Origin of the sequence: Mycobacterium sp. G7A2 (assembly GCF_041902445.1) — a bacterium.
Taxonomy (GTDB): domain Bacteria; phylum Actinomycetota; class Actinomycetes; order Mycobacteriales; family Mycobacteriaceae; genus Mycobacterium.
Genome location: NZ_CP169251.1, coordinates 3301868 through 3417210, shown reverse-complemented (window position 1 = coordinate 3417210; position 115343 = coordinate 3301868). Strand labels below are relative to the sequence as shown.

The 115343-nt window shown below is 68.5% G+C and carries 105 protein-coding genes (2 of these 105 running past the window's edge); 74 read left to right on the top strand and 31 right to left on the bottom strand.

Going from position 1 to position 115343, the window contains the following annotated elements; all coding sequences use genetic code 11:
• The 4 genes from ACEWX3_RS16245 to mptB form a co-directional block, all read right to left on the bottom strand.
• Nucleotides 1-425, bottom strand: partial view of a heme A synthase gene (locus tag ACEWX3_RS16245; RefSeq protein WP_374159875.1) — the start only. The gene continues 511 nt to the left of window position 1, outside the view; 425 of the gene's 936 nt are visible here — the first part of the coding sequence; the start codon lies at nucleotides 423-425; the stop codon falls past the left edge of the window.
• A 67-nt stretch (nucleotides 426-492) separates the two neighbouring features.
• A complete protein-coding gene (locus ACEWX3_RS16240) occupies nucleotides 493-1287 on the bottom strand; it encodes an ABC transporter permease (RefSeq protein WP_321187523.1) in 795 nt (264 codons plus the stop codon).
• Nucleotides 1281-2219 (bottom strand): ABC transporter ATP-binding protein, encoded by a 939-nt coding sequence (locus tag ACEWX3_RS16235; protein WP_207066572.1) that lies wholly within the window; start codon nucleotides 2217-2219, stop codon nucleotides 1281-1283. The genes ACEWX3_RS16240 and ACEWX3_RS16235 overlap by 7 nt, the downstream gene beginning before the upstream one ends.
• Nucleotides 2216-3940, bottom strand: a complete 1725-nt coding sequence (mptB, locus tag ACEWX3_RS16230; RefSeq protein WP_374157080.1) for a polyprenol phosphomannose-dependent alpha 1,6 mannosyltransferase MptB — start codon at nucleotides 3938-3940, stop codon at nucleotides 2216-2218. Before mptB ends, ACEWX3_RS16235 begins: the two co-directional genes overlap by 4 nt.
• Before the next feature lie 56 nt (nucleotides 3941-3996).
• Between mptB and ACEWX3_RS16225 the strand changes: the two genes are divergently transcribed.
• From ACEWX3_RS16225 to ACEWX3_RS16195, 7 genes are all read left to right on the top strand, one after another.
• Entirely contained in the window at nucleotides 3997-4779 is a 783-nt protein-coding gene (locus ACEWX3_RS16225; RefSeq protein ID WP_374157079.1) for a helix-turn-helix transcriptional regulator, read from the top strand.
• 74 nt (nucleotides 4780-4853) lie between these two features.
• Nucleotides 4854-6293, top strand: a complete 1440-nt coding sequence (sufB, locus tag ACEWX3_RS16220; protein ID WP_221356976.1) for a Fe-S cluster assembly protein SufB — start codon at nucleotides 4854-4856, stop codon at nucleotides 6291-6293.
• A 2-nt stretch (nucleotides 6294-6295) separates the two neighbouring features.
• A complete protein-coding gene (sufD, locus tag ACEWX3_RS16215; RefSeq protein ID WP_374157078.1) occupies nucleotides 6296-7495 on the top strand; it encodes a Fe-S cluster assembly protein SufD in 1200 nt (399 codons plus the stop codon).
• A gap of 2 nt (nucleotides 7496-7497) precedes the next feature.
• On the top strand, nucleotides 7498-8274 hold the full coding sequence (sufC, locus tag ACEWX3_RS16210) for a Fe-S cluster assembly ATPase SufC (protein WP_152517055.1): 777 nt from the start codon (nucleotides 7498-7500) through the stop codon (nucleotides 8272-8274).
• 1 nt (nucleotide 8275) lies between these two features.
• On the top strand, nucleotides 8276-9547 hold the full coding sequence (locus tag ACEWX3_RS16205; protein ID WP_221356974.1) for a cysteine desulfurase: 1272 nt from the start codon (nucleotides 8276-8278) through the stop codon (nucleotides 9545-9547).
• The gene (sufU, locus tag ACEWX3_RS16200) at nucleotides 9547-10050 is read left to right on the top strand and encodes a Fe-S cluster assembly sulfur transfer protein SufU (protein ID WP_374157077.1); all 504 of its coding nucleotides are present in this window, start codon (nucleotides 9547-9549) and stop codon (nucleotides 10048-10050) included. Before ACEWX3_RS16205 ends, sufU begins: the two co-directional genes overlap by 1 nt.
• A complete protein-coding gene (locus tag ACEWX3_RS16195; RefSeq protein WP_152517057.1) occupies nucleotides 10047-10394 on the top strand; it encodes a metal-sulfur cluster assembly factor in 348 nt (115 codons plus the stop codon). The genes sufU and ACEWX3_RS16195 overlap by 4 nt, the downstream gene beginning before the upstream one ends.
• 10 nt (nucleotides 10395-10404) lie before the next feature.
• Here ACEWX3_RS16195 and ACEWX3_RS16190 read toward each other — a convergent pair whose 3' ends face one another.
• The gene (locus tag ACEWX3_RS16190; RefSeq protein WP_374157076.1) at nucleotides 10405-11085 is read right to left on the bottom strand and encodes a haloacid dehalogenase type II; all 681 of its coding nucleotides are present in this window, start codon (nucleotides 11083-11085) and stop codon (nucleotides 10405-10407) included.
• Nucleotides 11086-11177: 92 nt separating this feature from the next.
• Between ACEWX3_RS16190 and ACEWX3_RS16185 the strand changes: the two genes are divergently transcribed.
• The 3 genes from ACEWX3_RS16185 to ACEWX3_RS16175 all read left to right on the top strand — a co-directional run bounded on the left by ACEWX3_RS16185 (nucleotide 11178) and on the right by ACEWX3_RS16175 (nucleotide 14752).
• Nucleotides 11178-11825 (top strand): hypothetical protein, encoded by a 648-nt coding sequence (locus ACEWX3_RS16185; RefSeq protein ID WP_374157075.1) that lies wholly within the window; start codon nucleotides 11178-11180, stop codon nucleotides 11823-11825.
• On the top strand, nucleotides 11822-12538 hold the full coding sequence (locus ACEWX3_RS16180) for a flavodoxin family protein (protein ID WP_207066565.1): 717 nt from the start codon (nucleotides 11822-11824) through the stop codon (nucleotides 12536-12538). Before ACEWX3_RS16185 ends, ACEWX3_RS16180 begins: the two co-directional genes overlap by 4 nt.
• A gap of 531 nt (nucleotides 12539-13069) precedes the next feature.
• On the top strand, nucleotides 13070-14752 hold the full coding sequence (locus tag ACEWX3_RS16175) for a family 16 glycosylhydrolase (protein WP_374157074.1): 1683 nt from the start codon (nucleotides 13070-13072) through the stop codon (nucleotides 14750-14752).
• A 3-nt stretch (nucleotides 14753-14755) separates the two neighbouring features.
• Here the strand turns inward: ACEWX3_RS16175 and ACEWX3_RS16170 are convergent, their stop codons facing one another.
• On the bottom strand, nucleotides 14756-15580 hold the full coding sequence (locus ACEWX3_RS16170; RefSeq protein ID WP_374157073.1) for a helix-turn-helix transcriptional regulator: 825 nt from the start codon (nucleotides 15578-15580) through the stop codon (nucleotides 14756-14758).
• Between the two features lie 113 nt (nucleotides 15581-15693).
• Between ACEWX3_RS16170 and ilvD the strand changes: the two genes are divergently transcribed.
• The 5 genes from ilvD (at nucleotide 15694) to ACEWX3_RS16145 (ending at nucleotide 20820) form a co-directional block, all read left to right on the top strand.
• Nucleotides 15694-17589: a dihydroxy-acid dehydratase gene (ilvD, locus tag ACEWX3_RS16165; RefSeq protein ID WP_374157072.1), complete on the top strand. Its 1896-nt coding sequence runs from the start codon at nucleotides 15694-15696 to the stop codon at nucleotides 17587-17589.
• The gene (gene trxA, locus ACEWX3_RS16160; RefSeq protein WP_207066562.1) at nucleotides 17586-17948 is read left to right on the top strand and encodes a thioredoxin; all 363 of its coding nucleotides are present in this window, start codon (nucleotides 17586-17588) and stop codon (nucleotides 17946-17948) included. Before ilvD ends, trxA begins: the two co-directional genes overlap by 4 nt.
• A gap of 23 nt (nucleotides 17949-17971) precedes the next feature.
• Nucleotides 17972-18829 carry an enoyl-CoA hydratase gene (locus tag ACEWX3_RS16155; protein WP_221356962.1) on the top strand — a complete coding sequence of 286 codons (858 nt, stop codon included), beginning with the start codon at nucleotides 17972-17974 and terminating at the stop codon, nucleotides 18827-18829.
• A 96-nt stretch (nucleotides 18830-18925) separates the two neighbouring features.
• Entirely contained in the window at nucleotides 18926-20563 is a 1638-nt protein-coding gene (locus ACEWX3_RS16150) for an ABC-F family ATP-binding cassette domain-containing protein (protein ID WP_374157071.1), read from the top strand.
• Between the two features lie 68 nt (nucleotides 20564-20631).
• Nucleotides 20632-20820, top strand: a complete 189-nt coding sequence (locus ACEWX3_RS16145; RefSeq protein ID WP_152517066.1) for a helix-turn-helix domain-containing protein — start codon at nucleotides 20632-20634, stop codon at nucleotides 20818-20820.
• 6 nt (nucleotides 20821-20826) lie between these two features.
• Here the strand turns inward: ACEWX3_RS16145 and ACEWX3_RS16140 are convergent, their stop codons facing one another.
• Together ACEWX3_RS16140 and acnA are read right to left on the bottom strand one after the other, a co-directional pair.
• The gene (locus ACEWX3_RS16140; RefSeq protein WP_152517067.1) at nucleotides 20827-21390 is read right to left on the bottom strand and encodes a TetR/AcrR family transcriptional regulator; all 564 of its coding nucleotides are present in this window, start codon (nucleotides 21388-21390) and stop codon (nucleotides 20827-20829) included.
• A gap of 17 nt (nucleotides 21391-21407) precedes the next feature.
• Complete coding sequence (gene acnA / locus ACEWX3_RS16135; protein ID WP_374157070.1) at nucleotides 21408-24233, bottom strand: aconitate hydratase AcnA; 2826 nt, start codon at nucleotides 24231-24233, stop codon at nucleotides 21408-21410.
• Between the two features lie 211 nt (nucleotides 24234-24444).
• Here acnA and ACEWX3_RS16130 point away from each other — a divergent pair, with 211 nt between their 5' ends.
• The 9 genes from ACEWX3_RS16130 to ACEWX3_RS16090 all read left to right on the top strand — a co-directional run bounded on the left by ACEWX3_RS16130 (nucleotide 24445) and on the right by ACEWX3_RS16090 (nucleotide 33573).
• Entirely contained in the window at nucleotides 24445-24984 is a 540-nt protein-coding gene (locus tag ACEWX3_RS16130; protein ID WP_374157069.1) for a DUF6676 family protein, read from the top strand.
• Nucleotides 24985-25219: 235 nt separating this feature from the next.
• Nucleotides 25220-26656: an NlpC/P60 family peptidoglycan endopeptidase RipA gene (ripA, locus tag ACEWX3_RS16125; RefSeq protein ID WP_374157068.1), complete on the top strand. Its 1437-nt coding sequence runs from the start codon at nucleotides 25220-25222 to the stop codon at nucleotides 26654-26656.
• Entirely contained in the window at nucleotides 26656-27345 is a 690-nt protein-coding gene (gene ripB / locus ACEWX3_RS16120) for an NlpC/P60 family peptidoglycan endopeptidase RipB (protein WP_163680273.1), read from the top strand. Before ripA ends, ripB begins: the two co-directional genes overlap by 1 nt.
• Nucleotides 27346-27657: 312 nt before the next feature.
• Nucleotides 27658-28818 carry an AAA family ATPase gene (locus ACEWX3_RS16115; protein ID WP_374157067.1) on the top strand — a complete coding sequence of 387 codons (1161 nt, stop codon included), beginning with the start codon at nucleotides 27658-27660 and terminating at the stop codon, nucleotides 28816-28818.
• Between the two features lie 79 nt (nucleotides 28819-28897).
• A complete protein-coding gene (locus tag ACEWX3_RS16110; RefSeq protein WP_207066607.1) occupies nucleotides 28898-29824 on the top strand; it encodes a DUF58 domain-containing protein in 927 nt (308 codons plus the stop codon).
• 22 nt (nucleotides 29825-29846) lie between these two features.
• Nucleotides 29847-30854, top strand: coding sequence for a VWA domain-containing protein (locus tag ACEWX3_RS16105; protein ID WP_207066557.1), 1008 nt, complete (start codon nucleotides 29847-29849; stop codon nucleotides 30852-30854).
• A 59-nt stretch (nucleotides 30855-30913) separates the two neighbouring features.
• Entirely contained in the window at nucleotides 30914-31699 is a 786-nt protein-coding gene (fabG1, locus tag ACEWX3_RS16100; protein WP_286182890.1) for a 3-oxoacyl-ACP reductase FabG1, read from the top strand.
• 39 nt (nucleotides 31700-31738) lie between these two features.
• Nucleotides 31739-32548 carry an NADH-dependent enoyl-ACP reductase InhA gene (gene inhA / locus ACEWX3_RS16095; RefSeq protein WP_207066556.1) on the top strand — a complete coding sequence of 270 codons (810 nt, stop codon included), beginning with the start codon at nucleotides 31739-31741 and terminating at the stop codon, nucleotides 32546-32548.
• Between the two features lie 2 nt (nucleotides 32549-32550).
• Entirely contained in the window at nucleotides 32551-33573 is a 1023-nt protein-coding gene (locus ACEWX3_RS16090; protein WP_374159874.1) for a ferrochelatase, read from the top strand.
• A gap of 14 nt (nucleotides 33574-33587) precedes the next feature.
• Here ACEWX3_RS16090 and ACEWX3_RS16085 read toward each other — a convergent pair whose 3' ends face one another.
• Nucleotides 33588-34466, bottom strand: coding sequence for a hypothetical protein (locus tag ACEWX3_RS16085; protein ID WP_374157066.1), 879 nt, complete (start codon nucleotides 34464-34466; stop codon nucleotides 33588-33590).
• Nucleotides 34467-34525: 59 nt separating this feature from the next.
• Here ACEWX3_RS16085 and ACEWX3_RS16080 point away from each other — a divergent pair, with 59 nt between their 5' ends.
• The 3 genes from ACEWX3_RS16080 to ACEWX3_RS16070 are packed head-to-tail and all read left to right on the top strand — an operon-like array spanning nucleotide 34526 to nucleotide 36526.
• Nucleotides 34526-34960, top strand: a complete 435-nt coding sequence (locus ACEWX3_RS16080; RefSeq protein ID WP_207066554.1) for an NfeD family protein — start codon at nucleotides 34526-34528, stop codon at nucleotides 34958-34960.
• Between the two features lie 28 nt (nucleotides 34961-34988).
• Complete coding sequence (locus tag ACEWX3_RS16075; protein WP_374157065.1) at nucleotides 34989-36167, top strand: SPFH domain-containing protein; 1179 nt, start codon at nucleotides 34989-34991, stop codon at nucleotides 36165-36167.
• Nucleotides 36164-36526, top strand: a complete 363-nt coding sequence (locus ACEWX3_RS16070) for a DoxX family protein (RefSeq protein ID WP_221356946.1) — start codon at nucleotides 36164-36166, stop codon at nucleotides 36524-36526. Before ACEWX3_RS16075 ends, ACEWX3_RS16070 begins: the two co-directional genes overlap by 4 nt.
• Here the strand turns inward: ACEWX3_RS16070 and ACEWX3_RS16065 are convergent.
• Nucleotides 36513-37226: a TVP38/TMEM64 family protein gene (locus ACEWX3_RS16065; RefSeq protein WP_207066551.1), complete on the bottom strand. Its 714-nt coding sequence runs from the start codon at nucleotides 37224-37226 to the stop codon at nucleotides 36513-36515. The genes ACEWX3_RS16070 and ACEWX3_RS16065 overlap by 14 nt on opposite strands.
• A gap of 100 nt (nucleotides 37227-37326) precedes the next feature.
• On the opposite strand from ACEWX3_RS16065, the gene mutA reads away from it, so the two are divergent.
• From mutA to ACEWX3_RS16045, 4 genes are read left to right on the top strand one after another with little or no spacing between them, the layout of a single operon-like run.
• Entirely contained in the window at nucleotides 37327-39204 is a 1878-nt protein-coding gene (gene mutA, locus ACEWX3_RS16060; RefSeq protein ID WP_374157064.1) for a methylmalonyl-CoA mutase small subunit, read from the top strand.
• 1 nt (nucleotide 39205) lies between these two features.
• Nucleotides 39206-41458, top strand: a complete 2253-nt coding sequence (gene scpA / locus ACEWX3_RS16055) for a methylmalonyl-CoA mutase (protein ID WP_374157063.1) — start codon at nucleotides 39206-39208, stop codon at nucleotides 41456-41458.
• Nucleotides 41459-41462: 4 nt separating this feature from the next.
• The gene (gene meaB / locus ACEWX3_RS16050; protein WP_207066548.1) at nucleotides 41463-42458 is read left to right on the top strand and encodes a methylmalonyl Co-A mutase-associated GTPase MeaB; all 996 of its coding nucleotides are present in this window, start codon (nucleotides 41463-41465) and stop codon (nucleotides 42456-42458) included.
• Nucleotides 42459-42512: 54 nt separating this feature from the next.
• Complete coding sequence (locus ACEWX3_RS16045) at nucleotides 42513-43808, top strand: serine hydrolase domain-containing protein (protein WP_286182887.1); 1296 nt, start codon at nucleotides 42513-42515, stop codon at nucleotides 43806-43808.
• Nucleotides 43809-43885: 77 nt separating this feature from the next.
• Here ACEWX3_RS16045 and ACEWX3_RS16040 read toward each other — a convergent pair whose 3' ends face one another.
• Nucleotides 43886-44620, bottom strand: a complete 735-nt coding sequence (locus ACEWX3_RS16040) for a hypothetical protein (RefSeq protein ID WP_207066547.1) — start codon at nucleotides 44618-44620, stop codon at nucleotides 43886-43888.
• Between the two features lie 55 nt (nucleotides 44621-44675).
• A complete protein-coding gene (locus ACEWX3_RS16035; RefSeq protein WP_207066546.1) occupies nucleotides 44676-45059 on the bottom strand; it encodes an XRE family transcriptional regulator in 384 nt (127 codons plus the stop codon).
• Nucleotides 45060-45195: 136 nt separating this feature from the next.
• Between ACEWX3_RS16035 and ACEWX3_RS16030 the strand changes: the two genes are divergently transcribed.
• Both ACEWX3_RS16030 and ileS read left to right on the top strand, forming a co-directional pair.
• A complete protein-coding gene (locus ACEWX3_RS16030; protein ID WP_207066545.1) occupies nucleotides 45196-45801 on the top strand; it encodes a hypothetical protein in 606 nt (201 codons plus the stop codon).
• A gap of 276 nt (nucleotides 45802-46077) precedes the next feature.
• Complete coding sequence (gene ileS / locus ACEWX3_RS16025) at nucleotides 46078-49209, top strand: isoleucine--tRNA ligase (RefSeq protein ID WP_374157062.1); 3132 nt, start codon at nucleotides 46078-46080, stop codon at nucleotides 49207-49209.
• 96 nt (nucleotides 49210-49305) lie between these two features.
• On the opposite strand, the gene ACEWX3_RS16020 is transcribed toward ileS, so the two are convergent.
• Nucleotides 49306-49512 (bottom strand): RNA-binding S4 domain-containing protein, encoded by a 207-nt coding sequence (locus ACEWX3_RS16020; RefSeq protein ID WP_374157061.1) that lies wholly within the window; start codon nucleotides 49510-49512, stop codon nucleotides 49306-49308.
• A gap of 31 nt (nucleotides 49513-49543) precedes the next feature.
• Between ACEWX3_RS16020 and ACEWX3_RS16015 the strand changes: the two genes are divergently transcribed.
• The gene (locus ACEWX3_RS16015) at nucleotides 49544-50911 is read left to right on the top strand and encodes a DNA polymerase IV (protein ID WP_374157060.1); all 1368 of its coding nucleotides are present in this window, start codon (nucleotides 49544-49546) and stop codon (nucleotides 50909-50911) included.
• 41 nt (nucleotides 50912-50952) lie between these two features.
• Here ACEWX3_RS16015 and ACEWX3_RS16010 read toward each other — a convergent pair whose 3' ends face one another.
• Complete coding sequence (locus tag ACEWX3_RS16010) at nucleotides 50953-51888, bottom strand: asparaginase (protein WP_374157059.1); 936 nt, start codon at nucleotides 51886-51888, stop codon at nucleotides 50953-50955.
• A 34-nt stretch (nucleotides 51889-51922) separates the two neighbouring features.
• Between ACEWX3_RS16010 and lspA the strand changes: the two genes are divergently transcribed.
• The 6 genes from lspA to ACEWX3_RS15980 all read left to right on the top strand — a co-directional run bounded on the left by lspA (nucleotide 51923) and on the right by ACEWX3_RS15980 (nucleotide 60114).
• Nucleotides 51923-52687 (top strand): signal peptidase II, encoded by a 765-nt coding sequence (gene lspA, locus ACEWX3_RS16005; protein ID WP_374159873.1) that lies wholly within the window; start codon nucleotides 51923-51925, stop codon nucleotides 52685-52687.
• Nucleotides 52684-53613 carry an RluA family pseudouridine synthase gene (locus ACEWX3_RS16000; protein WP_283613045.1) on the top strand — a complete coding sequence of 310 codons (930 nt, stop codon included), beginning with the start codon at nucleotides 52684-52686 and terminating at the stop codon, nucleotides 53611-53613. Before lspA ends, ACEWX3_RS16000 begins: the two co-directional genes overlap by 4 nt.
• Nucleotides 53610-54500, top strand: a complete 891-nt coding sequence (rarD, locus tag ACEWX3_RS15995; RefSeq protein WP_374157058.1) for an EamA family transporter RarD — start codon at nucleotides 53610-53612, stop codon at nucleotides 54498-54500. Before ACEWX3_RS16000 ends, rarD begins: the two co-directional genes overlap by 4 nt.
• Nucleotides 54501-54554: 54 nt before the next feature.
• Entirely contained in the window at nucleotides 54555-55229 is a 675-nt protein-coding gene (locus ACEWX3_RS15990; protein WP_374157057.1) for a TetR/AcrR family transcriptional regulator, read from the top strand.
• 104 nt (nucleotides 55230-55333) lie between these two features.
• Nucleotides 55334-58900, top strand: coding sequence for a DNA polymerase III subunit alpha (gene dnaE, locus ACEWX3_RS15985; protein WP_207066537.1), 3567 nt, complete (start codon nucleotides 55334-55336; stop codon nucleotides 58898-58900).
• A complete protein-coding gene (locus ACEWX3_RS15980) occupies nucleotides 58897-60114 on the top strand; it encodes an MFS transporter (protein ID WP_374157056.1) in 1218 nt (405 codons plus the stop codon). Before dnaE ends, ACEWX3_RS15980 begins: the two co-directional genes overlap by 4 nt.
• A gap of 73 nt (nucleotides 60115-60187) precedes the next feature.
• On the opposite strand, the gene ACEWX3_RS15975 is transcribed toward ACEWX3_RS15980, so the two are convergent.
• Nucleotides 60188-60418 (bottom strand): hypothetical protein, encoded by a 231-nt coding sequence (locus ACEWX3_RS15975; RefSeq protein ID WP_221356925.1) that lies wholly within the window; start codon nucleotides 60416-60418, stop codon nucleotides 60188-60190.
• A gap of 133 nt (nucleotides 60419-60551) precedes the next feature.
• On the opposite strand from ACEWX3_RS15975, the gene ilvA reads away from it, so the two are divergent.
• On the top strand, nucleotides 60552-61841 hold the full coding sequence (gene ilvA / locus ACEWX3_RS15970; RefSeq protein ID WP_207066534.1) for a threonine ammonia-lyase IlvA: 1290 nt from the start codon (nucleotides 60552-60554) through the stop codon (nucleotides 61839-61841).
• Between the two features lie 26 nt (nucleotides 61842-61867).
• Here the strand turns inward: ilvA and treZ are convergent, their stop codons facing one another.
• Genes treZ through ACEWX3_RS15950 form a run of 4 tightly spaced genes read right to left on the bottom strand, consistent with a single transcriptional unit; the run spans nucleotide 61868 to nucleotide 70161 of the window.
• Nucleotides 61868-63595 (bottom strand): malto-oligosyltrehalose trehalohydrolase, encoded by a 1728-nt coding sequence (gene treZ / locus ACEWX3_RS15965; protein WP_374157055.1) that lies wholly within the window; start codon nucleotides 63593-63595, stop codon nucleotides 61868-61870.
• Nucleotides 63588-65894: a malto-oligosyltrehalose synthase gene (gene treY, locus ACEWX3_RS15960; protein ID WP_374157054.1), complete on the bottom strand. Its 2307-nt coding sequence runs from the start codon at nucleotides 65892-65894 to the stop codon at nucleotides 63588-63590. The genes treZ and treY overlap by 8 nt, the downstream gene beginning before the upstream one ends.
• Nucleotides 65894-68044 (bottom strand): glycogen debranching protein GlgX, encoded by a 2151-nt coding sequence (glgX, locus tag ACEWX3_RS15955; RefSeq protein ID WP_221356919.1) that lies wholly within the window; start codon nucleotides 68042-68044, stop codon nucleotides 65894-65896. The genes treY and glgX overlap by 1 nt, the downstream gene beginning before the upstream one ends.
• Nucleotides 68044-70161 carry an acyltransferase family protein gene (locus ACEWX3_RS15950; protein WP_286182883.1) on the bottom strand — a complete coding sequence of 706 codons (2118 nt, stop codon included), beginning with the start codon at nucleotides 70159-70161 and terminating at the stop codon, nucleotides 68044-68046. The genes glgX and ACEWX3_RS15950 overlap by 1 nt, the downstream gene beginning before the upstream one ends.
• A gap of 119 nt (nucleotides 70162-70280) precedes the next feature.
• Here ACEWX3_RS15950 and ACEWX3_RS15945 point away from each other — a divergent pair, with 119 nt between their 5' ends.
• The 4 genes from ACEWX3_RS15945 (at nucleotide 70281) to ACEWX3_RS15930 (ending at nucleotide 74037) form a co-directional block, all read left to right on the top strand.
• The gene (locus tag ACEWX3_RS15945) at nucleotides 70281-71573 is read left to right on the top strand and encodes an adenosylmethionine--8-amino-7-oxononanoate transaminase (protein WP_374157053.1); all 1293 of its coding nucleotides are present in this window, start codon (nucleotides 70281-70283) and stop codon (nucleotides 71571-71573) included.
• A gap of 122 nt (nucleotides 71574-71695) precedes the next feature.
• Entirely contained in the window at nucleotides 71696-72838 is a 1143-nt protein-coding gene (locus ACEWX3_RS15940) for an 8-amino-7-oxononanoate synthase (protein ID WP_374157052.1), read from the top strand.
• The gene (bioD, locus tag ACEWX3_RS15935) at nucleotides 72835-73512 is read left to right on the top strand and encodes a dethiobiotin synthase (RefSeq protein WP_221356912.1); all 678 of its coding nucleotides are present in this window, start codon (nucleotides 72835-72837) and stop codon (nucleotides 73510-73512) included. Before ACEWX3_RS15940 ends, bioD begins: the two co-directional genes overlap by 4 nt.
• Nucleotides 73513-74037, top strand: coding sequence for a 2'-5' RNA ligase family protein (locus ACEWX3_RS15930; RefSeq protein WP_347221263.1), 525 nt, complete (start codon nucleotides 73513-73515; stop codon nucleotides 74035-74037).
• Between the two features lie 45 nt (nucleotides 74038-74082).
• Here ACEWX3_RS15930 and ACEWX3_RS15925 read toward each other — a convergent pair whose 3' ends face one another.
• The gene (locus tag ACEWX3_RS15925) at nucleotides 74083-74679 is read right to left on the bottom strand and encodes a TetR/AcrR family transcriptional regulator C-terminal domain-containing protein (RefSeq protein ID WP_374157051.1); all 597 of its coding nucleotides are present in this window, start codon (nucleotides 74677-74679) and stop codon (nucleotides 74083-74085) included.
• Nucleotides 74680-74851: 172 nt separating this feature from the next.
• Between ACEWX3_RS15925 and bioB the strand changes: the two genes are divergently transcribed.
• From bioB to ACEWX3_RS15910, 3 genes are read left to right on the top strand one after another with little or no spacing between them, the layout of a single operon-like run.
• The gene (bioB, locus tag ACEWX3_RS15920; protein ID WP_207066524.1) at nucleotides 74852-75847 is read left to right on the top strand and encodes a biotin synthase BioB; all 996 of its coding nucleotides are present in this window, start codon (nucleotides 74852-74854) and stop codon (nucleotides 75845-75847) included.
• On the top strand, nucleotides 75847-76074 hold the full coding sequence (locus tag ACEWX3_RS15915; protein WP_207066523.1) for a hypothetical protein: 228 nt from the start codon (nucleotides 75847-75849) through the stop codon (nucleotides 76072-76074). Before bioB ends, ACEWX3_RS15915 begins: the two co-directional genes overlap by 1 nt.
• A 29-nt stretch (nucleotides 76075-76103) precedes the next feature.
• Complete coding sequence (locus ACEWX3_RS15910) at nucleotides 76104-76892, top strand: DUF2567 domain-containing protein (protein ID WP_374157050.1); 789 nt, start codon at nucleotides 76104-76106, stop codon at nucleotides 76890-76892.
• Here ACEWX3_RS15910 and ACEWX3_RS15905 read toward each other — a convergent pair.
• Both ACEWX3_RS15905 and ACEWX3_RS15900 read right to left on the bottom strand, forming a co-directional pair.
• Complete coding sequence (locus tag ACEWX3_RS15905; protein ID WP_221356905.1) at nucleotides 76828-78180, bottom strand: lipase family protein; 1353 nt, start codon at nucleotides 78178-78180, stop codon at nucleotides 76828-76830. The genes ACEWX3_RS15910 and ACEWX3_RS15905 overlap by 65 nt on opposite strands.
• A gap of 42 nt (nucleotides 78181-78222) precedes the next feature.
• Nucleotides 78223-78927, bottom strand: coding sequence for an NUDIX domain-containing protein (locus tag ACEWX3_RS15900; RefSeq protein WP_374157049.1), 705 nt, complete (start codon nucleotides 78925-78927; stop codon nucleotides 78223-78225).
• 48 nt (nucleotides 78928-78975) lie between these two features.
• Here ACEWX3_RS15900 and nadA point away from each other — a divergent pair, with 48 nt between their 5' ends.
• From nadA to ACEWX3_RS15880, 4 genes are read left to right on the top strand one after another with little or no spacing between them, the layout of a single operon-like run.
• Nucleotides 78976-80019 (top strand): quinolinate synthase NadA, encoded by a 1044-nt coding sequence (gene nadA / locus ACEWX3_RS15895; RefSeq protein WP_374157048.1) that lies wholly within the window; start codon nucleotides 78976-78978, stop codon nucleotides 80017-80019.
• Complete coding sequence (locus tag ACEWX3_RS15890) at nucleotides 80016-81578, top strand: L-aspartate oxidase (RefSeq protein WP_374157047.1); 1563 nt, start codon at nucleotides 80016-80018, stop codon at nucleotides 81576-81578. Before nadA ends, ACEWX3_RS15890 begins: the two co-directional genes overlap by 4 nt.
• Nucleotides 81575-82444: a carboxylating nicotinate-nucleotide diphosphorylase gene (gene nadC / locus ACEWX3_RS15885; protein ID WP_207066517.1), complete on the top strand. Its 870-nt coding sequence runs from the start codon at nucleotides 81575-81577 to the stop codon at nucleotides 82442-82444. The genes ACEWX3_RS15890 and nadC overlap by 4 nt, the downstream gene beginning before the upstream one ends.
• Nucleotides 82445-82471: 27 nt before the next feature.
• A complete protein-coding gene (locus ACEWX3_RS15880) occupies nucleotides 82472-82924 on the top strand; it encodes a hypothetical protein (RefSeq protein WP_374157046.1) in 453 nt (150 codons plus the stop codon).
• A gap of 3 nt (nucleotides 82925-82927) precedes the next feature.
• Here the strand turns inward: ACEWX3_RS15880 and ACEWX3_RS15875 are convergent, their stop codons facing one another.
• Nucleotides 82928-83566, bottom strand: a complete 639-nt coding sequence (locus tag ACEWX3_RS15875; RefSeq protein WP_374157045.1) for a LysE family transporter — start codon at nucleotides 83564-83566, stop codon at nucleotides 82928-82930.
• Nucleotides 83567-83578: 12 nt separating this feature from the next.
• The gene (locus ACEWX3_RS15870; RefSeq protein ID WP_207066514.1) at nucleotides 83579-83983 is read right to left on the bottom strand and encodes a nitroreductase family deazaflavin-dependent oxidoreductase; all 405 of its coding nucleotides are present in this window, start codon (nucleotides 83981-83983) and stop codon (nucleotides 83579-83581) included.
• Nucleotides 83984-84018: 35 nt separating this feature from the next.
• On the opposite strand from ACEWX3_RS15870, the gene hisD reads away from it, so the two are divergent.
• The 8 genes from hisD to hisI are packed head-to-tail and all read left to right on the top strand — an operon-like array spanning nucleotide 84019 to nucleotide 90454.
• The gene (hisD, locus tag ACEWX3_RS15865; RefSeq protein ID WP_374157044.1) at nucleotides 84019-85374 is read left to right on the top strand and encodes a histidinol dehydrogenase; all 1356 of its coding nucleotides are present in this window, start codon (nucleotides 84019-84021) and stop codon (nucleotides 85372-85374) included.
• Nucleotides 85371-86480 carry a histidinol-phosphate transaminase gene (locus tag ACEWX3_RS15860; RefSeq protein WP_374157043.1) on the top strand — a complete coding sequence of 370 codons (1110 nt, stop codon included), beginning with the start codon at nucleotides 85371-85373 and terminating at the stop codon, nucleotides 86478-86480. Before hisD ends, ACEWX3_RS15860 begins: the two co-directional genes overlap by 4 nt.
• The gene (gene hisB, locus ACEWX3_RS15855; RefSeq protein WP_207066511.1) at nucleotides 86477-87103 is read left to right on the top strand and encodes an imidazoleglycerol-phosphate dehydratase HisB; all 627 of its coding nucleotides are present in this window, start codon (nucleotides 86477-86479) and stop codon (nucleotides 87101-87103) included. The genes ACEWX3_RS15860 and hisB overlap by 4 nt, the downstream gene beginning before the upstream one ends.
• The gene (gene hisH / locus ACEWX3_RS15850; RefSeq protein ID WP_207066510.1) at nucleotides 87100-87720 is read left to right on the top strand and encodes an imidazole glycerol phosphate synthase subunit HisH; all 621 of its coding nucleotides are present in this window, start codon (nucleotides 87100-87102) and stop codon (nucleotides 87718-87720) included. Before hisB ends, hisH begins: the two co-directional genes overlap by 4 nt.
• Before the next feature lie 5 nt (nucleotides 87721-87725).
• Nucleotides 87726-88475 carry a bifunctional 1-(5-phosphoribosyl)-5-((5-phosphoribosylamino)methylideneamino)imidazole-4-carboxamide isomerase/phosphoribosylanthranilate isomerase PriA gene (gene priA / locus ACEWX3_RS15845; protein WP_374157042.1) on the top strand — a complete coding sequence of 250 codons (750 nt, stop codon included), beginning with the start codon at nucleotides 87726-87728 and terminating at the stop codon, nucleotides 88473-88475.
• The gene (locus ACEWX3_RS15840) at nucleotides 88472-89290 is read left to right on the top strand and encodes an inositol monophosphatase (RefSeq protein ID WP_374157041.1); all 819 of its coding nucleotides are present in this window, start codon (nucleotides 88472-88474) and stop codon (nucleotides 89288-89290) included. The genes priA and ACEWX3_RS15840 overlap by 4 nt, the downstream gene beginning before the upstream one ends.
• Before the next feature lie 2 nt (nucleotides 89291-89292).
• A complete protein-coding gene (gene hisF, locus ACEWX3_RS15835; protein WP_207066507.1) occupies nucleotides 89293-90072 on the top strand; it encodes an imidazole glycerol phosphate synthase subunit HisF in 780 nt (259 codons plus the stop codon).
• A 28-nt stretch (nucleotides 90073-90100) separates the two neighbouring features.
• On the top strand, nucleotides 90101-90454 hold the full coding sequence (gene hisI, locus ACEWX3_RS15830; RefSeq protein ID WP_207069086.1) for a phosphoribosyl-AMP cyclohydrolase: 354 nt from the start codon (nucleotides 90101-90103) through the stop codon (nucleotides 90452-90454).
• On the opposite strand, the gene ACEWX3_RS15825 is transcribed toward hisI, so the two are convergent.
• Nucleotides 90451-90915 carry a peroxiredoxin gene (locus ACEWX3_RS15825; protein ID WP_207069085.1) on the bottom strand — a complete coding sequence of 155 codons (465 nt, stop codon included), beginning with the start codon at nucleotides 90913-90915 and terminating at the stop codon, nucleotides 90451-90453. The genes hisI and ACEWX3_RS15825 overlap by 4 nt on opposite strands.
• A 32-nt stretch (nucleotides 90916-90947) precedes the next feature.
• Here ACEWX3_RS15825 and ACEWX3_RS15820 point away from each other — a divergent pair, with 32 nt between their 5' ends.
• The 8 genes from ACEWX3_RS15820 (at nucleotide 90948) to ACEWX3_RS15785 (ending at nucleotide 100104) form a co-directional block, all read left to right on the top strand.
• Nucleotides 90948-92507: an anthranilate synthase component I gene (locus ACEWX3_RS15820; protein ID WP_374157040.1), complete on the top strand. Its 1560-nt coding sequence runs from the start codon at nucleotides 90948-90950 to the stop codon at nucleotides 92505-92507.
• Nucleotides 92504-93097, top strand: a complete 594-nt coding sequence (locus tag ACEWX3_RS15815) for a TIGR02234 family membrane protein (RefSeq protein WP_374157039.1) — start codon at nucleotides 92504-92506, stop codon at nucleotides 93095-93097. The genes ACEWX3_RS15820 and ACEWX3_RS15815 overlap by 4 nt, the downstream gene beginning before the upstream one ends.
• Before the next feature lie 72 nt (nucleotides 93098-93169).
• Nucleotides 93170-93988 (top strand): indole-3-glycerol phosphate synthase TrpC, encoded by an 819-nt coding sequence (gene trpC, locus ACEWX3_RS15810; protein ID WP_207069082.1) that lies wholly within the window; start codon nucleotides 93170-93172, stop codon nucleotides 93986-93988.
• A complete protein-coding gene (gene trpB, locus ACEWX3_RS15805) occupies nucleotides 93989-95251 on the top strand; it encodes a tryptophan synthase subunit beta (RefSeq protein WP_207069081.1) in 1263 nt (420 codons plus the stop codon).
• Nucleotides 95248-96036 carry a tryptophan synthase subunit alpha gene (gene trpA, locus ACEWX3_RS15800; RefSeq protein WP_207069080.1) on the top strand — a complete coding sequence of 263 codons (789 nt, stop codon included), beginning with the start codon at nucleotides 95248-95250 and terminating at the stop codon, nucleotides 96034-96036. The genes trpB and trpA overlap by 4 nt, the downstream gene beginning before the upstream one ends.
• A complete protein-coding gene (gene lgt, locus ACEWX3_RS15795; RefSeq protein ID WP_374157038.1) occupies nucleotides 96033-98306 on the top strand; it encodes a prolipoprotein diacylglyceryl transferase in 2274 nt (757 codons plus the stop codon). Before trpA ends, lgt begins: the two co-directional genes overlap by 4 nt.
• Before the next feature lie 201 nt (nucleotides 98307-98507).
• Entirely contained in the window at nucleotides 98508-99941 is a 1434-nt protein-coding gene (locus tag ACEWX3_RS15790; RefSeq protein WP_374157037.1) for a 13E12 repeat family protein, read from the top strand.
• A gap of 25 nt (nucleotides 99942-99966) precedes the next feature.
• The gene (locus ACEWX3_RS15785) at nucleotides 99967-100104 is read left to right on the top strand and encodes a hypothetical protein (protein WP_374157036.1); all 138 of its coding nucleotides are present in this window, start codon (nucleotides 99967-99969) and stop codon (nucleotides 100102-100104) included.
• A gap of 134 nt (nucleotides 100105-100238) precedes the next feature.
• Here ACEWX3_RS15785 and ACEWX3_RS15780 read toward each other — a convergent pair whose 3' ends face one another.
• A complete protein-coding gene (locus tag ACEWX3_RS15780) occupies nucleotides 100239-100523 on the bottom strand; it encodes a hypothetical protein (protein ID WP_221363023.1) in 285 nt (94 codons plus the stop codon).
• A gap of 305 nt (nucleotides 100524-100828) precedes the next feature.
• Here ACEWX3_RS15780 and ACEWX3_RS15775 point away from each other — a divergent pair, with 305 nt between their 5' ends.
• The 6 genes from ACEWX3_RS15775 to ACEWX3_RS15750 all read left to right on the top strand — a co-directional run bounded on the left by ACEWX3_RS15775 (nucleotide 100829) and on the right by ACEWX3_RS15750 (nucleotide 110269).
• A complete protein-coding gene (locus ACEWX3_RS15775) occupies nucleotides 100829-101248 on the top strand; it encodes an NINE protein (protein WP_221363024.1) in 420 nt (139 codons plus the stop codon).
• Nucleotides 101238-101651 carry a DUF2752 domain-containing protein gene (locus tag ACEWX3_RS15770; RefSeq protein ID WP_207068675.1) on the top strand — a complete coding sequence of 138 codons (414 nt, stop codon included), beginning with the start codon at nucleotides 101238-101240 and terminating at the stop codon, nucleotides 101649-101651. The genes ACEWX3_RS15775 and ACEWX3_RS15770 overlap by 11 nt, the downstream gene beginning before the upstream one ends.
• Before the next feature lie 83 nt (nucleotides 101652-101734).
• On the top strand, nucleotides 101735-106291 hold the full coding sequence (gene gltB / locus ACEWX3_RS15765) for a glutamate synthase large subunit (RefSeq protein ID WP_374157035.1): 4557 nt from the start codon (nucleotides 101735-101737) through the stop codon (nucleotides 106289-106291).
• Nucleotides 106284-107792 (top strand): glutamate synthase subunit beta, encoded by a 1509-nt coding sequence (locus ACEWX3_RS15760; RefSeq protein ID WP_374157034.1) that lies wholly within the window; start codon nucleotides 106284-106286, stop codon nucleotides 107790-107792. The genes gltB and ACEWX3_RS15760 overlap by 8 nt, the downstream gene beginning before the upstream one ends.
• 25 nt (nucleotides 107793-107817) lie before the next feature.
• On the top strand, nucleotides 107818-109236 hold the full coding sequence (gene pyk / locus ACEWX3_RS15755; RefSeq protein ID WP_221363028.1) for a pyruvate kinase: 1419 nt from the start codon (nucleotides 107818-107820) through the stop codon (nucleotides 109234-109236).
• 163 nt (nucleotides 109237-109399) lie between these two features.
• Nucleotides 109400-110269: an acyl-CoA thioesterase II gene (locus ACEWX3_RS15750; RefSeq protein WP_374157033.1), complete on the top strand. Its 870-nt coding sequence runs from the start codon at nucleotides 109400-109402 to the stop codon at nucleotides 110267-110269.
• On the opposite strand, the gene ACEWX3_RS15745 is transcribed toward ACEWX3_RS15750, so the two are convergent.
• The 5 genes in view from ACEWX3_RS15745 to ACEWX3_RS15725 are tightly spaced (at most 53 nt apart) and all read right to left on the bottom strand, a layout consistent with a single transcriptional unit that may run on beyond the window.
• The gene (locus ACEWX3_RS15745; protein WP_221363030.1) at nucleotides 110266-110772 is read right to left on the bottom strand and encodes a DUF4190 domain-containing protein; all 507 of its coding nucleotides are present in this window, start codon (nucleotides 110770-110772) and stop codon (nucleotides 110266-110268) included. The genes ACEWX3_RS15750 and ACEWX3_RS15745 overlap by 4 nt on opposite strands.
• 10 nt (nucleotides 110773-110782) lie before the next feature.
• Nucleotides 110783-112282 (bottom strand): ATP-binding cassette domain-containing protein, encoded by a 1500-nt coding sequence (locus ACEWX3_RS15740; RefSeq protein ID WP_374159872.1) that lies wholly within the window; start codon nucleotides 112280-112282, stop codon nucleotides 110783-110785.
• A gap of 22 nt (nucleotides 112283-112304) precedes the next feature.
• Nucleotides 112305-113867 carry a thiol reductant ABC exporter subunit CydD gene (gene cydD, locus ACEWX3_RS15735; protein WP_374157032.1) on the bottom strand — a complete coding sequence of 521 codons (1563 nt, stop codon included), beginning with the start codon at nucleotides 113865-113867 and terminating at the stop codon, nucleotides 112305-112307.
• Nucleotides 113868-113920: 53 nt separating this feature from the next.
• Complete coding sequence (gene cydB, locus ACEWX3_RS15730; protein ID WP_374157031.1) at nucleotides 113921-114982, bottom strand: cytochrome d ubiquinol oxidase subunit II; 1062 nt, start codon at nucleotides 114980-114982, stop codon at nucleotides 113921-113923.
• A gap of 30 nt (nucleotides 114983-115012) precedes the next feature.
• Nucleotides 115013-115343, bottom strand: partial view of a cytochrome ubiquinol oxidase subunit I gene (locus tag ACEWX3_RS15725; protein WP_374157030.1) — the final stretch only. 1118 nt of this gene lie beyond the right edge of the window; 331 of the gene's 1449 nt are visible here — the last part of the coding sequence; its start codon lies beyond the right edge, outside the window; it ends in the stop codon at nucleotides 115013-115015.

Below are 115343 nucleotides of genomic sequence, written 5' to 3'. Positions count from 1 at the left end.
GTCATCGATGCGAGCAGGTGAATCGCCACGGTCCACCACAGCAGTCCGGTGAGGACGGTGATGCCCCCGATCACGGCCTGCACCACCGTCGACGCGGGCATCAGCCAGGCGTAGAACAGGACCTCCCGGCGGCGCCGCGCCCGCACCACGGCGAGCACCGCGGCGGCAGCGGTGAGCACGACGAGGAACGTCAGCAGCCGGTTGCCGAACTCGACAGCCTGGTGGATGCCGGGTACCTCGGGATGGGGAACGGGGGTGAAGCTGCCCGGGAAACACTGTGGCCAGGTCGGGCACCCCAGCCCGGAGGCGGTCACCCGCACGATCGCACCGGTCACCGCGATCCCGCCCTGGGTGAGGATCACCGCCGCAGCGATGACGCGCTGCACGCGCAGGCTCGGTTCCGGAAGCAGGTCGACGAGCCGCATGAAGAGTCGTTTCACGGGCACCTTGTGATGGTAGAGGCTCGCTAACTACATCCCGTAGTAGGGGCGGTCAGGTGAACCGGAACCAGCGCAGCGCGCACACCGCACCGACCGCCCCCCACACCGCCAGCACGGCCAGCCCGAACCAGTCCACCGAGAGTGTCATCGCCTGCGACAGCGCCTCGGTGAGTGCACCGGACGGGGTCAGCCTGGCGACCCAGGCCACCGCCGACGGCACCATCGCGTCCTCGCCACTCTGGCCCTCGACGGTCAGGGCGCCCAGCCCGGCGAAGACGAACCACAGCAGGTTCGCCAGTGCCAGCACGATCTCGGCGCGCAGGGTGCCGCCCAGCAGCAATCCCAGCGCGGCGAACACCGCCGTGCCCGCCGCGATGATCACCGCACCCAGCACCAGACCCGCCAGCGGCGGCCGCCAGCCCAGGGCCGCGCCGATGGCGCCGAGTACCACCGACTGCAGGATCACCACCGTGACCACGGCCAGCGATTTGCCCGCGATGATGCCCCACACCGGCAGCGCGGTGGCACCGAGTCGTTTGAGCGCGCCATAGCGCCGATCGAACGCCACGGCGATGGCCTGGCCGGTGAACGCGGTCGAGATGACCGCCAGTGCGACGATCGCCGGCACGAACGTGGCGGCGCGGTTGGGTCCGAACGATCCCAGCGGCAGCAACGTGAGCCCGACCAGCAGGGTGATCGGGATGAACATGGTCAGCAGCAATTGCTCGCCGTTGCGCAGCAGCAGGCGAAGCTCCAGAGCGAACTGCGCGGCCAGCATGCGCGGGACGGGGGCCGGGCGGGGATCGGGATCGAAGGTGCCCGGGGCGAATCGATTCTCGGTCACGATCGCAGCTCCCGGCCGGTCAGGTCCAGGAACACGTCTTCGAGGCTGCGCTGTTCCACGCGCATGTCGGTGGCCAGCACGTCCAGTCTGGCGCACCACGCGGTGACGGTGGCCAGCACCTGGGGGTCGATTCGGCCCTCCACGAGGTATTCGCCCGGCGCTGCTTCGACGGCCCGGTAGCTCTCGGGAAGCGCGGTGACGAGCAGGCTCAGATCGAGCTTGCGCGGGGCCCGGAACCGCAGTTGGTTCTCGGCGCCGTTGCGGGTGAGCTCAGTCGGGGTGCCGGTCGCCACCGCGGTCCCGTGGTCGATGATCAGGATTCGGTCGGCCAGTTCCTCGGCCTCGGCCAGCTGGTGCGTCGTGAGCACCACGGTGACCCCGTCGCGGCGCAGCGCGTCGATCAACTCCCAGACGACGATACGCGCGTGGGCGTCCATGCCGGCAGTGGGTTCGTCCAGGAACACCAGCTCAGGACGTCCCACCACGGCACAGGCCAATGCGAGCCGCTGCTGCTGGCCGCCGGACAGCCGTCGGTACGGCGTGCGCGCCGACTCGCTGAGGCCCAGCGTGTTCAACAGCCACTGGGGGTCCAACGGGTGGGCGGAGTAGGCGGCCACCAGGTTGAGCATCTCGCCGGCCTTGGCGGCGGGATAGGCCCCTCCGCCCTGCAGCATCACCCCGGTGCGGGCCCGCACCTGTGCGTTGTCGGCGACGGGGTCGAGCCCGAGGATCTCGATGGAGCCGGCATCGGGTGCGAGGAAGCCCTCACACATCTCCACCGTGGTCGTCTTCCCGGCGCCGTTGGGGCCCAGCAGGGCGAACACCTCGGCCGACCCGACCTCCAGGTCCAGCTCGGACACCGCGGTCAGCGAGCCGTAGCGCTTGCTGACTCCACGCAGCCGCACCGGCGTCGATGAGCGTTCGCGCGGGGTCACGGGGATTCAGCGTAGGCGTCGCTCCTGGGTGCGGGCCGCGCCGGTGGTGAGGTGGGGTCGCCGGATGCCGCAGTGTCGTTGCCGCCGGCTGGGTCTGGATCCGGGTCGGGCAGTGCACGCCACGGCAGGCGCCGGTAGGTCAGGGCCATCAGCACCGCCACGATTACCGTGCTGGCCAGCGTCGCCAGCACGATCTGGAACAGCGCGAAGCGGTCGCCGTTGGCGGTCGGCCCGAAGATGCCGACCACCAGCGTGACGACGATCACCGCGACCCGGAACTTGGGCAGCGTGGCCCAGGCCGCGAGCGGAATGATCGCCCAGAGCAGATACCAGGGCTGGACCACGGGGAACAGCAGCACCGTGGCGCCGAGCGCGACACCCAGCCCACCCACGGGGTGCAGGCGCCCGCGCAGCACCGACAGCAGCAGCCAGGTCACGATGAGCGCGATCAGCGTCACGCCGATCGCGCGGGTCAGCGCCAGCACGGCGGTGGTGTGGTCACCGAGTCCGAGCAGGATGCCGACTTGCCCGGTGCCCAGGGCCAGCAGCGTCGGCGGCGACATCCAGCTGCGCACGACGTTGGCCGTGCCCAGCGTGAACAGCCAGCCGAAGCCCAGCCCACTGGCCCAGCCGATCAACGCCATCACCGCCAGCGCCACCGTGCCCAGTAGGCCGCTGGCGGCCACAAACGCCCGCACCGTGCCGCCCCACTGATGCGCCAGAGCCATCGCCACGAATCCCAGTGCCAACAGCGAGGGCAACTTGACCTGCGACGACAACGTGATCAGGACGGCGCCGAGCACCACGATCGCCAGCGGGGACCAGCGGGCCGGCCCGAGGGACAGGTGCGGTGGTCGCGACGACGACCCGTCGTTGGCGGCTCGCATGGCCTCGATGCCGCGCAGCGCGAACTCGGTGCCGGCCAGCATGAGGCCCAGCATCAGCGCCTCGTTGTGAATGCCGGCCACCAGATGCATGAACAGCAGCGGATTGCAGGGGCCCAGCCACAGCGCGCTGACCTCCGCGACGCCGCAGCGGCGGGCCAACCGTGGGGTGGCCCAGACGATGAGTCCGACGCCGACGAGTACGACCAGACGATGGAACAACACGGCTTCGACGATGTTCTCGCCGGTGATGCTCGATATGCCCCGCCCGATCCACAGGAACAACGGGCCGTAGGGCGCCGGGGTCTCCCGCCACAGGCTGGGCACCGACAGCGTGAAGACGTGGTCCAACCCCAGGCCGGTCGCCGGTCCGACCCGGTACGGGTCGCTGCCCTGCAGCGAGATCTCGCTCTGGGCCAGATAGGAGTACACGTCCTTGCTGTACATCGGTGGAGCGATGAGCAGCGGCAACGTCCACAACAGCAGCGTGCGGTCGAGTTGGCTGCGCGTCATACGCCGCTCACCGAGCGCGAACCGGCCCAGCATCAGCCAGGCCAGTGCCATCATCACCGCGCCGGTGGTGGTCATCGTCAGTGACACCGTCTGGATCCGTGACGGCAGGTTGAGCAGCCGCACCCCGAACGTCGGATCCTGGATGACCGGCCGGGCGCCGGCGCCCAGCGCACCGATGGCCATGAGCACGGTGCCGGTGGCGCCGAACAGCCGGGTGCGGCGCATCGCGATGAGCTCAGCGTCGTTCAGTGGTGTGCCGACCGCGCGCTCGTCGCCGTGCCAACCGGCGATCGAGGTGCTCAACGAAGAGAGGCGGCCTGCCACGATGGCAGCGTAACCGCCGGATATTCCCGGGCGGTCGGGGTAAGTCGATGTGAGCATTGCGACACCCACCGATAAGGGTGCCCTTCCTAGACCCTGTCGGGGAATTGCGTCACACTGGTGTTGTGAAAATCCGTACGCAGCGCTCGACCGCACCGAACCCGGTGTCGTCGCATGCTGTCGACGGTGACACCCACGGTCACACCCGTGGCGCGATCATCAGGCTCCTGCTGGAGTCCGGTCCCACCACCGCGGGTCGCATCGGCGACGAACTCGGCCTGTCCGCCGCGGGCGTCCGGCGGCACCTCGATGCGCTCATCGAGGCCGGCGATGCCCAGGCCAACGCCGCGGCGGCCTGGCAGCAGGAGGGGCGTGGTCGGCCCGCCAAGCGCTACCAGCTCACCGCAGCTGGTCGGGCCAAGCTCGAACACACCTACGACGACCTGGCGTCCGCGGCCATGCGGCAACTGCGGGAGATCGGCGGCGACGACGCCGTGCGCACGTTCGCGCGCCGGCGCATCGATGCGATCCTCGCCGGTGTCGAGCCGGCCGACGGGGACGTCCAGGAGGCCGCCGATCGGGTCGCCGATGCGCTCAGTCAGGCCGGTTACGCCACCACGACCACCCAGGTGGGCGGTCCGCTGCGCGGCGTGCAGATCTGTCAGCACCACTGCCCGGTGTCCCACGTGGCCGAGGAGTTCCCGGAATTGTGCGAGGCCGAGCAGCAGGCGATGTCCGAGGTTCTGGGTACCCACGTCCAGAGGCTGGCGACCATCGTCAACGGCGACTGCGCCTGCACCACCCACGTCCCGTTGAGTTCGGGCGCGCTGCCGCAACGGTGACCGTCCGAACTCGCACGACCTTCGGCGCACAGCCCGCGCCGGAGTAACCACCAGAGCAAAAGGAGTGTGTCGCAATGACACTCACACCGGAGGTCAAGCCAGAGGCGCTGACCCAGGAAGAGACCATCGCGTCCCTGGGCCGGTACGGCTATGGCTGGGCCGACTCCGATGTCGCAGGCGCCAGTGCGCAGCGGGGGCTGTCCGAGGCCGTGGTCCGCGACATCTCTGCCAAGAAGAACGAACCGGAGTGGATGCTCGACATCCGGCTCAAGGCGTTGCGCACCTTCGACAAGAAGCCCATGCCGTCCTGGGGATCGAACCTCGAGGGTATCGACTTCGACAACATCAAGTACTTCGTGCGTTCCACGGAGAAGCAGGCCGCCAGCTGGGAGGACCTGCCCGAGGACATCCGCAACACCTACGACAAGCTGGGCATCCCGGAAGCCGAGAAGCAGCGCCTGGTGTCCGGCGTGGCGGCCCAGTACGAGTCCGAGGTCGTCTACCACCAGATCCGCGAAGATCTCGAGGCGCAGGGTGTTCTCTTCCTCGACACCGACAGTGCCCTGCGCGAACACCCAGAGGTCTTCAAGGAGCACTTCGGCACCGTGATCCCGGCCGGAGACAACAAGTTCTCCGCGCTGAACACCGCGGTGTGGTCGGGCGGCTCGTTCATCTACGTGCCGCCGGGCGTGCACGTCGACATCCCGCTGCAGGCCTACTTCCGGATCAACACCGAGAACATGGGCCAGTTCGAGCGCACGCTGATCATCGTCGACGAAGACGCCTACGTGCACTACGTCGAAGGCTGCACCGCGCCGATCTACAAGAGCGACTCGCTGCACTCGGCGGTGGTCGAGATCATCGTCAAGCCCGGTGGCCGGTGCCGCTACACGACGATCCAGAACTGGTCGAACAACGTCTACAACCTGGTCACCAAGCGTGCCCGGGCCGAGGCCGGCGCCACCATGGAGTGGGTCGACGGCAACATCGGCTCCAAGGTCACGATGAAGTATCCCGCGGTGTGGATGACCGGCGAGCACGCCAAGGGTGAGGTGCTCTCGGTGGCCTTCGCCGGCGAGGGGCAGCACCAGGACACCGGCGCCAAGATGCTGCACCTGGCGCCGCACACGTCGTCGAACATCGTGTCCAAGTCGGTGGCGCGCGGCGGCGGACGGGCGTCCTATCGCGGCCTGGTCCAGGTCAACAAGGGCTCGTACGGATCCCGCTCGAGCGTGAAATGCGATGCGCTGCTCGTCGATACGGTCAGCCGCAGCGACACCTATCCCTACGTCGACATCCGCGAGGACGACGTCACGATGGGCCACGAGGCCACCGTGTCGAAGGTCAGCGAGGACCAGATGTTCTATCTGATGAGCCGCGGTCTGACCGAGGACGAGGCGATGGCGATGGTCGTGCGCGGGTTCGTCGAGCCGATCGCGAAGGAACTGCCGATGGAGTACGCGTTGGAGCTCAACCGGCTCATCGAGCTGCAGATGGAAGGTGCGGTCGGATAACAGTGACGTCGAATCTGACTCAGGCTGTGGAGGGCTCGGCGCTCTCCGCGGTCAACAAGGGAGAGATCTTCTCGTCCTTCGACGTCGACGCCTTCGAGGTGCCCGGCGGTCGAGACGAGATCTGGCGGTTCACCCCGCTCAAACGGCTGCGTGGACTGCATGACGGGTCGGCGGGATCGGATGGCCGCGCCACCGGTTCGGCCGGCATCACCGTCACCGAGCGTCCCGGCGTCACCGTCGAAACCGTCGGACGCGACGACGAGCGGCTCGGCCAGGCCGGTGCTCCCACCGACCGCGTTGCCGCGCAGGCGTATTCATCGTTCGACACCGCCACCGTGGTGACGGTCGCCCGCGACACCGAGGTGAGCGAACCGATCGAGATCGCGATCACCGGTCCCGGTGAGGGCGCCGTGGCCTACGGCCACCTGCAGATCCGCGTCGAGGAACTCTCGCGTGCCATCGTCGTGGTCGACCTGCGCGGGAGCGGGACCTACGCCGACAACGTCGAGATTCTCGTCGGGGACTCGGCCGGCGTCGGAGTGATCTGGATCGCCGACTGGGACGACGACATGGTCCACGTCAGTTCGCATCACGCCACACTCGGCAAGGATGCCGTGATCGGGCATGTGAACGTCACCCTCGGCGGAGACGTGGTGCGGACCACGGCGACGGTGCGCTACACCGCCCCTGGCGGGGACGCCCAGATGTTGGGCACCTATTTCGCCGACGACGGACAGCATTTCGAGTCCCGGCTCCTGGTCGACCACGCCCACCCGAACTGCAAATCCGACGTGCTCTACAAGGGGGCGCTGCAGGGTGATCCCGACTCGGCCAAGCCCGATGCGCACACCGTCTGGGTCGGCGACGTCCTGATCCGCGCCGCGGCGACCGGCACCGATACTTTCGAGGTCAACCGCAACCTGGTGCTGACCGACGGAGCCCGGGCGGACTCGGTGCCGAATCTGGAGATCGAGACCGGCGAGATCGCCGGCGCCGGACACGCCAGCGCCACCGGTCGTTTCGACGACGAGCAGCTGTTCTATCTGCGCTCGCGCGGGATTCCCGAGGAAGCGGCACGGCGGCTGGTCGTGCGCGGCTTCTTCAACGAGATCATTGCCAAGATCGCCGTGCCCGCGGTGCGTGAGCGTCTGACCGAAGCCATTGAACGAGAACTAGCCATCACGGAATCGAGAACCTCGTAACCATGACCACTCTGGAAATCAAAGACCTGCACGTGTCGGTCGCCAACCCCGACGCGGCCGGCGAGCAGATCCCCATCCTCAAGGGTGTGAACCTCACCGTGCGCTCGGGCGAGACCCATGCGGTGATGGGCCCCAACGGGTCCGGCAAGTCGACGCTGTCCTACGCGATCGCCGGTCACCCCAAGTACACCGTCACCTCCGGCTCCATCACCCTGGACGGCCAGGACGTCCTCGAGATGGAGGTCGACGAGCGGGCCCGCGCGGGGCTGTTCCTGGCGATGCAGTACCCGGTCGAGGTACCCGGCGTGTCGATGTCGAATTTCCTGCGCACCGCGGCCACCGCCGTGCGTGGCGAGGCGCCGAAGCTGCGGCACTGGGTCAAAGAGGTCAAGGGCGCGATGGGCGACCTGGGCATCGATCCGTCCTTCGGTGAGCGCAGCGTCAACGAGGGGTTCTCCGGCGGCGAGAAGAAGCGCCACGAGATCCTGCAGCTGGGGCTGCTCAAGCCGAAGATCGCCATCCTCGACGAAACCGACTCCGGTCTCGACGTCGACGCGCTGCGGGTGGTCAGCGAGGGAGTCAACCGGTATGCGAAGGACGAGGACGGCGGCATCCTGTTGATCACCCACTACACGCGGATCCTGCGCTACATCCAGCCGCAGTTCGTCCACGTCTTCGTCGATGGCCGGATCATCGAGTCCGGTGGTCCGGAGCTGGCCGACGAACTCGAGGAGAACGGTTACGAGCGCTTCACCCAGGCTGCGGCCGCCGGAGCCTGACATGACGGCCGTGCGGACGCCCGGCCTGCACCGGGGCGACACCATCGACGTCGAGCGGATCCGGGTGGATTTCCCGATTCTGAGCCGGGTGATGCGAGGCGGACACCAGCTGGCCTACCTGGATTCCGGCGCGACGTCGCAGAAGCCCCTGGCGGTGCTCGACGCCGAGCGTGACTTCCTGACCACGTCCTACGGCGCGGTGCACCGCGGTGCGCATCAATTGATGGAGGAAGCGACCGACGCCTACGAACAGGGCCGCGACGACATCGCGGCGTTCGTCGGCGCGCGGGCCGACGAACTGGTCTTCACCAAGAACGCGACCGAGGCCCTCAACCTGGTGTCCTACGTGCTGGGCGACGACCGGTTCGACCGCACGGTCGGTCCCGGCGACGTGATCGTCACGACCGAACTCGAGCACCACGCCAACCTCATTCCGTGGCAGGAATTGGCGCGCCGGACGGGCGCGACCCTGCGCTGGTACGGGGTGGACGAGCAGGGGCGCATCGATCTGGATTCGCTGCAGCTCGATGAGCGGGTGAAGGTGGTGGCGTTCAGCCACCATTCGAACGTCACCGGAACGGTCGCGCCGGTGGCCGAGCTGGTCGCACGGGCGAAGGCGGTCGGAGCGCTGACGGTGCTCGACGCCTGCCAGTCCGTGCCGCATCAGCCGGTCGACCTGCACGACCTCGACGTGGACTTCGCTGCGTTCTCCGGCCACAAGATGCTCGGTCCGACCGGTATCGGAGTGCTCTACGGCAGGGCGGCGCTGCTCGAGGAGATGCCGCCGTTTCTGACCGGCGGATCGATGATCGAGACCGTCACGATGGAGATGGCCACCTACGCGCCGCCCCCGCAGCGGTTCGAGGCCGGCACGCCGATGACGTCCCAGGTGGTCGGTCTGGGTGCCGCCGCCCGGTATTTGACCGAACTCGGCATGCCGGCCGTCGAAGCCCACGAACGCGAACTGGTGGCGGCCGCGCTGACCGGGCTCGCCGAAATCGACGCGGTCCGCATCATCGGCCCGACCTCGATGGCCGACCGCGGCTCGCCGGTGTCGTTCGTGGTGGACGGCATTCACGCCCACGATGTCGGGCAGGTCCTCGACGACGACGGTGTGGCGGTGCGCGTCGGTCATCACTGCGCATGGCCCCTGCACCGCAGGTTCGGGCTGGCGGCGACCGTGCGGGCCTCCTTCGCGGTGTACAACACCGTCGACGAGGTGGATCGCCTGGTCGCCGGGGTACGCCGGGCGCTGGAGTTCTTCGGAGACTGATGAGGCTCGAGCAGATCTACCAGGAAGTGATCCTGGATCACTACAAGCATCCGCACCATCGCGGGCTGCGTGAGCCCTTCGGCGCCGAGGTGCATCACGTCAATCCGACCTGTGGTGACGAGGTGACGTTGCGGGTGGCGTTGTCCGACGACGGTCAGACCGTCGACGACATCTCCTACGACGGTCAGGGTTGCTCGATCAGCCAGGCGTCGACGTCGGTACTGACCGATCAGGTGATCGGTCAGAGCGTCGGGGATGCGCTCAAGACCGTGGCGGCGTTCTCGGAGATGGTGTCGTCTCGCGGCCGGATCGACGGGGACGAGGAAGTGCTCGGTGACGGGGTGGCTTTCGCCGGGGTCGCGAAGTATCCCGCCCGGGTGAAATGTGCACTGCTGGGCTGGACCGCGTTCAAGGCCGCGCTGGCGGAGGCCGGCGCATCGGACACCGCGCTGGCACTCGCCGGCAGCGGCGACGCTGCTGAAGAAGCTGAGGAGAACTCATGAGTGACACCGCACTGCCCAACGACGAACTGTTGGCCGAGCTCGAGGAGGCCATGCGCGACGTCGTCGATCCCGAGCTGGGCATCAACGTCGTCGACCTCGGACTGGTCTACGGCATCGACGTCGAGAAGAGCGACGGTGGACCCGTCGCGTTGATCGACATGACGCTGACGTCGGCGGCGTGTCCGCTGACCGATGTGATCGAGGATCAGTCGCGTACCGCGCTGGTGGGTGCGGGGCTGGTCAACGAGATCAAGATCAACTGGGTGTGGAACCCGCCGTGGGGCCCGGACAAGATCACCGACGACGGGCGTGAGCAGCTGCGAGCGCTCGGGTTCACGGTGTAGCGAACTCGGGTCAACCCAGCAGGGCGGCCAGCTCGATCAGATCGGTGGCCACCAGCGAGGGCCGGGGCAGAGAGTCGGAGGGGAGTACGGCGTTGCCCGGACGGGCGATGAACGCCGCGCTCATCCCGGCGGCTTGCGCGCCCATCGTGTCCCAGATATGGGCCGCGACCATCATGCAGTCCGTGGGCAGGACCCCGAGTTCGGCGGCAACGCCGGTGTAGAGCCGGGTGGTCGGCTTGAACACCCCGAATGTGTCGACACTGAACTGCCGCTCGAAGTGACCTGCCAGTCCGGCGTTCTCGAGCGGTGTCGGGGCCCCGGCCGACGGCGGTGAGTTCGTCAGGGTGACAAGGCGGTAGCCCCGGTCGGCCAGGGTGGTCAGGCCTTCGGCGACGTCCGGGTGGGCCGGCATCGTGCGCATGCTCTGCCCGAGTCGCTCGAGGTCGTCGGACCCGACAGCAACCCCGTGCACGTCCCCGAGCATTCGCAGGACCGAGCGGCCGAGGGTGAAGAAATCCACGTAGCTGCCGGACAGGGTCACCGTCATCGAGTACATGACCAGCTGGCCGAACCATTCCCGCAGCACCCGTGGGTCGCCGAACAGGCCGTCGAACACCGGGGCCAGCGCATCGATGTCGATCAGCGTCTCGTTGACATCGAACACCAACACCGACGGTTCATCCGCAGTCACGCCTTTCACGATCTCATTCTGCGTACGCGGCTTTCGTGTAACGCTCGACCTGGACGACCGCACTGTCTCGGGTGCAGGCGAGAGGAGCCGAGGTGGCCGAGGGTTTCGACCAGCGCTATGTGCGCACCCGTGTCCAGTTGCACGGCTTGGCGGAAGGTCTGATCGCCGGCCCGCAGTATCGGTCGGCGGGCACGATCCGGCTGTCGGTCTACGCCGACGGGTTCGGTGGCGCCGCGTCACCGCTGTCCATCCGCGGCATGCGGTTCGACTGGGCCGACGGGTCCGCGCCGTTGGCGGGTACGCCACGGGAGTTGGCCCGGGCCGCGGGTGTCGACTTCGGCGCACCCGAGGACGTCTATCCAGCCACCGGTCTGGTGGACGCCGAGACGACTCTCGCTGTCGATGAAGCCGCCGCCACCCTCATCATCCGCAGCCACCATGCAGGCAGCCAGGCTTTGCGGCAGCTGTTCACAGAGCAGCAGCCGGTTCTGTGGCCCGAACACTTCGACGTCGCGGTGAGCGTGAGCGACGTCAACTACGGCGTCTCGGCGGGCGACGGGTACCACCCGACGCCCTACGCGTATGTGGGTCCCTGGATACCGCGAACCGGCTCGTTCTGGAACGCCCCGTTCGGTGCGGCGTATCCGCTGAACACCAACGACGACTGCGCAGAGCTCATCATCGGCATCGTCGAATTCTTCGAACAGGGCACAGCCGAACTGGAGGAACACGCCCCATGACCGACATCGACCCGGATTTCAGTGACCTTCGCGCCTTGTTCATCAACTGCACGCTCAAGAGGTCGCCCGAGATCAGCCACACCGAGGGCCTGATCCGGATCAGTTCCGCCATCATGGAGCGACACGGCGTCGCGGTCGAGGTGGTCCGCGCCGTCGACCATGACATCGCGACCGGGGTGTGGCCGGACATGCGGGAGCACGGCTGGCCGAGCGACGACTGGCCCGCCATCTTCGAGCAGGTCCTGGCCGCCGACATCCTGGTGCTCGCGGGTCCGATCTGGCTCGGCGACAACAGCTCGGTGATGAAGCGGGTGCACGAACGGTTGTACGGAGGGTCGCACCTGCTCAATGATGCCGGCCAGTATCTCTACTACGGCCGGGTCGGTGGGTGCCTGATCACCGGCAACGAGGACGGAGTCAAGCACTGTGCGCAGAACGTGCTGTACACGCTTCAGCACATCGGGTACACGATCCCGCCGCAGGCCGATGCCGGCTGGATCGGTGAAGCCGGCCCGGGCCCGTCGTACCTCGACCCGGGTTCGGGTGGGCCGGCCAACGATTTCACCAACCGCAACACCACCTTCATGACCTGGAATCTGATGCACCTGGCCCGGATGCTGAAGAACAGCGGAGGTGTGCCGGCCTACGGCAACGTCCGCGCGGGGTGGGACGCGGGATGCCGGTACGACTTCGTCAATCCGGAGTACCGCTGACCCTGATGTTGCCTCTCTGCTTTCGGCAATTGTGACGTCGGCGCGCGCCGCGGGCAGTTCCACTGAAAAGGCCGCGCAGAGCGCTGCAATTGCCGATTGCCGCCCGCAGGAATGAGGCGCTGGCAAACGCCGAGTGCTGCGCTGCAAATGTCGATCACGCCTTCGTTTTTCGTCCGGCCCCTGTTCTGAAATTTGCGGAGTGGAATTTTTCGGAAGAAAACAAGCGCGTGGTCACGTCATTGGATATCGTTTGCTGCACAGCGAGGTCAGTCAGCGGAGAGGCGTTGCACGAGAGCCTTTTTCTGCACCGTTAGCGCTGATGCGTGTGCGAGGGGGCGTCCGCATCGGGATTCCTGTATTCGCTGTGGCGTGGCGTTCTTGGGGCGGTCGCGCCGTGTTCGTTTCTGTTTCTTGTCGCCGACAGCAGGGATGGATGGAGTCATGCGAAGTCGCCACAGTGATTGCTCGCCGGGGGTCAACGGCAAATACTTGTTGGCCAGCGGTGTGGTCGTTGCCGGACTCGGTGCGGCCATGCTGACCGCTAGCGTCGCCACCGCTTCGGCCACTCCCGCCGACTCCGGTGCATCCGCCGGCTCGTCGTCGCAGGACGGCACCTCGCCGCGGGATGCCAATTCCTCCGACGGGTCCACCACGGCGAGTGCACCGGATGACGACGCGACCGACAGAGCGTCCGACGACGCGACCGATCATTCGGTCGGCGACGAGCTCGACGATTCCGACGCCGTCGGCGAGCCCGATGAGGTGACCGAGGAGATCTCGCAGGACTCCGACGATGAAGCAGTGGACCCGAACCGAGACACGGTCGACCTCGTCGAATCCGTCGACATCTCCGGTGAGAACGACTTCTCCGATGAGAACGACATCGCCGGCGAGGAGAGCGCAGGCGCGGGAAACGACACCGACGAGGGAACCGCCTCGGGTGCGGACGACGCGGGCGCGGGAGACGCCGGCGGAGAAGAACAGGTCGGAACCACGCAGGGCGACGATTCCGGCTCCGACGAGTCCGGCGGGGTGAGCATGCCGGTCCCGGTCACGCGCAAGGAGACCGATCACGGCGAGGTACTGCGGGACGCGGTCGACCGCGCGCCCGCTCCGGTCGACCGCGCGCCCGCTGCAGCGCAGGCGCATCGCGTCGCGGCGGACCCGCCCGCCGAGACCGCATCGGCCCAGTCCGCGATGTCGGTCACCGCCGCACCCCCTGCCCGGATCACGGTCGGCTCGATGATCGTCGACATGCTCTACTCCCTGGGAATTCGCAATACCGGGTTGGGGGCCGACTTCCTGGCCATTCCTGTGCCGCGCTTCATCGAGTCCTGGTGGCAGGGTGTGCGCACCCGCATCTACCGCGACGTGGTCATTCCCGAACCGGCGCCCGAACCCGAACCGGAGCCCGAACCCGAACCGGCTCCTGCGCCCGAGCCGGCCGACCCAGAGTTGTTGTGGGAGAGCAACTTCACCGACATGGCCGAGGCGCTGCGGTACTGGGGCCTGCAGACCGGGCGATGGGGCGCTCCGGCGGGGGAGAACCAGTACTACACCGACGGCGACAACGTCTACATCGACGCCGACGGGAACCTCGTCATCGACGCCCGGCGAGAGGCCACGCCCGACGGGCTCGGCGCACCGCACAACTACACCTCGGCGCGCGTGGTCACCTACGGCAAGCAGTCCTTCGGCGTGGGCACCAGGGTGGTGGCACGCATCCAGATGCCGGCCACGCAGGGCAGCCTGCCGGCGTTCTGGTCGGTGGGCCTCGAACCGGGTCACGAATTCGACTGGCCGCGGCAAGGCGAGATCGACATCGTCGAGATCCCCGGGCTGGGCACCCCGCAGTCACGGCGGGTCTGGACGGGCAACATCCACGGTCCGGACGACACCGACAACGGCGTCGACGTCACACTGCACGACGTCGCTGCCGACCTGGGCATCGATCTGTCGCAGGGGTTCCACGACTACGGCATGGACTGGTATGCCGACCGCATCGTCTGGCACGTCGACGGCGTCGAGGTCGGCAGCATCACCCAGGCCCAGTACGAGGCTCTGGGCGGCGACTGGACACCCTTCTCCGGGGCCTGGGACCACTACCTGATCCTCAATGTGGCGGTCGGCAACCCCTGGACCGGGGACCCGGACCCGTCGGCGCCGTTCCACGCACAGATGAAGGTCGACTGGGTCAAGGCCTATCAGCTGTGACCCTCAGTGCTCCTCGAGCAGCGAGCGGGTGGTCTCGTCCAGCGGGGTGTAGACCACCAGCTGCAGGTCCGGGCGGTCCGAGGGGCGCAGTTGATGGTGTTCGAGCCGCAGCCGGCCCGCACCGGGACGGTGGAACACCCGCTCGCGGGACTCGAACCCCGCCACCGGGTGACCGTCCCAGCCGCTGCAGAACTCGGGGCTGGCGGTCCGCAACCGGTCGACCAGGGCCACGATCGCCGGGTCGCCCAGCCGGCTGGCGGACTCGGCGCGGAACTCGGCGAGGAACCGGCGGCTGGTGACCTCCCAGTCGTCCACCAGCTCGCGCACCGCGGGGTCGGTGAACACCAGCCACAGCAGGTTGCGATCTGCCGCTCCGACCTTCGCCACGTTGGGGTACAGCGACGCGTACGCGCGGTTCCACGCCACGATCGTCCAGTCGGCGGCCAGCGCGTAGGCGGGCCTGCCCGCCAGCTCGTCCAACAGGCGCTGGATGTGCGCCGGCGCCGGTTCGACGGTGTCGGCGTGCAGGTGCGGCGGCGGGGCGTAGCCGGCCAGGCTGAGCAGGTACTGATGCTCCGGGCCGGAAAGCCGCAGTGCCGTGGCGATCGCGTCCAGCACCTGCCGCGACGGCGTGATCGGCCGGGCCTGCTCGAGCCAGGTGTACCACGTCACGCTGACACCACAGAGCGCAGACACCTCCTCGCGGCGCAGCCCGACCGTGCGGTCCCGGGGCAGCGCCGGCAAGCCGTGCAGCTCTCGCGACATCTCGGTGCGGCGGGCCCGCAGGAACGCGGCCAGCTCGGCGCGGCTGTCGGAGTGTCCCGCCATGGCTGACCATCGTATTCGTGGAAAACGCCCGCCTCCGCGATCGGACCTGGTGCTCTCACTACTAGCAGCGCCGCCGTCTTCCGGGCGGCACCGCGCAGCGCAAGGCTGAGCAGATGCCTGAACTTCGCTCCCGCACCGTCACCCACGGTCGCAACATGGCCGGCGCCCGGGCATTGCTGCGCGCGGCCGGCGTCGCGGCGGCCGACTTCGGCAAACCGCTGGTGGCGGTGGCCAACAGCTTCACCGAATTCGTGCCCGGCCACACCCACCTTCAGCCCGTCGGCCGGATCGTCTCCGAGGCGGTCAAGGCCGCCGGTGGGATCCCGCGGGAGTTCAACACCGTCGCCGTCGACGACGGCATCGCGATGGGGCACGCCGGCACGTTCTATTCGCTGCCGTCACGCGACCTCATCGCCGACTCGGTCGAGTACATGGTCGAAGCGCATCGCGCCGACGCGCTGGTCTGCATCTCCAACTGCGACAAGATCACCCCCGGCATGTTGATGGCGGCGTTACGGTGCAATATCCCGACCGTGTTCGTCTCGGGCGGCCCCATGGAAGGCGGGCGCACCACCCTCGCCGACGGGGCCCGCAAAACCGGCATGCACCTGATCGACACCATGACGACGGCCGCCGATACCGCGGTCAGCGACGACGACCTGACCCGGATCGAGGAAGCCGCGTGCCCGACCTGCGGATCGTGTGCCGGCATGTTCACCGCGAACTCGATGAACTGCCTGGTCGAAGTGCTGGGTCTGGCGCTACCCGGCAACGGCACCACGCTCGCGACCCATGTCGCGCGCCGTGCTCTCTACGAGAGAGCCGGCGCACTGGTGGTCGAACTGGCGCACCGGTGGTACGACCACGACGACGACACCGCGCTGCCGCGTCGTATCGCCGACCGCGCCGCATTCGGCAACGCGATGGCCGTCGACATCGCCATGGGCGGCTCGACGAACACCGTGCTGCATCTGCTGGCCGCCGCCCACGAAGCCGGTCTGGACTTCGGTCTCGACGACATCGACGCGGTGTCACGCAGCGTGCCGTGTCTGTGCAAAGTCGCGCCCAACGGCACGCACCTGATCGAGGATGTCCACCGCGCCGGTGGCATGCCCGCGCTGATGGGTGAACTCAACCGTGCCGGTCGGCTCACCGGGGACGTCTGCGCCGTACACGCCAGCTCGCTGCCGCAGTGGCTGGGTCGCTGGGACGTCCGCGGCGGCCCCGCCACCGCTGAGGCGCATGACCTGTTCCGGGCTGCCCCGGGCGGGCGCCGCACAGCGGCGGCGTTCACCGCGACGGAGTTGCACGAATCGCTGGACACCGACGCCGTCGCAGGATGCATCCGCGACGCCGCGCACGCATACAGCGAAGACGGGGGCCTGGCGGTGCTGCGCGGGAACCTGGCGCCCGACGGCTGTGTGGTCAAGACCGCCGGCGTCGAGGCGTGCATGCTGAGATTCTCCGGAGCCGCGGTGGTGGTCGAGTCGCAGGAAGAGGCCGTCGACGCCATCCTCAACGGCCGGGTGCTCGCCGGGGATGTTCTCGTCGTGCGATACGAGGGGCCCCGCGGCGGGCCGGGCATGCAGGAGATGCTGCACCCCACGTCCTTCCTGAAGGGCCGCGGTCTGGGCTCGGTCTGCGCGCTCCTCACCGATGGCCGGTTCTCCGGCGGCAGCTCGGGCCTGTCCATCGGGCACGTGTCACCGGAGGCCGCGGCGGGCGGCGCGATCGCGCTGGTCGAGGACGGCGACCTGATCGACATCGACGTCCCCGGGCGCCGTGTCGAGCTACGGGTGGGCCCCGATGAGCTGACCCGGCGGCGGACCGAGCAGCTGCACCATGGGGGGTTCCGACCTCGGCACCGGAACCGGCCGGTATCCACCGCTCTACGGGCTTACGCCGCGTTGACGACGTCGGCCGACCGCGGCGCTGTGCGCCACGTGCCTGCGGATCCGGTAGTGGACGGGGGAACACCACACCGTTCGCGGGCGTTGACAGACACGTGACTACTCAAGACATCACCGCCGAACAGTTCAACGACATCGTCACCGACAACGAGATCGTTCTGGTCGACTTCTGGGCGTCGTGGTGCGGACCGTGTAAGCAGTTCGCCCCGACGTATGCGGCGTCCTCGGAGAAGCACCCCGACGTCGTGTTCGCCAAGGTCGACACCGAGGCCGAGCAGCAACTCGCAGCCGCGGCCGACATCCGTTCCATCCCGACGCTGATGGCCTTCAAGAAGGGCAAGCTGGTGTTCAACCAGGCCGGCGCCCTGCCTCCGGCCGCGCTGGAGGACCTGGTCCAGAAGGTCAAGGAGTTCGACATCGACGCCGCGGTGGCCGCGCAGGAGAACGGGCAGGAATAACCTGCCCCGGCACGCCCGCTAGCGTGCTGAGCGTGACCGAGCAGCAGAACTCCGCACCGTTGGTCCTCGTCGACCGCCCGAGCGAACACGTGGCGGTCGTGACGCTCAACCGGCCCGAGCGCATGAACTCGATGGCCTTCGACGTCATGGTGCCGCTGAAGAGCGCACTCGACGAGCTGTCGTACGACAATTCCGTCCGCGCGATCGTGCTGACCGGGGCGGGGCGCGGGTTCTCCTCGGGCGCTGACCACAAGTCGGCGGGGTCCGTGCCGCATGTGGACGGTCTGACCAGGCCGACGTATGCGCTGCGGTCCATGGAGGTGCTCGACGACGTCATCCTGGCACTGAGGAAGCTGCACCAACCGGTGATCGCCGCGGTCAACGGCGCCGCCATCGGCGGCGGCCTGTGCCTCGCGCTGGCCTGCGACATCCGTATCGCCTCGGTCGAGGCTTATTTCCGTGCCGCCGGGATCAACAACGGCTTGACGGCCAGTGAGTTGGGCCTGTCCTACCTGCTGCCGCGTGCCATCGGCACGTCCCGCGCCTTCGAGTTGATGCTCACCGGCCGCGACGTGGATGCCGAGGAGGCCGAGCGCATCGGCTTGGTGTCGCGCGCCGTGGCGCCCGCTGAACTGCTCGATGTCTGCGTGCAGATGGGGGAGCGGATCGCGTCGTTCTCGCGGCCCGGCATCGAGTTGACCAAGCGCACATTGTGGAGCGGTCTCGACGCGGGCAGCATGGAGGCGCACATGCAGGCCGAAGGCCTTGGTCAGCTGTACATCCGGCTGCTCACCGACAACTTCGACGAGGCGGTCGCCGCGCGAGCACAGCAGCGCCCGCCGGTGTTCACCGACGACAAGAACCCGCGGCCGGGCAATTGAGTTGGCGCCCGGTCGGGCCTGCACACTAGCCTTGGAAGGCTGGTCACGGGCGCGTAGTGCGCCCGATGTCGATTCACATGCAACAGGAGGGTCAGCGTGATCACCGCAACGGACCTCGAGGTCCGCGCCGGGGCGCGCACACTGCTCTCCACCGAGGGATCGGCGCTTCGGGTCCAGCCGGGTGACCGGATCGGGCTGGTGGGGCGCAACGGCGCGGGCAAGACGACGACGATGAGGATCCTGGCCGGCGAAGGTGAGCCCTACGCCGGATCGATCTCCCGATCAGGTGAGATCGGATATTTGCCGCAGGATCCCCGCGAAGGCGATCTGGACATGCTCGCCCGGGACCGGGTGCTGTCCGCCCGCGGTCTGGACACGCTGCTGGCCGACCTGGAGAAGCAGCAGGTGCTGATGGCCGAGGTGGCCGACGACACGGCCCGCGACAAGGCGGTCCGCCGCTACGGCCAACTCGAGGAACGGTTCGCGGCGCTGGGCGGTTACGCGGCCGAGAGCGAGGCCGGTCGTATCTGCGCCAGCCTCGGCCTGCCCGAGCGGGTGTTGACGCAGCCGTTGCGCACGCTGTCGGGCGGTCAGCGGCGCCGGGTGGAGCTGGCGAGGATCCTGTTCGCCGCCAGCGACGGCGCCGGCGGCGGGGCCGGCTCCCAGACCACGCTGCTGCTCGACGAACCGACCAACCACCTCGACGCCGACTCGATCGGCTGGTTGCGCACGTTCCTGCAGAATCACAGCGGCGGGCTCGTGGTGATCAGCCACAACGTCGAGTTGCTCGCCGACGTGGTCAACCGGGTGTGGTTCCTCGACGCCGTGCGCGGTGAAGCCGATGTGTACAACATGGGCTGGCAGAAGTATCTCGATGCCCGCGCCACCGACGAAGCGCGCCGGCGTCGCGAGCGCGCCAACGCCGAACGCAAAGCCGCCGCACTGCGGACCCAGGCTGCCAAGATGGGCGCCAAGGCCACCAAAGCCGTTGCCGCACAGAACATGCTGCGTCGCGCTGACCGCATGATGGCCGCGCTGGACGAGGAGCGGGTGGCCGACAAGGTGGCGCGGATCAAATTCCCCACCCCGGCCGCATGCGGACGTACCCCGCTGGTGGTCAAGGGACTGACCAAGAACTACGGCTCACTGGAGGTGTTCACCGGCGTCGATCTGGCGATCGACCGCGGCTCGCGGGTCGTCGTGCTGGGCCTCAACGGTGCAGGCAAAACCACGCTGCTGCGGCTTCTCGCCGGGGTGGAGACCCTCGATGCGGGTGTGATGGAACCGGGCCATGGCTGCAAGATCGGTTATTTCGCGCAGGAGCACGACACTCTCGACGACCACGCTTCGGTGTGGGAGAACATCCGCCACGCGGCGCCGGACACCGGCGAACAGGACCTGCGCGGTTTGCTGGGCGCCTTCATGTTCACCGGCGCCCAGCTCGAGCAGCCGGCCGGCACGTTGTCCGGTGGCGAGAAAACGCGCCTCGCGCTGGCCGGTCTGGTCGCGTCCACCGCCAACGTGCTGTTGCTGGACGAGCCGACGAACAACCTGGATCCGGCGTCTCGCGAACAGGTCCTCGACGCGTTGCGCAGCTACGTCGGGGCGGTGGTGCTGGTCACGCACGACCCGGGCGCCGCCGAAGCCCTCGATCCGCAGCGCGTGGTACTGCTTCCCGACGGCACCGAGGATTTCTGGTCGGAGCAATACCGCGATCTGATCGAATTGGCCTGACCGTCCCCAGGTGTCAACCCTCCAACTGCGGGGTATGTGTGTCGGAGCACAGACCCGGGAGGCGTTTGATGAAGAAAACCACCCAGTCCAGGGACCAGTTGCTCACCGAGCTCCGCAGCGCCTACGAGCGCGGAGCCAGCATCCGGAACCTGGCGGCGTCGACCGGTCGGTCGTACGGCTCGGTCCACAGTCTGCTCCGTGAATCGGGTACCACGATGCGCAGTCGCGGCGGCCCCAACCACCGGCGCCGGACGTAGGACCGTTCAGGGCTGACGCACCGAGTCCTCGACCAGATCGAGTACCGCGCTGAGCTTTTCCGGATCGTCGCCGGAGGCCAGCCGGGCCACCAGCCCATCCAGTACCAGTTCGAGATACGTGCGCAGCACGTCGCCGGGCACATCGTCTCGCAGGCGCCCGGCCTGCTTCTGGCGTCGGAGCCGCTCGGCGGTGGCGGCGGACAACTCCGCTGACCGCTCCGCCCAGCCGCGGCTGAACGCCGGGTCGTTGCGCAGTTTGCGCGCGATCTCCAGCCTGGTGGCCAGCCAGTCGAATTGCTCCGGCGCCGCGAGCAGGTCGCGCATCACCTGGATCAGCCCCTCGCGGGCAGCGACGTCGGCCATCCGCTCCGCGTCCTCGCGGGCGAGTTCGAAGAACAGTGTGTCCTTGTCGCGGAAGTGGTGAAAGATCGCGCCGCGCGACAGCCCGATGGTTTCTTCGAGCCGCCGCACGGTCGCGCTTTCATAGCCGTATTCCGCGAAACACCGCCGGGCGCCGTCGAGGATCTGGCGGCGGCGGGCCGCCAGATGATCCTCGGTGACCCTGGGCATGTTTCCGGTGTGCCCGTCTAGGACTTCAACATGTTGCGCAGCACGAACTGCAGGATGCCGCCGTTGCGGTAGTAGTCGGCTTCGCCGGGGGTGTCGATGCGCACGACCCCGTCGAACTCGACCGTCGACCCGTCCTCTTTCTTCGCGGTCACCTTGACCGTCTTGGGCGTCTTGCCGTTGTTGAGTTCCTCGATGCCCGCGATGTCGAACACCTCGGTGCCGTCGAGCTTGAGCGACGCCGCCGACTCGCCTTCGGGGAACTGCAGCGGGATGACGCCCATGCCGATCAGGTTGGAGCGGTGGATGCGTTCGAAGGACTCGGCGATCACCGCACGCACGCCCAGCAGCGTGGTGCCCTTGGCCGCCCAGTCACGCGACGAGCCCGATCCGTACTCCTTGCCGCCGAGCACGACCAGCGGGATGCCGGCCTTCTCGTAGTTCTGCGCGGCGTCGTAGATGAAGGCCTGCGGCCCGCCGTCCTGGGTGAAGTCACGGGTGTAACCACCGGAGACGTCGTCGAGTAACTGGTTGCGCAACCGGATGTTGGCGAAGGTCCCGCGGATCATCACCTCATGGTTGCCGCGCCGCGATCCGTAGGAGTTGAAATCCTTCTGTTCGACGCCGTTGGCCTCCAGGTACTGCGCCGCCGGTGTGCCCTTCTTGATGCTGCCCGCCGGCGAGATGTGGTCGGTGGTGACCGAATCACCAAGCAGGGCAAGCACTCTGGCGCCCTTGATGTCAGAGACGGGCTCCGGCTCGGCGGGCATGCCGTCGAAGTACGGAGGCTTGCGGACATACGTCGAGTCCGAATCCCATTCGAAGGTCTTGCCTTCGGGCGTGGGCAGATTGCGCCACCGCTCATCACCCTTGAAGACATCGGCGTAGTTCTTGGTGAACATCTCCTGGTTGATGGCCGAGGCGATGGTGTCGGAGATGTCCTTCGGCGAGGGCCAGATGTCCTTGAGGAAGACGTCGTTGCCGTCGGAGTCCTGACCCAGCGGATCGGCCTCGAAGTCGAAGTCCATGGTTCCGGCCAGCGCGTAGGCGATCACCAGCGGCGGGGAGGCGAGGTAGTTCATCTTCACATCGGGGGAGATGCGGCCTTCGAAGTTGCGGTTGCCCGACAGCACCGCGGTCACGGTCAGGTCCTCGTCGTTGACGGCCTTGGAGATCTCCTCCGGCAGCGGACCGGTGTTGCCGATGCACGTGGTGCAGCCGTAGCCGACCAGGTAGAAGCCCAGCTTCTCCAGGTACGGCCACAGGCCGGCTTTGTCGTAGTAGTCGCTGACCACCTGGGAGCCGGGCGCCATCGAGGTCTTGACCCACGGCTTGGCCGACAGACCCTTCTCGACGGCGTTGCGGGCCAGCAGCGCCGCGCCCAGCATCACCGACGGGTTGGAGGTGTTGGTGCAGGAGGTGATGGCTGCGACGACCACCGCACCGTGGTCGAGGACGAACTCGCCGCGTTCGGCGGAGGTCACCTTGACCGGTTTGGTGGGACGCCCTTCGGAGCCGTTGGCCGCCGATGCCACGTCGACGGCGTCGTCGTCGGCGAACGACAGCGACACCGAGTCGCTGGCCGGGAACGACTCGTCGACGGCTTCGTCGAGCTTCGTCTCGGGGGCGGGGTGGTTCTCTTCGACGTAGTTGTGGATGTCCTTGCGGAACGCGTTCTTGGCGTCGGAGAGCTCGATACGGTCCTGCGGGCGCTTCGGGCCCGCGATGGACGGCACGACGTCGCCCAGATCGAGCTCGAGGTACTCGGAGAACTCGGGCTCGCGGCTCGGGTCGTGCCACATCCCCTGCGCCTTGGCGTAGGCCTCCACCAGCGCCAGCTGGTCCTCGTCGCGACCCGTCAGCCGCAGATAGTCGATGGTGACCTCGTCGATCGGGAAAATCGCTGCGGTGGAACCGAACTCCGGGCTCATGTTGCCCAGCGTGGCGCGGTTGGCCAGCGGCACCTCGGCCACGCCCTCACCGTAGAACTCCACGAACTTGCCGACCACGCCGTGCTTGCGGAGCATGTCGGTGACGGTCAGCACGACGTCGGTGGCGGTCACCCCGGGCTTGATCTCCCCGGTCAGCTTGAAGCCGACGACGCGGGGGATGAGCATGGAGACCGGCTGGCCGAGCATCGCCGCCTCGGCCTCGATGCCGCCGACGCCCCAACCCAGCACGCCGAGGCCGTTGACCATCGTGGTGTGGCTGTCGGTGCCGACACAGGTGTCCGGGTAGGCGACCTTTGTCCCGTCGCTCTCGCGCACCATCACGGTGCGAGCCAGGTACTCGATGTTGACCTGATGCACGATGCCGGTTCCCGGTGGGACGACCTTGAAGTCGTCGAAGGCGCCCTGGCCCCAGCGCAGGAACTGATAACGCTCGCCGTTGCGCTCGTACTCGATGTCGACGTTGCGCTCGAACGCGTCGGCGCTGCCGAACACGTCGACGATGACCGAGTGGTCGATCACGAGCTCGGCGGGGGCCAGCGGGTTGACCTTGTCGATGTCGCCGCCCAGGTCGCCGACCGCCTCGCGCATGGTGGCCAGGTCGACGATGCAGGGCACGCCGGTGAAGTCCTGCATGACCACGCGGGCCGGCGTGAACTGGATCTCGATGCTCGGCTCGGCCGACGGATCCCAGTTGGCGATCGCATCGATGTGGTCTTTGGTGATGTTGGCACCGTCTTCGGTGCGCAGCAGGTTCTCCGCGAGAACCTTGAGGCTGTAAGGAAGTTTCTCGGTCCCGGGAACGGCGTCGAGGCGGTAGATCTCGTAGTTGTTGTCTCCCACCTCGAGCGTGTCGCGTGCTCCGAACGAGTTCAGGGATGAATTCTTGGTGCTCACATCAACTCCCGGCTGTATTCATCGCCGCGACGGGCTGTGTCGGCGGCGTCCGTAACCCTAACAGTACGCTTGTCCTGTAAGTAATCCCAGGGTGCCTCTAGTGTTGTCGCTGACCGCTGGCGGTGCCAGTCCTGGCCGCCCCTGGGTTACCCCGAATCGCCGCCGACCGTGTCGGCGTCGCCTCGGAGGCCGGGTCGGCTACCGTGCTCGTGTGACCGAAGCTCAGTTCGTCGGGTTTCTGCCGGGATACATCCCGCCCGAGATCGACATGGACCGGGTGCAGAGCGATGTCGCCGACGACGGTATCAGCGTCGCGCCCGCGTATCAGGCCGACATTCCCGCGCTGCGCCAGGTCGTCGCCGACGCTCGCGAACAGGGCATCGACCTCAAGATCGTGGCGATCGACGTCAACCCTCCGATCGACACGCCGCTTCGCGACATCGCCACCGAGGTGGGGATGGCGAACCCCGGTTCGACCGTGCTGGCGATGAGCCCCTCGTACGCCGGGACCTACAGCACCGACTTCGATCGGGTCACGCTCGAGGCCGGTGAGGACTTGGCCGAGACCGGCAACCCGGTGCAGTCGTCGACCAATTTCGTCGGCGAGTTGACCGATTCCCACTTTGCGTGGACGCCATTCACCATTGTGGTCATTTTCGTCACCGTCTTGGCCGTCGTGGCCACCCGCATGCTGCAGAAATGGGGCAAACGGGCAACCGGGTCGAAGGCAGCGTTCACCAGCGTCGATTAACGGGTTCCGCGCCCTGCGCAAATTCAAACATCACCGTTTGATAACGCGAAATGCAATTACATTGTTGTAATTCGTTACTAAAGTTTCTTTAGCGTCAGATGTGACGTACGGTGCAATCGGTGCTTGATGTTGCAGTAGTGCTTCGTGTTACTTCTGTGATCTTTGTGCTCACTGTGCTCGAGCGCCCGAGAATCTTCCGACACGTTCGCGTGGAGCATTAGGAGACTTGAGTCGGATGAGACGCACCCCTGGCGCCCCCGCTTCGCGGCTGTGTGCGGTGTCCCTGGCGTTCGGCATGGTCGTGACCGTGCCGAACCTGGGGCCCAGCCTGGCACTGGCCCAGCCCGCAAGCTCTGACACCTTGGCCGAGCTTGTCACCGAGGTGGCCACCGTCAATCAGAAGCTGCAGGATCTCGGAGCGGCGATCCAGTCGCAGCAGGAGAGTGTCAACAAGGCCATTCTGGAGGTCAAGACCGCGCGGGACTCCGCCGCGGCTGCGCAACAGGAAGTCGACGCCAGCGCACAGCGCGTCGAGCAGGCCAATGGCGCGATCACCGACGCCCAGAAGCGATTCGACACCTTCGCCGCCGCGATGTACGTCAACGGCCCGTCGAGTTCGTACCTGACGGCCTCGGATCCGGTCGACATCCTCAACACCGCCGCGGCCGGCGAGACGCTGGCGATCAGCTCCCGCCGGGTGATGACCGAGCTGCAGAGCGCCCGCGTCGAACAGGTCAACAAGGAGTCCGCGGCGCGACTGGCCAAACAGCAGGCCGACGCGGCCGTTTCGGCGGCCGAGGCCAGCCAGCAGGACGCCGTCGACGCGCTGACCGGCGCCCAGGAGACGTTCAAGTCCCAGCAGGCCGAGCTCGACCGCCTCACCGCCGAACGTCAGCAGGCCCAGGCGAAACTGGCCGAGGCGCGGACCCTGGCCGCGCCCAGCAGCCCGGCCGGGGCCGGCCGGCCCGCCGCCGCACCCGGGTCCTCCTCGTCCGGCGCGCCAGCGCCGGCCAAGCCGGGCGCGGCAAACCCGAACTGGGACTTCGACCCGGCCACCGGGAACCGCGAGACCGCCTGGGACATGACGCTGCCGCAGATCCCGAGCGCGTTCGTCAGCGGAGACCCGATCCAGATCATCAATGCGGTGATCAAGATCATCACGACGTCGCTCGAGATCACCCAGAACCTGGGCCGCAAGTTCCTGCAGAGCCTCGGCCTGCTGCCGACCGAAACCGGCATCACCAACGGTGCCATCCCGGCCGTCGCCGGACCCCAGGCCACCGAGCTGGTGATCCGGCGCGGCATGTCGCAGCTGGGCGTGCCGTACTCGTGGGGCGGCGGCAACGCCGCAGGACCCAGCCGCGGCATCGATCACGGCGCCGGAACCGTCGGGTTCGACTGCTCGGGGCTGATGCTGTACATGTTCGCCGGCGTCGGCATCAAGCTCGACCACTACTCGGGCTCGCAGTACAACGCGGGCCGCAAGGTGCCGTCCTCGCAGATGCGCCGCGGCGACATGATCTTCTACGGCCCCAACGCCAGCCAGCACGTGGCGATGTACCTCGGCGACGGCAAGATGCTCGAGGCGCCCTACACCGGTTCGGTGGTCAAGATCTCGCCGGTCCGTACCAGCGGCATGACTCCCTTCGTCACCCGAATGATCGAGTGGTGATCCCCGTGCGCCGCCTGCTCGTCGCGTTGGTGGCCGTCGCCGGTGTCGCGTTCGGTCCGATCGCTCCCGCCTCCGCCCAGCCCGCGGCCGGACAGTGGGACCCCACATTGCCCAAGCTCATCAGTGCGGGCGCTCCGGGCGACCCGCTGGCCATCGCCAACGCCTCGCTGGCCGCCACCGCGCAGGCAACCGAGGTCACCATGAACCTCGGGCGCAAGTTCCTGCAGACCATCGGTCTGGTGCCGGCCGATGCGCCGGCGAGTGTGGCACCGGGAACCGTGCGCGGTCCGGCTGCCATCGAATACGCGATCCGGCGTGGCGGCAGCCAGATGGGTGTGCCCTATTCCTGGGGTGGGGGCAAGCCCAGCGGCCCCAGCACCGGGGTCGACTCCGGCGCCAACACCGTCGGATTCGACTGTTCCGGGTTCACCCAGTTCTCCTACGCCGGGGTGGGCGTGCTGATCCCGAAGTACTCGGGCGACCAGTACAACACCGGTCGCAAGGTGCCCGTCTCGCAGGCCAAGCGTGGAGACCTCCTGTTCTGGGGACCCGGCGGCAGCCAGCACGTCGCGATGTACCTCGGCGGCGGAAAGATGCTCGAGTCGGCCAGCAGTGCGGGTCGGGTGACCGTGAGCCCGGTGCGCACGGCAGGCCTGCAGCCCTACGCGGTGCGCGTCATCGAAACCTGAGGCGGCCGCGCCTGTCACCGTGAGGTGCCCGCGCCCTGAGGTGCCCGCGCCTGTCACCCCGAGGCACCGGCGCGTGCGCAATCCCGAGGCGCCTGCGCGTCCGCCACCCTGAGGCGCCCGCGCGTCCGCCAACCTGAGTGTGGCCTGAGTTAAAGCTGAGCACCATTGGTGAATGGCTGGGGTGCGGCCCGGCTCGGCATGGGCGGCGTCGACGGATTCCGAACCGCCTGGAATAGTTGACGGCGAGCACGGTGCCACAACGGGCCCGTGCCGCACAGACCTGTAGGTACTGCGCTTGTGGAAGGAAGTTTGATGACCGCACCGAGTGGGCCGCCACAGGGCTCTGGAGGATTTCCCGGGCAGGCCCCGGCACCCGGCTACTCCCCGGGTGCGCATGCCGCACCGAGCACCGGACAGTCGGGTTCGGCGGGCACCAACGGCGGCATGCAGCACGAGGTGCACACGCTCGAGCGCGCCATCTTCGAGGTCAAGCGCATCATCGTCGGTCAGGACCAACTGGTCGAGCGGATGCTCGTCGGTCTGCTGGCCAAGGGCCACGTTCTGCTTGAAGGTGTGCCGGGCGTCGCCAAGACGTTGGCGGTCGAAACCTTCGCCAAGGTCGTCGGCGGCACGTTCGCCCGCATCCAGTTCACCCCCGACCTGGTGCCCACCGACATCGTCGGCACCAGGATCTACCGTCAGGGCAAGGAGGAGTTCGACATCGAGCTCGGCCCCTGCGTGGTGAACTTCCTGCTGGCCGACGAGATCAACCGCGCGCCGGCCAAGGTGCAGTCGGCCCTGCTGGAGATCATGGCCGAACGCAAGATCTCCATCGGCGGCAAGACGTTCCCGCTGCCCAGTCCGTTCCTGGTCATGGCCACGCAGAACCCCATCGAGCAGGAGGGCGTCTATCAGCTGCCCGAGGCGCAGCGCGACCGCTTCCTGTTCAAGCTCAACGTCGGCTACCCCTCACCGGAGGAAGAGCGCGAGATCATCTACCGGATGGGCGTGAAGCCGCCGGAGCCCAAGCAGATCCTCAACACCGGTGACCTGCTGCGGCTGCAGGAGACCGCAGCCAACAATTTCGTCCACCACGCGCTGGTCGACTACGTGGTGCGGATCGTCACCGCCACCCGCGAGCCGGAGAAGTTCGGGATGCCCGACGCCAAGGCGTGGATCGCCTACGGCGCCTCACCGCGTGCGTCGCTGGGCATCATCGCGGCGGCCCGGGCCCTGGCCCTGGTGCGGGGCCGCGACTACGTCATCCCGCAGGACGTCGTCGAGATCATCCCCGATGTGCTGCGGCACCGCCTGGTACTCACCTACGACGCGCTCGCCGACGAGGTGTCCTCGGAGACGGTGATCAACCGGATCATGCAGACGGTGGCACTTCCCCAGGTGAATGCCATTCCGCAGCAAGGTCCTTCCGCTTCGCCCGGGGTTCCCGCCGGCGCGGCCGCGGGTGGGCGCTGAGCATGCGTAGGCGGCTCACGCGGTGACGGCTCCCTCAGATCCTTCCAGTTCCTCCGGCTCCACCAACTCCACTCGTTCCATCGACCTGCCCTCTCTGCAGCGCGGGGAGATCCGGGACCCGGCACTGACCGCGGCCCTGCGCAAGCTCGAGTTGACGGTGCGCCGGAAACTGGACGGCGTGCTGCACGGAGATCATCTCGGTCTGCTGCCCGGGCCCGGAACGGAACCCGGCGAGTCCCGCAGCTACCAGCCGGGCGACGACGTGCGCCGCATGGACTGGTCGGTGACCGCGAGGACGACCCAGCCCCACGTCCGGCAGATGATCGCCGACCGCGAACTGGAGACCTGGCTGGTGGTCGACGTGTCCGCCAGCCTGGACTTCGGCACCACCGGCTGTGAGAAGCGTGATCTGGCCGTCGCCGCGGCGGCCTCGATCGCCTTCCTCAACAGCGGCGGCGGAAACCGGCTGGGCGCGATCATCTCCAACGGCGACACGATGCGCCGGGTGCCCGCCCTGTCCGGCCGGATGCACGAGCAGGAACTGTTGCGCGCCATCGCCACCACCCCCCGGGCCCCGATGGGTACCCGCGGTGACCTCGCCGCGGCCATCGATGCGCTGCGCCGGCCCGAACGTCGACGTGGAATGGCCGTGATCATCAGCGATTTCCTGGGCCCGATCGACTGGATGCGTCCGCTGCGCGCCATCTCGGGTCGCCACGAGGTGCTCGGGATCGAGATCCTCGATCCCCGTGACATCGAGCTGCCGCCGGTCGGGGACGTGATCCTGCAGGACACCGAGACCGGGCGCACCCGCGAGTTCACCATCGACGAACAGCTGCGCAGCGACTTCGAGCGGGCCGCCGCCGCGCACCGCGCCGAGGTGGCCCGCACGCTGAGGCGTTGTGACGCGCCGCTGCTGACGCTGCGCACCGATCGAGACTGGATCGCGGACGTGGTGCGCTTCGTCGCCAGCCGGCGTCGCGGTGCCCTGGCCTCGGCGCGATGACCAACGAAATGACAGCGAGCACATGACTTTACCGTTTTTCGGCCCGATGTCGCTGACGGGCTTCGAGCATCCCTGGTTCTTCCTGTTCCTCCTGGTCGTCATCGGGCTGATCGCGCTGTACGTGATCGTTCAGATGGCGCGCCAGAAGCGCATGCTGCGGTTCGCCAACATGGAGCTGCTGGAAAGTGTTGCCCCGCAGCGCCCCAGCCGCTGGCGGCACCTGCCGGCGGTGCTCCTCGTGTCCTCGATGGTGTTGTTCACCATCGCGATGGCCGGCCCGACCCACGACGTGCGTATTCCCCGCAACCGCGCGGTGGTGATGCTGGTGATCGACGTGTCGCAGTCGATGCGCGCCACCGACGTGTCGCCCAACCGGCTGGTGGCCGCCCAGGAAGCCGCCAAGCAGTTCGCCGATCAGTTGACCCCCGGTATCAACCTGGGCTTGATCTCCTACGCCGGCACCGCCACGGTGCTCGTCTCGCCGACCACCAACCGCGAGGCCACCAAGAACGCCATCGACAAGTTGCAGCTGGCCGACCGCACGGCGACCGGTGAGGGAGTGTTCACCGCGCTGCAGGCGATCGCGACGGTGGGAGCCGTCATCGGCGGCGGAGACGAACCGCCGCCGGCGCGCATCGTGCTGATGTCCGACGGCAAGGAAACCGTCCCGTCGAACCCGGACAACCCCAAAGGGGCCTACACCGCGGCGCGCACCGCCAAGGATCAGGGCGTCCCGATCTCGACGGTGTCGTTCGGCACGCCGTACGGCTACGTCGAGATCAACGAGCAGCGCCAACCGGTGCCCGTCGACGACGAGATGCTCGCCAAGATCGCCGAGCTCTCCGGTGGCGAGGCGTTCACCGCATCCAGCCTCGAGCAGCTCAAACAGGTGTTCAGCAACCTTCAAGAGCAGATCGGCTACGAAACCATCAAAGGTGATGCGAGCGTGGGCTGGCTACGGCTGGGTGCACTCGTACTGGCCGGTGCCGCACTGGGCGCGCTGCTGATCAACCGTCGGTTGCCCAACTAGTAGCCGAGCGCGCCGACCTTGATTTCGGATCCGTGCAGTCCACGCACTAAGTTGGCGGCATGACCGACACCTCCGGAGCCGCTCAGACGGAGACGGCGAACGCCGTCGCCGAACCCACCGACACCGGCCGGCCGGCTTTCGTCGCGCGGTCTGTGCTGGTCACCGGCGGCAACCGGGGGATCGGCCTGGCCATCGCGCAGCGACTGGCCGCAGACGGCCACAAGGTCGCGGTCACCCACCGCGGCTCCGGTGCCCCGGACGGATTGTTCGGTGTGCAGTGTGACGTCACCGACAGCGAGGCCGTCGACCGGGCGTTCACCGAGGTCGAGGAGCACCAGGGCCCGGTCGAGGTCCTGGTTTCCAACGCGGGTGTCTCCGCGGATGCCTTCCTGATGCGGATGACCGAGGAACGCTTCCAGAAGGTCATCGACGCGAACCTCACCGGGGCGTTCCGGGTGACCCAGCGCGCGTCGCGCACCATGCAGCGCAAGCGCTTCGGCCGCATCATCTACGTCGGTTCGGTCTCGGGCATGTGGGGCATCGGCAACCAGGCCAACTACGCGGCCTCCAAGGCCGGACTGATCGGGATGGCGCGCTCGATCTCCCGGGAGCTGTCCAAGGCCAACGTCACCGCCAACGTGGTGGCCCCCGGCTACATCGACACCGAGATGACCCGTGCGCTCGACGAGCGCATCCAGCAGGGAGCGCTGGATTTCATCCCGGCCAAGCGGGTCGGCACCGCTGCCGAGGTGGCGGGCGTCGTCAGCTTCCTGGCCTCAGAAGACGCCAACTACATTGCCGGCGCGGTGATCCCGGTCGACGGCGGCATGGGTATGGGCCACTAGCGAGGCCTCAGCGGCCCTGACACAGATAAGGACGTTCACATGACTGGCATTCTCGAGGGCAAGCGGATCCTCGTCACCGGCATCATCACCGATTCGTCGATCGCGTTCTACATCGCCAAGGTGGCCCAGGAGGCCGGCGCCGAACTGGTGCTGACCGGGTTCGACCGGATGAAGCTGATCCGGCGGATCTGCGACCGGCTGCCGAATCCGGCGCCGCTGCTGGAGCTCGACGTGCAGAACACCGAACACCTCGACACGCTGGCTGACCGGATCGCCGCGGAGATCGGTGAGGGCAACAAGCTCGACGGTGTCGTGCATTCGATCGGTTTCATGCCGCAGACCGGCATGGGCATCAACCCGTTCTTCGACGCGCCGTACGAGGACGTCGCCAAAGGCATCCACATCTCGGCCTACTCCTACGCCTCGCTGGCCAAAGCGGTGCTGCCGATCATGAATCCCGGCGGCGGCATCGTCGGCATGGACTTCGACCCTACCCGCGCGATGCCGGCCTACAACTGGATGACGGTGGCCAAGAGCGCGCTGGAATCGGTGAACCGCTTCGTCGCGCGCGAGGCCGGCAAGGTCGGCGTCCGCTCCAATCTCGTTGCCGCCGGACCGATCCGGACTCTGGCGATGAGCGCCATCGTCGGTGGCGCGCTCGGTGAGGAGGCCGGAGCGCAGATGCAGCTGCTCGAAGAGGGCTGGGACCAGCGTGCGCCGCTGGGCTGGAACATGAAGGATCCCACACCGGTGGCCAAGACGGTGTGTGCGCTGATGTCGGACTGGCTGCCGGCGACCACGGGCACCGTGGTCTACGCCGACGGCGGGGCCAGCACCCAGTTGTTGTGACCGTGGAGTTCGACGCGCTACTGCTGCTGTCCTTCGGTGGCCCCGAGGGGCCCGAGCAGGTCATGCCGTTCCTGGAGAACGTCACTCGCGGACGCGGCATCCCGCGGGAGCGGCTGGAGTCGGTGGCCGAGCACTACCTGCATTTCGGCGGGGTCTCGCCGATCAACGGGATCAACCGTGCGCTCATCGCCGAGATCGAGGCCGAGCTGGCCCGCCGCGGGCGCCGGATTCCGGTCTACTTCGGCAACCGCAACTGGGAGCCCTACGTCGAAGACACCGTCACGCAGATGCGCGACAACGGGATCGAACGCGCAGCGGTCTTCACCACCTCGGCGTGGGGCGGATATTCGGGCTGCACGCAGTATCAGGAGGACATCGCACGCGGCCGCGCGGCCGCTGGGGTGGGTGCACCGGAGTTGGTGAAGCTGCGCCAGTACTTCGACCACCCGCTGTTTGTCGAGATGTTCGCCGACGCGATCCGCGACGCCGCCGCCACACTGCCCGCCGAACTGCGTGACAAAGCGCGCCTGGTCTTCACCGCGCACTCGATCCCGCTGCGCGCGGCCAACCGGTGCGGCCCCGACCTCTACGAACGTCAGGTCGGTTACGCCTGCCGACTGGTGGCTGCGGCCGCGGGCTACCTCGACTACGACCACGTCTGGCAGTCCCGCTCCGGCCCGCCGCAGGTGCCGTGGCTCGAACCGGACGTCGGTGACCATCTGGAGGCGTTACAGCGGGCGGGCACCCCAGCGGTGATCGTGTGTCCGGTCGGGTTCGTCGCCGACCACATCGAGGTGGTGTGGGACCTGGACAACGAACTGGCCGAGCAGGCCGCGCAGGCGGGAATCGCGCTCGCGCGGGCCTCCACGCCCAACGCCCAGACCCGGTTCGCCCGGCTGGCGGTCGACCTGCTCGACGAGATGCGGATGGATGCCCCGGCCGCCCGGGTCACCGGGCCGCAGCCGGCGCCCGGCTACGGCTGCAGCGTCAACGGTGCGGTGTGCACCCCGGACTGTGAGGCCTGACGAGCGCCGAATCGTCAACGACGCCAGGCGGAATGCAGGATCGCCTCGACGGCGGCCAGCCGTGCCGAGCGGACCACCGCGGTCAGCGGACGCAATGCGTCGCTGGCGACCTGGACATCCGAGGAACTCTGCAGACCGCTCGGGATCAACCCGGAGCTGACGGTGATGATCGCGTCGACGTGCGCGGCGTTCTCCAACACACGCACCGCGCGCGCCGGCGCGTGGTCGGGCACGCGATGGGCGAGAGTGGAATCGAGGACCTGTTCGACGAGTCGGCGGGGGTCGCCGATGTCACCGCCGGACGCGCCGGCCCGCAACGCGCCGAGCGCGTCGGCCGCCGAGCGCACCGCGTCGCGCAGGGCGTACTCCGCCTCGCCGAGATCGAAGTACCCGACGATGACGGGGCCGGGCAGCGAGTACACCGTCCACGACAGGCCACTGGGTTCGGGGTCGAAGATGTCGGGGTCGAACATGTCGGTACCCAGGTCGGTCTCGGGGAAGCCATCGGGGTACTCGAAGTCGGGGACGAGGCCGACGAGCGCTTCCGGCGGACCGACGAGAACCGCCTCACCGGCGGCGATGGCGTCCCGCCCGAACTGGGTGCCGGGCGGCAGGCCCCGGACGTCGCCGGGCACGGGCAGCGCCAGCGTGATCGCCGGCTGCGTGCCCGCGGCCCGGGCCGCGGTACGCATGGTCTGCAGCAGCGACACCGCACCCGGATCGTCGAGGTCGGGCCACGACAGGCCCGTGCGCTCCGCGGCTGCGGAGTCGTAGGCCGTGACCGAATGCCTTGGCGTCCACAGAGATAACGCGTCCAGGACGTCGTCAGGCGCGGCGGCGCCGGCCAGCCACGAATTGGCCCACACCGAAAGCGAAACACTGGGACACCACATGATGGCTGCAGTGTAGTTGTTCGATGCTGGCCCGGTCGGTCGCGCGATAGGCTGGCCATATGCCTGTTGCGCTGATCTGGCTGATCGCGGCCCTGGCGTTGGCCGGCGCCGAGGCGCTGACCGGCGATCTGTTCCTGCTCATGCTCAGCGGCGGTGCGCTGGCGGCCGCCGGGTCGGCGTGGGTGCTGGACTGGCCGATCTGGGCCGACGGACTGGTGTTCCTGCTGGTGTCGGTGCTGCTGCTGGTCGGTGTCCGGCCGGCGTTGAGGCGACGGATGCAGTCCGGTCAGGGACTGCCCGAGCCGGCCCGCGCCCTGGAAGGCAAGAACGCGTTGGTGCTCGGCCGCGTCGCGCGCCATGAAGGCCAGGTGAAACTCGAGGGTGAGGTCTGGACCGCGCGTCCGCTCAACGACAACGATGTGTACGAACCCGGCGACCAGGTCCTGGTCGTGAAGATCGACGGTGCCACCGCGGTGGTGTCGAAGATCGCCTGAGAAGTTCGGCGAGGGAAGGAGCCCCATCATGGACGGCACCATCGCAGGATTGGTCCTGCTGGCTGTGCTGGTCGTGTTCGCCGTGATCGTGGTCGCCAAGTCGGTGGCCCTGATCCCACAGGCCGAGGCGGCCGTGATCGAGCGACTCGGCCGTTACAGCAAGACCGTGTCCGGCCAGCTGACGTTGCTGTTGCCGTTCGTCGACAAGATCCGGGCCCGGGTCGATCTGCGTGAGCGGGTGGTGTCCTTCCCGCCGCAGCCGGTCATCACCGAAGACAACCTCACGGTGCAGATCGACACCGTCGTCTACTTCCAGGTGACCAACCCACAGGCCGCGGTGTACCAGATCAGCAACTACATCGTCGGGGTGGAGCAGCTGACCACCACCACGCTGCGCAACCTGGTCGGCGGGATGACGCTGGAGCAGACACTGACGTCACGCGACCAGATCAACACCGCGTTGCGCGGGGTGCTCGACGAGGCCACCAACCGATGGGGGCTGCGGGTGGCGCGGGTCGAACTGCGCAGCATCGATCCGCCACCCTCCATCCAGGATTCGATGGAAAAGCAGATGCGCGCCGACCGGGAGAAGCGCGCGATGATCCTGACCGCGGAGGGCCATCGCGAGTCGGCGATCAAGCAGGCCGAGGGTGAGAAGCAGGCCGCCATCCTGTCCGCCGAGGGCGCCAAGCAGGCCGCGATCCTGGCCGCCGAGGCCGACCGCCAGTCCCGCATGCTGCGGGCCCAAGGCGAACGCGCCGCGGCCTACCTGCAAGCTCAAGGCCAGGCCAAGGCGATCGAGAAGACGTTCGCCGCGATCAAGGCCGGCCGACCCACCCCGGAGCTGCTGGCTTACCAGTACCTGCAGACGCTTCCGAAGATGGCCGAAGGCGACGCCAACAAGGTGTGGGTGGTGCCCAGCGACTTCGGTACCGCGCTGCAGGGCTTCACCAAGATGCTGGGCGCGCCCGGCGAGGACGGGGTGTTCCGCTGGACACCGCCGCCGGTCGAGGACGATCTGGCCCGGCCGGAGGACGACAGCGAGGCCGTCGCCGACTGGTTTTCCACCGAGACCGATCCGGTGATCGCGCAGGCGGTGGCCAAGGCTGAGGCGGAGGCCCGGTCGCCGGTCGACGGGCCGGGGCTGCTCTCGTCGGCGCCACGGAACCCGCAACTGGGCTCGACCCCGCCGGGGGAGCACCAGTGAGCGCGCTGACCTCCCGACGGGCCTATCTCGCGTTGGCGGTGCTCCAGGCGGCCGATGCAGCGGCATGCGTCGGACCCGTGGCGCCGGTGAAGAAGGCGTTCGACGATGTCGGCCTCCCGGAGGAACTGCGCCCGCTCATCCCGGTCGTCAAGGCCGCGAGCGCGGTGGGCCTGCTGTCGGTGTTGCGGTTCCCCGCCCTGGCCCGCCTGACGACGTTCATGCTGACGGTGTACTTCGTGCTGGCAGTCGGATCCCACCTGCGAGTTCGCGACTTCAGCCCGAACCTGATCGCGGCGTCGGCATTCCTGGCACTCTTCGGCACGATGACCGTGGAGGGCCCTGACCTCAGGACACGCTGACCGCGTCCTCGGCGCGGCGGTGCCGGCGTATCTCGTAGGCCAAGCCGGCCACGCCGACACCCGCGGTGCACAGCGAGACCGCGAGCAGCAGCGGGCTCACCCGCCCGGTGAGAGCGTCGCCGAGAATCACGACCGCCGCGGTGCCGGGGAGCACCCCGAACAGGGTTGCCAGGGTGTAGGGCAGGACCCGGACCGACGACGCGCCCGCGGCGTAGTTCAGCACGGAGAACGGCACCGCCGGGATCAGCCTGGTCGCCAGCACCACCGGCCAACCACGTTCCCGCAGCCGCGCGTCGACGGCGTCGATCCTGGGATGCCGGACCAGGCTGCTGACCTGCCAACCGGCGGAGCGCACCAGGAACAGCGCGATCAGTGCGGACAGCGTGCTGGCTGCCACGGCGATCGGGATCCCCAGCACCGGACCGAACAGCAGGCCCGCGGCCAGCGTGAAGGCGGTGCGCGGGAACGGGAACACCGTCACCACCACGTGTGCGGCGAAGAACGCCAACGGAAACCACGCACCGACCGAGGTCGCCCAGTCGCGCAGCTGAACGGCGGACGGGATCGGCACCAACAGCGCAACTGCGACGAGAATCACAATCGCGCACAGGACCGCCACGAGCCTGCCGCGGGGGATGGTCGCCAGGGTGCCGAGAAACGCGGCGCGGGCGGTGCGCAGCGTTCTGACGACGGATTTCACGCCTTCCAAGAGTACGGGTGTGCGCGCTCACCGGCTCAAATGGCGCGGTGTGGAGTCTGCACACCGGCGTGCGCTGATGTGACGCCCATCATTTAGCCTGATGGCTGTGCAGACACCCAGCGCCGGCTCTGCCGGGGTAGCAGACTCCGATCTGGACCGATGGCGCTCCGCGGTTGCGGGCGTTCTGGCGAAGTCCACGAAGCGGGACCCCGCCGATCTGGGCGCCCAGCCGGAGCGTCTGCTCGATTCGGACACCTACGACGGTTTCCCGGTCCGGCCTCTGTACACCGACGCCGACGAACTGGCTGAACCAGCTCTCCCCGGGCACTGGCCCTACGTGCGGGGCGGCGACGCGCTGCGCGACGTGAAGGCCGGGTGGAAGGTCGCCGACGTCTACCCGGCAGCCAACGCCGGTGTCGCCGAGGCCAACGGGTCGATCCTGCTCGGGCTGACCGAGGGCATCAGTGCGCTGGTGTTGCGCGTCGGCAGCGGCGACGCCGGCGACGCGGTGGCCCCCGCCGATCTCGAGCGTCTCCTCGACGGCGTGTACCTCGACCTCGTCCCCATCGTGGTCGAGCCGCTCGGTGACGCGTTCCGCTCCGCCGCCGACGCCGTGCTGGCACTGGTGACCGGACTCGATGACGAACAGCGGTCCAGGCTTTCGATCGATCTGGGCGCCGATCCGCTCGTCGCGCCACTGGCCGGCCGGGCCGCGCCCGACCTCGAGGACGTCGCCGCGGCGGCGACCAAGGCCAGCGCCTACGACGGCCACGTGCGAACGATCACCGTGGACGGACCGGTGTTCCACAACCTGGGCGCCAACGCCGCCTGGGAACTCGGCGCCGCGATCGCCGCAGGTGTGTCGTGCGTGCGCCACCTGGTCGAGCGCGGTCTGTCGGTCCCGGCCGCGCTGGGACAAGTCGCGTTCCGGTTCGCCGTGGATGACGACCAGTTCACCTCGATCGCAAAACTGCGTGCCGCGCGCCAGATCTGGGCCCGCGTGGCTGAGGTGGTGGGGGAGCGTGACGCCGGCGCGGCGACCGTTCACGTCACCACATCGCTGCCGATGATGTCGCAGCGGGACCCGTGGGTGAACATGTTGCGCACGACGGTCGCGGCCTTCGCGGCAGCCGTAGGCGGCGCCGACACCGTGCAGGTGCATCCCTTCGACGTGGCGATCGACGGCGGTTTTCCCGGCACCGCACGCAGTTTCGCGCGGCGCATCGCCCGCAACACCCAGCTGTTGTTGCTCGAGGAATCCCACATCGGCCGCGTTCTCGACCCGGCCGGCGGATCGTGGTTCGTCGAGGACCTCACCCGCCGGCTCGCCGAACAGGCGTGGTCGCACTTCCAGGAAATCGAGGCGAAGGGTGGCTTCGAGGCGGCCCGCGAGCACATCGAGGCAGCGATCGCCGAGGTCGCCGAACGCCGCGCCGGCGACATCGCGCACCGCCGGACAGCGCTGACCGGGGTCAACGAATACCCGGATCTCGCGGAAATGCCTCTGCCGCAGGGCGATCCGCTGCCACACGTCCGGCGCTACGCCGCCGACTTCGAAGCCTTGCGGGATCGCTCGGATGCACACCTGCAGACCACCGGGGCGCGGCCGACAGCTCTGCTGTTGCCGCTGGGCCCGCTGGCCGAGCACAACATCCGGGCCACCTTCGCCGTGAATCTGTTGGCCTCAGGCGGGATCGAAGCAGTCAACCCCGGTCCGCTCAGCGCCGCCGACGTCGGTGCCGCGGTCGCCGATGCCGCGTCCACCGAGGTCGCCGTCATCTGCGGCACCGACGCCCGCTACTCCGAGGAGGTCGGCGCTGTCGTCGACGCGGCGAGGGCGGCCGGGATGCGCCACGTTCTGCTGGCCGGACCGGAGAAGGCTGTCGCGGCGGTGGACTCGAAGCCCGACGGATACCTGACCATGAAGATCGACGCTGTCAGCACCCTGTCGGATCTGCTGACCCGAATGGGGGCCTGAGGTGACTGCGACACAACCCAAGATCCAGAGCTTCGCCGACGTCCCGCTGCACGCCGGGGATGCCGTGGCGTCGCCGACCCACGAGCAGGTGGGCGAACACGTTCAGGCCGCGGCAGCAGCCCACGGCTACACCGCCGAGCAGCTCGACTGGGCCACTCCGGAGGGCATCGACGTCAAACCCGTCTACATCGCCGCCGACCGCGACGAGGTCGTCGATGCCGGCTTCCCGCTGGCCAGCCTGCCCGGGGAGCCGCCGTTCGTGCGCGGTCCCTACCCGACCATGTACGTCAACCAGCCGTGGACCATCCGCCAATACGCGGGTTTTTCCACCGCGGCGGAGTCCAACGCGTTCTACCGTCGCAACCTGGCGGCAGGACAGAAGGGTCTGTCGGTGGCCTTCGACCTGGCCACCCACCGCGGCTACGACTCCGATCACCCGCGCGTCGCCGGTGACGTCGGGATGGCCGGGGTGGCCATCGACTCGATCCTGGACATGCGTCAGCTGTTCGACGGCATCGACCTGTCCGCGGTGAGTGTGTCGATGACGATGAACGGCGCGGTGCTGCCGATCCTCGCGCTGTACGTGGTGGCCGCCGAGGAACAGGGCGTACCGCCGGAGAAACTGGCCGGGACCATCCAGAACGACATCCTCAAAGAGTTCATGGTCCGCAACACCTACATCTATCCGCCGAAGCCGTCGATGCGGATCATCTCCGACATCTTCGGCTACACCAGCGTGAAAATGCCCAAGTTCAACAGCATCTCGATCTCGGGCTACCACATTCAGGAAGCCGGGGCCACGGCCGACCTGGAACTGGGATACACGTTGGCCGACGGCGTCGAATACATCAAGGCGGGTTTGGACGCCGGACTGGACATCGACAAGTTCGCCCCGCGGCTGTCCTTCTTCTGGGGCATCGGCATGAACTTCTTCATGGAAGTCGCCAAGCTCCGCGCCGGGCGGCTACTGTGGAGCGAGCTGGTCGGGCAGTTCGATCCCAAGAACCCGAAATCGCGGTCGCTGCGGACCCATTCGCAGACCTCGGGCTGGTCGCTGACCGCGCAGGACGCCTTCAACAACGTCGCTCGCACCTGCATCGAGGCGATGGCGGCGACCCAGGGGCACACCCAGTCGCTGCACACCAACGCCCTCGACGAGGCGTTGGCGCTGCCGACGGACTTCTCGGCGCGCATCGCACGCAACACCCAGCTGCTGCTGCAGCAGGAGTCGGGCACCACCCGGCCCATCGATCCGTGGGGCGGTTCGTACTACGTGGAGTGGCTGACCCACCAGCTCGCCGAGAAGGCCCGTGCGCACATCGCCGAGATCGCCGAGCACGGTGGCATGGCTCAGGCGATCAACGAGGGCATTCCCAAGATGCGCATCGAGGAGGCCGCCGCGCGCACCCAGGCCCGCATCGACTCCGGGCAGCAGACCGTCATCGGGGTCAATCGCTACCAGGTCGACGAGGACCACGAGATCGAGGTCCTCAAGGTCGAGAACAGTCGGGTGCGTGCCGAGCAGATCGCCAAGCTCGAGCGGCTGCGAGCCGAACGTGACAACGACGCGACCGAGGCCGCACTGGCCGAGTTGACCCGGGCGGCGGCCGCGACCGGCGCCGCCGGGGAAGACGGTCTGGGGAACAATCTGCTGGCGCTGGCGATCAACGCGGCCCGAGCCCAGGCCACGGTCGGCGAGATCTCCGACGCCCTGGAGAAGGTGTACGGCCGGCACCAGGCCGAGATCCGGACCATCGCCGGGGTGTACCGAGACGAGGTGGGGATGGCCAGCAACGTCAGCAGCGCCACCGAGATGGTGGAGAAGTTCGCCGAGGCCGACGGCCGGCGGCCCCGCATCCTGGTCGCCAAGATGGGGCAGGACGGGCACGACCGCGGTCAGAAGGTCATCGCCACGGCGTTCGCCGACATCGGTTTCGACGTCGACGTCGGCTCGCTGTTCTCCACGCCTGACGAGGTCGCGCGGCAGGCCGCGGACAACGACGTGCATGTCGTCGGTGTCTCGTCGCTGGCCGCCGGCCACCTGACGTTGGTGCCGGCGTTGCGGGACGCCCTCGCCGAGGTCGGCCGCCCCGACATCATGATCGTCGTCGGCGGCGTCATCCCGCCGGGCGATTTCGAGGAGCTCTATGCGGCGGGGGCCACCGCCATCTTCCCGCCCGGTACCGTCATCGCAGACGCCGCGATCGGCCTGCTCGACAAGCTCGCGCACCGCCTCGGCTACACCCTCCAGTAGCGCGATGAGCCCATCGGTCAGCGAGCTCGCCGCGGCGATCCGCGACGGTGACCGCTCCGCGCTGGCTCGGGCCATCACGCTGGTCGAATCAACCCGCGCCGACCACCGCCAGACCGCGCAGGAACTGCTGCTCGAGCTCATGCCCGAGGCCGGCCGCGCGTTGCACGTCGGCATCACCGGCGTGCCGGGAGTCGGTAAGTCGACGTCGATCGAAGCGCTCGGCATCTACCTGATCGAACAGGGTCACCGGGTCGCCGTCCTGGCGGTCGACCCGTCGTCCACCCGCACCGGTGGTTCCATCCTGGGAGACAAGACCCGCATGGCCAAGCTCGCCGTGCACCCCGACGCCTACATCCGGCCGTCGCCCACCTCGGGCACGCTCGGCGGGGTGGCCAAGGCGACACGCGAGACCATCGTGTTGCTGGAGGCTGCCGGATACGACGTCATCCTGGTCGAGACGGTCGGGGTCGGGCAGTCCGAGGTGACGGTTGCCAACATGGTCGACACCTTCGTCTTCCTGACCTTGGCGCGCACCGGAGACCAACTGCAGGGCATCAAGAAGGGTGTGCTCGAACTCGCCGACATCGTCGTGGTCAACAAAGCCGACGGTGAGCATGCGGTGGAGGCGAAGTCGGCCGCTCGCGAGCTCGCCGGTGCGATCCGGCTCATCTATCCGCGTGAAACGCTCTGGCGGCCACCGGTGTTGACGATGAGCGCGCTGCAGGGAACCGGGCTGACCGAACTGTGGGACACCGTTCTCAAACACCGCGAAGTGCTCACCGAGGCAGGGGAGTTCGAGGCGCGTCGACGCACCCAGCAGGTGCAGTGGACATGGTCGATGGTCCGCGACACGGTGCTCGACCGGGTGTTGTCGAGTGCCGGGGTGCGCGCGATTCGCGACGACGTGGAGCAGAAGGTGCGCGACGGTGAACTGACCCCGGCGCTTGCTGCGCAGCAGATCCTCGAGGCGGTGGACTGGCCGGCCAAAGCCGACGGTTAACAAATGGGTAACACCTGTCTACTTTGCCGCCCGGCGGGGTAAATTCAAATCATTGTGACGTCCGTCAACTTCGGGGAGCGCAACGTGGCGCCCTCACAGAGCATCGACGGCGCACCGCTGCCCCGAGGGGTGCAGGGCGCCGCCGACGAGAACTTCATGCTGGCGGTGCGCACGTTCGCGCAGATGTTTCCCTGGCGACGGCTCGGCGGCGGAGCTTTGTCGGTGTACCTCGACGGCGAGCCGGTCGTCGACGTCTGGACCGGCTTCCGTGACCGCCGCGGTTCTCAGCACTGGACGGCCGACACCGGGACCATGGTCTTCTCGGCCACCAAAGGGGTAGCGGCGACCGTCATCCACCGCCTGGTCGACCGCGGGCTGATCGACTACGACGCCCCGGTGGCCGAGTACTGGCGGGCGTTCGGCGCCAACGGCAAGTCGACCATCACCGTCCGCGACGTTCTGCGGCACCGATCCGGGCTGTCCCAGTTGAACGGCGTGCGAAAGGCCGACCTGCTCGACCATCTGCGCATGGAGGAGCGCCTCGCCGCGGCCCCGATGAGTTGGTTGCACGGCAAGCCCGCCTACCACGCGCTCACCTTCGGCTGGCTGCTGTCCGGGCTGGCTCGGGCCGTGACCGGAACCGGTATGCGGGAACTCATGCGCACCGAGGTGGCCGAGCCGCTGGGCACCGACGGTCTGCACCTGGGCCGGCCCCCGGCGGGAGCAGCCACCCACGCCGCACAGATCATCGGCCCGCAGAGCGCGCTGCAGAACCCGCTGTTCAACATGGTGGCGCCGCACGTGGCTGCGCTGCCGTTCTCCGCCGCGTTCGGCGCGATCTACTTCCCGGGCGTCAAAGCCATGGTTCAGGGCGAAACGCCGTTGCTGGACAGTGAGATCCCGGCCGCCAACGGGGTGGCCACCGCGCGGGCGCTGGCCCGCATGTACGGCGCCATCGCCAACGGCGGCCAGATCGACGGTGTCCAGTTCCTGTCCCCGGAGACCACCGCCGCGCTCGTGGGGCGGCCCAGCCTGCGTCCCGACCACAGCATGGTGATGCCGCTGTCGTTCCACCTCGGCTACCACGGGCTGCCCTTCCCCGGCGTGCTGCCCGGGTTCGGGCACGTCGGGCTCGGAGGTTCACTGGGTTGGGCCGACCCGGCAACCGGTCTGGGGTTCGGCTACGTCCACAATCGGTTGCTGACCCCGCTGGTCGCCTCCGACCAGGCTGGCTTCGTGGCCACCGCGGCACTGATCCGGCGCGGAGCCGCCGCGGCCCGCCGGAACGGGTACCGCGCCGTGCGCGAGTTCGGGGCGCCCTACGCCCCGGCCACGGCGACGGCCGTGTGATTCGACCAGGGCCTGATTCGCCGCCCGCGGCTGGTGTTCTATTCGCCGCCCGCGGCGGTAGCCTGATTCGCCGGTCCTCAGCTGTTGGCCCGCGTGAACCACTTCGTCTTGATCCGCCAGGAGTGCGCCGACGTCAGCGCGAACGCGGCGCCGCAGGCGCAGGCGAAGAACCACACCAGCGTGCTGCCCTGCACGGTCTGAAGCGTCGGCACCAACGCGGTGATGATGCGGACCACGCACGCCATGATGCCCATCGCCGAGGCGAACAGATAGACGTTGGCGATGTGGCGCGACCGCGGGTCGGTGCGCAGGATGAGCAGCGCGCGGGCCCCGTATCCCAGCAGGTAGATCAGCATGCCGCACAGCAGCAGCCAGTACATGTTGAGCCAGAAGTCCGTCGGCACGTCGAAGAAATCGGGCCGGTAGATCGCAGCACCGTTGCCCATCCAGAACAGCGCCAGCAGCACCGGGATGCACAGTGTGGCGGGTCGTTCGACGAACTGCCGGAAGCGCTGGTGCATGGCGTTGTCCTGCTCCAGCCGGCCGAGCGTGTTGTACACCACCGCCGACGCGGCGACGATGTAGGCGTCGTGGCCCAGGTAGTCCTCGAGGTTCCATTTACCGGTCAGCGAGTAGAGCCAATGCCCGAGCGTCTGCGACGCCAGCGGCGACATCAGCAACACCGCCAGCCCCTGCAGGGCGATGTTCAGGGTGGCCGCGACCTCCCACCGGCAGGACCAGGTGACGCGACGAATCCACAGGCTCCACGCGATGCACATCAACGTGATCGCGATGAGAGTTGCCAGAGCCATGGGGTGTCGCCTTCGAGCTGAGCCTGATCAGCAAACAGTGTATGCGGTCAGACGCCTACAGGGGGGGAGCGTCGAACCGCGGTGTCAGCTCGGAGAGCTTGGGACGACGCCGTGTGTCGGTGGTGGTGCGCGCGCGAACCGCCGTGTCGATGCCGCGGCCGGGACCGTCCACGGCGGCCGTCGACTCGATGTACTGCCATACCTCTTGCCTGCTCATCAAGCCGAACTGGATCTGCAGATCGGGGTAGTTGAGCTGGAAGCGATCGGCGACCAGGCGCAGCTCTTCGGCGCTGGGGTAGTCGGCCTCTTTGATGCGCCGGTAATACGTGCTGCTGGAGATGCCCAAGGCGTCGAAGAGGTCTTTCGCGTCGATCTCTCCGTCGAGGAGGTAGTCGAGCAGCGCCTTGAGCTGTCTACCGTTCTCGTCTGTCCGTGGCATCTGACCACCATAAACTGCGTTCCGGCAAATGGGGAGAGTCACCCGGCAAACGGATAACACAATCTTAATTGACACGGCCGTCACAGTTCTGGGACCACTCTCCCATATCTGGGACATTCGCTGTACGGTTGGCTGCATGGTCGCTCCGTACATGGCTGACGAGGTCAGAAACACTCTCGTCGCCTCCGCACCGGAATCGCTGGTTGTTGTCGATCACGCCGCGGCAGACGGCGAAGCTCGGCAATTCGAGAATGTGGTCACCCCACCGTCGAGCGAACTGTCCGCAGAGCTCGACTCGTCGGCGGAATGGCTCGGCGTGACGGTCGAGGAAATCCTGCTGGCCGCCCTCGGCCGGACCTTCGGACGGACCCGCGGCGACGGGGCTGTCGTCGTCGACGTCGCGGCGGGTCAACCCGGACTGTGCCGGCGGGTGTCGCTGCTGTGCGCGGCCGGTGCGCCGATGGGGCCGACCGAGATGTTGCAGGGTGCGCACAACAGCCTGATCGCGGCGTCCAGCCATCCCGACGCGCGCGCCGAGATCCTGCTCGACGTCACCGGCGCCGGCGCGACCGGCCAGAGTCCGCGGGCGTTGGAGCTGCGCGTCGCACGCCAGTCTGACGACCTGCACATCCAGTGGTGCTACGACCCGAGCCGTCTCGACCGGTACTCGGTCGAGGAGATGGCCGAGCAATTTCCGTTGGCGCTGATCGAGATCACCTCGGACGCCGCTGCGCCGCTGTGATGTGAGTTGAGCGGGCCGGCCCGCTAAACTGAGCGCCATCGGCGTCGATCCGGCCATCACCGGGGAGCCTTCGGAAGAACAGCCGTGTCCGGTGCTACCGGCCACGGCCCAGTAGAGCCGAACGGGTGGGCCCGTCATCGCCTTCAGTGGAGCGGCGCGCGACAGTGCGCGCAAGCGGGGTGGTACCGCGGCGCTCGCGCACCGGCGCGACGTTCGTCCCCGTGCCTTGACGACGACATCGTCGTCCACAACGCCGAGGCACAGGAGACGACGCACGTGACCGCATATCCGAAGCCCGCCGCCGGGGCGCCGAGTTTCCCGGCGCTGGAAGCCGATGTGCTGGACTACTGGGAACGCGACGACACGTTCCGGGCGAGCATCGCCCGTCGGGACGACTGCCCGGAGTACGTGTTCTACGACGGCCCACCGTTCGCCAACGGCCTGCCCCACTACGGTCACCTCCTGACCGGCTACGTCAAGGACATCGTTCCCCGTTACCGCACCATGCGGGGCTACAAGGTGGACCGTCGCTTCGGCTGGGACACCCACGGCCTGCCCGCCGAACTCGAGGTGCAGCGCCAGCTCGGCATCACCGACAAGGCCCAGATCGAAGAGATGGGCATCGAGAAGTTCAACGATGCCTGCCGTGCGTCGGTGTTGAAGTACACCGGCGAATGGCGCAACTACGTCACCCGCCAGGCACGCTGGGTCGATTTCGACAACGACTACAAAACCCTCGACATCGGCTTCATGGAGTCGGTGATCTGGGCGTTCAAACAGCTGTGGGACAAAGGTCTGGCCTACGAGGGCAACCGGGTGCTGCCGTACTGCTGGAACGACGAAACCCCGCTGTCCAGCCACGAACTGCGGATGGACGACGACGTCTACCAGAATCGCCAGGATCCGGCGCTGACGGTGGGGTTCCGCATCGACGGGGGAGCAGCAGACCTGGTCGGCGCGCATCTGCTGGTGTGGACCACGACGCCGTGGACGCTGCCCTCCAACCAGGGCGTCGCGGTCAACCCCGAGGTGACCTACGTCGTCGTGGAGAAGGACGGCCGCCGCTACGTGCTCGCCGAGGCCCGGGTGGCCGCCTATGCCCGCGAGCTCGGCGAGGAGCCGACGGTGCTCGCCACGTTCTCCGGGGCCGAGCTGATCGGCGTCCACTACGTGCCGCCGTTCCCGTACTTCATGGACTCGGCCAACGCATTTCAGGTGCTGCCGGCCGACTTCGTCAGCACCGACGACGGAACCGGTCTGGTGCACCTCGCCCCGGCCTACGGCGAAGACGACATGGCCACTGCGCAGGCCGCCGGTATCGCAGCCGTCACGCCCGTCGACGCCAAGGGCCGGTTCGACGCAGGCGTGCCCGACTACGCCGGGCAGCACGTGTTCGACGCGAATCCGCAGATCATCCGCGATCTCAAAGCCGGATCCGGACCTGCGCAGGCCAACGGCGCGGTGCTGCTGCGCCACGACACCTACGAGCACTCCTACCCGCACTGCTGGCGCTGCCGCAATCCGCTGATCTACCGGGCGGTGTCGTCGTGGTTCATCAAGGTCACCGAGATCCGCGACCGCATGGTGGAGCTGAACCAGCAGATCACCTGGTACCCGGAGCACGTCAAGGACGGCCAGTTCGGCAAGTGGCTGGCCGGCGCCCGGGACTGGTCGATCTCTCGGAACCGCTACTGGGGCACGCCGATTCCGGTGTGGAAGTCCGACGATCCGGCGTATCCGAGGGTCGACGTGTACGGCAGCCTCGACGAACTCGAGCGCGACTTCGGGGTGCGGCCGGACAACCTGCACCGCCCGTTCATCGACGAGTTGACCCGGCCGAATCCGGACGACCCGACCGGCCGCTCGACGATGCGCCGGATCGAGGACGTGCTCGACGTGTGGTTCGACTCGGGATCGATGCCGTATGCGCAGGTGCACTACCCCTTCGAGAATCGCGAGTGGTTCGACGGCGCGGCCGGCGCGGAGGCCCATTTCCCCGGCGACTTCATCGTCGAGTACATCGGCCAGACCCGTGGCTGGTTCTACACCTTGCACATCTTGGCCACCGCGTTGTTCGACAAGCCGGCGTTCCGGACCTGTGTGTCGCACGGCATCGTGCTGGGCAACGACGGCCAGAAGATGAGCAAGTCCCTGCGCAACTACCCCGATGTCACCGAGGTGTTCGACCGGGACGGTTCCGACGCGATGCGCTGGTTCCTGATGGCCTCACCGATCCTGCGGGGCGGCAATTTGATCGTCACCGAGCAGGGCATCCGCGAAGGGGTGCGGCAGGTGCTGCTGCCCCTGTGGAATGCCTACACGTTCCTGGCGCTCTACGCGCCGAAGAAGGGCGCGTGGCGCACCGACTCGACCCACGTGCTGGACCGCTACATCCTGGCGAAGCTCGCGGTGCTGCGCGACGACCTGACCGTCGCGCTGGACGAATGCGACATCTCGCGGGCGTGCGATCAGCTGCGCCAGTTCACCGAAGCCTTGACGAACTGGTACGTGCGCCGGTCGCGGTCACGGTTCTGGGATGAAGACGCCGACGCCATCGACACCCTGCACACGGTGCTGGAGGTGACGAGCAGGCTGGCCGCGCCGTTGTTGCCGCTGATCACCGAGGTCATCTGGCGGGGAGTCACCGGCGAGCGTTCGGTTCACCTGTCGGACTGGCCGCAGTCCGATGTGCTGCCTGCCGATCCGCAGCTGGTCGCCGACATGGACCTGGTGCGCGAGGTGGCCTCCACCGGTTCGTCGCTGCGCAAGGCCAAGAAGCTGCGGGTTCGTTTGCCGCTGCTCAAACTGACTGTGGCGGTCGACGATCCGGGCCGACTCGCGGCGTTCGCCGACCTGATCTCCGACGAGCTCAACGTCAAGGCCGTCGAACTCACCGATGACATCGCCGCACACGGACGATTCGAGCTCACGGTCAACGCGCGGGTCGCGGGTCCCCGCCTCGGCAAGGACGTCCAGGCGGCGATCAAGGCGGTGAAGGCCGGCGAGGGCGTGGTCAACGCCGACGGAACGCTGACCGCGGGTCCTGCGGTGCTGTTGCCCGAGGAGTTCAGCTCCCGGCTGGTCGCTGCGGACCCGGAGTTCACCGCGGCACTGCCCGACGGAGCAGGGCTGGTCGTGCTCGACGGAAACGTCACCCCCGAGCTGGAAGCCGAGGGGTGGGCCAAGGACCGCATCCGCGAGCTGCAGGAGTTGCGCAAGGCCACTGGCCTCGATGTGTCCGACCGGATCAGCGTCACGATGGCGGTACCGGCCGACAAGTTGGCCTGGGCCCAGACCCACCGGGATCTGATCGCCCACGAGATCCTCGCCACCCGCTTCGAATTCGGCGAGACCGCCGACGGTGCCGACATCGGCGACGGGGTGCGGGTCGCGCTGCAGAAAGCGTGAGGTTCGCCGCCGTGCAGCGGCGGCCGGGGGGCGCGAGCGTGCAGCCACGGTTGTGATTTCGGCGTGCGAACGACCGTACGCGCACGCTCGCGGTGATCAGCCCACCCGCGCGGTCCGGCCGGCGAACTCGACGACGTCGCCGGCGCGGAGCTGACGCCCGCGGCGGGTCTCGACGTCACCGTTGACGCTGACCTGACCGTCGGCGATGACCGCCTTGGCATCGGCGCCGCTGTCGATGAGGTTGGCCAGTTTGAGGAACTGGCCCAGCCGGATCGACTCGTCACGGATAGGCACGTCGGACACGACCGCAACGGTAGCGCCTACGATTCGCCCTGTGGGCGCGCGATGGGTCCTGCACCTGGACATGGACGCGTTCTTCGCGTCGGTGGAGCAGCTCACCCGTCCCACGTTGAAGGGTCGTCCGGTACTGGTCGGGGGTCTGGGCGGACGTGGGGTGGTGGCCGGCGCCAGCTACGAGGCCCGGGTGTTCGGCGCCCGGTCGGCGATGCCCATGCACCAGGCGCGGCGCCTGGTCGGCGCCGCGGCGGTGGTGCTGCCGCCTCGCGGCGTCGTCTACGGTCTGGCCAGTCGGCGGGTGTTCGAGACGGTTCGGGCCACGGTGCCCGTGCTCGAGCAACTGTCGTTCGACGAGGCGTTCGGCGAACCCGGTGCGCTGGCCGGCGCCTCGCCGGCGCAGGTCGAGCAGTTCTGTCAGCGGCTTCGCGCCGAGGTGGCGGCCGTCACCGGCCTGGTGGCCTCGGTGGGCGCCGGGTCTGGCAAGCAGATCGCCAAGATCGCATCGGGCCTGGCGAAACCGGACGGAGTCACCGTGGTGGCGCGGGATGAGGAGGCGGCTCTGCTGCACGGCCTGCCGGTGCGCAAACTGTGGGGCATCGGACCGGTGGCCGAGGAGAAGCTGCATCGCCTCGGCATCGAGACCATCGGCGGGTTCGCGGCGCTGTCCGACACCGAGGTCGCCAACATCCTCGGACCCACCGTCGGCCCGGCGCTGCACAGGTTGGCCCGGGGCATCGACGAGCGTCCGGTGGCCGAGAACGCCCCGGCGAAACAGATCAGTGCGGAGTCCACGTTTGCGCAGGACCTGACCACGCTGGACCAACTCCGTGATGCGGTCGGGCCGATCGGTGAGCACGCTCACCGCCGGCTCCTCAAGGACGGTCGGGGCGCCCGCACCGTGACCGTGAAACTCCGCAAGTCCGACATGAGCATCCTCACCCGCTCGGCCACGCTGCCCTACGCCACCACCGATGTGGCGACACTGACCGCCATGGCGCGACGGCTACTGCTCGACCCGATCGAGATCGGGCCGATCCGCCTTGTGGGGGTTGGCTTCTCGGGTCTGTCGGACGTGCAGCAGGAGTCGCTGTTCCCGGACCTGGAGCTGGCCGCAACCGAGCACACGGCGAGCGTCGCCGCGTCGTCGGCGGTGGCGCCCGAGGGCGAGCAGCTTCCGGCCTGGCGGGTCGGCGACGACGTGGTGCACGCCGACTACGGGCATGGCTGGATCCAGGGGGCCGGCCACGGGGTGACGACGGTGCGATTCGAGACGCGCAGCACCGGGCCGGGCACCGCCCGGACGTTCAGCGCAACCGATCCGGCACTGTCGCGGGCCAATCCCGTCGACAGCCTGGACTGGCCACAATTCGTCGAGGAGACGTCGCGCTACCAGAGCACGCCGTAACGGGAGCACGGAACGGTCGCCCGGCTCCGGTCACCGGCCTGTCACCCCCAGCGGGTGAGGGCGTCTTCTGCGGAGACCCCGGCGGCCAGCGCGCCCATCAGCAGTATCCGCGCCTGGGGCGGCCGCAGGGTCGGCACGACGACGGCTCCGGCGTCGAGCAGATCACGACCCGGGCCGTACCCGGCATGCACCCGGCCGGCGGGAACGCGGGTGGACACCGCGACCGTGACACCGTCGGCGGTGAGCCTGCCCACCGCGTCGATGACGGCCGCGCCGGCGTTGCCCGACCCCAACGCCTCGAGCACGATTCCGCGGGCACCGGCCGCAGCGCACGCGCCCAGCGCCACGCCGTCGGCTCCCGGATAGACGGCGACGATGTCGACTCGCGGCGCCGAACGTGCCGACAGTGCGCCGAGGCTGGGACGGTCGGCCCGGTCTCCATCGGCCATGAAGGTGTGGTCGGCGACCGTGCCGAGCGTCCGCCCGGTGAAACCCTGCAAGCCTGCGGTGGCGACCTTTTGTAGCCCCAGCGCAGCGAACACCGTGCCGGCGAAGCAGACCGTCACGCCCAGGTCGCGTGCGGCCGGGCTGGCGGCCACGGCCAGCGCATCGCGCAGATTCGCCGGCCCGTCTGCGTCGGGGGAGTCGGCGCTGTGCTGCGCGCCGGTCAACACCACCGGTGGCGATCCCGGGTGCACCAGTTGCAGCCACAACGCGGTTTCTTCCATCGTGTCGGTGCCGTGGGTGATCACTATCCCGTCAATGGCGGCGTCCGCCGAGGCGCGCCGTACCGCTGCGGCCATCACGTCCCAGTCCTCGGGGCGCAGCTGCGAGCTGTCCACCGCCATCAGGTCGATGACCTCGACATCGAGCCCCTCGGTCAGATCTGCGCCGGACCGGCTGGGACGCTTGACCCCACCAGCATCGGCGCTGGTCGAGATCGTGCCACCGGTGGCGAGGACGAGGAGGCGACCCATGGGTGGGATTCTTCCCCACCTGTGCTTTGCGATGATGGGGGGCGTGACTGACGAATCCTCCAGCCCGGCCGACCCGGCGGCCGGTGACGCGGCGCCTCGGGATCCCTCGCCGCCGCGCCGGCTGCGCCTTCTGCTCGGCGTCGCCGGAGTCGTACTCGTGCTGGACATCGTCACGAAGGTGTTGGCCGTCGAGCTGCTGACGCCAGGTCAGCCGGTGTCGATCATCGGTGACACCGTGACCTGGACGTTGGTGCGCAATTCCGGTGCGGCGTTCTCGATGGCGACCGGTTACACGTGGGTGTTGACGTTGGTGGCCACCGGTGTCGTGTTCGGCATCATCTGGATGGGGCGCCGGCTGGTGTCACCGTGGTGGGCGATCGGCCTGGGGCTGATTCTCGGCGGGGCCATGGGCAACCTGGTCGACCGCTTCTTCCGGTCGCCGGGCCCGCTGCGCGGCCACGTGGTGGACTTCCTGTCGATCGGGTGGTGGCCGGTGTTCAACGTGGCCGACCCGTCGGTGGTGGGCGGCGCGATCCTGCTGGTCGTGTTGTCGCTGTTCGGATTCGATTTCGATTCCGTCGGGAGGCGTCAGGCGGACGGCGGCGAGGGTTCCGTCGGGAGGCGTCAGCCGGACGGCGGCGACGATCCGGTCGGGAGGCGTCAGCCGGACGGCGGCGACGATCCGGTCGGGAGGCGTCAGCCGGACGGCGGCGACGATCCGGTCGGGAGGCGTCAGCCGGACGGCGGCGACGATCCGGTCGGGAGGCGTCAGCCGGACGACGAGTCGGGTCGGGAATGACGACACGGTCGATGCCGGTGCCGGAAGGCCTGGCCGGTATGCGCGTCGATGCCGGTCTGGCCAGGCTGCTCGGCCTGTCGCGCACCGCGGTTGCGGCGTTGGCCGAAGAGGGCGGCGTCGAGGTCGACGGCGTGCGTGCGGCCAAATCGGACAAGCTGCCGGCAGGGGCTTGGCTGGAGGTGCGGCTGCCCGACGCGCCGCCGCCGGTGGAGAACACCCCGGTCGATGTCGAGGGCATGGACATCCTGTACGCCGACGACGACATCGTCGCGGTGGACAAGCCGCCCGGGGTCGCGGCGCATGCGACGGTGGGCTGGCACGGGCCCACCGTGCTGGGTGGACTGGCCGCGGCCGGCTTCCGGATCAGTACCTCGGGTATCCACGAGCGGCAGGGCATCGTGCACCGTCTCGACGTCGGTACCTCGGGGGTGATGGTGGTCGCGTTGTCCGAGCGGGCGTACACGGTGCTGAAGCGGGCCTTCAAGCAGCGCACCGTCGAGAAGCGCTATCACGCACTGGTGCAGGGGCACCCTGACCCGTCGAGCGGAACCATCGATGCACCGATCGGCCGGCACCGCGGCCACGACTGGAAGTTCGCCGTCGTCGAGGACGGCCGCCACAGCGTGACGCACTACGACACGCTGGAGGCGCACCAGGCGGCCAGCCTGCTCGACATCGAACTCGAGACCGGACGCACTCATCAGATCCGGGTGCACTTCGCCGCGCTGCACCACCCATGCTGCGGGGACCTCACGTACGGCGCGGACCCGACCCTGGCGAAACGGCTCGGACTGGAACGTCAGTGGCTGCACGCCTGCTCGCTGGCCTTCGCGCATCCAGCCGACGGCCGCCGGCTGGAGATCACCAGCGACTATCCGGCTGATCTGCAGCATGCGCTCGACGTGCTTCGCAACCAACAGCTGTGAGGTCGGGACTGCTGTTCGGGTTCGGCGCCTATGCGATGTGGGGGCTGTTCCCGGCGTTCTTCCCGCTTCTGAAGCCGGCCGGCGCCGTCGAGATCTTGGCGCACCGCATCATCTGGAGCTTCCTGTTCCTGCTGGTCGTGGTGGCGGCGGTCCGGCGCCTCGGTGACGTGCGTCGGCTCGACCGGCGCACCTGGCTGTTGCTGACCGCGGCCTCGGCGTTGATCGCGGCGAACTGGGTGATCTACGTGTACGCGGTGAACAACGGTCACGTCGTCGACGCCGCGCTCGGGTACTTCATCAACCCGCTGGTCTCGATAGCGCTGGGGCTGTTGATCTTCCGGGAACGGCTGAATCGGTGGCAGCTGAGCGCGCTGGTGATCGCCGTCGTCGCGGTCATCGTGTTGACGATCAATGTCGGGGCACCTCCGGTGATCGGCCTGGGGCTCGCGTTGTCGTTCGGCATGTACGGCGCGGTGAAGAAGTCGGTGTCCACCGACCCGCGCGTCAGCGTCGGCATCGAGGCGGGCCTGGCGACGCCGTTCGCGCTCGCCTATGTCGGGGTCACCGCCGCCGCCGGGCATGCGACGTTCACCGGTCACGGCGGCACACACGTGGTGCTGATGATCCTGGCCGGCGTGCTCACCGCGCTGCCGCTGCTGCTGTTCGCCGCTGCGGCGCAGCGGCTGGCGATGGTCTCGTTGGGGCTGCTGTTCTACATGACCCCGGCGATGCAACTCAGTTGGGGCGTGTTGGTCGGGCACGAACCGATGCCACCGGCGCGGTGGTTGGGCTTCGCGCTCATCTGGCTGGCGCTGGCGGTGTTCACCGTCGACGCGGTGCGGCGCGCACGCTCCGACCGGCGCACAATACAGACCACAGCAGCCTGAGAATTTGCGATCGGCGCGATTGACCCCCCAATAGCTATGCAATAACGTTTGCTCGTGGAGACTGTCAGCTCGGCCGGCGAGCGCCCTCGGGGCCGCGGCCGCCCGGTGGGGGCTGATTCCGAGAACACGCGCCGCGGGATCCTGGTCGCGGCGCGGGGCGTCATCACCGAACGCGGTTACCAAGCGGCGACGTTCCAGCAGATCGCGCTGCGGGCCGGGGTGAGCAGGCCCACGCTGCACTATTACTTCGGCAGCCGTGAGCAGATCTACGACGTACTCCTCGCCGAGGTCCACCACGCCATGATGGGTTGCGTCGCCGAAGCCCAGCAGCAGGTCGGCCTACGCGACCAGTTGGCCAGCTTTCTCGGGTCGTTGCAGCGGTGGAGCCTCGAGGATGCCGACACGCTGCGGTTCCTCGTCGCGGCGCGGCTGGAACACCACCGTGGACCACATCGGGCCGAGGCCGCGGCGCGCATCTTCGCCGCGGTGCATTCTTTCTACGATTCTGTGGTCGTCGAGGCGATGCGGCGTGGCGAGTTGCCGTCCGACATCGACGCTGCCGCGGTGGCGGACATGCTGGCCGGGTTGTTCTGGGGCGCGGGGTTTCATGCCGGTTTCCTTCGGCACAGCACCTCCGACTACGACGCCGGTGGTGTTGCCAGGCAATTGTTGACCCTGTTCGAGAGCGGATTGCTGGAATCGCCTGTCGCGGCGCACATCGACGCGTGAGCGGAACCGGGCGGGGGCCGGTGGGGCCGGGTCGTCGACCGCTGCGAGACACGCACCGCGACACGCCGCGCACTGTCGGTGGGCGGCCATAGACTGGCTGGCCTATGAGTGGTTCAGACGGGCGGTCTCCAGGGTCTTCAGGGTCTTTTGTGCATCTGCACAACCACACCGAGTATTCGATGCTCGACGGTGCCGCGAAGGTCAAGCCCATGCTGGCCGAGGCGCAGCGGCTGGAGATGCCCGCGATCGGGATGACCGACCACGGAAACATGTTCGGGGCCAGCGAGTTCTACAACGCCGCTACCGACGCCGGCATCAAACCGATCATCGGGATCGAGGCCTACATCGCCCCGGCGTCGCGTTTCGACACGAAGCGGGTGCTCTGGGGCGACCCGAGCCAGAAGTCCGACGACGTCTCGGGCAGCGGCGCCTACACGCACATGACGATGGTCGCCGAGAGTGCCACCGGGCTGCGCAATCTGTTCAAGCTGTCTTCGCTGGCGTCCTTCGAGGGCCAGCTCGGCAAGTGGTCACGGATGGATGCCGAGGTGATCGCCGAACACGCCGAGGGCATCATCGCCACGACCGGGTGCCCGTCGGGAGAGGTGCAGACCCGGTTGCGACTCGGGCACCAGCGGGAGGCGCTGGAAGCTGCAGCGAAGTGGCGCGAGATCTTCGGCCCGGAGAACTTCTTCCTCGAATTGATGGATCACGGCCTCGACATCGAGCGCCGCGTCCGCGAGGGACTGCTGGAGGTGGGGCGCAAACTCAACATCCCGCCGTTGGCCACCAACGACTGCCACTACGTCACCCGCGACGCCGCGCAGAACCACGAGGCGCTGCTGTGCATCCAGACCGGCAAGACACTCTCGGACCCCAACCGGTTCAAGTTCGACGGCGACGGTTACTTCCTCAAGTCCGCTGCCGAGATGCGGGCACTGTGGGACGACCAGGTCCCGGGCGCCTGCGACTCGACACTGCTGATCGCCGAGCGCGTCACGTCCTACGCCGACGTGTGGGAGCCGCGCGACCGGATGCCGATCTTCCCGGTTCCCGACGGTCACGACCAGGCCTCCTGGCTGCAGCACGAGGTGATGGCGGGACTGGAGCGGCGCTTCCCCGGAGCGGTCGGCCAGGACTACATCGACCGGGCGAACTACGAGATCAAGGTCATCTGCGACAAGGGCTTCCCGTCGTACTTCCTGATCGTCGCGGACCTCATCAACTACGCAAAGTCCGTCGACATCCGGGTGGGCCCCGGGCGTGGTTCGGCGGCCGGTTCCCTGGTGGCCTACGCGCTGGGCATCACCAACATCGACCCCATCCCGCACGGCCTGCTCTTCGAGCGGTTCCTCAACCCCGAGCGCCCGTCGGCGCCCGACATCGACATCGACTTCGACGACCGTCGTCGCGGCGAGATGCTGCGGTACGCGGCCAACAGATGGGGTAGCGACCGGGTCGCCCAGGTCATCACCTTCGGCACCATCAAAACCAAAGCCGCGCTGAAGGATTCGGCGCGCGTGCACTACGGCCAGCCCGGGTTCGCGATTGCCGACCGGATCACCAAGGCGCTACCACCGCCGATCATGGCCAAGGACATCCCCGTCTCGGGCATCACCGACCCCAACCACGAGCGGTACAAAGAAGCCGCCGAGGTCCGAGCCCTCATCGACACCGATCCCGACGTGCGGACCATCTACGAGACCGCCCGCGGGTTGGAGGGTCTGGTCCGCAACGCCGGGGTGCACGCCTGCGCGGTGATCATGAGCTCCGAACCGCTGATCGACTCGATCCCGCTGTGGCGCCGTCCGCAGGACGGCGCGGTGATCACCGGCTGGGATTACCCGTCGTGTGAGGCCATCGGTCTGCTCAAGATGGACTTCCTCGGGCTGCGGAACCTGACGATCATCGGCGACTGCATCGAGAACATCAAAGCCAACCGGGGTGTCGACCTCGATCTGGAGTCGCTGGAACTCGACGACCCCAAGGCTTACGAACTTCTCGGTCGCGGCGACACGCTCGGCGTGTTCCAGCTCGACGGCGGGCCCATGCGCGACCTGCTGCGCCGCATGCAGCCCACCGAGTTCAACGACATCGTCGCCGTGCTCGCGCTGTACCGGCCCGGACCGATGGGCATGAATGCCCACAACGACTACGCCGACCGCAAGAACGGCCGCCAGCCGATCAAACCGATTCACCCCGAACTCGAGGAGCCGCTCTCGGAGATCCTGGCCGAGACCTACGGCCTGATCGTCTACCAAGAGCAGATCATGTTCATCGCCCAGAAGGTGGCCTCCTACACCATGGGCAAAGCCGATGCGCTGCGAAAGGCCATGGGCAAGAAGAAACTCGAGGTGCTGGAGGCCGAGTACAAGAGCTTCCACGAAGGCATGACCAACAACGGCTTCTCCGAGGGTGCGGTGAAGGCGTTGTGGGACACCATCCTGCCGTTCGCCGGATACGCGTTCAACAAGTCACACGCGGCCGGTTACGGGTTGGTCTCGTACTGGACGGCTTACCTCAAGGCGAACTATCCGGCCGAATACATGGCCGGTCTGCTCACCTCGGTCGGCGACGACAAGGACAAGGCAGCGGTGTATCTGGCCGACTGCCGCCGGCTCGGCATCACCGTGCTGCCGCCGGACGTCAACGAGTCGGTGCAGAACTTCGCCTCGGTCGGCAACGACATCCGCTTCGGGCTCGGTGCGGTGCGCAACGTCGGGGCCAACGTGGTCTCGTCGCTGGTGAGCACGCGGACCGAGAAGGGCAAGTTCACCGACTTCTCCGACTACCTCAACAAGATCGACATCGCAGCGTGCACGAAGAAGGTCACCGAATCGCTGATCAAAGCCGGCGCCTTCGACTCGCTCGAGCATCCGCGCAAGGGTCTGTTCCTGGTCCACACCGACGCCGTCGACTCGGTGCTGGGCACCAAGAAGGCCGAGGCGATGGGACAATTCGATCTGTTCGGCGGCGGTGACGGCGCCGACGCAGGGGAGTCGGTCTTCACGATCAAGGTGCCCGACGACGAGTGGGAGGACAAGCACAAACTCGCGCTCGAGCGCGAAATGCTCGGCCTCTACGTCTCCGGTCACCCTCTCAACGGCATCGCCCACCTTCTCGCCGCACAGGTCGACACCCAGATCCCGGCCATCCTGGACGGGGACATCGCCAACGACACCCAGGTGCGGGTGGGTGGAATTCTGGCCTCGGTGAACCGGCGGGTCAACAAGAACGGCCTGCCGTGGGCCTCCGCCCAGATCGAGGATCTGACCGGCGGTATCGAGGTGCTGTTCTTCCCTCAGACGTACTCGATGTTCGGTGCTGAGATCGCCGACGACGTCGTGGTGCTGATCGGGGCGAAGGTGGCGATCCGCGATGACCGGATCTCGCTGATCGCCAACGAGCTGATCGTGCCCGACTTCTCCAGCGCCCAGGTCAACCGTCCCGTCGCGGTGAGCCTGCCGACCCGGCAGTGCACGGTCGACAAGGTCACTGCTCTCAAGCAGGTGCTGGCCCGCCATCCCGGCACGGCGCAGGTGCACTTGCGGTTGATCAGTGGTGAGCGCATCACCACCCTCGAACTGGATCAGTCCCTGCGGGTGACCCCGTCCTCGGCGTTGATGGGTGATCTCAAGGAGCTGCTGGGTCCGGGCTGTCTGGGGGGATGACGCCACGGTCGGGGGTGGGATTGAGCGCCTGGCGGTTCGTCACCACCTTCGGCCTGATCAGCCTGCTCGCCGACATCGTCTACGAAGGCGCGCGGTCGATCACCGGGCCGCTTCTGGCTTCGCTCGGAGCGACCGCCGTCGTCGTGGGTGTCGTGACGGGGGTGGGCGAAGCGGCGGCGCTGCTGTTGCGAATCGTGTCCGGACCGTTGGCCGACCGGACGGGGCACTTCTGGGCCTGGGCGATCAGCGGCTATTTCCTGACCGTGGTCACGGTGCCCTTTCTGGGGCTCGCCGGTGCGGTCTGGGTGGCCGCAGTGCTGGTGATCGCCGAACGGGTGGGCAAGGCCGTGCGCAGTCCCGCCAAGGACACGCTGCTCTCGCATGCCACGGCGGTGACCGGCCGGGGCCGCGGGTTCGCGGTGCACGAGGCGATGGACCAGGTCGGTGCCTTCGTCGGCCCCCTCGCGGTCGCGGGCATGCTGGTGATCTTCGGGGGCGACTACCGCCCCACGTTCGCCCTTCTCGCGCTTCCCGGGGTCGCCGTGCTTGTCCTGCTGCTGTGGCTGCGGGCCCGGGTACCCGAGCCCGCAGCCTACGAGGTCATCGCGGCGACGGAGTCTTCATCTGCGTCTGACGGTGCGCAGCTCTTTGTGCGGGCTCTACCGCGCGCCTTCTGGGTGTACGCGGGATTCTCGGCGGCCACGATGGTCGGCTTCACGACTTTCGGTGTCCTGTCGTTTCATCTGGTCGATCGGCGGATCGTGTCGGTGGCGCTGGTCCCGGTCATCTACGCGACCGCGATGGCCGCTGATGCGGTCGCGGCGTTGGCCACCGGCTGGATGTATGACCGCCGGGGTGCACGCGTCTTGGTGGCACTGCCGCTGCTGGCTGCCCTCGTGCCGGTCTTCGCGTTCCAGGGCGCCGTGTCTTCGGTGGTGATCGGGGCTGTGCTCTGGGGCGCGGCGGTCGGCATCCAGGAGTCCACGTTGCGTGCCGTCGTCGCTGACCTGGTGGAGCCGGCCCGACGGGCCACCGCCTACGGGGTGTACGCGGCCGTCATCGGCGTCGCGGCAGCAGCCGGCGGAGCATTGACGGGTCTGTTGTATTCACAGTCCGTCGGTGCGCTGATCGCCGTCGTCATCGCCATCCAGGTGGCCAGTTTGTCGGTGCTGCCTGCGGTTCGCCGCGCAACGCACTCGCCGGGGCGGGTGTGAGGCGGCATGAGCACTGCCACAGGAATCGCCCGAGACCCCGCCGGCTTCAGCCGGCGTGCTGTTCGGCTGGGCTTCAGTGGCCGGCGGGAGCTGTCAACCCCGACACGATCCAGACCACTGCGGCGACACCGGCACCGCTGAGCACCGCCGGGGCTGCCGACGCGGTCGCGACCGCGACGACAGTGAACACCAGCAGGCCGAGAACCAGGGCCACGACCTTGAAGGTGGGCCAGGGCACGCCGGCAATCGACACCGTCGACGCAGGACGGGTCACCACATCGCGCAGGTGGTGGACAGTGGTCATGGTTTGACGATAGCTCGCAGGAAAGTTTTCGGCCACCCGAAACGCCGTTTTCGGCGCGTCCTGTCATAGGGTTCACGGGGTGGCGCCGAATTTCGATTTTTGCCGGTCGAGCCCGGGGTGGCACCATTGATCGGTGTCCGCTGACCTGAGCCACCGTCCCCGCACCGGTTCCGCCGCGCCGCTTTGCGCCGCGGACATCGATGAGGCGGCGCGGCGAATTGCGGGCGTCGTCTCCACCACGCCACTGCAGTTCAGCGAGAGACTGTCGCAGATCACCGGTGCGCAGGTCTATCTCAAGCGTGAGGACCTGCAGGCCGTGCGGTCGTACAAGTTGCGCGGCGCCTACAACCTGTTGATGCAGCTCAGCCCCGACGAGAAAGCTGCCGGGGTGGTGTGTTCGTCGGCCGGCAACCACGCCCAGGGTTTCGCGCTGGCCTGCCGGTCGATGGGCGTGCACGGACGGGTGTACGTGCCGGCGAAGACGCCCAAGCAGAAGCGCGACCGGATCCGCTACCACGGCGGGGACTTCATCGAACTCATCGTGGGCGGAAAGACCTACGACATGGCCGCCGAGGCCGCGCGGGAGGACGTGGCGCGCACCGGCGCGACGCTGGTGCCGCCCTATGACGATGTGCGCACGATGGCAGGGCAGGGCACCATCGCGGTGGAGATCCTCGACCAGCTCGGAGCCGAACCCGACACCGTGATCGTTCCGGTCGGTGGTGGCGGCTGCATCAGCGGGATCACCACGTTCCTCGCCGAGCGCACCGCCACCACGTCGGTGCTCGGCGTCGAACCCGCCGGAGCGGCAGCACTGGTGGCTGCGCTGGCCAACGGCGCCCCGGTCACGCTCGAGCACGTCGACCAGTTCGTCGACGGGGCCGCGGTCGCCCGTGTGGGCACCAAACCGTTCGAGGCCCTCACCGCAGCGGGGGACATGGTGTCGATCACCACCGTCGACGAGGGTGCCGTGTGCACCGCCATGCTGGACCTGTACCAGAACGAAGGCATCATCGCCGAGCCCGCAGGCGCGCTCTCGGTGGCCGCGCTGACAGAGGCCGACATCGAGCCGGGATCGACGGTGGTGTGTCTGATCTCCGGTGGCAACAACGACGTGTCCCGCTACGGGGAGGTGCTCGAGCGTTCGTTGGTTCACCTGGGTCTCAAGCATTACTTCCTGGTCGATTTCCCCCAGGAGCCGGGGGCGCTGCGCCGCTTCCTCGACGAGGTGCTCGGCCCCAACGACGACATCACGTTGTTCGAATACGTCAAACGCAACAACCGGGAGACCGGAGAAGCTCTGGTCGGCATCGAGATGGGCTCGGCGTCCGACCTGGAGGGTCTCATGGCGCGGATGCGGACCTCGGAATGCCACGTGCAGTTGCTCGAGCCCGGGTCGCCGACCTACCGATACCTGACCTGATATTCCGCGTGAGCTCTCGGTGGACCTCAGGCGCGCAGCACTGCCACCGAGTGCCCACCCAGCCTCGAGGTCTCGCTTCCGGATGACGTCTCGCCGAAGGCCAACACCGTTTCCCCGGCGGCAGGGATGTCGACCGGCTCGGCGCCGATGTTGCAGCAGATCGCCAGCGCACCGCGCCGCATGACGACCCAGCGAGCGTCTTCGTCGTAGTCGACACGCAGGTGGTCCAGCCAGGGATCGCCCATGTCGGGCTCGGAGCGGCGCAAGGCGATCAGAGCGCGGTAGAAGTCGAGCAGACGAGCGTGCTCGCCGGTGCCGACCTCGTCCCAGTCGAGCTTGGAACGCAGGAATGTCTGCGGATCCTGCGGGTCGGGTATGGCGTCGGCATCCCAGCCGTGCTCGGCGAACTCCCGCTTACGGCCCTCGGCCGTGGCGCGAGCCAATTCCGGCTCGGGATGGGAACTGAAGAACTGGAACGGTGACGACGACGCCCACTCTTCACCCATGAAAAGCATTGCGGTATAAGGTGATCCGACGGCAAGCGCAGCCTTGATGGCAAGCTGACCCGGGGTCAGGTTCTGGGAGGGCCGGTCACCGATCGCACGGTTGCCGACCTGGTCGTGGGTCACCGTGTAGGCCAGCAACCGGGTCGCCGGAATCGTGGCGGTGTCCAGCGGCCGGCCGTGGCGGCGGTGCCGGAACGACGAGTAGGTGCCCGCGTGGAAGTAGCCGCCGCGCAACGTCTGCGCGAGCGTCTCCAGGGAACCGAAATCCGAGTAATAGCCTTGCCGTTCGCCGGATACGGCCGCGTGGATCGCGTGGTGGATGTCGTCGTCCCACTGCGCGGTCATGCCCAGACCGCCTGCGTCGCGTGGGGTGATCAGCCGGGGATCGTTGAGGTCGCTCTCCGCGATCAGGGACAGCGGCCGATCGACCCGTGCTGCCAGGTCGTCGGTTTCGGCAGACATCTCTTCCAAGATGTGGATCGCGGTCGTGTCGACGAGGGCGTGTACCGCATCCAGGCGCAGGCCGTCGGCGTGGAAATCGTGCATCCACCGCAGCGCGCAGTCCAGGATGTAGCGGCGCACCTCGTCGGCCTCGGCGTCGGCGATGTTGATCGACTCGCCCCACGGATTGGAGCCGGTGGACAGGTAGGGGCCGAACTCGGGCAGGTAGTTCCCTGAGGGGCCGAGATGATTGAACACCGCGTCGATCAACACGCCGAGCCCACGGGTGTGGCACGCGTCGACGAACCGGATCAATCCGTCCGGTCCACCGTAGGGTTCGTGCACCGCATACCAGAGCACGCCGTCGTAGCCCCAGCCGTGCGTGCCGCCGAAGGCGTTGACGGGCATCACCTCGACGAAGTCGACGCCGAGGTCGACCAGGTGGTCGAGCTTCTCGATCGCTGCGTCGAACGTGCCATCGGGGGTGAACGTGCCGATGTGCAACTCGTAGATCACGGCGCCTTCGATGGAGCGGCCCTGCCAGTCACCGTCGGTCCACGCCTCCGGGGCCGCGCGCCACAGCGCCGAGCGTTCATGCACCCCGTCGGGTTGGCGTGGAGAGCGCGGATCGGGCAGCACCTTGGGGTTGTCGTCGAGGACGAATCCGTAGCGGGCGTCGGCAGCGGTGTCGACGACGGCGCGCCACCAATCGTCCTCTCCGCGGGTCATCGGGTACAGGGTGCCCTCGACGTCGAGGCGCACCAGGTCGGGACGTGGTGCCCAGACGGCGAATTCATGTTCAGGCATCGGCGCGCACCAGCAATGCGACGGGCATCTCGGCGAACAACTCAGCGGCCGGCACCGTGCCGCGACGTTGGGTGCGGGACAGGACGTCGGTCCACACGCCGTCGGGCAGCGTCACCGCCGTGTCTTCCCACCCGCTGTCGCCCAGGCGCACGGTCCAGCGACTCACCGCGACCAGGACATCCTCGCCACGGAGGAAGGCCACCACATGCTCGGCCAACCCCCCGTCGGCAGGTACCGGACGGTAGCCACCCGAGACGAACGTGTCCGGGCGCTCCCGGCGCAGCCGAAGAGCCTCGCGCACCACCCGCATCTTCGGGTGGGTCATGGTGTCCAGGGCGTGGCGGCGTTCGGAGTAGTCCACCTCACGACGGTTGTCCGGATCGACGAGGCTGTCCTCCCACAGCTCGGTGCCCTGGTAGACGTCGGGGATCCCGGGCGCGGTCAGAGCGATCAGCTTCTGCCCCAGCGCATCGGAGTCTGCGTGCGGACCGAGCCGATCAACCAGCGCCGTCATCTCGACGGCGACGGGGCCGTCGATCACCGAGTCGATCCAGGTGTGCACGGCCTCCTCGAACTCGGTGTCGGGATCATTCCAGGTCGTGTGCAGCGCAGCCTCCCGGATGGCCTTCTCGGCGTACGCATGCAGACGCTGACGCAGTTCGGCGCTCACCACGCCATCTCGTGGCCACACCCCGAACATGTTCTGCAGCAGGAACATGGCGGTCTGGGCGTCCGGGGCCGGGGCGGTGCTCTGCCAGCCCCCGACGAGCTCGGACCACAGCGAGGGCACTTGGGACAGCACCCCGATACGGGCCCGCACGTCCTCGCCGCGTTTGGTGTCGTGGGTGCTCAGCGTGGTCATCGCGCGCGGCCACAGCGCGGCCCGCACCGTCGCACGTTGGTGGAACTCCGCGGCGCTGACGCCGAAGTACTCGGGCTCGCCGCCCACCTCGTTCAGCGATACGAGCCGGGAGTCGCGGTAGAACAGGCAGTCCTCCATCGACTTGGCGGTGGCGGCGCCGCACAGCTGCTGAAGCCGCACCCCGACTTCCTCGGCGTTGCTCAGCGCCGCGCTGAGCAGCTCCAACGGTCGGCTCAGCTCGGGATGCTCAGATGCCGTTTCCGACATGGCCACCGGCAGCACCTGGGCCAGTGCCCGGTAGTCGGACCGGTACACGCCCACGTGGCTGAGCAGGACCGCGATCGACTCGGGCAGACGGTCGTGATCGGCGCCGGCGGCAGCCACCACCGCTCGGTGCAGCCGGGCCAGTTCACTGGCCAGCGTTTCGGTGACGGCCTGGCGTTTCAGCCGGCGGGCTTCCTCGGCGACGGCGGCGTAGTCGGCGCCGGCTGAGTCGGTGAGTTCGGTCAACGCGTCCCGGCCGGTCGGGTCGATGAACAGGCCTCCGGTCTCGCGCAGCGTGTCGTAACCGGTGGTCCCGTCGACGGGAAGGCTGGGGTCGAGTGCCTCGTCCACAGCGAGGATCTTCTCGATGACGATCCAGGCCTGCGGACCGGTGAGGTCACGTAACCATTCGAGATAGCCGGTGGGATCGGACAATCCGTCCGGATGGTCGATCCGGATGCCGTCGACCAGCCCCTCGCTGAACCAGCGGCGGACCTCGACGTGGGTGGCGTCGAACACCTCGCGGTCCTCCTGGCGCAGCCCGGCCAGCGAGGTGATCGAAAAGAAGCGGCGGTACCCGCACACCCCGTTGCGCCAACCGATCAGCTTGTAGTGCTGGCGGTCGTGCACCTCCGGTCCGGTGCCCTCCCCGGTGCCCGGACTGACCGGGAACTCCAGATCGCCGAGCCGCAGCACGGCTCCGTCCTGTCCCCGTTCCACCACCAGGTCCGCGACGTCGGAGTCGGATCCCAGCACCGGCAACAGGATTCGTCCGTCAGGGTCGACGCCCCAGTCGATGTCGAAATAGCGCGCGTACTCGGACTGGCGACCGTGCGTCAACACGTCCCACCACCACCGGTTCTGGCGCGGTGCGTCGACGCCGACGTGATTGGGCACGATGTCGACGATCACACCGAGGCCGGCCGCCTCGGCGGAGGCGACCAGGCGGGCGAAGCCCTCGGCGCCGCCCAGTTCAGCCGACACCGCGGTCGGATCGGTGACGTCGTAACCGTGTCCCGAACCTTCCGTGGCGGTGAGGATGGGGGACAGGTAGAGGTGGGAGACACCCAGTTCGGCGAGGTAGTCCACCAGCTTCTCGGCGTCGGCGAAGGTGAACGTCTGACCGCTGGCCGGACCGCGCATCTGCAGCCGGTAGGTCGAGGTGACCGCCATCAGGCGGTCTTACGCAGTACGAGAAGTGAGCGCGGTGCCAGCGAGACTTTCTCCCCGGCGGACACGGTGAGGGCGGTGGTTCCGGTGGGGTCGGCGGTGTCGAGCGCGGCCTCCCACTCATTGGCGTAATTGCCTTGAGGCACAACGAAGTCCTGAATGTGGTCGTGGGCGTTGAAGCACAGCAGGAACGAGTCGTCGATGACGCGCTCGCCGCGTTCGTTGGGGGCGGGGATGGCCTCCCCGTTGAGGAAGACCGCGACGCAGGTGCCCAGCCCGGCACCCCAGTCGTCGTAGTCCATCTCCTTGCCGGAGGTCGTCAACCAGGCGATGTCGCGGACCTGGTCGCCGGTGCGGATCGGCTTCCCCTCGAAGAAGCGTCGGCGGCGGAACACCGGATGGTCCTTGCGGAACTTGACCACCTTGCGGGTGAAAGCCAACAGGTCGGCGTTGGTGTCACACAGCGACCAGTCCATCCAGGACAGTTCCGAATCCTGGCAGTAGACGTTGTTGTTCCCCGACTGGGTGCGGCCGATCTCGTCGCCGTGCGCGATCATCGGGGTGCCCTGCGAGAGCATCAGGGTGGCCATGATGTTGCGCATCTGCCGTCCCCGCAGGGTGAGGATCTCAGGATCGTCGGTCGGTCCCTCGACCCCACAGTTCCACGACCGGTTGTGGCTCTCGCCGTCGCGGTTGTCCTCTCCGTTGGCCTCGTTGTGCTTCTCGTTGTACGAGACCAGGTCGGCCAGCGTGAAACCGTCGTGACAGGTGACGAAGTTGATGCTCGCCGACGGTCGCCGACCCGTCGCCTCATACAGATCCGACGACCCGGTCAGCCGGGACGCGAATTCGCCGAGGGTTGCGGGCTCTCCCCGCCAGTAGTCACGCACAGTGTCGCGATACTTCCCGTTCCACTCGGTCCACAAACCTGGGAAGTTGCCGACCTGGTAACCGCCCTCGCCGACGTCCCACGGTTCGGCGATGAGCTTGACCTGGCTGACCACGGGATCCTGCTGCACCAGGTCGAAGAACGCCGACAGCCGGTCGACGTCGTAGAACTCCCGCGCCAGCGTGGAGGCGAGGTCGAAGCGGAACCCGTCGACGTGCATGTCGGTGACCCAGTACCGCAGCGAGTCCATGATCAGTTGCAGGGTGTGCGGGTGCCGGGCGTTGAGGCTGTTGCCGGTGCCGGTGAAGTCCTTGTAGTAGCGGAGGTCACCGTCGAGCAGCCGATAGTAGGCGGCGTTGTCGATGCCCCGGAAGTTCAGGGTGGGGCCGAGGTGATTGCCCTCGGCGGTGTGGTTGTAGACCACGTCGAGGATGACTTCGATCCCGGCCTCGTGGAAGGCGCGCACCATGGTCTTGAACTCGCCGACCGCGCCGCCGGCATGTTTGGTGGCGGCATAGTCGGCGTGCGGTGCGAAGAAGCCGAACGTGTTGTAGCCCCAGTAGTTTCGCAGCCCCAGGTCGAGCAGGCGGTGGTCGTGGAGGAACTGGTGGACCGGCATCAACTCGATCGCGGTCACGTTCAGCGACTTGAGGTGATCGATGATCGCCGGATGCGCGAGCCCGGCATACGTGCCCCGCAGCTCGTCGGGAATGCCGGGGTGCGATTGGGTCATGCCCTTGACATGCGCTTCGTAGATCACCGTCTCGTGATAGGGCGTGCGCGGCGCGCGGTCGGAGCCCCACTGGAAAAAGGGGTTGATGACGACGCTGGTCATGGTGTGTCCGAGCGAGTCGATCTGTGGCGGCGTGCCGCCGGTGACGAGGTCGTCGGCCTTCAGGTCGTAGGAGTACAGCGCCTGGCCGAACGCGAAGTCACCGTGGAAGGACTTGCCGTACGGATCGAGCAGGAGCTTGCTGGGATCACACCGGTGTCCGGCCGCCGGGCTCCAGGGCCCGTGCACCCGATATCCGTAGCGTTGGCCCGGGGTCACCGTGGGCAGGTAACAGTGCCAGACGAAGCCGTCGACCTCGTCGAGTTCGATGCGGTCCTCGCGGCCGTCCTTGCCGATCAGGCACAGCTCGACCCGTTCGGCAACCTCGGAGAACAGGGAGAAGTTCGTTCCCGCTCCGTCGTACGTGGCGCCCAGCGGATAGGCGTCGCCGGGCCAGACAGTGGGGATGGACGTCGAACCGGACGACGTCATCAATCCGTCCACCAGCCGGTGACGGCGGCGATCTGACGGCCCAGTTCGGGGGCCAGCGACCGCATGTAGGTCGCGGTCAGGTGATGGGAATCGTGGTAGATCAACACATTTCCCTCCACGGCACGGCATGTGTCGGCGCGGCATACCGCGTCGGTCATGTCCAGGGGCTTGAGGTTGGGAAAGCGACTGAGGAAGTCCAGCGTCGGGTTGTGATCGGCCAGGGCCATCGACCGGTCCATACCGCACGACACCGCGTCACCACCGTCGGCCAGGCAATCGGCGGGCCGGAACGGTTCGCGGTCCTCGTCGAGAATCCACGGCGTGTCGCGCATCGCCAGCACGGGAATGTCGTGGTCGAGGAGCTTCTGCCAGATGCCGATGTAGGTGGCCGGCATGACGTCTCCGTCCTTGGTGTTCCACGGCCTGGTGGAGGTGGTGAACACATAGTCGGGCCGGTCGGCGATCAATGCGGACATCGCCCGCTGATTCCACGTGTGGCACTGCGGGTCCCGGCGGGTGGAGCCCATGATCAGCGGGGCTTCCTCGGTGGTCAGCGGACAACCCATCTTCAGGTAGGTGACCACCTTGAAGTGGTGCATCCGCCCGAGCAGATCCAGTGCGGTGATCCAGTGCTCGGCATGCGAGCCGCCCGCCAGCGCAATGGTTCGCGCGGCGTCCGGGTCGCCGTAGGTGCAGTTGATGAGCCCGGCATTGGAGAAGTCGCTGATGCACTTGTCGATGGTGGAGATGGGCAGGTCTTCCTTGGCCTCCAGGACCGTCGGACGCATCGGCAGCTTGGGGACCCGGGCGTCGTCGACAAGGGCACGCGCGCCCGGGTAGTCGCGGGATGACAGGCCGGCGAGCTCCTTGCCGTCGGCGCGCAGCACCATGACGTGCTCGCGCCAGCTGAACGAGGTCGCGGTCAGCGCCACCCCGAGCAACGCCACCGTCGACCCGAGCACGATCGTCGGGCGCCGCAGGCGGACCCGCAGCGGTACCGGCGAGGCCGGGCTGACCGCCGCCGACGGCCCGCTGCGCTGACGCAACGGATCCTCGACGTAGCGGGTGGTCAACCAGGCCAACACGCCGGAGACCGCCAGGATGGCGGCTCCTTCGGCCACGGTGACCCGGGTCTCCCCGGTGTAGACGAGGTAGAAGATCAGCAGCGGCCAGTGCCACAGATACAGCGAATACGCCATCGCGCCCAGGGCGACGAAGGGCTTGCTGGCCATCAGCCGGTTGGGCGCCGGCATTGCGCCGCCGGTGTGCGGATCAGCGTGGCGGTTGGCCGCCGACAGGATGAACAACAGCGTCGCCACCACCGGGACGAGCGCCCAGGGGCCGGGGAACTCCCGCACTCCGTCGATCAGCGCCCCACACGACAAGATCACCGCCAGGGCCGTCACCGACATCGCGACGCGCAACCACATCGGGCAGCGCAGGTTCGGTACGACCGCCCCGACGAGCACGCCGACGAGCAGCTCCCAGGCTCTGGCGAAGCTGTTGTAGTACGCGGTGGCCTGATCGGTGTTGTGCGCGATGATCGCGTAGACGAACGAGGCGATGGTCAGCCCGGCAAGCAGGACGACGAACGCCGCCCGCATGTGGCTGCCGAAGAGGCGGCGAAACGCGAACGCGAACACCAGGATCAGGGCCAGGAAAGCGATGTAGAACTGCCCCTGCACCGACATCGACCAGATGTGCTGCAGCGGGCTGACGGCCTCCCCGGCGCGCAGGTAGTCCGCGGCGGAGTTGGCCAGCTCCCAGTTCTGGTAGTAGCCCAGGCTCGCCAGGCTCTGGTCGGCGAACGTCTCCCAGCGCGTCTCGGGTTGGATCAGGATGGTCAGTACCGCGGAGGCGGCCAGCACCACGACCATCGCCGGCAGCAGCCTGCGCACCAGCCTCTTGATCTCGGGCACCGGGCGTAGCGACGCCCCCGGGGTCAGCGCGCCGCGCAGCAGCCGGCCCCCGAAGAAGAAGCCCGACAGGACGAGGAAAACGTCGACTCCGCCCGACACCCGCCCGAACCACACGTGGAACACCGCGACGAGCGCGATCGCGACACCGCGCAGCCCGTCTAGGTCATGCCGGTAGAAACCGGACGTGCGGGTGCCCATGCCGGGGCGCGACGAGGTCGCCGCGGCAGACGAAGGTCTGCCCGGGACGGTCCTCGGTGCCGGCCGGGCGGGGGCAAGGGTCATCATGATCGACGGCTAATCTACCGAAGGTGTGTGCGATGACGCCCGCTGAGATCAGCGCCATCGACGCCGCCCACGTCTGGCATCCCTACAGCGCGATCGGCGACGGTGCCGTGCCGCCGCTCGTCGCTGTCGGCGCGCGGGGCGCCTGGCTGACCGTGATTCACGAAGGACGCCAGGTCGAGGTGCTGGATGCGATGGCGTCGTGGTGGACGGCGGTGCACGGACATGGCCACCCCGCGCTCGATTCAGCGATCACCGACCAACTCGCGACCATGAACCACGTCATGTTCGGTGGTCTGACCCACGAACCCGCCGCCCGACTTGCCCAACTGCTCGTCGAGGTGACGCCGCAGGGGCTGGAAACGGTGTTCTTCAGCGACTCCGGGTCGGTGTCGATCGAGGTCGCGGTCAAGATGGCGCTGCAGTACTGGCGCAGCAGCGGACATCCGGCCAAACGGCGCCTGATGACTTGGCGGGGCGGCTACCACGGTGACACCTTCACCCCGATGAGCGTCTGCGACCCCGACGGCGGTATGCACGAGTTGTGGACGGGTGAGAATTCGTTACTCGCCGACCAGCTCTTCGCCCCGCCTCCGCCCCGGGACTTCGACGCCGACTACGTCAGGCGGTTCGAGGAGTTGCTCGCCGCCCACGCCGACGAACTGGCCGCCGTCATCGTCGAGCCCGTCGTCCAGGGCGCCGGCGGGATGCGGTTCCACGATCCCCGCTACCTCGTCGAGCTGCGACGCATCGTCGACCGGTACGGCGTGTTGCTGATCTTCGACGAGATCGCGACCGGCTTCGGGCGCACCGGCACCATGTTCGCCGCCGACCAGGCCGGGGTCAGCCCGGACATCATGTGCGTCGGCAAAGCGCTGACCGGTGGCTACCTGACACTCGCGGCCACCTTGTGCACGGGCGACGTCGCGGCCACGATCAGTGCGAATCCGCCCGGAGCGTTGATGCACGGCCCGACATTCATGGCCAACGCGTTGGCGTGCGCGGTGAGTGTCGCGTCGGTCGAGTTGTTGCGTACCGGGGATTGGCAGTCCCGGGTGCGACGCATCGAGTCCGGTCTCACCGACGGGCTCAGAGCTGCCGAGGCGCTGCCCAACGTGATCGACGTGCGGGTACTCGGCGCCATCGGAGTGCTGGAACTCGACCGACCGGTCGATCTGCGGGTCGCCACTCCCGCGGCGGTGGAGCGGGGCGTGTGGTTGCGCCCGTTCCGCAATCTGATCTACGTGATGCCGCCGTACATCTGCACCGACGCCGAGATCGACCAGATCACCTCGGCGATGGTGGGCGTCGCGCGTGCACTAACCTGAACGGTGTTCAAGTGTCGGCTCGCCGACGTGTTCAAGTGTCGGCTCGCCGCTGATTTCCAGTCGGCCCGCCGACGCGCGTAACCGTCGGCTCGCCGACGCATCCAGTTCTGGAGGGGAGTGCCATGACGCGCACGGGTCTGTCCCCGTTGGCCTGGCTCGACGACGTCGCCGTCGAGCGGCGCGCCGCCGGGCTACGCAGGTCGCTGAAAGCCCGTACCCCCGTCGGCGCCGATCTGGACCTCGCTTCCAACGACTATCTCGGGCTGTCGCAGCACCCGCGCGTGCTCGAGGGCGGAATCGCGGCCCTGCGAACCTGGGGCGCCGGCTCAACCGGCTCCCGTCTGGTGACCGGTAACACCGAACTGCACGAAGACTTCGAGAACGCCCTGGCGGAATTCGTCGGCGCCGAATCAGCGCTGGTGTTCTCCTCGGGCTACACGGCCAACCTGGGTGCCGTGGTGGCGCTGTCGGGCCAGGGATCGCTGGTGGTCTCCGACGCGCTGACCCACGCGTCGCTGGTCGACGCGTGCCGGTTGTCCCGCGCCCGTGTCGTGGTGACCCCGCACTCCGATGTCGCCGCGGTATCCGAAGCTCTGGCCAACCGTTCCGAACAGCGTGCCGTGGTCGTCACCGACTCGGTTTTCTCCGCCGACGGCGATCTGGCGCCGTTGCGCGAGCTGCACGACGTGTGTCGCCGCCACGGCGCCCTGATGGTCGTCGACGAGGCGCACGGCCTGGGGGTGCGGGGCACCGGTGGTCGGGGCTTGCTGCACGAAGTGGGCCTGGCCGGTGAGCCTGACGTGGTGATGACGGTGACGCTGTCCAAGGCGCTGGGCAGTCAGGGTGGTGCGGTGCTCGGACCTGCCGCCGTGCGCGACCATCTGATCGACGCGGCCCGGCCGTTCATCTTCGACACCGGGTTGGCGCCCGCTGCCGTCGGATCGGCGCGCGCCGCCCTGCAGGTGCTCGTCGACGAACCGCGCAGGGCTCAACGAGTGCTCGATCGCGCCGCCGAGCTGGCCGCCGTGTGCGGTGTCGACGAGGTGCCGTCCTCGGCCGTGGTGTCGGTCATCCGCGGAGCACCCGAGGTGGCGCTGGCCGCCGCGGCCGCATGCCTGCAGCGCGGCGTGCGGGTCGGCTGCTTCCGGCCGCCGACCGTGCCCGCCGGAACGTCCCGGCTGCGGCTCACCGCACGTGCGTCGCTGTCCGAGGACGACATGGCGTTGGCCCGTGAGGTCCTGACCGACGTGCTCTCTCCGTCATGAGCATCCTCTTCGTCTCCGGCACCGACACCGGCGTCGGCAAGACTGTCGCCACCGCTGCGCTGGCGTGTCACGGGCGGCTCGCGGGGCTCGACGTCGCCGTGTGCAAGCCGGTGCAAACGGGCACTCGCGACGGTGACGACGACCTCGCCGAGATCGCCCGGCTGGCCGGCATCGAGAACCTCTACTCGCTGGCGACGTTTCCCGAGCCGCTGGCGCCGCGCGCGGCCGCCCAGCGGGTCGGATCTGCCCTGCCCAGCAGGGCGGAGCTGCTCGAGCTCGTGACCGGGGCCGATCGGCCGGGACGACTCACCCTCGTCGAGGGTGCGGGCGGTCTGCTGGTCGAGATCGGCGCCGAAGCGACGACGCTGCGCGATCTGGCCGCTGCGGTCGGTGCGCCGGTGCTGACGGTCGTCGCGCCAGGTCTGGGCACGCTCAACCACACAGCGCTCACGCTGGAAGCGCTCGCGGCGCACGGCGTCCCCGGCGCGGGTCTGGTCATCGGGTCGTGGCCGGCGCATCCGGGCGTGGCGGAGGTGGACAACCGCGATGCGCTGGCCCGGCTGGCGCCGGTGCGCGCGGCGCTGCCGACCGGCGTGGCGTCGCTGGGCAGGACCGACTTCGAACGGATCAGCGCGCAGGCTTTCGACCGGTCCTGGGTGCAGAGCCTGGTCTGAATGGTTCACTCCGTCGAGCTGCTCTTCGACCACGGCACCGAGGCGGCGGTCGGCAGGATGTGGGACGACCTCCTGGCCGCTGGCATTCGCAGCCTGGCCACACACAGGTCTCCGAGCAATCGACCGCACGTCACGCTGTCGGTCGCCGAGTCCATGGACGACAGCGTCGACGACGCGCTGTGCGCGCTGCTCGATCGCCTACCGATGCCCTGCGTGCTGGGGGCGCCCACCCTGTTCGGCGGCGGCCGGACGGTGACGCTGGTACGGATGCTGGTGCCGTCGCAGAACCTCCTCGGCTTGCACGCCGATGTGCACCGAGTCTGCCTGCCGCACATGTCAGGTGGGCCGTTGCCACATACCGAGCCGGGACAGTGGACCCCGCACGTCACGCTGGCGCGCCGGGTGCCGCCGGATCAGTTGGCCACCGCCATGATGCAGCCGGGCATGTTCGGCGACATCAGCGCGACGGCGGTGGCGTTGCGCCACTGGGACGGCAACAACCGCGTCGTCCACCCGATCGGCTGACCGTGAAGACCGACTCGGCATGTCGCCACTCGTACGTCGGTGACATCACCCGGACGTCGCCGGTGACGGCTGGACGTCTGCTCGGGTGTGCGCGGCGATCCCGTCGACCAGCAGCCGCAAACCGAACGCGAACCGGGCGTCGGAATTCTCGGCCCAGACCGGGGCGCTGACATCGGCTCCCGCGGCGTCCCACTGCAGCCGGGACTGCTCGTCGACGGTCGAGCCGAGAACGAAATAGACCACCGTGCGGGCGGCCGATTCAGTGCTGTCGGCGGGCACCCCGGCATCGCCGGCTGCGGCTGCCAGCACCGCGAGCAGGTCGGTCATCACCGTCGATTGGCCGGCCGCGAAGCTGGCCGACACCAACTCGGCGCCGTCGGTGTGCGACAACAGCGCCTCGCGGAGCCGACCGCAGGTCTGCACGATCCGTGTCTGCCAGTCACCGCCGGAGTCCTGCACCGCTGCCAGGATCCGGTCGGCCACCGCGCCCAGCAGCTGCTGCTTGTTGGCGAAGTGCCAGTACAGCGCGCCGGGGGACACCTCGAGCTCGCGAGCCAGGCGCCGCATCGACAGATCGGCGATGCCGTAGTCGTCCAGCAATCCCGTCGCCGCCTCGACCACGTCGCGTTTGTGGAGCTGCACGCCAGTACCCTAACCTGAACGGTGTTCAAGTGTCGGCTCGCCGCTGGTTTCACCTGTCGGCTCGCCGGCGTGGTCACGCGCCGGCTCGGTCGACGTGGTGACGCGCCGGCTCGGTCGACGTGTTCGGATGTCGGCCCGGCCGGCGTGGTGAAGTTCGCACAGGAGGCAACGGGTGAGCGACATTCTGGCAGTAGCGCGCGAGCAGGTGCTGGAGCGGGGCGAGGGCCTCGACCAGGACCAGACGCTGCAGGTGCTGCAACTTCCAGACGATCGGCTCGACGAGTTGTTGGCGTTGGCTCACGACGTCCGGATGGCCTGGTGTGGCCCCGACGTCGAGGTCGAGGGCATCATCAGCCTCAAGACCGGTGGCTGTCCCGAGGACTGCCACTTCTGTTCGCAGTCGGGTCTTTTCGCCTCGCCGGTGCGCAGTGCGTGGCTGGATGTGCCCAGCCTCGTGGAGGCCGCCAAGCAGACCGCCAAGTCCGGGGCGACCGAGTTCTGCATCGTCGCGGCGGTGCGCGGACCCGATGAGCGGTTGATGGCACAGGTCGCGGCCGGCATCGAGGCGATCCGCAACGAGGTCGACATCCACATCGCCTGCTCGCTGGGCATGCTCAGTTCTGATCAGGTCGAACAGCTGTCGGCCATGGGAGTGCACCGGTACAACCACAACCTCGAGACGGCGCGCTCGTTCTTCACCAACGTGGTGACCACCCACAGCTGGGAAGAGCGCTGGGGCACCCTGCAGATGGTGCGCGAAGCCGGCATGGAGGTGTGCTGCGGCGGCATCCTGGGCATGGGCGAGACGCTCGAGCAGCGCGCGGAGTTCGCCGCCAACCTCGCCGAACTCGACCCCCACGAAGTTCCGTTGAACTTCCTGAATCCGCGACCGGGCACACCGTTCGGCGATCTGGAGGTGCTGCCCGCGTCCGAGGCGCTCAAGGCCGTCGCGGCGTTCCGGCTGGCGCTGCCGCGCACGATGCTGCGCTTCGCGGGTGGGCGCGAGATCACGTTGGGCGATCTGGGGGCCAAGAAGGGCATCCTGGGCGGCATCAACGCGGTCATCGTCGGCAACTACCTGACCACACTGGGCCGGCCCGCCGAGGCCGACCTCGAGCTGTTGGACGATCTGCAGATGCCGATCAAGGCCCTCAACGCCACACTGTGATGCTCGACGAACTCCCCGCCCCGGTGGGTGCGGGTGTGTACAACGTCTATACCGGCGCCCCGGCGGGCAGTGAGGTCCCCACGGCCGCGCAGCTCGGCCTGGAGCCGCCGAGATTCTGCGCAGAGTGCGGGCGGCGCATGATCGTGCAGGTGCGGCCGGACGGCTGGTGGGCGAAGTGTTCCCGGCACGGTTTGGTGGATTCCAAGGACCTGGAGTCGCAGCGATGAGCCCCTCGGGCGAAGAGCCGAGGGCCCCGATGAGCCCCTCGGGCGAAGAGCCGAGGGCCCCGATGAGCCCCTCGGGCGAAGAGCCGAGGGCCCCGATGAGCCCCTCGGGCGAAGAGCCGAGGGCCCCGATGAGCCCCTCGGGCGAAGAGCCGAGGGCCCCGATGAGCCCCTCGGGCGAAGGGCCGAGAACCTCTCCCGGGCGCGCCGCAGTGACGGTGGTGGTCGGCATGGCTGTGGCCGGTGTGCTGGTGGGTGCGTTGTGGGCATGGCTGGCGCCCGGGATCCACGGAGTCGTCGCGTTGACCGACGACGGCGATCGTGTCCAGGCCTACCTCGGTAACGAGTCGGAGCACCTGTTCACCGCCGCGGCGATGGCCGTCGGCTTTCTGTCGGTGCTGGCCGTGATTGCCGCGGTGCTGGTATGGCAGTGGCGTGCGCATCGCGGTCCGCTGCAGGCGTCTGCGCTGTCCATCGGCTCGGTGGCGGCCGCCGCCGTCGCGACTGGGGTGGGGGCGCTGGGCGCGCACTGGCGCTACGGCTCGGTCGACGTGGCGGGGGCACCGGTGTCACCGGAGAACCGGGTGCACTATGTCGTGGAGGCGCCGGCGGTTTTCTTCGGGCACTCGCCGCTGGTGATCTCGGCGACGTTGCTGCTGCCCGCCGCCGTGGCCGCGACGGTGTATCTGCTGTGCGCGGTGTCGACCCCGCGCGACGACCTCGGTGGCTGGCCGCCGGTGGACTATCTCGCCGTTCCTACAGATCGAACCGCGACAGCGGTGTCCGTTCCACCCGCCGGCCCGTCATCACCTTCGCCGTGATCATGCCGAGCGTGATCATTCCGCGGTAGGTCGACGGGTTGAGCAGAGTGGGCCATTTGGTCCGCTTGATGTGTGTGCGCAAGGGCTGGCCGGCGAAGCGTTCCCGCAGCCAACGCAGCGTCATGGGCGCGGACATCGGATGAAGCAGCATGTGCTCGCTGAACAGGTCGCGGTGATACGTCACCCGGGACCCGCCACGGGCGTAGGTCTCGGCCAGGTCGTCGATGTCCTCGACCGAGATGACGCGGTCGTGGACCGCCTGAACGATCAACACCGGAACCTTGGGCGCCGCGGTCCCGAGCTTGATGCTGTCGAAGACGTGCTGCACCTCGGGGGTCAGCAGGATCTCCTCCAGGGGGCGGTCGATCATGTGCGCCATGTCCTTGCCGGCCATCCACACCAGGGCGTGCGCCGTGGTCATCCGCTGGATGCGCGTCAGCATTTCTCTGCCCTCGTCGGTGACGTGTTCGTCGATGACACGGTCGAGGTCCGGGTAGATGTGGCTGAGCGCCGCCACGACCAGCGCCGGCAGGCCGGCGTAGAGACTGCCGTTGAGGCGCCGGAACGTGTGGCCCAGGTCGCCGACCGGTGAGCCGAGCACGGCACCGACGATGTTGAGCTCGGGTGCGTAGCTTTCCTGGACCTCGGCAGCCCACGCCGAGGCCAGTCCGCCTCCCGAATATCCCCACAACCCGACGGGGGATTCGGCGGTCAGGTCGAACGGCTCGTGGCTGATCGCGGCGCGGATGCCGTCGAGGATGTGGTAGCCGGGCTCGTACGGTGCCCCCCACATGCCGGTTGACCCCTCGTGGTCGGGGACGGACACCGCCCATCCCTCCGCCAGGGCCGCCGCCACCAACAGGAACTCGAATTGGGCGATGGAGCCGATGGCCTTGGCGCCCCGGCGCATCGCGTAGGAGGGGAAACAGCGGGCGGCGACCGCGTCGATCGCGCACTGGTAGGAGATGATGGGAAGCGGGCCTTTGCGGGCGCGCTCGGTCGGAATGACGACGGTCGTCACGCCGGCTTGGGGCTGTCCCTCGAAGTCGGCGGTGCGGTACAGCAGCTGGGTGGCGGTGAACTTCTGGGGGATGAAGCCGAGGAACGCCAGCTCGACGTCGCGGGACCGCAGCACCGTGCCGGGGCGCGCGTGCTCGTAGCCCGCCGGCGGTTGGTAGAACGGGTCCTCATCCGGCACGACGGGCGCTGACCTGGGCTTGAGCGGTTCGTGGGGCGCCTGACCGATCCATTCGGCGCCGGTCGCCCGCGCTACGCTACCCATCTCCATCTCCGCGACGGTACTTAAGAAGGCATTAAGAATCCAGTCGACTCACCCCGGCGGGCGTAAAGCAGCGAACTCATCGGTGACCCGATAGCGGGAATCGGCGAACCGATACAACGCCGCGGGACGTCCTCCGCTGCGGCCGGATCTCGCGGTGGTTCCGGTCCTGGTGATGACCTTCCGCCGCTCGAGCACGCGTTGCAGGTTGGTCGCGTCGACGGGGTGCCCCAGTGCCGCGCTGTAGATGTCGCGCAGTGTGGAGAGTGCGAATTCGTCTGGCGCCAAGGCAAATCCGATGTTGGTGTAGGACAGTTTCGCGCCGAGTCGGGTGCGCGCATGCTCGACCATCGGCCCGTGGTCGAACGCCATCGGTGGCAGATCGCTGACTGCGTGCCAGCAGGTGTCCGAGGGAAGTTCCGGGGTGGCAGGGGAGGGCACCAGACCCAGGAACGACGACGCGATGGTGCGGGGGCCGGGCACGCGGGTCGGGTCGGAGAACACGGCGAGTTGCTCGAGATGGGCCAACTCGCGCAGGTCCACTTTCTCCGCCAGTTGGCGCCGAACCGAGCTCGTGAGGTCTTCGTCGGCGCCGAGTCGACCGCCCGGCAGCGACCACTTTCCGCGTTCGGGATCGAGTGCACGCTGCCACAACAGCACGTGAAGTGCGGGTTTCCCGTCGGTGTCGGCGACGGTGGGCAGGCGAACCTGGAACACCACTGCCAGCACCTCGTGCTCGGTGATAATATGGGCCACGTTTTCGATTGTAAGTCGAAAACCTCGCACGTAGTGAAGGAGGCGGACATGACGGTCCTGGACCAGAACACCGCTCACGACCTGACCGCTCGGATCGTCGACGGTCCCGGTGGCTATTCCGGTGTCGACGGCGACGAGCAGTGGGCGGCCGAAGTCCGTCGCCTCCTCGATCTGCGTGGCGCCACGCTGCTGGCGCACAACTACCAGCTGCCGGCGATCCAGGATGTGGCCGACCACGTCGGCGATTCACTGGCACTGTCGCGCATCGCCGCCGAGGCCGGCGAAGACACCATCGTCTTCTGCGGTGTGCACTTCATGGCCGAGACCGCCAAGATCCTGTCGCCGGCCAAGACCGTCCTCATCCCCGACGAGCGGGCCGGTTGCTCGCTGGCCGACTCGATCACCGCCGACGAGTTGCGCGCCTGGAAGGCCGAGCATCCCGGCGCGGTGGTGGTGTCCTACGTCAACACCACCGCAGCGGTGAAGGCCGAGACCGACATCTGCTGCACGTCGTCGAACGCGGTCGAGGTGGTCGACTCGATCCCTGCCGACCGCCAGGTTCTGTTCTGCCCCGACCAGTTCCTGGGCGCCCATGTGCGCCGCGTGACCGGGCGCACCAACCTTCACGTGTGGGCCGGCGAATGCCATGTGCACGCCGGGATCAACGGCGACGAACTCGCCGAGCAGGCCCGCACGCATCCCGACGCCGAACTGTTCGTCCACCCCGAGTGCGGGTGTGCCACCTCGGCGCTGTACCTGGCCGGCGAAGGTTCCTTCCCCGAGGATCGCGTCAAGATCCTGTCCACCGGTGGCATGCTCGACGCCGCCCGCCAGACCGGCGCCCGCCAGGTTCTGGTCGCCACCGAGGTGGGCATGCTGCACCAGCTGCGCCGCGCCGCGCCGGAGGTGGACTTCCAAGCGGTCAACGACCGCGCGTCCTGCCGGTACATGAAGATGATCACCCCGGCGGCGTTGCTGCGTTGCCTCGTCGAGGGCGCCGACGAGGTGCACGTGGACCCGGACGTCGCGACGGCGGCGCGAGCCAGCGTCCAGCGGATGATCGAGATCGGACAGCCCGGCGGCGGCGAATGACGCGCCCACCCGCCTGCGGCGGGACCAACCTCTGGCGCCAGCGTGCCGATGTCGTCGTCATCGGCACCGGCGTGGCCGGCCTGGCCGCGGCGCTGGCCGCGCACCGCCGCGGCCGTACTGTGGTCGTGCTCAGCAAGGTCGGGGACACCGCTACGTTCTACGCGCAGGGCGGCATTGCGGTGGTGCTGCCGGAGAGCTTTCGCGACACCGACGACTCGGTCGAGGCCCACGTCGCCGACACACTCTCCGCAGGGGCGGGATTGTGCGATCCCGACGCCGTCCGGTCGATCGTGGCCGACGGCTACCGCGCAGTCACCGACCTGGTCGGGTGGGGAGCCCGGTTCGACGAATCCGCAGCCGGCGGCTGGGCGCTGACCCGCGAAGGCGGTCACACCCGGCACCGCATCATCCACGCCGGCGGCGATGCCACCGGCGCAGAGGTCCAGCGGGCTCTGGACGACGCTGCCGCCCGGCTCGACGTCCGCCACAACCACGTCGCGGTGGACCTGCTGCTCGACGACGGAATGGTGTCCGGGGTACTGGTCCTCAGCGGCGACGGACCGGGAGTCATCCATGCGCCCTCGGTGATCGTCGCGACGGGAGGTCTGGGACATCTGTACCAGGCCACCACCAACCCCGAAGGCTCGACCGGCGACGGCGTCGCCCTGGCGATGTGGGCCGGGGTGGCGGTCAGCGACGTCGAGTTCGTCCAGTTCCACCCGACCATGCTGTTCGACCCGGGCAGTACCGGCCGGCGACCGCTCATCACCGAGGCGCTGCGCGGTGAAGGTGCTGTGCTCGTCGACGCGCGGGGCCACTCGGTGACCGCGGGTGCGCATCCGATGGGCGATCTGGCGCCGCGCGACGTCGTCGCAGCCGCGATCGAGGCCCGTCTGACGCAGACCGGTGATGCGTGCGTGTTCCTCGACGCACGGGCGATCGACCGTCTGCCTGAACGATTTCCCACTGTCACCGCGGCGTGCCTGGGAGCCGGGATCGACCCGGTGCGGGAGCTCATCCCGGTGGTTCCCGGCGCCCACTACAGCTGTGGGGGAGTCGCCACCGACGTGCACGGCCGGACCGAGGTGACAGGCTTGTTCGCCGCGGGAGAAGCGGCACGAACCGGGATGCACGGCGCCAACCGGTTGGCCAGCAACAGCCTTCTGGAAGGGCTCGTCGTCGGTGGACGCGCCGGGACGGCGGCCGCCGACCACGCCGCGCACGCCGGCCCCAGCCGGGTCACTGCGGCGGCGCTCCCGGCTCGGCCGGCGGTACCGCGCGCCGAGCTGCAGCGGGCGATGACCGCCAACGCCTCCGTCACCCGCACCGGTGCGGGGTTGGCTGCCCTGCAGGAGATTCTCGACGGCGCGCCGATGCGCCGCTTGAGCTGCCGCCGCGACGTCGAAGACGCATCGCTGACGACGGTGGCGGGCGCCGTCGCGGCCGCCGCCTGCGCGCGCACCGAATCCCGCGGATGTCATCACCGCGCCGACTTCCCGGACATCGATCCGGCGCAGGCTTTCAGTCGCACGTTGGTTCCGGAGGTGGCGGGCACATGATCGACCTGACCGCACTCAGCGAGGCCGAGCTCACCGAAGCTCGTGGGGTCATCGCGCGGGCGCTCGACGAGGACCTGCGCTACGGACCGGATGTGACCACGCTGGCCACGGTGCCCGCCGACGCCACCACGACCGCCTCGGTGGTGAGCCGCGAACCCGGCGTGCTCGCAGGAGCGGACGTCGCGCTGATGGTGCTCGACGACGTGCTCGGCCCCGACAGCTACCGGGTGACACACCGGGTGCCCGACGGTTCGCGGCTGCAGCCCGGCGGGGTCGCCCTGACGATCGAGGGCCCGACCCGCGGGATCCTGACGGCCGAGCGCACGATGCTGAACGTCCTGTGCCACCTGTCCGGCATCGCGACGACGACGGCGGCGTGGGTCGAGGCGATTTCCGGAACGCGGGCCCAGATCCGCGACACCCGCAAGACACTGCCCGGCCTGCGCGCCCTGCAGAAGTACGCCGTCCGCGTCGGTGGCGGCGTGAATCACCGCATGGGACTCGGTGATGCGGCCCTGATCAAGGACAACCATGTCGCCGCGGCGGGTTCGATCCTGGCCGCGCTGCGCCAGGTGCGCGCCGCGGCGCCCGACCTGCCGTGCGAGGTCGAAGTGGACTCGCTCGAACAACTCGATGAGATCCTCGCCGAGGACGTCGAGCTGGTGTTGCTCGACAATTTCCCGGTGTGGCAGACACAGATCGCGGTGCAGCGCCGCGACGCACGGGCACCCGGCACCAAGCTGGAGTCCTCCGGCGGCCTGTCCCTGCCGAACGCCGGCGACTACGCCGGTACCGGGGTGGATTATCTGGCCGTCGGTGCGCTCACCCACTCGGTGCAGGTGCTCGACCTGGGGTTGGATCTGTAGATCGTGGAGAGGTCTCCGAGACGCCCGATGACGTCGGTCGTCGCACTCGCTCTGGCAGTGCTGTCGCTGGGTCTGGCGCTCGTCGCGCTGCTGCGGCAGCGCGACAGCGTCCCCGAGTACAGCCAGGCCCAGCGCGACGAGGCTCGGGCGGCGATCTGCGCGGCGTTCGCCACCGTGCGCACCGGGGTGGCGATCAACACCAACCGCGAGCCGCCGGGCGGCTTCGGCGACATCGCAGGAGCTCTTGCGGTGTCGGGCAACGCGCGGGCGGCGCTGTTCGACGGCGGTCAATACCTGCTGGCCAGGCTGGATCCGGCCACTCCGCCGGAGCTGGCGGGCGAGATCCGCCGGTTCGCCGGTCTGGTGATGGACATCGGTGCGGCCGCCACCGCCGGCGTGCCCGATTCAGATCCGGTGCAGGCCGGCCGTCTCGAGCAGGCCGAGGACGCCGGCGCCCAGATCAGCGGGTTGTGCGCCTGACCGTCAGGCCGCGGCGGGACCGCGGCGCACCAACGCCAGCACCACCGCCGCGCCGGCGAACAGGCCCGAGAAGACACGGTTGAGTGCGGTCTGCTGGCGGGGAGTGCGCAGCCAGGTCAACAGCCGGACCGCCAGCCCGGTGTAGAGGCCCATCACGACCAGGTCGACGACCACCATCGTGGCGCCGATGGCCAGGTATTGCGGCAGCAGCGGTGCGGTCGGCACGACGAACTGCGGCATCACCGCCAGAAAGAACACCAGCGCCTTGGGATTGCTGGCATTGACCAGGAAGCCACGGACCAGCAGCGCGCAACGTCCCCCGCCGGCAGCATCGTCGAGTCGGCCGACCAGGTCGACGGTGGCGGCGCGCCACTGCCGCACCGCCAGGTAGACCAGGTAGGCCACTCCCAGCCATTTGATGATCGTGAACGCCAGGATCGAGTTCGCCACGGCGGCCCCGAGGCCGATGGCGACCAGCGCCAGCTGCAGGACCAAGCCCGCCTCCAGACCCGCGATGGACCAGTACCCGCGCTTGATTCCGTGCGTCGCCCCGGTCGCCATCGACTGGACCGCGCCTGCGCCCGGCGACACCGCGATCACGATTGCCGCCCCGAAGAACGCCAGCCACATCTGCCAGGTCATGACCTGAGTCTGTCAGGGGTGTCCAACCGATTTCGGCTGGACGTCCGCGACGAAGACGGCGACCTTGCGGGCTTGGCGGCGGGCGAACCCCGGCAGCGCCTCGACGCCGTCGCCGCTGGGGGCGATCCGCGGGTTCACGATGTGGACTTCGTCACCGGACATCGTGACGTCGGCTTCGCCGGCCGCCAGGACGTTCTTGGCCCAGTCGGTCTTGCCGTGGCCCAGCACGATCGCCAGCTGGGAGTCGTTGCGGTAGGCGGTCACGATGGTCTCGTACGGCCGTCCGGAGGTGCGACCTCGGTGTTTGATCACCGACAGCCCGGGCATCCGGCCGGCCAGCGGCTTGACGATGGGGTTGAAGTACTTGATCTGGATCCGGTCGAGCCACTCCGGGAACATCCGCGGCAGTTCCGACATGACGCCTCCAAACCGATTTGGCCTGCTCTGGGACAATGGACAGCGTGAATCTAACGCCAGGGCCTCTGCGACGCATCGACCTGCGTGGTACCACGCTGTCAGCGGCCGGGCTGCGCGGCGCCCTGCCCCGTGGTGGTGTCGACGTCGACGCGGTGGTGCCGACCGTCAGGCCCATCGTCGACGCGGTCGCCGACCGCGGCGCGGCGGCCGCCCTGGAGTACGGCGCCTCGTTCGACGGTGTGCGCCCCGACCGCATCCGTGTCCCGTCGGACAAACTCACAGCCGCGCTCGCGGCGCTGGACCCGGACATCCGGACCGCACTGAACGTCGCCATCGAGCGCGCCCGCACCGTGCACGCCGATCAGCGCCGCACCGACACCACCACCACACTCGCCCCCGGCGCCACGGTGACCGAACGCTGGGTGCCCGTCGAGCGGGTCGGTCTCTACGTTCCCGGCGGCAACGCGGTGTATCCGTCGAGCGTCGTGATGAACGTCGTCCCGGCCCAGACCGCGGGCGTGGACTCGCTGGTCATCGCCAGCCCGCCCCAGGCCGCCAACCCGGCCGACTTCCAGGGCCTGCCGCACCCGACGATCCTGGCCGCGGCAGCGCTGCTCGGCGTCGACGAGGTGTGGTCGGTGGGCGGCGCGCAGGCCGTCGCGCTGCTCGCCTACGGGGGTGCCGACACGGATGGCGGCGAGCTCGCGCCGGTCGACATGATCACCGGGCCCGGCAACATCTATGTCACGGCCGCCAAGCGCATCTGCCGTTCACAGGTGGGTATCGATGCCGAAGCCGGCCCCACCGAGATCGCGATCCTGGCCGATCACACCGCGGACCCCGCCCACGTGGCCGCCGACCTGATCAGCCAGGCAGAGCACGACGAGATGGCCGCCAGCGTGCTGGTCACCCCCAGCACCGAACTCGCGGACGCGACCGATCGGGAGCTCGCCCGGCAGTTGGAGACCACGGTGCACCGCCAGCGGGTCACCACCGCGCTGAGCGGCGATCAGTCGGCGACGGTGCTCGTCGACGACATCGACGCCGGGGTGTGCGTCGTCAACGCCTACGCCGCCGAGCACCTCGAGATCCAGACCGCCGACGCCTCCGACGTGGCTGGCCGAATCCGTTCGGCCGGTGCGATTTTCGTGGGCCCGTGGGCGCCGGTGAGTCTCGGGGACTACTGCGCCGGGTCGAACCATGTGCTGCCCACCGCGGGATGCGCCCGGCACTCCAGCGGATTGTCGGTGCAGACCTTCCTGCGCGGCATCCACGTCGTCGACTACACCGAGGCGGCGCTCAAAGACGTGGCGGGCCACGTGATCACGTTGGCGCAGGCCGAGAATCTGCCCAGCCACGGGGAAGCGGTGCGCCGGAGGTTCGAGTCGTGAGCGTTCCCGGTGCCGCGGCCACGCTCGACGAGCTGCCGCTGCGAGACGATCTGCGCGGTAAATCCCCCTACGGCGCACCACAGTTGAACGTGCCGGTGCGGCTGAACACCAACGAGAATCCGCATCCGCCCACCCCGGCGTTGATCGACGACGTCACCGCGTCGGTGCGGTCGGCAGCAGCGGAGTTGCACCGCTATCCCGACCGCGACGCGGTCGCATTGCGCACCGATCTGGCGGCCTATCTCAGTGCCGCGACCGGGGTGACGGTGGGCGTGGACAATGTCTGGGCGGCCAACGGATCCAACGAGATCCTGCAGCAGCTGCTGCAGGCGTTCGGGGGTCCCGGCCGCAGCGCGATCGGGTTCGTGCCGTCCTACTCGATGCACCCCATCATCTCCGACGGGACGCAGACCCGGTGGCTGGTGGCCAACCGCGCCGGCGACTTCAGCCTGGATGCGGCGGTGGCCGCCACTGCGATTAAGGAGCACACCCCCGACATCGTGTTCGTGGCCAGCCCGAACAACCCGTCGGGGCAGAGCGCGACACCCGACGAGCTACGTGCGCTGCTGGACGCGATGGACCGCGGAGTGATGATCGTCGACGAGGCCTACGGCGAGTTCTCCTCGCAGCCCAGCGCGATCGGGTTGATCGAACAGTTCCCGACACGGTTGATCGTGACGCGGACCATGAGCAAGGCGTTCGCGTTCGCCGGTGGCCGACTGGGCTATCTGATCGCAGCACCCGCCGTGATCGAGGCGATGCTGCTGGTGCGCCTGCCCTATCACCTGTCCGCGCTCACCCAAGCCGCTGCCCGAGCCGCGCTGCGCCACGCCGACGACACGCTCGGCAGCGTCGCCACGCTGATCGAGGAACGGGAGCGGGTGGCGAAAGCGCTCACCGGCATGGGTTTTCGAGTCATTCCCAGTGACGCCAACTTCGTGCTGTTCGGCGAGTTCGCCGATGCGCCCGGCACGTGGCAGCGTTACCTGGACGCCGGCGTGCTGATCCGCGACGTCGGCATCCCCGGATATCTGCGCACCACCATCGGCCTGGCCGACGAGAACGACGCGCTGCTGGCTGCCAGCGCCCGGATAGGAGCATCGTGAACGAGCCGGTACGTCCCGAACGCCGCGCAAGGGTCGAACGCAAGACGAAGGAATCCGACATCGTCGTCGACCTGGATCTCGACGGAACCGGGCAGGTCAGCGTCGACACCGGCGTGCCGTTCTTCGACCACATGCTGACCTCGTTGGGCAGCCACGCGAGCTTCGATCTGACGATCAAGGCCACCGGCGACATCGAGATCGAGGGCCACCACACCATCGAGGACACCGCGATCGTGCTCGGCCAGGCCCTCGGCCAGGCTCTCGGCGAGAAGAAGGGCATCCGCCGCTTCGGCGACGCCTTCATCCCGATGGACGAGACGCTGGCCCACGCCGCGGTCGACGTGTCGGGCCGGCCCTACTTCGTGCACACCGGCGAGCCCGACTATCTGGTCGAATTCACCATCGCCGGCTCGCAGGCGCCCTATCACACCGTGGTCAACCGGCATGTTTTCGAATCGCTGGCCTTCAACGCCCGCATCGCCCTGCATGTGCGCACGCTCTACGGCCGCGATCCGCACCACATCACCGAGGCGCAGTACAAGGCCGTCGCCCGCGCGCTGCGCCAGGCCGTGGAGTACGACCCCCGGGTGACCGGCGTCCCGTCCACCAAAGGCACGCTGTGACACGCAAACTCGTCGTGCTGGACTACGGTTCGGGCAACCTGCGCTCGGCGCAGCGCGCGCTGGAACGCGTCGGCGCGCACGTCGAGGTGACCGCCGATCCGCACGCCGCGATGGAGGCTGACGGGCTGGTCGTGCCGGGGGTGGGCGCCTTCGAGTCCTGTATGACGGGCCTGCGCAAGATCGGCGGCGAGAAGATCATCGCCGACCGGCTCGCGGCGGACCGTCCTGTCCTCGGCGTCTGCGTGGGAATGCAGATCCTGTTCAGTCGCGGGGTGGAGTTCGGGGTGGAGACCACCGGTTGCGGGCAGTGGCCCGGCGCGGTGATCCGGCTGGACGCGCCGGTGATTCCGCACATGGGATGGAACGTGGTGGACGCCCCGGCCGGCAGCGTGCTGTTCCGGGGTCTGGACGCCGACACCCGGTTCTACTTCGTGCACTCCTATGCCGCACAGCAGTGGGAGGGCGATCCGTCGGCGCTGTTGACATGGGCCACCCACCACGTACCGTTCCTGGCCGCGGTGGAGACGGGTGCGTTGTCGGCCACCCAGTTCCATCCCGAGAAGAGCGGGGACGCCGGCGCCGAATTGCTGTCCAACTGGATCGGGGCGCTAAGTTGAGCCCCGTGAATGCGACCTCTCCCTCGCTCATCCTGCTGCCCGCCGTCGACGTCGTCGAAGGCCGCGCGGTGCGCCTGGTGCAGGGCCAAGCCGGCAGCGAGACCGAGTACGGCTCGGCGCTCGACGCCGCGATGACCTGGCAGCGCGACGGCGCCGAGTGGATCCACCTGGTCGATCTGGACGCGGCTTTCGGCCGCGGCTCCAACCGGGAACTGCTCGCCGAGGTGGTCGGCAAGCTCGACGTCGCGGTCGAACTGTCGGGCGGAATCCGCGACGACGACTCACTGACCGCGGCCCTGGCCACCGGATGTGCCCGGGTGAACCTGGGCACCGCGGCGCTGGAGAATCCTCAGTGGTGCGCCAAAGTCGTCGCCGAGCACGGTGACAAGGTGGCCGTCGGGCTCGACGTCAAGATCTCCGGCGACGATTACCGGCTGCGGGGCCGCGGCTGGGAGACCGACGGCGGTGACCTGTGGGCGGTGCTGGAACGCCTTGATGCCGAAGGTTGTTCGCGTTTCGTGGTCACCGACGTCACCAAGGACGGCACCCTGAAGGGGCCGAATCTGGACCTGCTCGCCGCGGTATGTGAACGCACCGAGGCCCCGGTCATCGCGTCCGGCGGGGTATCGAGTCTCGACGATCTGCGCGCGATCGCGACCCTGACCGATCGGGGGGTCGAGGGTGCGATCGTCGGGAAGGCGCTCTACGCGGAGCGTTTCACGCTGCCCGAGGCACTGGCCGCGGTTCGCTCGTGACCGTGGAGCCGCAGCACCTGCGCGACCTGCTCGCCACCGCCGCCGGCGTACTCGACTCGGCCTCCGCGCAGTTCGTCGCCGGCCATCGCGCCGATTCGGCGGTGGAGAAGAAGGGCAACGACTTCGCCACCGAGGTCGATCTCGCGATCGAACGCCGGGTGGTGGCCGAACTGACCAGGCTGACCGGCATCGGTGTGCACGGCGAGGAATTCGGCGGGGAGTCGTTGGACGCCGAGTTGGTGTGGGTCCTCGATCCCATCGACGGCACGTTCAACTACGCCGCGGGGTCACCCATGGCCGCGATGCTGCTCGCTCTGCTGGCCGACGGGGACCCCGTGCTGGGTTTGACGTGGCTGCCGTTCGTCGGGCAGCGCTACACCGCGATGACCGGCGAACCGGTGCTGTGCAACGGCGACGCTCTGCCCTCGTTGGGTCCGGGCGCCCTGTCGGAGTCGGTCGTCGGCATCGGCACCTTCAACATCGACTCGCGCGGCCGCTACCCGGGCCGGTACCGGGCCGAGGTCCTCGCCAATCTGAGCCGGAAATGCTCGCGGGTGCGGATGCACGGGTCGACCGGTATCGACATGGCGTTCGTCGCGGCGGGGATTCTCGGCGCCGCGATCAGCTTCGGCCACCACATCTGGGATCACGCCGCCGGGGTGGCGTTGGTGCGCGCCGCGGGCGGTGTCGTCACCGATCTGGCCGGGCGACCGTGGACGGCCTCGTCGCCGTCGGCGCTGGCCGCGGCCCCCGGGGTGCATGAAGAGATGCTCGACATCGTCCGCGCCGCAGGCGTTCCGGAGGATTACCTGTGACAATGAGCAGCGACGTCGCCACCCGCGTCATTCCGTGTCTCGACGTCGACGACGGCCGGGTGGTCAAGGGCGTCAACTTCGAAAACCTGCGTGACGCCGGTGATCCGGTCGAGTTGGCCGCGGTGTACGACGCCGAGGGCGCCGACGAGCTGACGTTTCTGGATGTGACCGCATCGTCGTCGGGCCGGGCCACGATGCTCGAGGTGGTGCGCCGGACCGCCGAGCAGGTGTTCATCCCGTTGACGGTCGGCGGGGGTGTGCGCTCTGTGGCCGACGTCGACGTGTTGCTGCGCGCCGGCGCGGACAAGGTGTCGGTGAACACCGCCGCGATCGCCCGACCGGAGCTGTTGTCGGAGCTGTCCCGGCAGTTCGGTTCGCAGTGCATCGTGCTCTCGGTCGACGCCAGGACCGTTCCCGCGGACAGCGAGCCCACACCGTCGGGCTGGGAGGTCACCACGCACGGCGGCCGGCGCGGCACCGGGATCGACGCCGTCGACTGGGCCGCCCGGGGAGCCGAGCTCGGTGTCGGGGAGATCCTGCTGAACTCGATGGACGCCGACGGCACCAAGGCCGGGTTCGATCTGGCGATGCTGCGGGCGGTGCGGGGCGCGGTGACGGTGCCGGTCATCGCCAGCGGCGGGGCGGGTCGCGTCGAGCACTTCGCACCAGCCGTGCAGGCCGGAGCCGACGCTGTGCTGGCGGCCAGCGTGTTCCACTTCCGCGAACTGAGCATCGGTGAGGTGAAGGCGGCGATGAAGGCTGAAGGGATCACAGTCCGATGAGCGCTTGCGCGAAGAGCCGAGGGTCCCGATGAGCGCGCTGGATCCTGCGATCGCGCAGCGGCTCAAGCGTGACGCCAACGGACTGTTCAGCGCCGTGGTGCAGGAACAGGGGACCGGGAAGGTGCTGATGGTCGCCTGGATGGACGACGACGCGCTCGCCCGCACACTCGCCACCCGGGAGGCCACGTACTTCTCCCGGTCCCGCAACGAGCAGTGGATCAAGGGCGCCACCTCAGGTCACACCCAGTACGTGCACTCGGTGCGGCTGGACTGCGATGGTGACACGGTGCTGCTCGAGGTCGACCAGGTCGGCGGGGCGTGCCACACCGGCGATCACAGCTGCTTCGACGCCGACCAGCTGCTCGGCCCGGCGCAGTCCTAGGTCGACTGGCGCTGCCGCAGCACGTCGAGTGCTTTGTCGGCGTGGGTGTCCATGTTCAGCTCACTGGCGATCACCGCGAGGACGGTGCGGTCGGTGTCGATGACGAACGTGGTGCGCTTGACCGGCAGGAACTTGCCCAGCAGGCCGCGTTTGACCCCGAACTGGGTGGCCACGGTGCCGTCGGTGTCCGACAGCAGCGGATAGTCGAAATTCTGCTGGTCGGCGAACTTGGCCTGCTTGTCCACCGCGTCGGCACTGATGCCCACCCGGCTGGCGCCGACGGCGGCGAACTCACCGGCCAGGTCGCGGAAGTGACAGGCCTCCTTGGTGCATCCCGGCGTCATCGCCGCCGGGTAGAAGAACAGCACGATCGGACCGTCGGCCAGCAGGCCGGTCAGCGTCCGCGTCGTCCCGGTCTGGTCTGGTAGTTCGAAGTCGGCCACCCGATCACCACGATTCACGATCTTCACGGTACGTCTGGGACAATTTCGGTGTGCAGACGACCGCCAACCTGCCCTCCGGCTCTTCGCGGGAGCGCTCATCGCATACCGCGACGACGTCGCGGGAGGACTTCCGGGCGCTGGCCGCCGAGCACCGCGTGGTGCCGGTGACACGAAAGGTGCTCGCCGACAGCGAGACGCCGCTGTCGGCGTACCGCAAGCTGGCCGCGAACCGTCCCGGAACGTTTCTCCTGGAGTCCGCGGAGAACGGCCGGTCCTGGTCGCGGTGGTCGTTCATCGGTGCCGGTGCCCCGTCCGCGCTGACGGTGCGTGACGGTGCGGCGGTGTGGCTGGGCACGATCCCGCAGGATGCGCCGTCCGGTGGTGACCCGCTGCAGGCGCTGCGCGCCACGCTGGCGCTGTTGGAGACCGCCGCGCTGCCCGGCCTGCCGCCGCTGTCGTCGGGCCTGGTCGGCTATTTCGCCTACGACATGGTCCGCCGCCTCGAACGCCTGCCCGAACTGACCGTCGACGACCTCGGCCTGCCGGACATGGTGCTGCTGCTGGCCACCGACATCGCGGCGGTCGACCACCACGAAGGCACCATCACGCTGATCGCCAACGCCGTGAACTGGAACGGCACCGAAGAGCGCGTCGACTGGGCGTATGACGACGCGGTCGCCCGCCTGGACGTGATGACCGCGGCGTTGGCTGAGCCGCTGAAGTCCACGGTGGCCACGTTCAGCAGGCCGGCACCCGCGCATCGCGCCCAGCGCACCGTCGAGGAGTACACCGCGATCGTCGACAAGCTGGTCGGCGACATCGAGGCCGGGGAGGCGTTCCAGGTGGTGCCCTCCCAGCGCTTCGAGATGGACACCGACGCCGATCCGCTCGACGTCTACCGGATGCTGCGGGTGTCCAACCCGAGCCCGTACATGTATCTGCTGAACGTCCCCGACGCCGATGGCGGACTGGATTTCTCGATCGTCGGCTCCAGCCCGGAGGCGCTGGTGACCGTCAAGGACGGCCGCGCGACGACGCACCCGATCGCCGGGACCCGGTGGCGCGGAGACACCGAGGAGGAGGATCTGCTTCTCGAGAAGGAGCTCCTCGCCGACGAGAAGGAACGCGCCGAGCACTTGATGCTCGTCGACCTGGGCCGCAACGATCTGGGTCGGGTCTGTCGCCCCGGCACCGTGCGGGTCGAGGACTACAGCCACATCGAGCGCTACAGCCACGTGATGCATCTGGTGTCGACGGTGACCGGCATGCTCGCCGACGGGAAGACCGCGCTGGACGCCGTGACGGCGTGTTTCCCGGCGGGAACGCTGTCGGGGGCGCCCAAAGTGCGGGCGATGGAACTCATCGAGGAGGTCGAGAAGACCCGACGGGGCCTCTACGGCGGCGTGCTGGGTTACCTGGATTTCGCCGGCAACGCCGATTTCGCCATCGCGATCCGCACGGCGCTGATGCGTCGCGGCACCGCCTACGTGCAGGCCGGCGGCGGCGTCGTCGCCGACTCCAACGGGCCCTATGAGTACAACGAGGCGGCCAACAAAGCCCGGGCGGTGCTCAGCGCCATCGCGGCCGCCGAGACGCTGGGTGAACCGTGATCAGAGTCGGCCAACTGGCACTGGTGGTCGCGGCGGGCGCCCTGTGGGGCGCCTCGCGCATGACCTGGGTGCAGATCACCACCTTCGACGGATTGGGACATCCCCAGACCGCTGAGCTGAACGGTGCGACGTGGTCGACGGCGCTGCTCCCGCTGGCACTGGTGGTGCTGGCCGCCGCCGGCGCCGCACTGGCGGTGCGCGGATGGCCACTGCGAGTGCTGGCTTTGCTGGTCGCGGTAGCCAGCGCCGCGATGGCCTACCTGGCGATCAGCCTGTGGGTGGTCGAGGACGTCGCGGTCCGCGCCGCGCGGCTGGCCGAGGTGCCGATCGCCGAGCTGATCGGCACCGAGCGCCACTTCGCCGGGGCGTCGTTGGCACTGGCGGCCGCGTTGCTCTCGCTGCTGGGTGCGGTGCTGCTGATGCGTTCGGCGGCGAAGGGGCGCGCGGAGACCGCCCGGTACCGGCGCGGGCCGGCCGTCGCCGCTGATCAACCGTCCGACACGATGTCGGAGCGGATGATGTGGGACGCCCTCGACGAGGGCGCCGATCCCACCGCAGACCGAGTCAATCCCGACAGCAAGGGGCGGTGACGGACGATGCCGCAGTGGCGGCTACCCTTCGTTAAGAATCGAAGGCCCGGCAGGGGAAGGGAAGCGACACCTATGGGTTCGGCGACCGTGCTCGACTCCATTCTCGAGGGGGTCCGTGCCGACGTTGCCGCTCGCGAGGCCGAGGTCAGTCTGGCCGAGGTCAAAGAGCGGGCCCAGCGCGCACCCGCACCGCTGGATGTGATGGCCGCGTTACGTGCGCCTGGCATCGCCGTGATCGCGGAGGTCAAGCGGGCCAGCCCGTCTCGGGGTGCGCTCGCCTCGATCGACGACCCGGCCGCACTGGCTCGCGCCTATCAGGACGGCGGGGCGCGCGTCATCAGCGTGCTGACCGAGCAGCGCCGGTTCCACGGCTCGCTCGACGACCTGGACACCGTGCGGGCATCGGTCTCGATTCCGGTGTTGCGCAAAGACTTCATCGTCCGGCCGTACCAGATCCACGAGGCCCGCGCCCATGGCGCCGACATGCTGCTGCTGATCGTCGCGGCGCTCGAGCAGTCGGTGCTGACCTCGCTGCTGGAGCGCACCGAGTCGTTGGGCATGACCGCCCTGGTGGAGGTCCACACCGAGGAGGAGGCCGACCGGGCGCTGCAGGCCGGCGCCTCGGTCATCGGGGTCAACGCGCGTGATCTGAAGACCTTGGAGGTCGACCGGGACTGCTTCGCCCGGATCGCGCCGGGGCTGCCCAGCAACGTCATCCGAATCGCCGAGTCCGGGGTCCGCGGCACCGCCGACCTGCTGGCCTACGCCGGCGCCGGCGCCGACGCCGTCCTCGTCGGGGAAGGCCTGGTCACCAGCGGGGATCCGCGCAGCGCCGTCGCTGATCTCGTCACCGCAGGAACCCACCCGTCGTGCCCGAAACCCGCGCGTTAAGTGGCTGACGTCGCGAACCCCGATCTGCCGCGCGCAAGCGCCGCGGTCGCCGAACCCACCTCCCACGATCCCGATGCGCGGGGACATTTCGGCGCCTACGGAGGACGGCTCGTCCCGGAAGCGCTGATGGCCGTCATCGAAGAGGTCACCGCCGCCTACGAGAAGGCCCGCGGTGACCAGGTTTACCTCGACGAACTGGATCGGCTCCAGCGGCATTACAGCGGTCGCCCGTCACCCCTGTACGAGGCGGAGCGGCTCAGCGAGCACGCCGGGGGAGCACGGATCTTCCTGAAGCGAGAAGACCTCAACCACACCGGATCTCACAAGATCAACAACGTGTTGGGCCAGGCGCTGCTGGCGCGCCAGATGGGCAAGACCCGGGTGATCGCCGAAACCGGCGCCGGCCAGCACGGCGTGGCCACAGCGACGGCGTGTGCGCTGCTCGGTCTGGAATGCGTCATCTACATGGGTGCCGTGGACACCGCCCGGCAGGCGCTCAACGTGGCCCGGATGAGGCTGCTGGGCGCCAGCGTGGTGGCGGTCGAGTCGGGTTCGAAGACGTTGAAGGACGCGATCAACGAGACGTTCCGCGACTGGGTCACCAACGCCGACAACACCTACTACTGCTTCGGCACTGCTGCTGGGCCGCACCCGTTCCCGATGATGGTGAGGGATTTCCAGCGCGTGATCGGTCTCGAGGCGCGCGCGCAGATGCTCGACCAGGTCGGCCGACTGCCGGAGGCGGTTACTGCCTGCGTGGGTGGCGGGTCGAATGCCATCGGCATCTTCCACGCCTTCATCGACGACCCCGGTGTCCGGTTGGTCGGTTACGAGGCGGCCGGTGACGGCGTGGAGACGGGTCGGCATGCGGCCACCTTCACCGGCGGGTCGCCGGGCGCGTTCCAGGGATCGTTCTCTTACCTGTTGCAGGACGAGGATGGCCAGACGATCGAATCGCATTCGATCTCGGCGGGTCTTGACTATCCGGGCGTCGGACCTGAGCACGCGCTGCTCAAGGACATCGGACGGGCCCAGTACGAGCCGATCACCGACACCGAAGCGATGAACGCCCTGTCGTTGCTCAGTCGCACCGAGGGCATCATCCCGGCCATCGAGTCGGCCCACGCGGTGGCCGGGGCGCTGAAGCTCGGGCAGGAGATGGGCGCCGGTTCGCTGATCCTGGTGAATCTGTCGGGCCGCGGCGACAAGGACGTCGAGACGGCCGCCAAGTGGTTCGGCCTGCTGGAGGATGGCGCGAAATGAGTCGGCTGGCCGGGTTGTTCGACTCCTGCCGCGACGAGGGCCGATCCGCGTTGATCGGCTACCTGCCGACGGGTTTTCCTGACGTGCAGACCTCCATCGCGGCGATGACCGCGCTGGTCGAGTCGGGTTGTGACGTCATCGAGGTCGGAATCGCCTATTCCGACCCCGGGATGGACGGACCGGTCATCGCCGCGGCCACCGAGGTCGCGTTGCGTGGCGGGGTGCGAGTGCGCGACGCGTTGACTGCGGTCGAGGCGATCAGCGACGCCGGGGGACGGGCCGTCGTGATGACCTACTGGAACCCCGTGCTGCGCAAGGGTGTCGACAGCTTCGCGCGTGATCTGGCCTCGGCCGGTGGTCTCGGGATGATCACCCCGGACCTGATTCCGGAAGAGGCGGACGACTGGCACGCCGCATCCGAAGCGCACGACCTCGACCGGATCTTCTTGGTGGCGCCGTCGTCGACACCGGAGCGCCTCGCCGAAACCGTGCAGGCATCGCGAGGTTTCGTCTACGCGGCGTCGACGATGGGTGTCACCGGCGCCCGTGACGCGGTCTCGAACATGGCTCCCGAGTTGGTTCGCCGGGTCAAAGAAATCGCCGACATCCCTGTCGGTGTCGGACTGGGTGTGCGTTCGGGCGCACAGGCTGCCGAGATCGGCGCCTACGCCGACGGCGTCATCGTCGGTTCGGCGCTGGTGTCGGCGCTCAAAGACGGCATCCCGGCGATGCGGTCGTTGACCGAGGAACTCGCCGAGGGTGTGCGGCAGAGGGTCACTGCGTGACGACGACCGTCCTCGCCTACATCCCGAGTCCTGCGCAAGGTGTCTGGCAGATCGGTCCGGTGCCGCTGCGCGCCTACGCGCTGTTCATCATCGCGGGCATCATCGCCGCCCTGCTCATCGGCGACCGCCGCTGGGTCGCCAGGGGCGGCGAGCCGGGTGTCATCTATGACGTCGTCCTGTGGGCCGTGCCGTTCGGCCTCATCGGCGGTCGGCTCTACCACGTCATCACGGACTGGCAGAAGTACTTCGGCGAGGGTGGCGCCGGTCTGGTCGGGGCACTACGCATCTGGGACGGCGGCCTGGGAATCTGGGGCGCGGTCGCGCTCGGCGGCGTCGGTGCGTGGATCGCATGCCGCCGCCTGGGCATTCCGTTGCCCGCCTTCGGTGACGCAATCGCGCCGGGAATCATTCTCGCGCAGGCCATCGGCCGGCTGGGGAACTACTTCAACCAGGAGCTCTACGGCCGCGAGACCACGCTGCCGTGGGGCTTGGAAATCTACGAGCGACGCAACGCCGCCGGCGTGCTGGACAACCTCAACGGGGTGTCGACCGGCGAGCTTGTCACGATCGTGCACCCGACGTTCCTCTACGAGTTGTTGTGGAACCTGCTGGTGTTCGCCGCGCTCATCGTCATCGACCGCCGGTGGCGCATCGGCCACGGCAGGCTCTTCGCGATGTACGTCGCCGGTTACTGCCTCGGCCGGTTCTGGATCGAGCTGATGCGCGCTGACGAAGCGCAACTCCTGGCCGGCATCCGCGTCAACTCGTTCACGTCGACGTTCGTGTTCATCGGCGCCGTGGTGTACATCATGGCCGCACCGAAGGGCCGGGAAGCGCCGGAAACGCTACGGGGTACCCACGACGGCGAAGCCGGCGTCGAGGACGTCGTCAAAGATGTGGCGGTCGCGTCCGGCGCCGGCGTCGTCGCAGCCGCCAAGGCAGCCGACGCTGACGAGCGCGCTGAGGATCACGTCGAGGAAGTGCCGGTCGCTGACCAAGGTGGGGGAGCACCTCCACCTGGTGACACTGCGAGCGAGGTCGAGTCCGGGGCCGGAACAGAGAAAGTCGAGTCCGGGGCCGGAGCAGAGAAAGAGGCCGATGCGTACGTAGACCCGGACGCCGAACTCGGCGCGCAGCTCGCCCATGCTGCCGAGGCGATGCAGGCCGAGCTCGACCGGCGCGCCGAGGAGCTCGGCAGCGTCGAATCCGGTGGCATCGCTGCGGCGGCCGAGGAGGCGCCGCAGGGCGCTGACGCGGTTGAGGTCGAGGGCGAGGCCGCACGTGCGGACCACGTTGAGCGCAGCAGTCCGTCGTTCCAGTTCCCCCCGTTCGATGCTGCCGCCGATGCGGAGCTCGGCGCCCAACTTGCCCACGCTGCCGAAGCCATGACCGCGGAGTCCGCCGGCCACGAGGAGACTGCGCCCACCGAACCCGGAGCCGGCCTGGGCGCCGTCGAGGGTGATGAGGTGGCCGCGGCTGCTGGTGCGGCGTCGGAGGTTCATGAGGCTGCGGTGGAGGGTGAGGCCGAGGCTGGTGAGCTGGCTGAGGAGGTCGCCGCCGAGTCGGATGCTGGTGATGCTGAGCAGTTGGCTGGGGCCGCGGAGTCGGTGACCGGCGGTGCCGAGCCGGAGGCTGGCCTGGGGTCGGTCGAGGGTGATGAGGTGGCCGCGGCTTCGGACGAGGCGTCGGAGGTTCATGAGGCTGCGGTGGAGGGTGAGGCCGAGGCTGGTGAGCTGGCTGAGGACGTCGCCGCCGAGTCGGATGCTGGCGAGGCCGAGCAGTTGGCTGAGGCCGCGGAGTCGGTGACTGCGGTTGCCGAGCCGGAGGCTGAGGCCGCGGAGTCGGTGACCGGCGGTGCCGAGCCGGGGGCTGGCCTGGGGTCGGTCGAGGGTGATGAGGTGGCCGCGGCTTCGGACGAGGCGTCGGAGGTTCATGAGGCTGCGGTGGAGGGTGAGGCCGAGGCTGGTGAGCTGGCTGAGGAGGTCGCCTCCGAGTCTGATGCTGGTGATGCTGAGCAGTTGGCTGGGGCCGCGGAGTCGGTGAGCGGCGGTGCCGAGCCGGGGGCTGGCCTGGGGTCGGTCGAGGGTGATGAGGTCGCGGCGGCCACTGACGAAGCCTCCGACGCGCACGACGTCGCCGCCGCAGGCAAGGCAGAAGCTAGCAAGCTCGCTGATGAGTCGGGCTCCGCGTCGAATAGACCTTCAGTTGCAGTGCCCCCTCAACTTGGTGGCCGGGTCCGGCATTGGCTTCGGAGACGGCGCAACCGCTGACTGGTAGCCATCTGCGCGTTTTCGCGTTGATGTGACCGTCGGCTCTTCATCGCATTCGCCGATGCTTCGGGCGCACTGAATCCCCGAACTTCGATGCGGGCCGCGATGCTCACCGGCGGTGAGCGGGCAGCGGCCGCACCGGTCCGATCTCCTGCTGGATCACACACTGACTTGTCACCCCCCGGATCTAGACTAGAACACATGTTCGGTTCCGGGGCGGCGGGGTGTATCGAGGCGATGGCCTCGGCGGTGCGCGCGGAGTCGGCGGCGATCGCGGCGCGGTTGAAAGCGGTGGCCGGGTTGTATGCCCAGCGCTGCCGCGACTACGAAGGCCGCCAGCACTGGGCCAGCGATATCTTCGACGCGGTGGCCGCGGAGGTCTCGGCCGCCCAGAACATCAGCCGCGCCCGCGCCGGGGTGCAGGTGCGCATGGCGGTCTCGCTGTTCGAACGCCTGCCCCGGGTCGCGGAGGTGTTCGCCGCCGGGGACATCGACTACCGGGCGTTGCGGATCATCCTCGCCCGCACCGACAACGTCGACGACGAGGTGATCGGCCGTCTCGATGAGGCGCTGGCCGAGCGGGTGGGCCGCTGGAACCGGTTCTCGGAGAATGCGTTACGTGACCGTATCGACAAATGGGTGGCCACGGTCGACCCCGCCGGTGAACGCGTGCCGCCCGCAGTTCGGGATCAGCGCTACCTCGACATCGACCCCCACCCCACCGCGGCGGGCATGGCGCTGATCGGGGGCGCGCTGCACGCGATGGACGCCGCCGCGCTGCAGGCCCGCATCACCGCCATCGCGGCCACCGTGTGCGACGAGGACCCGCGCACCACCGCCCAACGACGCGCTGATGCCTGCGGGGCGATCGGACGCTGGGAAACCAGCCTGGCCTGCCAATGCCCCGATGCGCAGTGCCCCAACCGCGCCGTGCGCGACGGCGCGGCCCAGGTCGTGATCCACTTGCTGGCCGAGCAGACCACCATCACCGGCAGCGGCACCGCCCCGGGCTATCTACCCGGGTTCGGGGTCCAGCCCGCCGAGGCGGTGCGCAGCGCCGCCCGCGCCGCGAAACTCACCCCGGTGCGGCTGCCCGGCCCGGCCCCAGAGCCCGGCTATCGCGCCTCGGCGCCGCTGACCGATTTCCTGCGCTGGCGCGATCTGACCTGCCGCTGGCCCGGCTGTGACGCCCCGGTGGCCCGTTGCGACCTCGACCACACCCAACCCTGGCCGGTCGGGCTCACCCACCCCTCCGGGCTCAAGCACTACTGCCGGGCCCATCATTTGATCAAAACGTTCTACACCGGCCCGCTGGGCTGGACCGATCAGCAGCGCCCCGACGGCACCATCGTGTTCACCGCCCCCACCGGACACACCTACACCACCGAAGCCACCGGCGGACTGCTGTTCCCCACCCTGGCCCGCCCCACCGCACCCCTGAGCACCACCAGCACCGGCGCCGAACCGGCCACGCCCCACCGCAGCATGATGATGCCCACACGCCGCACCACCCGCGACCAGGACCGCCGCGCCCGCATCCACCACGAACGACGCCAACGCCTCGACATCAACACCGAACACCAACGCCAACACCAAGCCTGGCTCGCCGCCACCTACGAACCACAACCCTTCTGAGAGCATCGGTTCTGGCGCTTGACCCATGGCCGAGCCCCACTTCACCGGCAGCGAGGCGCGGGACTCCTGCCCGCCCCCGATCTACCCCCGCCGTGACAGCCCGGGTGTCCGCGTCGCGATGCTCACGGCGGCGGGGCTGGGCCCCGCCTGCTCGGCGCTTTGATGCCCGCTCATGCCCGCTTTCGATGACGCGATGTACCTGACCGAGGTCAGGTGCGAGTGCGAGTTGTCCCCCCGATCACCGTTGCTCAAGCGCCCGCTCCACAACGCCGCAGAGCGGGCTTTCTGTTGCCAGAGTTAGAAGGTGACGTCGACGTCGCAAATGCGGTAGAAGCTCAGTTCGATGTTGTCCAAGTTCAGTCGTGGATCCTCAGAATCGACCCAGACCGTCCACGAGCCGTCCCGAGAGCACCGCACTTCCACCTGCTGCTTGTCCCACCCCAGCAGCGGTGCGATGAGCTCCGAAAAGATCAGTGTCGGAGTGAGGAGTGTGATCGAGGCCAGCCCGAGCGAGACGACATACTTCCTGCCCTTCGGCAGTGCGAGATACCAGCGCGCGAAGGAATCCCCCCTATTCCCCATGGACATGACAGTAGAACGCGCGGTTGAACTCCACTAGGTGATCTCAACGAAACCGTGCCGGGCTGACGGTCTCTTGGACACGAGGGGCCCGATGGGGGCGCCAGTCGGACATGATTGGCCGTGGACACCTGGACCCCGAACCCTGGTGCGCCGCGAACGCCGCCACCGGCTCGCCGATATGCCCGGCGAGGAAAAGCGCGCTTCGCCGTCAACCCCGAGCGCGTACGCGACTACGAAGCCTGGTCCGCCGACGCCTATGAACCACCACCCTTCTGAGAGCGCGTCGGCTCTGGCATCCTTGAGCCATGACCGAGCCCCACTTCACCGGCAGCGAGGGGAACTCCTACCCACCGCCGCCGCAGCAGTCCGGCTATCCGCCGCCTGGGCAGTACCCGCCGCCGGGCTCCTACCCGCCGCCGATGGGGCAGTACCCGTCGGGATACATGGATCCTGCCGCGCCCTACGGCCGGCATCCCGTGACCGGCGAACCGTTTTCGGACAAATCCAAGGTGGTCGCCGGCCTGCTTCAGCTGATCGGGTTGTTCGGGCTCGTCGGAATCGGCCGCATCTACATGGGCGACACCAAACTCGGCGTCATCCAGCTCGTCGTCGGCTTGATCACCTGCGGCCTGGGCGCCGTCATCTGGGGCATCATCGACGCGGTCCTGATCCTCACCGACAAGGTCCGCGACCCGCAGGGCCGCCCCTTGCGCGATGGCACCTGACGCACCCACCAGAACCTGGACGCGGCCGCTCGCCGTCGTCGGCGGCGGCGCGGCGCTGGTGGGCAGCCTCGCCTATGTCGGCCTGGGCAATCCGCACAGCGCAGACTTCGTCTTCCCGCCCTGTCCCTTCAAGGCGCTCACCGGGTGGAACTGCCCGGCCTGCGGCGGACTCCGGATGACCCATGACCTGTTGCACGGAGACCTGGCGGCGGCGTTCGTCGACAACGCGTTCGTCCTCATCGGCCTGCCGCTGCTGTTGGCGTGGATGATGCTGCGCCGGTACCGCGGACAATCCGCTGCGAACACCCCCGTGTTCGTGGTCGTCATCGTCGCCGCCGTCGCGTGGACCATCGTGCGTAATCTGCCCGGATTCCCGCTGGTCCCGACTGTTCTCACCGGGTGAGCGCCGACGTGCGCTGATACACTCGGTCGACGGGCCGGCGCCGTCCCTGATGTGTTTCTCAGGACTGCGGAGGTGCGCCTTTCATGCTTTTTTCGGCTCTGCCCGAAGCTCAAGGCCTCTACGACCCGGACAACGAATCCGACTCGTGCGGTGTCGCCATGGTCACCGACATCCAGGGCCGACGTTCCCACTCGATCGTCGCCGATGGCCTGACGGCACTCGAGCACCTCGAACACCGCGGAGCGGCGGGTGCCGAACCCAACAGCGGTGACGGCGCCGGCATCCTGATCCAGCTGCCCACCGAACTACTCGCCGCGGTGGTGGACTTTGACCTGCCCGCACCCGCGAAGGACGGTACGAACACCTTTGCCGCGGGCATCTGCTTCCTGCCCCAGGATCTCACCGAACGGGCCGCCGCGTGCCAGATGGTGCAGGACATCGCGGACGAAGAAGGACTGCAGGTCCTCGGCTGGCGTGAGGTGCCCGTCGACCCCGAGGGTGCCGAGGTCGGCCAGACCGCACTGGGATGCATGCCCTACATGTCCCAGCTGTTCGTCGCAGCGCCCGAACGCAACGGAACCCGTTGTGGTGGAATCGATCTCGACCGGCGTGTGTATCCGCTGCGCAAACGTGCCGAGAATCAGGGCGTCTACTTCCCGTCGCTGTCCAGCCGCACCATGGTCTACAAGGGCATGCTCACCACGATGCAACTGCCCCGGTACTTTCCGGATCTGCGGGACGAACGCTGCGTCAGCGCCATCGCCGTCGTCCACAGCCGCTTCTCCACCAACACCTTCCCGTCGTGGCCGCTGGCGCACCCGTTCCGCTTCGTCGCCCACAACGGCGAGATCAACACCGTGCGCGGCAACCGCAACCGCATGCGCGCCCGGGAGGCCATGCTGGCCAGCGCCAAGATCCCCGGCGACCTGAGCAGGCTTTCGCCGATCTGCACACCCGGAGCCTCCGACTCCGCGTCCTTCGACGAGGTTCTCGAGCTGTTGCACCTCGGCGGGCGTGATCTTCCGCACGCCGTGCTGATGATGATTCCCGAAGCCTGGGAGAACAGCTCGACGATGACGCCCGAGGAGCGCGCGTTCTGGCAGTTCCACGGATGTCTGATGGAGCCTTGGGACGGGCCGGCGTGCGTGACGTTCACCGACGGCACGCTGGTCGGCGCGGTGTTGGACCGCAACGGGCTTCGGCCGGGACGGTGGTGGCGCACGATCGACGACCGCATCATCCTGGCCAGCGAGAGTGGAGTGCTCGACGTGCCGTCGTCCCAAGTCGTGGCGAAGGGACGGCTGCAGCCGGGCAAGATGTTCCTCGTCGACACCGCCCGGGGCCGGATCGTCTCCGACGACGAGATCAAAGAGCAGCTGTCCAGCGCCGAGCCCTACGCCGAATGGCTGCACGCCGGGTTGCTGGACCTCAAGACGCTGCCCGAGCCGGCCCGCGTGGCGCCGAACCATGAATCGGTGGTGCGCCGGCAGGTGTCCTTCGGCTACAGCGAAGAAGATCTGCGCATCCTGTTGACCCCGATGGCGGCCTCCGGGGCCGAGCCACTGGGCTCGATGGGCACCGACACCCCGGCCGCCGTGCTCTCGCAGCGCTCGAAGCTGCTCTACGACTACTTCGTCGAACTGTTCGCCCAGGTGACCAATCCGCCCCTGGACGCCATCCGCGAAGAGGTGGTCACCTCGATGGCGCGCATCATGGGGCCCGAGCAGAACCTGCTCGAACCCTCTGCGGCGTCGTGCCGTCAGATCATGCTGGGCTGGCCGGTTCTCGACAACGACGAACTCAACAAGCTCGTCCACATCAACGACTCCGGAGAACACCCCGGCCTGCGCGCGGCGGTGTTGCGCGGCCTCTACGACGTCGAACGCGGCGGCGAGGGCTTGGCCGAGGCGATCGAGGACCTCAGACTCCGTGCCAGCGAGGCGATCGCCAAAGGTGCACGGACGCTGGTCATCTCCGACCGCGACTCCGATCACACCAAGGCGCCGATCCCGTCACTGCTGGCGGTGTCCGCGGTGCACCACCATCTGGTGCGCACCAAAGAGCGCCTCAAGGTGGCGCTGGTCGTCGAAAGCGGTGACGCCCGCGAGGTGCACCACATCGCGATGCTGATCGGTTTCGGTGCCGCCGCGGTGAATCCGTATCTGGCGTTCGAGTCGATCGAAGACCTGATCCGCGAGGGCGAACTGACCGGCATCGAGACCTCGACCGCGGTGCGTAACTACCTCAAGGCTCTCGGCAAGGGCGTGATGAAGGTGATGAGCAAGATGGGCATCTCCACCGTCGCGTCCTACACCGGAGCCCAGGCGTTCGAAGCCGTCGGCATCGACAAGGACGTCATCGACGAGTACTTCACCAAGACGCCCACCCAGCTCGGTGGCATCGGATTGGACGTCATCGCCGAAGAGGTCAAGCTCCGTCACCGCCGGGCCTATCCGGAGAACCCGACCGAGCGGGTGCACCGGCGGCTAGACGTCGGCGGAGACTACGCCTTCCGTCGCGAAGGTGAACTGCACCTGTTCACCCCGGAGGTCGTGTTCCTGCTGCAGCACGCCACCCGCACCGGGCAACACGAGGTTTTCCAGAGGTACTCCGAGGAGGTCAACAGGCTCGCCCGCGAGGGAGGTGCGCTGCGCGGGCTGTTCGATTTCAAGAAGGGTGTGCGCCCGCCGGTGCCGCTGGAGGAGGTCGAATCAGCAGATGCGATCGTCACCCGCTTCAACACCGGCGCGATGAGCTACGGCTCCATCTCTGCCGAGGCCCACGAAACCATGGCAATCGCCATGAACAATCTCGGTGGTCGCTCCAACAGCGGTGAGGGCGGTGAGGACGTCGACCGTCTCTACGACCCCCGGCGGCGCAGCGCCGTCAAACAGGTCGCATCCGGTCGGTTCGGGGTGACCAGCGACTACCTGGTCAATGCCACCGACATCCAGATCAAGATGGCGCAAGGCGCGAAACCCGGTGAAGGGGGCCAGCTTCCGGGCTACAAGGTGTATCCGAACATCGCCAAGACCCGGCATTCCACCCCGGGGGTGGGTCTGATCTCGCCGCCTCCGCACCACGACATCTACTCCATCGAGGATCTCGCCCAGCTGATCCACGATCTCAAGAACGCCAACTCGGATGCCCGCATCCACGTCAAGCTGGTCAGCTCCGTCGGTGTCGGGACAGTCGCCGCCGGCGTGTCGAAGGCGCACGCCGATGTCGTGCTGATCTCCGGCTACGACGGTGGCACCGGCGCGGCGCCGCTGACCAGCCTCAAACACGCCGGCGCGCCGTGGGAGATCGGATTGGCCGACACCCAGCAGACGCTGCTGCTCAACGGGTTGCGCGACCGGATCACCGTGCAATGTGACGGCGGGATGCGCACCGCGCGCGACGTCATGGTGGCGATGCTGCTGGGCGCCGAAGAGTACGGCTTCGCCACTGCGCCGCTGATCGTGTCGGGCTGCATCATGATGCGGGTCTGTCACCTCGACACCTGCCCGGTGGGGGTGGCAACGCAGAACCCCGAGCTGCGGGCGCGGTTCAACGGCAAGCCGGAGTTCGTGGAGAACTACTTCCGGTTCATCGCCGAGGACATCCGCACGCATCTGGCCGAACTCGGTTTCCGCAGCATCGACGAGGCCGTGGGTCACGCCGAGATGCTCGACACCGCCGAGGGAGTCGCCCATTGGAAGAGCAAGGGGCTGGACCTGTCCCGGGTGTTCGCCGTCCCCACCGACCCCTACGGCGGCGCGGAGGCGCAGCGGCGGCGGGTCCGCGATCAGGATCACGGGCTGGACCTCGCGCTGGACCGCACGCTCATCCAGCTCGCCGAGGGCGCTCTCGAGGACGCCCACCCGGTGCGCCTGGAGCTGCCGGTGCGCAACGTCAACCGCACCGTGGGCACGCTGCTGGGCAGCGAGGTCACCCGCCGCTACGGCGCGCAGGGCCTGCCCGACGACACGATCCACGTCACGCTGACCGGATCCGCCGGGCAGTCGATCGGTGCGTTCCTGCCGCCCGGCATCACGCTCGAACTGATCGGCGACGCCAACGACTATGTAGGCAAGGGCCTTTCGGGCGGACGGGTGATCGTCAAGCCGCAGGACGACGTGCTGTTCCTGCCCGAGGACAACGTCATCGCCGGCAACACTCTGCTCTACGGCGCCACGTCGGGTGAGGTGTATCTGCGGGGCCAGGTGGGGGAGCGGTTCGCCGCGCGCAACTCCGGTGCGCTGGCCGTCGTCGAGGGCGTCGGTGACCACGCGTGCGAGTACATGACCGGCGGCCGCGTGGTGGTGCTCGGCAAGGTGGGACGCAACATGGCCGCGGGCATGTCCGGCGGCATCGCCTATGTGCTGGGGCTGGATCCGCGACGGGTCAACACCGCCATGGTGGAACTGCAACGCCTCGACTCCGAGGACCTGGCGTGGCTGCGTGACGTGGTGGGCCGGCACGCCCGCCACACCGGCAGCACGGTCGCGACGTCGGTGCTGTCCGACTGGCCCCGGCGCAGCGCGCAATTCACCAAGGTCATGCCGCTCGACTACCAGCGCGTTCTGGAAGCCACCCGGATGGCCAAGGCCGAGGGCAGGGACGTCGACACCGCGATCATGGAGGCCAGCCGTGGCTGATCCGCATGGATTCCTGGAAGTGCACCGGGTGGACGCGGCCAAGCGTCCCGTCGACGAACGGGTCGGTGACTGGCGCGAGGTCTACGAGCGTCAAGATCCGCATGAACGCGCCGGGGAGGTCTCCCAGCAGGCCCGCCGGTGCATGGACTGCGGAATTCCGTTCTGCCACTCCGGAACAGCGGGTTGTCCGCTGGGCAACCTGATCCCGGAATGGAATGACCTGGTGCGGCGCGGCAGGTGGGATGCCGCCAGCGACCGCCTGCACGCCACCAACAACTTCCCCGAGTTCACCGGCCGGCTCTGTCCGGCCCCGTGCGAGGCCGCGTGTGTGCTGTCGATCTCCGAGGAGCACACCGGCGGCAGCGTGACGATCAAGCGGATCGAACAGACGATCGCCGACCAGGCCTGGATGGACGGCATCGTCGAGCCGCAACCGGCGGCCATCTCCACCGGCAAACGGGTCGCCGTCGTCGGGTCGGGACCGGCGGGGCTGGCCGCGGCCCAGCAGCTGACCCGCGCCGGGCACGACGTCACGGTGTACGAGCGTGACGACCGCATCGGGGGACTGATGCGGTACGGCATCCCGGAGTACAAGCTGGAGAAGTCGGTGCTCAACCAACGGCTGGCCCAGATGCGCGCCGAAGGCACCCGCTTCGTCACCGATTGCGAGGTCGGCGTCGACGTGCCCGTCGAGCAGTTGCGGGCCCAGCACGACGCCGTCGTGCTGGCGGTCGGGGCGCTGTGGGCCCGCGACCACGACGTCGAAGGCCGCGACCTCAACGGGGTGCACCTCGCGATGGAACATCTGGTGCCGGCGAACAAGGAGTGCGAGGGCGACGGACCCAGCGACATCTCGGCCGAGGGCAAACACGTCGTCATCATCGGCGGCGGCGACACCGGCGCGGACTGCCTGGGCACGGCGCACCGGCAGGGCGCCGCGTCGGTCACCCAGCTGGACTACAACCCCGAACCCCCCGAGTACCGCGACGACTCCCGCACCCCGTGGCCGATGTGGCCGATCGTGCTGCGGACCCGTCTCTCCCCGGCGCACGCCGAGGGTGGCGACCGCCGCTACCAGGTCGCGGTGCAGCGCTTCCTCGGTGACGACGAGGGCAATCTGCGGGCCCTGGAGATCGCCGAGGTGAAGGTCGAACGCGACGAGACGGGGCGTCGCCGAATCTCCCCGGTCGGGGACTCGCTGCAGATCCCGTGCGAGCTGGCGCTGCTGGCGATCGGATTCGAAGGCGTCGAGCGGATGGCACTGCTCGACGGCCTGGGCATCGAGCTGAACAAGCGCGGCGCGGTGCCGTGCGGGTCGGACTGGCAGACCGATGCCCCCGGAGTGTTCGTCTGCGGTGACGCGCACCGCGGCGCCTCGCTGATCGTCTGGGCGATCGCGGAGGGGCGCGCCGCCGCCCACGCGGTGGACACCTACCTGATGGGGGAGTCGGATCTCCCCGCGCCGGTCAGGCCCGGTGCGCTCCCGCTGGCCGTCGTCTGAATCGATTCGCGACTATGCTCAACGAGTGACTAGACGCGGAAAGATCGTCTGTACGCTTGGCCCCGCCACCGCCTCGGACGAAGCGGTCAGAAAGCTCGTCGAGTCCGGAATGGACGTCGCCCGGCTCAACTTCAGCCACGGCGACTACCCCGATCACGAAGCCAACTACAAGCGGGTCCGGTCGGCCTCGGACATCACCGGACGCGCCGTGGGAATCCTCGCCGACCTGCAGGGCCCCAAGATCCGGCTGGGCCGGTTCGCCGACGGCCCCACCTACTGGGCCAACGGCGAGACGGTGCGCATCACCGTGGAGGACTTCGAAGGCAACCACGACCGGGTGTCGACGACCTACAAGCGCCTCGCCGAGGACGCCAAGCCCGGGGACCGGGTCCTCGTCGACGACGGCAACGTGAGCCTGGTCGTCGAGCACATCGACGGCAACGACGTGGTCTGCTCGGTCACCGAGGGCGGCAAGGTCAGCAACAACAAGGGCATGTCCCTGCCCGGGATGAGTGTCTCGGCGCCGGCGCTGTCGGAGAAGGACATCGAGGACCTCGAGTTCGCGCTGCGCCTCGGGGTGGATCTGATCGCACTGTCGTTCGTGCGCTCACCTGCTGATGTCGAGCTCGTCCACGAGATCATGGACCGGGTCGGTCGGCGGGTGCCGGTGATCGCCAAGCTGGAGAAGCCGGAGGCCATCGACAACCTCGAGGCCATCGTGCTCGCGTTCGACGCGATCATGGTGGCCCGCGGCGACCTGGGGGTGGAGCTGCCGCTCGAGGAGGTCCCCCTGGTGCAGAAGCGGGCCATCCAGATGGCCCGCGAGAACGCCAAGCCGGTGATCGTGGCCACCCAGATGCTGGAGTCGATGATCGACAACTCCCGCCCGACCCGCGCCGAGGCGTCCGACGTCGCGAACGCCGTACTCGACGGTGCCGACGCGGTGATGCTCTCCGGCGAGACATCGGTGGGCAAGTACCCGTTCGAGACGGTCCGGACGATGGCGCGCATCGTCTGCGCGGTCGAGGAGAACTCGGTGGCCGCTCCACCGCTGACGCATGTCCCGCGCACCAAGCGCGGGGTGATCTCCTACGCCGCCCGTGACATCGGGGAGCGTCTGGACGCCAAGGCGCTGGTGGCGTTCACGCAGTCGGGTGACACGGTGCGCCGGCTGGCCCGGCTGCACACCCCCCTTCCGGTGCTGGCGTTCACCGCGCTGCCCGAGGTACGTAGCCAGCTGGCGCTGACCTGGGGAACCGAGACGTTCATCGTTCCGCACATCGAGACGACGGACGGGATGATTCGGCAGGTCGACCGGTCGATGCTGGAGATGGGCCGCTACAAGCGCGGCGATCTGGTGGTCATCGTCGCGGGTGCTCCACCGGGCACAGTAGGCTCCACGAATCTGATCCACGTCCACCGCATCGGGGAGGACGACGTCTAGGGCAAGAGGACGACGATCAAGCGGCGAGGTACGAGCCGGGTTGAGGAGTCCGACCAGATGGGTACGAGGACGACGATCAAGCGGCGAGGTACGAGCCGCGTTGTGGGGGCACCTCCCGCTTGCGGGGGAGAGTCCGACCAGATAGGAAAGAGGGACTGCGCCAGTGTCGTCAAAGGCCGACTTCGACGAATTGCTGGCGATTCTCGATCTCGAACAGCGTGACGAGAACACCTTTGTTGGTGTTCATCCGAGCAGGAACCCGGTTCGGACGTTCGGCGGCCAGATGATGGCCCAGGCGTTCGTGGCCGCGGGCCGCACCCTGAAGCATGCGGTGCCGCCGAGCGCCATGTCGGTGCACTTCATCGCCGGCGGTGACCCGGACATCGACCTGGAGTTCCACGTCGCGCGGTTGCGCGACGAGCGCCGCTTCGCCAACCGGCGCGTCGACGTCATGCAGAAGGGTCAGCTGATCACCACTGCCATGGTGTCCTACCTGGCGGGTGGCCGCGGACTCGAGCATGGGACGCCGGCGCCCGAACTCGGCGACCCCGAGCACGTGGCACCGCTGGATGAGCTGCTGCGCGGCTACGAGCACGTGGTGCCGCATTTCGTCAACGCGCTGCATCCGATCGAATGGCGCTACACCAACGACCCCGCCTGGGTCATGCGTGACAAGGGCGAGCGTCTCGAGCACAACCGGGTCTGGATGAAGGCGCACGGCGCGATGCCCGACGATCCGGTGCTGCACGCGGCGGCGTTGGTGTATTCGTCGGACACCACCGTGCTGGACTCGATCATCACCACCCACGGGTTGTCGTGGGGGCACGACCGGATCTTCGCGGTCACCACCAACCACACCGTCTGGTTCCACCGCCCGGTGCGCTTCGACGAGTGGGTGTTGTACTCGACGACCTCGCCGGTGGCCGCCGACTCCCGCGGCCTGGGCACCGGCCATTTCTTCGACCGCTCAGGTCAGTTGCTGGCCACCGTGGTGCAGGAAGGCATCGTGAAGTACTTCCCCGGTCGCTCCTAGGGCGTCGGGGTCACCGTGACGGAGAACTGGTCTTCGACGCGCCGGGTGAACTCCTCGGCGCACTCCTGGACGGCCGCCTGGTCGGAGCCGGCGCGGGTGACGCAGTCGATGTAGTCGGTGCCACCGACCGAATCGAACAGGCCGATATAGATCGGGATGAACACCAGCCCGGCGATGATCGCGACGAATCCGAGCGCGATTCCGGCGATCGCCACCCCGCCGTTGTCGGCTTCGCCGCGCTTGACCCGGCCGCGGCCCAGGAAGCCCAGGATGACGGCGACCACGCCGAGGACGATGCCGCCGGCCACCGACCAGCACAGCAGCAACCCGATGATCGCCAGGATCAGCGCCGTGAGGCCGAGGCCGTTCTTCGGCTCGGACGGCGGCGGCCCGGCGTAACCGGAATAGCCGGGGTACCCGGGATACCCGCCGTAGGGCGGCGGTGGTGGTGGATAGCCGCCCGGATACGCACCGTACTGGGGCGGTTGCGGCGGTTCGCTCATGACGGTGAGACTACCTCTCCGGTGCCAGGTCGACGGTCTGACAGCCGACATCTTTGCCCAGGTGATGGGTGGCGACGACCACGGTCCGCTCGGGCCCGAACAGGGCGCCCGGGGTGAGCAGATCGACGAGGATCTGCTCGGCGTCCGAGGAGTCCAGGTGTTCGGTCGGTTCGTCGAGCAGCACCGCAGGCGCGGTCGTGATCAGCGCCCGCGCCAGCAGCAGCCTGCGCCGCTGTCCCGCGGACACCGCCGAGGCACCACCGACGAGCACGGTGTCCAGGCCGTCGGGCAACTCGTTCAGCCACGGCCCGAGCCCGCTACGGACCAGCGCGTCGCGCAGTTCCGTGTCGGTGGCGTCGCCGCGGGCGACCAGCAGGTTGTCCCGGACCGTGGTGGCGAACAGGTGGGCGTCCTCGGCGAAGAACACCCCCTGCGCCGGCTCGGAGCCGGGCAGCAGGCCCGCAGTGCGCATCAGCAGCGTGGTCTTGCCGCTTCCGCTGGGCCCGACAACCGCGACCCGCGCGCCCGGGGACAGCTCGAGTGCGGTCGACGCCGGTCGTCGCTCGTCGTCGGGGTCGGGGCGGGTGAGTGCGCCCAGACGCAGTGCGGCGATACGCGCCCGCATCAGCGCGACCGCCGCGCCGGGTAGCGCCGCGGTGGCTTCGAACGCCGACAACGGGACCAGCATCAGGATCGCCAAGGTCGTCGGGGCGACCACGTCGGAGAGCGCGACGCCGGCGAGCACGGCACCCAGCACGCTGACCCCGATGGCGGCGGTCGGCATCGCGGCGGCGACCGCGGCGGGTGCGGCCGCGTGATCCACGGCCCGTCCCCAGCGGCGCTGTTCGTCGCCGGCGGCCGCGATCACCTCCTCGAGACGACCACTGACCCGAAGCTCGGCTGCGTGCTCGAGCGCGAGCATCGCCGCGGTGTCCCGCTGCGTGTGGTGCTCGACCGCCACCTGCTCGGCGGCCCACGCCGCCCGCGCCGACAGCACGGGGGCGATGACACCTGCGACCAGCATGGAGGCGGCCAGCACTGCCGCGGCGGGCACGGAGATCAGCGCGATGAGCACGACCGCGGAGCTGCAGAGCACCGCGGCGACGCCGATGGGGACCACGGCGCGCACCACGACGTCCGACAGCTCGTCGACGCTGGCGCCGATGCGCGCGACGAGGTCCCCGCTGTGGCGGCGCATGACCGCGTCGATCGGACCGGTGGCCAGCCGGGTGTACAGCTGCTCACGGGCGTTGCCCGCGGCGCGCAGCGCAGTGTCGTGGGAAGCCAGCCGTTCGCAGTACCCGAGCACCCCTCGGGAGATGCCCAGGGCCCGTACCGCGACGACCGCCACCGTCAGCTGCAGCACCGGCGGCATCTGCCAGGCGCGGGTGATCAGCCACGCCGACACCGCCGCCAGCGCGAGCGCGCTGCCCAGCGACAAAGCCCCGAACGCGATGGCCATCGCCACGCGGGGAAGCCGTGGCCGCAGCAACGACAGGGTCAGACGCATCGAGGAGGCCAGACGCAGCGCCTCAGTGTGGGACACCGACACCACCCATGTCGACGATCTGCGCGCCGACCGCCAGGACCGGCTCGCGGTGCCCGACCACCAGCACCGTCGCACCGTGTTCGGCGCGCTCGGCGATGGCGTGCAGCACCCGGGCCTCGGTCGGGCCGTCCAGGTGGGCGGTGGGTTCGTCGAACAGCAGCACCGGCGCGGGGGAGCCGAGCACCCGGGCCAACCCCAGACGTTGACGCTGCCCCAGCGACAATCCCACCCCGCCGCGGCCGATGCGCGTCTGCAACCCGTGCGGCAGGCCGGCCAGCACCTCGTCGAAACACGCTGCCCGACAGGCGGCATCGAGGTCCGGTAGCGGACCGAACAGCTGCAGGTTCTCGCCGACGGTGCCGGGCACCAGCACCGGGCGCTGCGCCAGCCACGCCAGGCGGGACCACCACTGACGCGCGTCGAGGTCCTCGATGTCGGTGCCGTTGATCCGGATCCGTCCGGCCGGCGTCGGGCCCAGCCCCAGGATCGCCTGCAGCAGCGTGGACTTGCCGATGCCGTTGGGTCCGGTGAGCACCGTGACCGCACCGGGCGTGACCGTCATCGTCGGTGTGTCGACCTCGATGGTGACCGCGTCACCGGTGACGGGTGCGCGCCCGGACCCGGATGCCGGCGCCGTGTCGATGAGGTCGAATGCGGCCTGCACCGCGGTCTTTCCGTCCTGGGCGGAGTGGAACGCCGCTCCGACCCGGCGCAACGGCCAGAACACCTCGGGCGCGAGCAGCAGCGCCGTCAGGCCGGCGGTCAACGTCATCTCGCCGTACACCAGTCGCATCCCGACACTGACGGCGACCAGCGCCACCCCGAGGGTGGCCAGCACCTCGAGCACCAGCGCTGACAGGAATGCGATGCGCATGGTGGCCATGGCCGAGCGCCGGTGTGCGGCGTTCAGTTCCGCGATGCGGGCGGTCGACCCGGCGGCGCGGCCCAGCGCCCGCAGGGTGGGCAGCCCGGCGACCAGATCCAGCAGCCGTGACTGCAGCGTCGACATCGCGGCCAGCGCCGCCGCTGAGCGTTCGGCGGTCGCCATCCCGATCAGCACCATGAAGAGCGGGATGAGGGGCAGCGCGACGAGCACGACGACCGCCGACTGCCAGTCGACGACGGCGATCACCGCCGCCGTGACCGGGGTCAGGATCGCCGCGACGAACAGTGCGGGCAGATAGGTGGTGAAGTACACCCGCAGACCGTCGAGTCCACGCGTCACGACGATGGCGGCGTCGTCGCGGTGGCGGGCCAGTTCCCGCGGCGGCATCGCCGTCGCGGCGGTCAGGACCTGGTCGGCCAGGTCGGCGATCACCGCGCTGGCGCCGCGTTGCGCCAGCTTCCCCTGCTGCCACACGGCCAGCGCACGCAGCACCCACAGAGCGGCCAACAGCGTGATCGGCGCGGTCAGGACGGCCAGGTCGCGCGATGCGGGATCGGTGATGACGCGGGCGACGATCCCGGCAAGGACGATTGCCGACGCGATGGTGGTCGCCGCGATCAGCACGCCGCACGCCGTCGTGGCGACCAGAAATCGGCGCATCGCCGCCGAGGCCCGCCACAGCCGCGGGTCTATCGGGGCGCGCGAGGTGTCTGTCAGGACGAACGCCTCGACAGTCCGATCGATTCGGGAATCGACTCGGCGCTGATGCGCTTGCGGAACACCCAGTAGGACCATGCCTGGTAGCCCAGGACCAACGGGAGCAGCGTGAGCGAGGCCCAGCTCATGATCTTCAGGGTGTAGGGGGTCGAGGACCCGTTGAAGATCGTGACGCTCCACTCGGGGTTCAGCGTGGACGGCAGCAGGTTCGGATACAGCGACCCGAAGATCAGCACCGCCACCGAGGCGACGACGAGCACCGTCGAGAAGAACGCCCACCCTTCCCGGCTCTGACTCCACATCAGCGCGACCGCGACCAGCAGGGCGACGACCGCGGCGGCCAGGGCCAGCCAGGTCCAGGATTTGCCGTGGGCCAACTGGGTCCACAGACCGAACCCGCCGGCCAGCGCGATGACCGGCACCGTCAGGATCCGGGCGAACCGGAACGCGTTGTCGCGGATCTCCCCGCTGGTCTTGAGTGCCACGAAGGTCGATCCGTAGAACGCGAACAGCGAGGCGGTGGCCAGCCCACCCAGCAACGTGTAGGGATTCACCACGTCGTACAGCGTCGCCTGGGAAGCGCCGTCGGCGTCGATGGGCAGACCCTGCACCAAGACCGCGAACGCCACCCCCCACAGGATGGCGGGCAGCCATGAGCCCAGGGCGATCCCGATGTCGGCCCAGTCACGCCACTTGGGATCGTCGATCTTGCCCCGCCACTCGATGCCGACGATCCGCACGATCATGCCGAACAGGATGGCGAGCAGCGGCAGGTACAGCGCCGAGAACACGGTGGCGTACCACACCGGGAACGCGGCGAACATCGCCGCGCCTGCGGTGATCAGCCACACCTCGTTGCCGTCCCACACCGGCCCGATCGTGTTCAGCGCAGCCCGGCGGTGCCGTTCGGCGGTGTCGTGGCCACCACCTTCGATGTTCTTGCTGGCGGCCCCGAACGGGATCATCAGCATGCCGACGCCGAAGTCGAATCCCTCCAGGATCAAGAATCCGAGGAACAGCGCCGCTATGAGGAAGAACCACAGTTCCTGTAGTCCCATCAGAATTCACGTCCTCTCAGCACGCGGCGGTCAGTAGGCGAAGGAAAGGGGTGCCACGTCGTCGTCGCTCGGCGACTTCGGTGGTGCCGGCTCGGAGTCGTGTTCCTGCGGCCCTTCGGTGACGTAGCGGCGCATCAGGAAGAACCACACCACCGCCAGCGCGCCGTAGATGGCGGTGAAGGTGATCAGCGAGAACAGCACCATGCCCGCCGAATGTCCGGAGACACCCTCCTGCACCGTCATTCGCACCATCTGGTCACCGGTCGGGTTGGGCACCACGACCCACGGTTGCCGGCCCATCTCGGTGAACACCCAGCCCGCTGAGTTACCCAGGAACGGGGTGGGAATGGTCAGGATGCCG

Excerpts from the sequence above, each read along its gene's own strand:
- hisD (WP_374157044.1), top strand. The coding sequence starts at position 84,019 with ATGGACAGCGTGAATCTAACGCCAGGGCCTCTGCGACGCATCGACCTG.
- sufC (WP_152517055.1), top strand. The coding sequence starts at position 7,498 with ATGACCACTCTGGAAATCAAAGACCTGCACGTGTCGGTCGCCAACCCC.
- nadC (WP_207066517.1), top strand. The coding sequence starts at position 81,575 with ATGATCGACCTGACCGCACTCAGCGAGGCCGAGCTCACCGAAGCTCGT.
- ACEWX3_RS16180 (WP_207066565.1), top strand. The coding sequence starts at position 11,822 with ATGACCGACATCGACCCGGATTTCAGTGACCTTCGCGCCTTGTTCATC.
- ACEWX3_RS15775 (WP_221363024.1), top strand. The coding sequence starts at position 100,829 with ATGACCGAGCCCCACTTCACCGGCAGCGAGGGGAACTCCTACCCACCG.
- inhA (WP_207066556.1), top strand. The coding sequence starts at position 31,739 with ATGACTGGCATTCTCGAGGGCAAGCGGATCCTCGTCACCGGCATCATC.
- ACEWX3_RS15950 (WP_286182883.1), bottom strand. The coding sequence starts at position 70,161 with ATGGGCACCCGCACGTCCGGTTTCTACCGGCATGACCTAGACGGGCTG.
- gltB (WP_374157035.1), top strand. The coding sequence starts at position 101,735 with ATGCTTTTTTCGGCTCTGCCCGAAGCTCAAGGCCTCTACGACCCGGAC.
- ACEWX3_RS15910 (WP_374157050.1), top strand. The coding sequence starts at position 76,104 with ATGAGCCCCTCGGGCGAAGAGCCGAGGGCCCCGATGAGCCCCTCGGGC.
- ACEWX3_RS16175 (WP_374157074.1), top strand. The coding sequence starts at position 13,070 with ATGCTGACCGCTAGCGTCGCCACCGCTTCGGCCACTCCCGCCGACTCC.
- ACEWX3_RS16000 (WP_283613045.1), top strand. The coding sequence starts at position 52,684 with ATGACGACACGGTCGATGCCGGTGCCGGAAGGCCTGGCCGGTATGCGC.
- glgX (WP_221356919.1), bottom strand. The coding sequence starts at position 68,044 with ATGACGTCGTCCGGTTCGACGTCCATCCCCACTGTCTGGCCCGGCGAC.
- ACEWX3_RS16035 (WP_207066546.1), bottom strand. The coding sequence starts at position 45,059 with ATGCCACGGACAGACGAGAACGGTAGACAGCTCAAGGCGCTGCTCGAC.
- trpC (WP_207069082.1), top strand. The coding sequence starts at position 93,170 with ATGGGTTCGGCGACCGTGCTCGACTCCATTCTCGAGGGGGTCCGTGCC.
- ACEWX3_RS16140 (WP_152517067.1), bottom strand. The coding sequence starts at position 21,390 with ATGCCCAGGGTCACCGAGGATCATCTGGCGGCCCGCCGCCGCCAGATC.
- cydB (WP_374157031.1), bottom strand. The coding sequence starts at position 114,982 with ATGGGACTACAGGAACTGTGGTTCTTCCTCATAGCGGCGCTGTTCCTC.
- ACEWX3_RS15890 (WP_374157047.1), top strand. The coding sequence starts at position 80,016 with ATGACGCGCCCACCCGCCTGCGGCGGGACCAACCTCTGGCGCCAGCGT.
- ripA (WP_374157068.1), top strand. The coding sequence starts at position 25,220 with ATGAGACGCACCCCTGGCGCCCCCGCTTCGCGGCTGTGTGCGGTGTCC.
- ACEWX3_RS15785 (WP_374157036.1), top strand. The coding sequence starts at position 99,967 with ATGGCCGAGCCCCACTTCACCGGCAGCGAGGCGCGGGACTCCTGCCCG.
- sufU (WP_374157077.1), top strand. The coding sequence starts at position 9,547 with ATGAGGCTCGAGCAGATCTACCAGGAAGTGATCCTGGATCACTACAAG.
- ACEWX3_RS16075 (WP_374157065.1), top strand. The coding sequence starts at position 34,989 with ATGGACGGCACCATCGCAGGATTGGTCCTGCTGGCTGTGCTGGTCGTG.
- ACEWX3_RS16145 (WP_152517066.1), top strand. The coding sequence starts at position 20,632 with ATGAAGAAAACCACCCAGTCCAGGGACCAGTTGCTCACCGAGCTCCGC.
- ACEWX3_RS15780 (WP_221363023.1), bottom strand. The coding sequence starts at position 100,523 with ATGGGGAATAGGGGGGATTCCTTCGCGCGCTGGTATCTCGCACTGCCG.
- ACEWX3_RS15880 (WP_374157046.1), top strand. The coding sequence starts at position 82,472 with ATGACGTCGGTCGTCGCACTCGCTCTGGCAGTGCTGTCGCTGGGTCTG.
- meaB (WP_207066548.1), top strand. The coding sequence starts at position 41,463 with ATGAGCCCATCGGTCAGCGAGCTCGCCGCGGCGATCCGCGACGGTGAC.
- ACEWX3_RS16115 (WP_374157067.1), top strand. The coding sequence starts at position 27,658 with ATGACCGCACCGAGTGGGCCGCCACAGGGCTCTGGAGGATTTCCCGGG.
- ACEWX3_RS15790 (WP_374157037.1), top strand. The coding sequence starts at position 98,508 with ATGTTCGGTTCCGGGGCGGCGGGGTGTATCGAGGCGATGGCCTCGGCG.
- ACEWX3_RS15875 (WP_374157045.1), bottom strand. The coding sequence starts at position 83,566 with ATGACCTGGCAGATGTGGCTGGCGTTCTTCGGGGCGGCAATCGTGATC.
- ACEWX3_RS15745 (WP_221363030.1), bottom strand. The coding sequence starts at position 110,772 with ATGAGCGAACCGCCGCAACCGCCCCAGTACGGTGCGTATCCGGGCGGC.
- bioD (WP_221356912.1), top strand. The coding sequence starts at position 72,835 with ATGAGCATCCTCTTCGTCTCCGGCACCGACACCGGCGTCGGCAAGACT.
- hisF (WP_207066507.1), top strand. The coding sequence starts at position 89,293 with ATGAGCAGCGACGTCGCCACCCGCGTCATTCCGTGTCTCGACGTCGAC.
- lspA (WP_374159873.1), top strand. The coding sequence starts at position 51,923 with ATGGGGGGCGTGACTGACGAATCCTCCAGCCCGGCCGACCCGGCGGCC.
- ACEWX3_RS16085 (WP_374157066.1), bottom strand. The coding sequence starts at position 34,466 with ATGTGGTGTCCCAGTGTTTCGCTTTCGGTGTGGGCCAATTCGTGGCTG.
- ACEWX3_RS16010 (WP_374157059.1), bottom strand. The coding sequence starts at position 51,888 with ATGGGTCGCCTCCTCGTCCTCGCCACCGGTGGCACGATCTCGACCAGC.
- cydD (WP_374157032.1), bottom strand. The coding sequence starts at position 113,867 with ATGCGCCGATTTCTGGTCGCCACGACGGCGTGCGGCGTGCTGATCGCG.
- ACEWX3_RS15975 (WP_221356925.1), bottom strand. The coding sequence starts at position 60,418 with ATGACCACTGTCCACCACCTGCGCGATGTGGTGACCCGTCCTGCGTCG.
- ACEWX3_RS15945 (WP_374157053.1), top strand. The coding sequence starts at position 70,281 with ATGACGCCCGCTGAGATCAGCGCCATCGACGCCGCCCACGTCTGGCAT.
- mutA (WP_374157064.1), top strand. The coding sequence starts at position 37,327 with ATGGCTGTGCAGACACCCAGCGCCGGCTCTGCCGGGGTAGCAGACTCC.
- ACEWX3_RS16195 (WP_152517057.1), top strand. The coding sequence starts at position 10,047 with ATGAGTGACACCGCACTGCCCAACGACGAACTGTTGGCCGAGCTCGAG.
- dnaE (WP_207066537.1), top strand. The coding sequence starts at position 55,334 with ATGAGTGGTTCAGACGGGCGGTCTCCAGGGTCTTCAGGGTCTTTTGTG.
- ACEWX3_RS15740 (WP_374159872.1), bottom strand. The coding sequence starts at position 112,282 with ATGCGTCTGACCCTGTCGTTGCTGCGGCCACGGCTTCCCCGCGTGGCG.
- ACEWX3_RS16030 (WP_207066545.1), top strand. The coding sequence starts at position 45,196 with ATGGTCGCTCCGTACATGGCTGACGAGGTCAGAAACACTCTCGTCGCC.
- ACEWX3_RS15980 (WP_374157056.1), top strand. The coding sequence starts at position 58,897 with ATGACGCCACGGTCGGGGGTGGGATTGAGCGCCTGGCGGTTCGTCACC.
- ilvD (WP_374157072.1), top strand. The coding sequence starts at position 15,694 with ATGCCTGAACTTCGCTCCCGCACCGTCACCCACGGTCGCAACATGGCC.
- ACEWX3_RS16170 (WP_374157073.1), bottom strand. The coding sequence starts at position 15,580 with ATGGCGGGACACTCCGACAGCCGCGCCGAGCTGGCCGCGTTCCTGCGG.
- ACEWX3_RS15915 (WP_207066523.1), top strand. The coding sequence starts at position 75,847 with ATGCTCGACGAACTCCCCGCCCCGGTGGGTGCGGGTGTGTACAACGTC.
- ACEWX3_RS15930 (WP_347221263.1), top strand. The coding sequence starts at position 73,513 with ATGGTTCACTCCGTCGAGCTGCTCTTCGACCACGGCACCGAGGCGGCG.
- ACEWX3_RS16205 (WP_221356974.1), top strand. The coding sequence starts at position 8,276 with ATGACGGCCGTGCGGACGCCCGGCCTGCACCGGGGCGACACCATCGAC.
- treY (WP_374157054.1), bottom strand. The coding sequence starts at position 65,894 with ATGGCGGTCACCTCGACCTACCGGCTGCAGATGCGCGGTCCGGCCAGC.
- treZ (WP_374157055.1), bottom strand. The coding sequence starts at position 63,595 with ATGCCTGAACATGAATTCGCCGTCTGGGCACCACGTCCCGACCTGGTG.
- ACEWX3_RS16105 (WP_207066557.1), top strand. The coding sequence starts at position 29,847 with ATGACTTTACCGTTTTTCGGCCCGATGTCGCTGACGGGCTTCGAGCAT.
- hisI (WP_207069086.1), top strand. The coding sequence starts at position 90,101 with ATGAGCGCGCTGGATCCTGCGATCGCGCAGCGGCTCAAGCGTGACGCC.
- ACEWX3_RS15770 (WP_207068675.1), top strand. The coding sequence starts at position 101,238 with ATGGCACCTGACGCACCCACCAGAACCTGGACGCGGCCGCTCGCCGTC.
- nadA (WP_374157048.1), top strand. The coding sequence starts at position 78,976 with ATGACGGTCCTGGACCAGAACACCGCTCACGACCTGACCGCTCGGATC.
- ACEWX3_RS15940 (WP_374157052.1), top strand. The coding sequence starts at position 71,696 with ATGACGCGCACGGGTCTGTCCCCGTTGGCCTGGCTCGACGACGTCGCC.
- ACEWX3_RS15905 (WP_221356905.1), bottom strand. The coding sequence starts at position 78,180 with ATGGAGATGGGTAGCGTAGCGCGGGCGACCGGCGCCGAATGGATCGGT.
- trpA (WP_207069080.1), top strand. The coding sequence starts at position 95,248 with ATGAGTCGGCTGGCCGGGTTGTTCGACTCCTGCCGCGACGAGGGCCGA.
- ACEWX3_RS16040 (WP_207066547.1), bottom strand. The coding sequence starts at position 44,620 with ATGGCTCTGGCAACTCTCATCGCGATCACGTTGATGTGCATCGCGTGG.
- ACEWX3_RS15870 (WP_207066514.1), bottom strand. The coding sequence starts at position 83,983 with ATGTCGGAACTGCCGCGGATGTTCCCGGAGTGGCTCGACCGGATCCAG.
- ACEWX3_RS16080 (WP_207066554.1), top strand. The coding sequence starts at position 34,526 with ATGCCTGTTGCGCTGATCTGGCTGATCGCGGCCCTGGCGTTGGCCGGC.
- sufB (WP_221356976.1), top strand. The coding sequence starts at position 4,854 with ATGACACTCACACCGGAGGTCAAGCCAGAGGCGCTGACCCAGGAAGAG.
- fabG1 (WP_286182890.1), top strand. The coding sequence starts at position 30,914 with ATGACCGACACCTCCGGAGCCGCTCAGACGGAGACGGCGAACGCCGTC.